Source organism: Pseudomonas sp. R1-7, assembly GCF_051132105.1.
GTDB lineage: Bacteria > Pseudomonadota > Gammaproteobacteria > Pseudomonadales > Pseudomonadaceae > Aquipseudomonas.
Map to the genome: position 1 here is coordinate 2,522,983 of NZ_CP071661.1, position 114,188 is coordinate 2,637,170.

A 114,188-nucleotide genomic window follows, 5' to 3' on the forward strand; every position below is an offset into this window, starting at 1 on the left:
TTTCCTACGAGATTCTCGGACCGCTAAATCGCGCCACATATCCTGTCATCCAAGACGCTTCACATCTCGGTGATGCTGACCGACAATGCCCGCTCTGCTCCGGGGTAGTTCAGCGGTAGAACACCTGGCTCTTAACCGGGTGGGCGCTGGTTCGAATCCAGCCCCCGGACCCATTATTCGCAGGGTCATCAGCACGCATGCTCAAGGACGACACTGAATCTGACGGAACACACGACATTGGCGTGGGCTATGCGGCCTTCCAATTGTCCAAGGCACTCGTCGCCCAAAGCGCCGATCCCGAGCCAGAAGCCCAGGCCAAGTTGGCTCAGCGGGTCGCCCGTTGGCAGAAGGTGTTAGCGCACGCCGCGAAGGGGACTCTGCGGTACGGCGCCCGGATGCCGATAGCCGATATTCCTGTCTGGGTGACGTTGGAAGTTGCCACGGGCGGATTTGCCACGGGGCAGTTGCTGGCCGGTGGTGAACTGAATGAGCACGAGCAAGCGCTGGCTGCATCGATCCCGGGTATCCGTTCCGGCTTCGAACGTCTGGACCTCAATGCGTGGTATCTGACGGATGAAGGGCTCGACGTATTGCGGAGCTATCTGGCGACGGGTAATTACCGTGTCGACGTTCCGGAAGAGTCGGCCCTGCTGAGCGTGGCGTGGCTGCTGGATCAGCATCAAGTGGATGAGGCTTGGGCACTCATCGAGACCATCACCCCATTCTTCGATCGCTTGCGCTTCTTTCCATCGCCTTGCGCAAAACCACAATCTTTTTCGGCGCAAGTCCATGTATTCAACGCTGGCGAGATTCGCCAACGGCTCTTGAAGTTGCGGGCTCAGCCACGACTGGCGGTCCAGAAGCAGGTCATCGAAATCTGCCTGCCGCTGTACGACGCCGCCGTCTCCCATTTCCTTTTGACTTACCAGGATGAGTGGCCGTGCAGGGTTTATCCCGAGGGCTGGCCCGAAGAGGCCGCTTCGCTTTGCACGCGTTTCTATGCGTTCCGCGATGCCGAAGGGCGCGCCGTTGGGGCTTCGAAACCACGCCTCTCGGACCTGTTCGCACTGCTTGAACAATGCGCTGGCGATCCAGCCTCGCTGACAGGCCGTCAAGTGGGCCGGATTCGTCAGATCGTTGGGGATTTCGTGCGCAAGCATGGTCTGCCCGACTCCGACCTTCATCGTGAGTACCGATCCCGACAGCGCGAGGATGTCGCCGCGCCGGGCCACCACGTGCTCGCCAAGGCGGTTGCCAAGCGAATGGAACATTATCCGGCCGATGACGGCATATCGGATTTGACGCCCTTGCTTGAGCCGGTCACTGCGCAAGAGGCAAACGCATTTGCCCTTGCGGGCGAGGCTGATCTTCCTCGATCGATTCGCCAGCGCGTGGAGCGCTGCGGTAGCGGTACGATTGCCGAACTGATCGAACGCGGCTTGATTACGTCGGGCGACACCGTCGCGCGGGTATTGCCGGCGATGACCGCTGACATACGTAGCGCCGGGTTTCCCGACCCGATACTGGGCAATCTCTACGCGGCGACTTATCGTGCTTTTCGCCGGCGCCGCTCGTTGTTATTGGTCGATCTTCAAAGCCAGGTCAGGCTGGACGAGCTGCCCTGGGTGGCGCTCATAGAAGGCCAACGACAACGTCACTCTCTCGACGCGGACATCGCTCGGCAGGCGCTTATCGAGGCATCTGCGCTGACGCTGACTGCCTTTCCCCAGGCGATCCTGCCCAACAAGCTGCTCAAGGAACTGCGTGCCCTCGCCGAAACAGCCGGGCTGGATCTGCCCTTCGTGGACGAAGTCGCTTCGGACATCTTCATGGGGGAGTTTTCCAACAAGTTCATCGAAGCCGCCAGGCGGGCGGGCAGGGCGCTGGCAGGCACTCTGTACGCCCGTTACTACGATGTCGATACGCAGGCCCTGACGACGCTTCCCGACAAACCCAAGTCGAGGGCGAGCCAACCCTTCTCGCGGCGCTCGTCAACAGGCACCGATGCCTTGACGACCTTGTGCGCGCGGCGGGCAAACGCAGAGCTGGGTACGTGGCGTCCCGCAACCAACGGCACCATCATTGAACAGCAACAGATAGTCACCACGCAGAACCTCGCGCTGCTGTTCTGCGAGCTCGACCTGAAAACACTGTTGCTCCCACGCTTGAACTCACTCGCCCAGGCCTGTTTTGAATGGATCTGCAGACGCCAGCAGATGCGTATCGAGCATTATCACGGGCGCTTGATCATGCTCAAGAACACGGCGTATGCCTGGCGCCAGATGATTTTTTACCTGTCGATGCTCGACGAATCCGAAAGGGGGTCGGCTATCGAAGTCATCGAAGCGCATTTCGTTAGCCAGCCGGCTGCTTTTCAGGAGAAGTTTCTACCTGTGATGGTTGGGCTGCGCCTTGCAGCAGCGGGACGTCGCTTGCCGCAACAGAATCGAACCATTGAAGGTGCACGCGTTTTCCTGGGGTGGACGACGGAGTCGCATTGGTTGCGATAAGACGTGCGCTGACGAAGGGCAAGCCGGCTGAAGATTGCCCTGCTCATCGCAAGGCAACAGATGCTAAACGGTAGTCCCGAAAAAAACCCCGAATATCCTCCGCCAACAATTCAGGTTGCTCCAACGCCGCAAAATGACCACCCCGAGGCATCTGCGTCCAGCGCTGGACGTTGTAGCCACGCTCCACCCAGCTGCGCGGCGGCAGCGGCAGTTCCTTGGGAAACAGCGCGACCCCGAGTGGTGGTTTCACCTTTTCACCGCTGTTGAGCAGCAGAGGCCGTCGACTGCCTTCCACATACGGGCGAAACGACGAGCCGATGCAGTTGGTCAGCCAGTAGAGCGTCACATTGGTCAGCAGCCATTCGCGGTCGATGGGGGCGCTCGGATCGCACCATGACAGAATCTTTTCGCCCATCCACGCCAGCAATCCCGCCGGAGAATCGCTCAAGCCCACGGCCAGGCTTTGTGGCTTGGTTCGCTGGATGTGCGCGTAGGCACCTTCGGCTTCGCTGAAGGCCGCGGCGCGTTGCAGGAACGCGGTTTCCTCTTCGGTCAAAGGTGGGTCGGTTTCGCCCAGGGGCGGGCGGTAGGCGCCGGGGATGTAGTTGAGGTGGATGCCGGTGAGTCGTTCGGGAAAGCGCACGCCCAACCAACTGGTGACAGCCGCGCCTACATCGCCGCCCTGGGCACCGAACCGCTCATAACCCAGCCCGGACATCAACTCGCTCCATAAACCGGCCACTTCATAAGGGCCACAACCGGTTTGCTTGAACGGCGCGGAAAAGGTGTAGCCCGGCAAGGACGGCACCACCACATCGAATGCATCGGCCGGATCGCCGCCATGGCTGGCGGGGTCCGTCAACAGTTCAATGATGCGTTGCGTTTCGATGAACGAGCCGGGCCAGCCGTGGGTTAGCACCAGCGGCATCGGACTGGGGCCAATGCCCCGCTGGTGGACGAAATGAACCTGCTGTTCGCCGAGGGTGGCGACAAATTGTGGCAGGCGGTTGAGTGCTGCTTCCTGGGCGCGCCAATCGAAGGTTGTCGACCAGTGGGTGAGGAGGTCACGCAGCACGTCCGCATCCATGCCTTCGCTCCAGCCCAACCCGGCCAAAGGCTCCGGCAATCGGACATGCAAGAGACGACGGCGCAGGTCTTCGAGTGCCTGTTCAGGCAGGCTGATGGAAAAGGGTTCGATGAGCATCGTCATGGTTTCATCATGGTTGGGTGCTGTTCACACAACAGCATCCAAGACTAGCCAGCATTTATGTCTCTATGGAACCACCGCTGTTTTTTTCTTCCTGATGTATGTTTTTCTGGTGCCTGAAGGGGGGCAGGAGGTTACGACGTGGCTTGGAATCAGGCACAAGTTTCCCTGTCGAACCTGGCCACAACCGCATTTGGGATCCGGAGCGCCAGGCGAGAACTTAAGCAGCACGTTCCCATGGAGATGTGAATGCGTGGCAGGGAACAGCGTTACGGTGTGAGGGCAGGTTTGTCGTTCTTGGGTGGCAACAATCTTCCAGTCCCATCCTGCGGCTTGGTAGGCATCTATGGATTCCTGTTTTGGATGCCCATAGACATTCCCGTTGCCCACTGACAACACAAGCTTTTTCGGCCCTCGCTTTAACGGTTTTGGAACATCCGCGACCGTTATTCTTGACCCATGGTGGGGAGCGATCATGCCAGCCAATTTCAGGCGTTTGTTTGTCTGCAAGGAGGGGATAGACGGGAAGTCCGCGTCGCCAGTCATCAAGATAGCTGGGCCCTTGCGATTGGGTTGGACAAACATTGCTATACCGGTGTTGTTTCTGTCTTGCGGCAAATGGGAGGGAGGATCGCAGGCTTCCAGCCAACCCTCGGAGAAATCAATTCGGCGGCAATTGTTTGGCCATAGAAGCATGGCTGGGATTCCAGGAAAGAGATGAACCTTGGTCAATTCGCGATAGAAACTCATCGCCAATGGACCGATCTGGTGCGCTTTGGTCTGAGGTGCGCGTCCAATCCAGAACCGCTGGAGCGCTTGCGCGTTCCATTCGTGCTTGGTCGTCAAGTTCGTTGGGTTGAATGCGCTTCGCTTGATGGCATAAGACCAGTGGTCCATATCCCAATGGGACAGGACTACTGGCGCTACTGTGCGTCTGTCGCAGGCAAAGAAGTCCGGCTGTGAAGGCGGTCGGGTAAAAGAGTGGAAGTTGGGGGCCCAGCCTAAGTCAAAGAAAACCCGGGGATGCTCGTACTGGTCAACTATGGCGTTGCAGTTCCCCTGGCCCACATCATAGGCGGCAGCGGCGAGGTCGCCCGACGCACGCAGAGAGAAATCCAAGATCGCAGCAATAAAAGTCGCCGGTGTTCGAGCCTCTCCAGAGAGCGTCAACATCCTGTATTCATCCGGTTCCAGTTGCGCTGGAGTCAAGCTTGTGATGTGAAGATAAATAGACTCAGTGTTATCCCCAAACATCACCACCTCGGCGGGAATTGAATGGGCAGCGACGTGTGAGGCCACCTCGATGCTCACCCATTGGCCGGTATATTCGGCAAGGCCGGAGAACAGCTTCGCTAATGAGTTAAAAGTGGTGCGTAAAGCAAGCAGGTCAAAGATTTGTCCGTCGCTGAAGGTTCTGGCGAATCCATCGAAGATCACCCATCCGCCGGTTTCTTCGTTTTGCTCATCGCGCTCTATTTCGAGGAGTGCCGTGAATTGTCGACGTTTGCCTTCGAAAGCGTCATGTTCCTTCGTCTCGTATTCGCCCATTTTGCGTCCTTGCTGGATTCACCGGCTGATAATTGGCACCGCGCGTATCGCGTCGGCGTCCTGCCGAGAATAATGGCCACCTGATATTGAATAGGCAAGAGAGCGTTGCGTTGAGGTCCGGCCTTACTTTTTTGGGACGATTCAGGGGGCACGTTCCAAACGTAGTGAATTCATAAATAAGTGCTGGGTCATAGTGGGTGGATGGGCTCCATTTCGAGTGCCTCTCAGTCTTCTCTTTCAACCAAGGACGGACGATGACCTTCTTTATTTTTCTCCTCGCCTGCTGTGCTGCTGCAAGCACGGGCGTCATTTTCAAACCGGGCCCATGGTACGACTCCCTGGTCAAACCCAGCTTCACGCCGCCTAACTGGCTGTTCCCCGTGGCCTGGTCGATTATTTATCTGCTGCTTGCCTGGGCAGGGTACCGCCTGAGCCTGATACCGGGAAGCCAGTTGGTGTTGTCGTTGTGGGCGGCGCAGATTGCGCTTAACACGTTGTGGACACCGGTGTTTTTCGGGGCGCACCAGATGATCGCCGGCATGGTGATCATCACGCTGCTCTGGCTGGTCGTGGCCGCGATGGTGGTGTTGGCGTTGCGCCTGGATGTGATCACCGGGATGATCCTGTTTCCCTACCTGGCGTGGCTTTGTGTGGCTGCAGCGCTGAACTTTTCCATCCTGCGTCATAACCGCTGATGAACAAACCAAGCGCCATGACGCCATGCCCAGCGAACAAAGATTGATGGCCGAAAAGCGACAAGTTGGCGTGGGTGTCGCCCCGGTGTCTGTACGGATCATTCGGCCCTCCGTTCCATTGATCTCCCAATTGCCTTCGTGGATTACCCGATTGTGCAAAGCTGCCAGTGCCACGGCCTAGACGCGTCCGGGAGGCAGGACGCCATGCCAACGTGGCGAAATCAGGCAAAAAGGCGGCGCTCACAGGTAACTGACTCGGGAGCGTAGGCAGGTAACGTGGCCCAACGGTTTATCTAGGAGAGGGGGCTTTGTCGTCAACTACCCACCGGATTCTGTGAAGCTCCAAATTGGAAGACGACCTTGAATTCAATCCGGCCATACTCCTCTTCAGGCGGATCTTTCTTGAACACTTGGCCGTTCTGTGTATTCCCGTTGATCCTTAGAACACCTGATCCGACCTCTTCAACGATGCCCTCCAGAAAGCCGGATGGGTTCTGATCGAATTTTTGAATGTAGCCAAGTTCAAACGTGACGCTCGCTAGATCCTGAAGGTTGTAACGGTAAGGGCCTACCTCCCAACGTTTGTGAAACACCAATTTCAGCAAGGCCCGCGGTGAATCTGAACTTCCACTTTCTATGTTTAGCGTTCGACCTGGGCTGTACTGAATCCTCGGCTCGTTAACTTTCGTGGTTGTTTTCCCAAGCGTGTATTCAAAGGTGTGCAAATTTGTTGTTTCGTTTGATGTGGCCATGACAGATGCCTCACAGGCGAGTAATGGTGGCGCTGATTCAACCCACCATCAGTAAATGCTCCGGAACCGGATTTACCTACTGTCAGAGTTGACAGTTATCGTGGTCCATCGATAAGCGGTCGTCGCAAGTGTTTGCCTTTGTCCGCAACAGGTTGCTGGCCGTGTCCATACCGCATGTGCCTGCCTGGCCTCCGCACCCAATCCCGGTCGAGCAATTGATGGGTTGCTTGCACAGTCCACGCGGCAGCCCTGTTTTCCATTTCCCATAAATACCTACTTTCCAAGCTGGCACTAACCCTTAGCTGCGTTGTCAGTAGTTGGCCCCAGTACGGGCGGAGTTCGCCACAGATGGCGACAATGTCAGCAGCATGACGCTCTTTTTTTGACGCCTTCGGGCGAATGACTCGCGATGGATTGCGCCGGGGCCGTTATTTCCTTTTGCGGGTTGACACTCTATGGGTTTTTTTCTCGATCCACGGCATGACATCGACGCCGCTTTGCTAAGTTATCGGCGGGTGTTCTGGTCCCTGGGCTTGTTCAGCGGCGCGATCAATCTGCTGGTGCTGGTGCCGTCGCTGTACATGATGCAGGTCTATGACCGCGTCCTCACCAGTCGCAACGAAACCACTTTGTTCATGCTCACCTTGATCGCCCTCGGGCTGTTCATGTTCAGTGCGTTGATCGAGTGGGTGCGCGGCGAGGTGATGATCCGCATGAGCGCCGGGCTGGACGATGCCTTGGGCGAGCGGATTTTCGATGCGGCGTTTGCCCGCAGCCTGCGCGAGCACAACGCCAACCCGGCGCAAGTGCTGAGTGACCTGGCGACCCTGCGGCAACTGATTACCGGCCAGGGCCTGATCGCCTTGCTCGATGCGCCGTGGTTGCCGATCTTCCTGCTGGTGGCGTTTATCTTTCATCCCTGGTTCGGCGTATTGACGCTGGTGCTCGCCGTGTTGCTGATCGGCCTGGCGCTGTGGGGCGAACTGGCGACCCGCACGCGTCTGGGGGAGGCCAACCGCCTGGGCGTGCAATCCTCGATCTACGTCAACAGCACGCTGCAGAACGCCGAAGTCATCCAGGCCCTGGGCATGCTCGGGCCGCTGCGCCAGCGCTGGAGCCTGCTGCAACAACGGATCATTGCGGCGCAGGCCCATGCCAGCGACCGCGGGGCGCGCATCACTTCGGCGACGCGTTTCGTGCGGATTTCCGGCCAGTCCCTGGCCTTGGGATTGGGCGCGCTGTTGGTGCTTGAAGGGCAGCTCTCGGCGGGCATGATGATCGCGATGTCATTGCTGTTGGGACGCGCCCTGGCACCGGTGGAAATCGCCATTGGCTCTTGGAAGCAATTCAATGCCGGTCGCCAGAGTTACCAGCGCCTGAGCCAGTTGCTTGACCAACACCCCCGTGATCGCTTGCGCATGCCATTGCCGCCGCCCACGGGTGCGGTGCGCCTGGAGCAAGTGTATGTGGGGCCGCCCGGGGCTTCGCAGCCGATCTTGCGGGGCATCAACTTCAGCCTCGGCAAGGGCGAAGTGCTTGCGGTGGTCGGCCCCAGTGCCAGCGGCAAATCTACCTTGGCTCGCGCGCTGGTTGGCGTGTGGCCGGCCATGGGCGGCTCGGTGCGCCTGGACGATGCCGAGATCAGCCAGTGGTCCCATGATGCGCTGGGGCCGTACCTCGGTTATCTGCCCCAGGACATCGAGCTGTTCGACGGCAGCGTCGCCGATAATATCGCCCGCTTCGGCGAACAGGACGCCGACAAGATCATCGCCGCCAGCCGCCACGCGGGCATCCACGAAATGATCCTGAGATTTCCCAAGGGCTACGACACGCCGCTGGGCCCCGGCGGGCTGGGTTTGTCGGGCGGCCAGAAGCAGCGTCTGGGCCTGGCGCGCGCGCTGTATGGCAGCCCGTCGCTGATCGTGCTCGACGAGCCCAATTCCAATCTGGATGAAGCCGGCGAACTGGCGCTGGTGCAAGCCATCGGTGTGCTGAAGGCTGCCGGCAGCACCGTGGTGTTGATCACCCACAGGCCCAACGTGTTGGCGGTGGTCGATCACATCCTTGTGTTGAAGGACGGCACTCAACAAGCGTTCGGCCCGCGAGACCGGGTGCTCAAGGCGCTGATGCCGGGGCCAAGGCCAACCGCCGTGCGGGAGGCAAGCAAAGATGCGTGATTTGAAACCGACCGCCGCGGCCCACGGTGAGCATGGCTTGAGCGTGCTCAGCAGTAACACGCTGCCCAGCGCCAGCACCGATGCGGGCGGCGCGGCGCGCTACGGCGTGGTTTTCCTGGCCCTGACCCTGGGCGGTTTTCTGCTTTGGGCGTGCCTGGCACCGCTCGATCAAGGCGTGGTCGGCAGCGGCACCGTGGTGGTGGCGGGGGAGCGCAAGGCGGTGCAGTCGCTGGTGGGCGGTGTGGTGGAAAAACTGCTGGTCAGTGACGGTGACCGCGTGAGCCAGGGACAACTGTTGGTGCAGCTCAACACGGTGCAGGCCCAGTCGCAGTTGGACGTGACCCTGGGCAAGCTGCTCAACGACCGCAGCATCGAGGCGCGGTTGATGGCTGAGCGCCTGGGCGCTAACGAAATCCAGTGGCCGCAGCAATTGCTGGAGCGCGCCGACGAACCACGCGTCAAGGCAGCCATGGCCCTCCAGAGCCAACTGTTCATGACCCGACGTGCCGAGCTGGGCAGTCGCTTGCAGATCATCGAGCACGAAATCGGCGCCTTGCAGCAACAGTTGCAGGGCTACGAAGGGGTCAAGCGCAACTACGACGCGCAAATGCGCTTTCAACAACAGGAGCTCGTGGGGCTGCGGGAGCTTGCCCGCGAAGGCTACGTGCCGCGCAACAAGCTCTTCGAGGCCGAGCGCAACGCGGCGCAACTGGCCGGACAGATCGCGTCCGGCATCGGTGACGTCGGCCGCACGCGCCAGGCCATCAACGAGAGTCGGCTCAAGGCCTTGCAGGCGCAGCAGGAATTCCGCCGCGATGCTGAAACCCAGCTTAGCGAAGTGTCGGCCGAAGCCGCCGGCTATGCCGATCAGATCCGCGCCTTGCAGTTCGAAGTCGACAACGGTGCGATCCGCGCGCCGGTGGCGGGCCAGGTCATGGATTTGTCCATCCATACGGTGGGCGGCGTCGCCCAGGCCGGGCAGACGCTGATGCAAGTGGTGCCGTTGGACGCTCCGATGGCGATCACTGCGCGGTTTGATCCGTTGATGGCCAACAAACTCACTCCCGGGCTGCCCGTGCACGTGCATTTCACCGCCCTGCAACGGGTGGATACGCCGACCGTGACCGGCACGGTCACCACCGTGTCGGCGGACCAGTTGATCGACGAGCAGACCCATCAGCCGTACTTCTCCGCCAAGGTCGAGATTCCGGCCGAGACGGTCGCCTCGCTGCAAGGAGCCGGGCTGCTGGTGCGTCCCGGCATGCTCGCCGACGTCACCGTGGTGACGGGTGAGCGCACCTTGATGAACTACCTGATGAAACCCCTGCGCGAACGCTTGCTGGCTGCCTTCAAAGAGGAATGAGCATGACCGACCGTTGCCGTTACGGCGCCCGTGTGCTGTTGAGCCTGTGCACCAGTTGGGCGGTGATCGGCCCCGCCTGGGCGGCAGAGGGCGGGTTGAGCCTGACCGCCGCCTACGATGCCTCGCGGCTCAATGATCCGACCTTGCAGACCGCGACCCACGCCTACGACGCGTCACGGCAGGAAGAGGCGATCGGGCGTGGCGGGCTTTATCCGCAAGTGTCGCTGTCATCGCGTTATGGCTATGGCGGGCGTACGGATGGCGGCGATGACAGTGGCTATGTCAACAGCAACGATTACCAGGCGAACAACGTCACGTTGGCGGCGCAGCAGCCGCTCTACGACAAGGGGCGCTGGGCGGCGTATCAGGAAGGCAAGGCGCGGGGTGTGCTTGGCACCCAGCAGTTCGATGTGGCCAGCCAAGCCTTGTTCGATCGCGTCGCCAAGGGCTACTTCGACGTTGCCCGCGCAGAGAACGAACTCAAGTTGATCGCCCAGCAAAAAACCGCCATCCGTGGCTTGGTCGTCCAGAGCAAAAAGCTCTATGAGGGCGGCCAGGGCGCGATCACCGATATCGACGAGGCCCAGGCCCGGCTCGATCTGGTGGAGGCCCAGGAAACCGAGGCCCAGGCGCGCCGCGTGGCCGCGTTGCGGGCGTTGTCGGGGCGTACGAGCGTGCCCATCGACGACATCCAGCCGATGCGCGAAGAGTTGCCCGCCGGCAGCCCGATCCCGCCCGAGCAGGATCTGCTGTACTGGACGGCAATCGCCCGCGAGGCCAGCCCAGAATTGGCGGCACGGTTGGCGGCGGTGAAAGTTGCCGAGGCCCAGGCCGACAGCCAGCGCGCCGGGCACTATCCGACGTTGTCGCTGACCACCCAGTTGACCCGTCGGGAAACCCGCCAGTACCAGGAACTCGATCCGCGCCAGGACACCTATTACGTTGGCGTGCAATTGGACATTCCGTTGTATCGCGGCGGCGCGGTCCGCGCCTCGGTAGCCAAGGCCGAGGCACAACTGGCCGGTGCCCAGTCGGACTATGACGTGCAGCGCCAGGAACTGGCGGAATCAATCGAGACCGATTACCTGGGCGTGGTCGCGGGGTTCGCCAAGAGCAAGGCGATGCTACGGGCGGTGGAGTCCAACCAGCGGGCACTGACCTCCACCGAGAAAGGTTTCCAGGGCGGCGTGCGGTCGACCGTCGATATCCTCGACGCCCAGCAACGGTTGTTCCAGGCGCGCCGGGACCTGCTCGATACCAAGCTCGACATGCTGCAAAGCTATGTAAGCCTGCACACCCACACCGGGCAGATGAACCGTGCGGTGCTGCAGCAGGTGCAAAGCCTGTTTTAAGAGCAATGCGGGAACAGGGCTTTTGTGGCGAGGGGATAAATCCCCTCGCCACAAATGACAGCAGCCCCGAAATGCTCAATCAGGCAGTAAAGTCGCTGGCATGCAGCTCCTTGACGCCCACCAGTTGCACTTCGAACTCGGCGGTGGCGTCGGCGTCGACGCTGCCGTAGAGGATGCCGTCGACGAAGCGCAACTGGCCCGTGGCGTTGGCGTCGAAGGCGTTGCTGCCGATAAACGTGAATGCATCGATATTGGCGGTCAGCGGATTGGCGTCCAGGCCGGTGAAGTCCAGCTTGTCCAGTTCGGTGCTCTTGAAGCCGTTGATCACATCCCGTGCCGCGCCGACGTCCATGTCCGACAGGGCGCCAAACGCGTAGGTGTCCGCGCCGGTGCCGCCGGTGAGGTTATCGGTGCCCGCGCCGCCGATCAGCCGGTCATCGCCCGAGCCGCCCACCAGGGTGTCGTTGCCCGCGCCGCCGTTGAGGATGTTGCCGGCGCTGTTGCCCGATAACGTATCGGCGTAGGCGCTGCCGGTGAGGTTCTCGATGAACTTCAAGGTGTCCAGCCCGGAACCCACGGTGTTTTGTTGCGCGGATGTCGAGAGGTTCACGGTCACCGCGGCCATGGCTCGCTCGTAGGAGACGGTGTCGCTGCCATCGCGTCCGTCGAGGATGTTGTCGCCGGCACCGGCGAACAGAACGTTGGCCAGCGCATTGCCGATCCCGTTGGCGGCGCCAGGGCTGTCGAGGTACAGGTTTTCGACGTTGTTGCCCAGGGTGTAGGTCGCCAAGCTGCTGTGGACGCTGTCGATTCCGCCCGACACCGGATTGCTGCTGTTCTCGATCACGGTATCGCTGGCGTTGTCGACATAGTAAGTGTCGTTGCCGTCGCCGCCGCTCATGCTGTCGGCGCCTGCGGCTCCGTTGAGCACGTTGTTGGCGACGTTGCCGGTGATGAAGTTGCGGCGCTCGTTACCGGTGCCGTCGATGTCCGAGACGCCGGTCAATACGAGGTTTTCCAGGTTGGCGCCGAGGGTCCAGCTGACCGAGGCCTGCACCGTATCGATCTGCGAGGTGGAAGTATTGGTTTCCACCACGCTGTCGAACGCGTTGTCGACGATGTAAATGTCATTGCCATCGCCACCGGTCAACGTGTCGGCGCCCAGGTCACCGTCCAGTGTGTCGTTGCCGGAGCTGCCCACCAGGGTATCGGCCTGGTCGGTGCCGGAAATCATCCCGCCTTCATTCTGCGCACCGTCGAAAATATCCTGCACGCTGTTGTTGTCGTTGGGGTTGCCCTGGAAACCGAGGTCATCGGCGATGTAGTCGGCCAGGCGCTGGCCGACGATTTCCGCTGATTCTTCGTGCAGGTGCCAGACGTCGTCGGGGTAGACCAACGGGTCCACTTCATAGCGCAAGGGCAGGTCGTTGTAGTCCACCGCCAGTTTCACATCGGCGCGCTCGGCGGCGATGGCTTCCTGGACGGCGCGGACATACCCCACACCCTCGACGATGGCGGCGATTTTTTCCTCCGAGTAGCCACGGGCGCGCGCGGCGTCCTGCTCATAGTGGCCGGTCTCCATCATGTACACGGTGAAATTGCCGAACTGGGCGTGCAGGTAATCGAAGACCTTCAGCGTCGCCGCCTTGTAGGCCGCCGCGGCGGCTGCCTTGTCGGTTGAACGGGCGATTTCCTGGGCGGCTTCCTCGCCCTGGCCCCAGATGATGCCCATGGTCACGTTGTCGATGGATTTGAGTTCGGTGAGCTGATCACGCAACAACGTCACGGCCCGCAACAGCGCCGGCCCCGGTTGGTTGGTGTCGGTCAGCCACCAGCACAATTTCAGTTCCTCGGCCCCTAGCGTCGACAAACCGTTGACCGTGCTGCCGCCGACCGCGATGTCGATGCCGTTGCCGTCGGCATCGTTGAACTGGCTGCGCACGTCGTAGGTGGTGTACTTGCTCAGGTCGTTGACCAGCATCGAGGTGCCGGATTGATCGTCGTCCTCGCTCATGCGCAGCAGGCGCGCGTTGGACTGGCCGAGCGTCGGCAGGTAGAGGATGTCCTGCTGGGCGCGCTCGCCGAAGACGAAGTCACTGGCGGTCAGGGTGTTGAGGTAGTTGCCGCTCAGGGCGATTTCGAAACGGTTGCCATCGGCGTCGGCCTGGCTGGACTTGACGTAGGTCTTGTCGCCCGCCGCGTTCAGGGTCATGTAGAGCGTGCCGTTGTTGCCGTCGCCGAGGCCAAGGAAGCCCAGGCCGGACACGTCGATCTTGTCCACGCCCACGGTGAAGTCATAGATCGTGTCCGTGGCCGTGACGCCGCCGGTGTCATAGTCCCGGTAGCTGTCGGACAAGTTCTTGTAGCGGAAGGTGTCGGCGCCGTCGCCGCCATACAGCGAGTCGCGCCCGGCACCGCCGTCGACGATGTCCGCGCCGGTGCCGGCCTTGATGGTGTCGTTGCCGCCGAGCCCGAGGATCAGGTCGGCGCCTGCCGTGCCGTTGAGGCTTTCTGCATTGGCCGTACCGGTGATGGTGTTGGCCGGCGCATCGGCGACCACCAGCGCGAAGCTGTCGCTGACCGAAGCACCCGAAGGATCGGTGGCCTTGATCAGTACGTCGTAGTTGCCGGCGGCGGTGTTGGTGGGTGTGCCGCTGAAGGTCAGGTTGGTGGCGTTGAACGTCAACCATGAGGGCAGGGCGCTGCCGTTGGCGAGGGTCGCGGTGTAGGTCAGCACATCCTGGTTGGCGTCGCTGAAGCTGTTGCTGGCGACGGTGTATTGGAACGGCGTGCTTTCGCTGGCGTTCTGGTCCAGGAGCGGGATGACCACCACCGGCGCCACGTTGGTCGGAGTGTTCTGGTCAGCGAAGACAAAGTGATTTGCGGTCAGGCTGCTGACGAAGTTGCCCGCCATCGAAATCTCGAAGCGGTTACCGTTGGCATCGACCGTGAGGTCCTTGAGGTAGGTGCGGTTGGTCGACGAACTGTAAGTGACCTGCAGCGTGCCGTTGAGCCCGTTGCCCAGGCCGGTATAGCCCAGGGCCGCGACGTCGATTTTATCGGCGGCCACGTCGAAATCGAGGATCTGGTCACTGGCGCTGGTGGAACTGGTGCGGTAGCTGTCGAGTTTGGACGTGTAGCGGAACACGTCGGCGCCCGTGCCGCCGGTGAGTTTGTCCACGCCGGTGCCGCCCACCAGGATGTCGTTGCCGGCGGCGCCGTTGATCGTGTCGTTGCCCGCGCCGCCGAAAATCTGCTCGTTGGCGACCGTGCCGGTCAACGTGTCGTTGTTCGGCGTGCCGTTGATCACAACGGACGCGGGCACGTCTTGCACGGCCAGGGTAAAGCTGTCGCTGACGGTGGCGTTGCTGCCGTCGGTTGCGGTGACCTGGATCGAGTAGGTGCCCGATGCCGTGTCCGGCGGAGTGCCGCTGAAGGTGCGCGTGGCGGCATCGAACGTCAGCCAGCTGGGCAGGGCGCTACCGTCGGCCAACTTGGCGGTGTAGCTGAGGCTGTCGTTATCGGGGTCGGTGAAACTGGTGGCCGGGACCACGTAGTTGAAGGGCGTTTTTTCGGTGGCGTTCTGGTCCAGCAACGGCGTGGCGACGACCGGTGCCTGGTTGGTCGGCGAGGAGGTGGCGAAGACGAAGTTGGCGCTGGTCAGGGTGCTGAGGTAATTACCCTCCAAGGCTACTTCGAAGCGGTTGCCATTGGCGTCGGCTTCGAGGGATTTGACGTACGTCTTGGTACCCGCGCTGTTGAGCACCAGGTACACCGTGTTGTTCTTGCCGTCGCCCAACCCGGTGAAGCCCATGGCGGAAAGGTCGATCTTGTCGGCGGCGACGTTGAAGTCGGTGATCACGTCGCCCAGGTTGGCGCCGCCGGTATTGTAGTTGCGGTAGCTGTCCAGCCGGTCGGAAAACACGAAGGTGTCCGCCCCGGTGCCGCCCGTGAGGGTGTCCATGCCGGCGCCGCCGTCGAGCTTGTCGTCACCCGCGCCACCGCTGAGGCTGTCGTTGCCCGCGAGGCCGAGCAGGGTGTCGGCGGCGTCGCTGCCCAGCAACGAATCGCTGCCGGTGGTGCCGGTGATCACTCGGTTGAAGATGAAGTTGTTGGCCGTCAAAGTGCTCGCCAGGTTGCCCGAGAGAATCAACTCGAAGCGATTGCCGCTGGCGTCGGCGTCGTAGTCCTTGATGTAGGTGCGGTCGCTGCTGGCGTTGTAGCTGACCTGCAAGGTGCCGCCACGGCCGTTGCCCAGCCCGGTGAAACCGAGGCCGGCGAGGTCGATCTTGTCCTGGGTCACATCAAAATCGGTGATGGTGTCGTCGAAGCTGGTTGTTGCGTTGCGATAGCTGTCGGACTGGCTGGTGAAACGGAACGTATCGGCACCGGTGCCGCCGGTAAGTTTGTCGATGCCCGCGCCACCCACCAGGATGTCGCTTCCGGCCGCGCCGTTGATGGTGTCGTTGCCGGCCGCGCCATAGAAAATCTCGCTGGCGCTAGTGCCCGTGAGAATGTCGTTGCCCGCGGTGCCTTGCACAGTGGTCATCGGCACCGTGGCGCTGACGTAGCTGCCGTCGCCGTAGACCAGCGTGGCGCCCTTGCTGGTGTGGCTGATGGTGTTGGCGATGATGGCGTTGCGATCGGTGCCGTCCTCGTTGCGCTCGGCGACGCCGTAGGTGGACAGGTCGCTGCCACTGATGACGTTGCCCTGGATCAGGTTGTCGCTGCCGTTGAAGTACTTGCCGGACACCCCGAGGGTATCGTCGTAGGACTGGATGATGATTTCCGGCACGGCGCTGCCCAACGAGTTGTTGTTGAGCGTGTTGTCGAGCACGTCGACGTGGTTGCTGCCGTAGATGCGAATGCCGGCACTGGCGTTGTCATGGATATCGACACCGGTCACGGTCACTTCGCTGGACAGCTTGATCAGCACACCTTCAGCGCCGTTTCCGTATACCTCGCCGCCGGTGATGGTGATGTTGCTGGGGGAGGGGATGTCTTCGCTGCCGCGCTGCACCACGATGCCGTTGCCGCCATTGTTATAGGCGACGTTGTTGGTGAGGGTGAAGTCGTGGGTGCTGGTGACGACGTTGAAACCGTGGCGGTCGTTGTCGTAGGCGATGTTGTTTTCAAAGGTACTGTCGCTTAGGAAGTCAGCGACAAAGCCATCCAGGCCGTTGCCATGGGACACGCTGTTCTTGATGACCATGTTGACGGTTTGCTCGTGGGGGTCGAAGCCGTACCCGGAGCAATCCTTGATCTCGACGCTGTCGAGGGTGACGTTGGAGTCGTAGCCTTCTTCGCCGGGAATATAACCGTTGAACCAGCCATCCACCTTGCCGGTGGTGGCGTCGCGGTTGCCGTCGATGGTGAGGTTGCTGACCCCGAAATCGTGGGTTTCCTCGCCATAGGCCGAACGGATGATGCCGGTGATCTTGGTGTCCGAGCCATCGGCCAACTTGACCGTGGTGTCGCCCATGCCGTCGCCGTACAGGTAGACGTTGCTCTTGAGCATCAGGCAGCCATCGGACGGTTCCTCGCCCCCCGAAACGATGTAGGTGCCGGTCGGCATGTACACCTGCCCGCCGCCTGCGGCCGCTGCCGCATCGATTGCACTCTGTATAGCCGCCGTGTCGTCAGTGACGCCATCTCCTTTGGCGCCAAAATTTTGTACATTGAAAATCATGGACTTATCTCCGTATCAGGCTAAAAACCTCGTTGGATGCCAATATTCCATCGGCGACCACGGTGTTATGACCCAACGGAGCGAAAAAGTTGTGACCGCGTATCGGTGAAGTGTCAAAAAACTGATAAACGGTTGGATGCGTTTCGAATGTGTAACGTTTCATTGACGCTTTTTCGGGCGAAACATCGAACCCTGTGTGCGAGCTTGCTCGCGATAGCGGTGTATCAGGCACTTTTGATGTAACTGATCCGACGCTATCGCGAGCAAGCTCGCTCCCACAGGGGACTGCGCTGGCTTGGCCTTTCCTTGATTGGCATCAACCCCACCTAACGGCCCGCGCGATACCCTCGAATAAACCATTCGCCCCGCCGAAAAAGGGCTGTCATGACCTATCCGCTGTTTCTGACCTTGCACTTGTTCGCCGCGCTGATTTTCATCGGCACGGTGTTTTTCGAGGTGCTGTTCCTGGAGAGCATCCGCAAGCAACTGCCCAACAAAGTGATGGTGTTGCTGGAACAGGGCATCAGCCGGCGTGCCCGGCAATTGATGCCGTGGGTGCTGCTGGTGTTGTTCGGTGCGGGCATCGCCATGGTCTGGCTACGCTATCGCACGGTGCTGGCGGCGCCGTTGCAGTCTTCGTTCGGCATTTTGCTGGGGCTCAAGATCCTGCTCGCCATGAGTGTATTGGGGCACTTTCTCTGGGCCATGTGGTTGTTCCGCAGCGGGCGCATGAACGGTCGTTACGTCCAGGTCATTCACACCAGTGTGTTCCTGCACATGGTCGCGATTGTGTTGCTGGCCAAGGGCATGTTCTTCCTCACCTGGTAGCCGTTGCCGGGCGCTTGATACAGGTCAAGGTGTCCGCACGGGATAAGCCCGACACTGTCGCCGCGCAGCCACTCGGAGATCGTCATGTTCGACCTGTTTCAAATCCTTGGTGAGCGTGCCGCGGACCGTGCGCCGGTGGCGACGGATGTCGATTGCCCGGTTGGTACGGAGAAGTTCCACAGCGGCATCGGCTCCCTCGACCTGCTCAGGGGCTTGCGCGCCAGCCGGCAGAAACGTCGCCCGCTGTCGCTGGCGGTGCACTTGCCGTCGCGCTTGCGGCTGGCGTCTTGTTCGCCGCTGGCCAGCGTGTGTCAATGCGGTGAGATCGAGGGATACCTGCAACGCCTGGCCTATGAAGTGGGGCTGGTCGCTTGCCACCTGGGCACCGGGCGACGTGTCGAGCAGTTCTGCCTGACCGGTGGAACCCCGGTGATCATTCATCTGCAACGGCTGATGGACGACCTGCGCAAACGGTTCGATTTCTGCGAAAGCGGCGACCACAGCATTGAAGTCGACCTGCACCATACCGACTGGTCGACCATGGGCCTGATTCGCGACCAGGGTTTCACCCATGTCAGCATCGGCGTGCCCGACATCGGCCTCGACAGCGAGTTGTCGGTGGATTGCTACCAGGACCCGGCGCCGATTCATTCACTGATCGATGCGGCGCGGACTTTCGGTTTCCGCTCGATCAACATCGACCTCGGTTACGGCCACGCTTGGCAGACGCCCCAGAGTTTCGCCCGGAAACTGGCCACGCTGATCGAGCTGGAGCCCGATCGCCTGCATGTCTTCGACTATGCCCGCGCGCCTTATCGCTATCGTTCCCAGAGTGCCGGCGGGTTCGGCGCTTTTTGCAGCGAGGCGGACAAGGATGCCATGCGCCGCGACTGCTGCGATCAACTGCTCGGTGCGGGCTATCACTACATTGGCCTTGGGCAGTTTGTCCGGGCCGACGATGACCTGGCGGTCGCCCAGGAACATGGGCGGCTGCACCGCGACTGCCATGGGTTCACCCGTCACGGTTGCTGCGATCAAGTGGGGTTCGGCCTGGCGGCGATCTCCCAGATCGAAGACTTATACGTGCAGAACACCGCTGATCTGCTGCAGTACTGCCGGCTACTCGATGCTGGGCAACTGCCGGTGTGCCGTGGCTGGCGCTGCGAGGCGCAGGATCAGATCAGAGTCACGGTCACCGAACAGTTGTCCTGTGACCTGGAGCTGGAAATACCCGCCATCGAAGCACGCTTCGGCCTGGTGTTCCGCGAATATTTCGCCGACATCTGGCCGTTGCTGGAGCAATTGCATGCTCAGGGATTGATCGAGCTGTCGAGCCGTTTCATCGGCATCCTGCCCGCCGGGCGCTTGAACGTGGATGCGATCTGCAACCTGTTCGACTCCGTGCCGGTTAACGCAGCCCCAAACTCTTTTGAAAAGTTGAACCCTTGATGAATGCTTCCTGTGCTTTCAACCGCGCCCTGGTGGAAAAATACGATCGCCCGGGGCCGCGCTACACCTCCTATCCCACCGCGCCGCAGTTTCACTCGGCGTTCGCGATGGATGAATACCGCCAAGCTGCCCAGCGCAGCCACCAGGCCCCGGTGCCCAAGCCGTTGTCGGTGTACATCCATATCCCGTTCTGCCAAAGCCTTTGCTATTACTGCGCCTGCAACAAGATCATCACCCGCAAGACCCATCGCGCCGCCGAATACCTGAGCTACCTCAAGCGCGAAATCGCCTTGCAGGCGGCGTTGTTCGACCGCTCGCGCAAGCTGACCCAACTGCACCTGGGCGGTGGCACGCCCACTTACCTGACCCACGGGCAACTGGCCGACCTGATGGATTGCCTGCACCAGTCGTTCAACATGGACGACAGCGACGCCCACGAGTTTTCCATTGAGGTCGATCCACGCACGATCGATGCCGGGCAAGTCCAGGGCCTGCGCCAGCTGGGGTTCAATCGCCTGAGTTTCGGCATCCAGGATTTCGATGCGCAGGTGCAGGCGGCGGTGAATCGGATTCAAAGCGAAGCGCAGGTCGCCGAGCTGGTGGCGGCCGCACGACGGGCGCAATTCAAGTCCGTAAGCGTCGACCTGATCTATGGCCTGCCACTGCAGACCATCGCCAGTTTCGACGTCACCCTGGACAAGATCATCGCCCTGCGTCCGGACCGGATCGCGGCCTACAGCTACGCGCACCTGCCGCAGCGGGTAAGGGCGCAGCGGATGATCCGCCCCGAAGACATGCCGCCGCCCGAGCGCAAGCTGGAACTGTTGGAGCTGACCATCAATCGCCTGACCGCGGCCGGTTACGTCTACGTCGGCATGGACCACTTCGCGCTGCCGGACGACGAGCTGGTGCGCGCCCGTGCCGAGGGTTCGTTGCAACGTAATTTCCAGGGTTACTCCACCCACGCCGACTGTGACCTGATCGGCCTGGGCGTGTCGTCGATCGGCAAGATCGGTGACAGCTACAGCCAGAACGTCAAGGAGCTTTCGCAATACTACGCGCGCTTGGACGAGGGCGTGTTACCGGTCCAGCGCGGTTACCGGCTGAGCGATGACGACCGCTTGCGGCGCGAGGTGATCAGTGAACTGATGTGCCATGGACGGATTGATTTTGGCCGGATCGAGGCGGCACACGGCATTCGTTTTGCCGATTATTTTGGCGAGGCGCTCGGCCGGCTCCAGGAACTCGTGGGTGATGGGCTACTGGACATCCGCAACGATTCGCTGGTGTTGCTGCCCCAAGGACAACTGATGATGCGCAACGTGGCGATGGCCTTCGACGCGTACCTGGCAGGGGAGCAGACGGTGCAGTATTCGCGTACGGTTTGATGTTATGTCGCAGGTTCGTTTTTTGTGGCGAGGGAGCAAGCTCCCTCGCCACAGGGGTTCTGTCTCTCATTCGAACGGTTCAGCGCAGGGCATTTCTCAGAAACGGCGCCGTACGGCTCTCCTCGCAAGCCGCCACCACCTGCGGCACACCACTCACCACGACCTTCCCACCCTGTGTTCCAGCCCCTGGCCCGACGTCGATGACCCAGTCGCTCTGCGCCACCACCCGCATGTCATGTTCCACCACGACCACGGTATGGTCTTCGTCCACCAGGCGATTGAGCTGCACCAGCAGGCGATCCACGTCCTGGGGGTGCAGGCCATTGGTGGGTTCGTCCAGCACGTACAGCGTCGCGCCCCGGGCCTTGCGTTGCAGTTCGGTTGCCAGCTTGATCCGCTGGGCCTCACCGCCGGACAATTCGGTGGCCGGTTGGCCCAGGCGCAGATAACCCAGGCCGATGTCTTTCAGCACCTGCAGCGAACGACTGGCTGCCGCTTGCTCGGCGAAGACTTCCAGGGCCTGGTTCACCGTCAGTTGCAGCACTTGGGCGATGTCCAGGCCTTGCCAGGTCACCTGCAGGGTCTGCGGGTTGTAGCGGGCTCCATGGCAGGTCGGGCAGGGGGCGTACACGCTGGGCATGAACAACAATTCCACGCTGACGAAGCCTTCGCCTTCGCAGGTTTCGCAACGGCCCTTGGCGACGTTGAAGGAGAAACGGCCGGCATCGAATCCCAGCGCCTGCGCCTGTTCCGTCGCGGCGAAGAGCTTGCGCACGTGATCGAACAGTCCGGTATAGGTGGCGAGGTTGGAGCGCGGCGTGCGGCCGATGGGTTTCTGATCGACCTGGACCAGGCGCTTGATCCCCTCGAGCCCGGCGGTGACCTGGCCACCGCTGGTTTGCACCGGTTCGTCTTCCAGGCTTTGTTCCTCGGCCTCGGCGTTGTTGCTTGGCCGGCCCAAGTGGGCTCCGACCAGATCCAGCAACGCCTGGCTGACCAGGCTGGACTTGCCGGAGCCGGAAATACCGGTGACAGCCGTGAAGCAGCCCAGGGGAAACGCCGCGCTGAGGTTGTCGAGGTTGTTGCGGGTGATGCCTTCCAGGCGCAGCCAATCCTTGGGCTTGCGTGGGGTTCGCGCGGTGGCGTGTTCTTCGGCGAACAGGTAGGCGCGGGTGCGTGACTCCGACACGTGCCCCAGGCCTTCTGGCGGACCGCTGTAAAGAATCCTGCCGCCTTGCTCGCCCGCGTCGGGACCGACGTCGATCAGCCAGTCGGCGCGGCGCATGGTGTCCAGGTCATGCTCGACCACAAACACCGAATTGCCCGCTGCCTTCAATCGCTGCAAGGCACCGAAAAGCGCTTCACTGTCGGCCGGGTGCAGGCCTGCGGAGGGTTCGTCGAGCACATAGATGACCCCGAACAACTGGGAGTTGAGCTGGGTCGCCAGGCGCAGGCGTTGCAGCTCGCCGGAGGACAGCGTCGGCGTGCTGCGTTCCAGGGCCAGGTAGCCCAAGCCGAGGTCGATCAGCGTGACGATGCGCTCCAGCAGCTCGGCGGCAATGCGCTGGGCGGCCAGGCGTTTTTCCAGGGACAGGTTGGGCGTGTGGCGGGCGTCGGGCCCGCCCGCGTGCGGGTTGTCGCCCCTGGCGGCGCGCTGTTCGCGGGCTTCGCGGGTCTGGCGGTGGGTGAGGACATCGCCCGGCTCTTCCGGTTGTTCCAGGTAATCAGGCGCCGCCACGGCCGTGAGCACTTCGGCCAACTCAAGCAGCGACAGGTTGGACAACTCGGCGATGTCCAGCCCGGCGAAGGTGACGGTCAGCGCCTCGCGCTTGAGGCGCTTGCCTTCGCACGCCGGGCAGGGGCTGGCACGCATGTATTGGGACACGCGCTTGCGCATCTGCGCACTTTGCGAATGCATGAAGGTGTGCAACAGGTAGCGCCGGGCACCGCTGAACGTGCCCTGGTAGCTGGGTTCGAGTTTGCGCTTGAGGGCTTCGCGGGTCTGGGCCGGAGTGAGTCCGGCGTACACCGGGACGGTGGGGGTTTCTTCGGTGAAGAGGATCCAGTCTCGTTGTTTCTTCGGCAGGTCGCGCCAGGGAATGTCGACGTCATAGCCGAGGGTGACAAGGATATCCCGCAGGTTCTGTCCCTGCCACGCCATGGGCCAGGCGGCGACGGCGCGTTCGCGGATGGTCAGCGAAGGGTCGGGGACCATGGTGGCTTCGGTCACTTCATAGACCCGCCCCAAGCCGTGGCACTCCGGACACGCGCCCTGGGGGGTGTTGGGCGAGAAGTCTTCGGCATAGAGCATCGGCTGGTCGGCCGGGTAGCTGCCGGCGCGGGAATAGAGCATGCGGATCAGGCTCGACAACGTGGTGACGCTGCCCACCGAGGAGCGCGCACTGGGCGTGCCGCGCTGCTGCTGCAAGGCGACCGCCGGCGGCAGGCCTTCGATGCTGCCCACGTCCGGCACGCCGACCTGGTCGATCAATCGCCGCGCATAAGGTGCGACCGACTCGAAATAACGCCGCTGGGCTTCGGCATAAAGCGTGGAGAAGGCCAGCGAGGATTTGCCGGAACCGGACACGCCGGTGAACACCACCAGGGCATCGCGGGGGATATCCACATCGATGTTCTTGAGATTGTGCTCGCGGGCGCCACGCACCCGCACGAAGCCGGTGCCAGCGGTAGAAGCAGGGGTGGAGCGTGGGGGCATCGGGGATTCCTTGTGGCTATCGGTGCGTTACGCACGGTGGGGAGCGGACTGCATCACAGCGCTGACGATTATGCGACCGGATTCCAGCGTTTGCGTGCGAAAAGAATTCCTGCCGTCTGCGCCGAACCGCTTTCGTGGCGAGGGGATAAATCCCCTCGCCACAGTTGGGTGTGTAAAACCGTCGCAGCTGGTTTTTTGCCAAGTTGATTTCAATCAAGGGGCCAGGGCAGGGGCGAGCCCCACAATGATCGCCAAGATCCTGTCCTTAAGCCTTGGCGCTCATGACCCGACCCGTTGCGATGCTGCACCCATCCCGTTCCTGGATTCCCGGGCTCTTCCTTCTACTGCTGATGTTCGCCGCCACTGTCCAGGCCAGGGACTACGGTGAAATCCAGCAACAGCGCATCCACCAGGTCCTGAGCCCCGTCGATTCGATTTCCGAGCCCGAAGGCCCTTTCAAGGTTCGCAAACTCTCCGCCGCCGGCAAGGTCTTGGGCTACGTGTTCCAGAGCCTGGACGTAGTGGACATTCCGGCGTATTCGGGCAAGCCGATCAACGTCCAGGTCATTCTCGACCCTGCCGGTGTGATCCTCGACGCCTACGTACTGGAGCACCACGAACCGATCCTGCTGATCGGCATCGCCGAAGAAAAGCTCCACGCCTTCAGCGCTCGATACAGCGGCATCAAGGTCAACCAACGGGTGGTGGTGGGGCATTCCAGCGACCCGAATGCGGTGACGGTCGATGCGATCGCCGGCGCCACGGTGACGGCCATGGTGGTCAACGAAGTCATCATGCGCGCCGCCCACGACGTCGCGGTGTCCCTGGGCCTGGTCAAGAGCGATGCCGGAGTGGCCGTGGCGCCGGCCCGCGTACGAGACGATGTCTACCTGCCGGGCGATTGGGCCACGCTGACGGGCAACGGCGCTGTCCGTCGCTTGCACTTGACCCGTGGCCAGGTGGACGCCTCGTTCAAAGGCACCGAAGCCGAACACGTCGAAACCGCCAGCGGCGAGCAGGTGGACGACACCTTCATCGACCTCTACGTCACCCACCTCAACCCGCCCACCGTCGGCCGCAACTTGCTGGGCGAGACGCAATACCGCGCGCTGATGGCCGAACTCAAGCCGGGCGAGCAGGCGATCGCGGTGATGGGCAGCGGCCGTTATTCCTTCAAGGGCTCGGGCTATGTGCGTGGCGGCATCTTCGACCGGGTGCAACTTCGCCAATCCGGCGACACCATCAGCTTCCGCGACCTGGATTTCCAACGCCTGGATGACGTCGCCGCCGCCGACATGCCGGACTTCGACGAGATGGCGATCTTCACCATCCGCGCCGCCCATCGTTTCGACCCCGGCGCGCCGTGGAGCCTGGAACTGTTGGTGCGGCGCCAGACCGGTCCGGTCAGCGGCACGTTCAGCAGCTTCGAACTTGGCTACCAACTGCCCGAGCCCTACCTCGAGCGGCCGTTGCCGACGGCCGAGCAACTGGCGGCGGCCGAAGAAGCCAGCCGGCCTATGTGGCTGACCCTCTGGTACCAGAAAAGCGTCGAAATCGGCGTGCTCGGCGCGGCGTTGCTGGTACTGACGGCGATCCTGTTTTTCCAGGACTCGCTGGCTCGACGGCCGACGCTGCTGCACTGGGTCCGTCGTGGTTACCTGGTGTTCACGGTGGTGTTTCTCGGCGGCTTCGCGCTGGCGCAGTTGTCGGTGGTCAACGTGCTGACCTTCGTCCACGCGCTGTTCGAGGGGTTTCGCTGGGAACTGTTTCTCACCGATCCGCTGATCTTCATTCTCTGGGTGTTCACCGCCGCCAGCATCCTGCTGTGGGGGCGCGGGGTGTTCTGTGGCTGGCTGTGCCCGTTCGGCGCGTTGCAGGAATTGATCAACGAGCTGGCGCGCAAACTCAAGGTGCCGCAATACGAACTGCCGTTCGCCGTTCATGAGCGTCTGTGGGCGATCAAGTACATCATTTTGCTGGGGCTGTTCGGCGTCTCCCTGGAATCGATGGCCACCGCCGAACGGCTCGCCGAGGTGGAGCCATTCAAGACCGCCATCACGCTCAAGTTCGACCGCCAATGGTGGTTCGTCGCCTACGCGGTGGGCCTGCTGGTTATCAACGTGTTCACACGTAAAGTCTATTGCCGCTACGTCTGCCCGCTGGGCGCAGCCTTGGCGATGCCCACCCGGCTGCGCCTGTTCGACTGGCTCAAGCGCCGCAAGGAGTGCGGTAACCCGTGCCAACTGTGCGCCAAGGAATGCGAGATCCAGGCGATTCATCCCGATGGCCGGATCAACGCTAACGAATGCCATTACTGCCTCGACTGCCAGATGACCTGGCACAACGAAAACAAATGCCCGCCCTTGATCAACAAGCGCAAGAAGCGTGGCAAGCCAACCCCGACCGACCCGCAACGAATCCCGGTGGTGCAGGTGGAACCGACGCCTTGAGCGGCGCGCAGGACCTGGCCCTGACCGTTTCTTTCTTCACGGAGCACACACAGCATGAGCGATAAAAAAATCCCGACGCCTGACGCAGTGCAAGAGCCCAGGGGCGTCAGCCGCCGCAGTTTCCTCGGCACTGGTGCGGTCACTGGCGCAGTGTTGGCCGGCGCCACCGCTCTGGGGGCTGGAACGTTCACCCGCGAGTCCTGGGCCGCGGCGGCCAAGGAAGCCAAGTCCAAGGTCCACGTCGGTCCCGGCGAGCTCGACGAATACTACGGTTTCTGGAGCGGCGGCCATCAGGGGGAGGTGAGGGTGCTGGGCGTGCCGTCGATGCGCGAGCTGATGCGCATCCCGGTGTTCAACGTCGATTCGGCGACCGGCTGGGGCCTGACCAACGAGAGCAAGCGCATCCTGGGAGACAGCGCCAAGTACCAGAACGGCGACTGCCATCACCCGCACATCTCGATGACCGACGGCAAGTACGACGGCAAGTACCTGTTCATCAACGACAAGGCCAATTCGCGGGTTGCGCGCATTCGCCTGGACATCATGAAGTGCGACAAGATCCTCACCGTGCCCAATGTCCAGGCGATCCATGGCCTGCGCCTGCAAAAGGTCCCGCATACCAAATACGTATTCGCCAACGGCGAGTTTGTGATCCCGCACCCGAATGACGGCAGCACCTTCGATCTGCAGGATAAGAACAGCTTCACGATGTTCAACGTCATCGATGCCGAGAAAATGGAGATGGCCTTCCAGGTCATCGTCGACGGCAACCTGGACAACACCGACGCCGACTACACCGGCAAATACGCCGCCAGCACCTGCTACAACTCCGAGAAGGCCTACGACCTGGGCGGCATGATGCGCAACGAGCGCGATTGGGTGGTGGTGTACAACATTCCGCGCATCGAGGCGGCGGTCAAGGCCGGCAAGTTCATCACCCTGGACGGCTCCAAGGTGCCGGTGGTCGACGGACGCAAGGTCAACGGCAAGGACAGCGAGTTCACTCGCTACATCCCGGTGCCGAAGAACCCCCATGGCCTCAACACCTCGTCTGACGGCAAGTATTTCATCGCCAACGGCAAGCTTTCGCCGACGGTCTCGATGATCGCCATCGACCGCCTCGATGATCTGTTCAACGACCGCTACAAAGACCCGCGCGAAGTGATCGTCGCCGAGCCGGAACTGGGCCTGGGCCCGCTGCACACGACCTTCGACGGGCGCGGCAACGCATACACCACGCTGTTCATCGACAGCCAGGTGGTGAAGTGGAGCATGGACGAGGCCGTCCGCGCCTACAAAGGCGAGAAGGTCAATTACATCAAGCAGAAGCTCGACGTGCAGTACCAGCCCGGGCACAACCATGCGTCCCTGACCGAAACCAGCGAGGCGGACGGCAAGTGGCTGGTGGTGCTCTGCAAGTTTTCCAAGGACCGCTTCCTGCCCACCGGCCCGCTGCACCCGGAGAACGACCAACTGATCGACATCTCCGGCGAGGAAATGAAACTGGTCCACGACGGCCCGGCCTTCGCCGAACCCCACGACTGCATCCTCGCCCGGCGCGACCAGATCAAGCCCCAGAAAATCTGGAGTCGCAACGACCCGTTCTTTGCCGACACCGTGGCCCGGGCGAAGAAGGACGGCATCAACCTGGAAACTGACAACAAGGTCATCCGCGACGGCAACAAGGTGCGGGTCTACATGACCTCCATGGCGCCGGCCTACGGCCTGACGGAGTTCACCGTCAAACAGGGCAACGAGGTGACGGTGACGATCACCAACATCGACCAGATCGAGGACGTGTCCCACGGTTTTGTCATGACCAACCACGGCGCGAGCATGGAGATCAGCCCGCAGCAAACGTCCTCCATCACCTTCATCGCCGACAAGCCCGGCCTGCATTGGTACTACTGCAGCTGGTTCTGTCATGCGCTGCACATGGAAATGGTCGGGCGCATGCTGGTTGAAAAAGCCTGAGTCATTCATCGAGGAGGCAGGTGCAATGACCGCGAACATGCCGCACGCAAACGCTCATCGAACGGTCATTGCGCTGATGTTCTGCCTGTTGTCGGGCGGTGCGTCCAGCGCGCCGCAATCGATCATGGACCTGCCGTTGCAGGCCGAGGGCGACCAGCAATGGCGCCTGCCGGCCGGTGAGTACCGTGGCGCGTTCAGCATCGATCAAACCATGACGCTCACCTGTGCGCCGGACGCCGTGTTCCAGGGGCAGGGCGAGGGCAACGGCCTGGTCATCCGGGCGCCGAACGTCCAGGTCCAGGGCTGCACTTTCCTGGACTGGGGCCATGACCTGACGGCCATGAACGCTGCCGTGTTCATCCAGCCTGCCGGCCAGGGCGCGGTGGTCCGGGCGAACCGCATGCAGGGCCAGGGCTTCGGCATCTGGGTCGATGGCACGCGGGATGTCAGCCTCATCGACAACCGCATCCAGGGCGACCCGGGCCTGCGTTCCCAAGACCGTGGCAACGGCATTCACCTGTACGCGGTGCGTGGCGCCAAGGTCATCGGCAACCAGATCCGCGACACCCGCGACGGCATTTACATCGATACCTCCAACGGCAATCTGCTGCAGGGCAACACCCTGGAGGATCTGCGCTACGGAGTGCATTACATGTTCGCCAACGACAACCAACTGCTGGACAACACCACCCGGCGCACCCGCACCGGCTACGCGCTGATGCAAAGCCGCCAACTGACGGTGATCGGCAACCGTTCCGAACAGGACCAGAACTACGGGATCCTGATGAACTACATCACTTATTCGACCTTGCGCGACAACGTCGTCACCGACGTACGCGACGGGTCCACCGGCGACACCATGATCACCGGCGCCGAGGGCAAGGCGCTGTTCATTTACAACTCGCTGTTCAACCGCATCGAAGGCAATCATTTCGAGCGCAGCGCCGTGGGCATCCACCTCACCGCCGGTTCGGAGGACAACCGCATCGCCGGCAATGCTTTCGTCCATAACCAGCGCCAGGTCAAGTACGTCGCCACCCGGTTGCAGGAATGGTCGGCGGACGGACGCGGCAATTACTGGAGCGATTACCTGGGCTGGGACCGCAACAGCGATGGGCTGGGCGACGTCGCCTATGAACCCAATGACAACGTCGACCGGCTGCTGTGGCTGTATCCCCAGGTTCGCTTGCTGATGAACAGCCCGGGCGTCGAACTGCTGCGCTGGGTGCAGCGGGCGTTCCCGGTGATGAAATCCCCCGGGGTGATGGACAGTCACCCGCTGATGCAATCGCCGACCCAACCCCTTCAACGCAACGTTGCCCAGGAGGACGCGTCTTGAACATCGTCGAAATCGAAGGCGTCAGCCAGCGTTATGGCGACGTCGCCGTGCTGCACGGGCTTGACCTGACCCTGGCCCAAGGCGAGGTGCTCGGCCTGTTCGGCCACAACGGCGCGGGCAAGACCACCACCATGAAATTGATTCTCGGGCTGCTGCAGCCCAGCTCGGGGGACGTGCGGGTCTTCGGCCGTGGGCCCAGCGACCCGAACGTACGGCGGATGCTTGGTTACCTGCCGGAGAACGTCATGTTCTATCCGCAGTTGAGCGGGCTGGAGACGTTGCAGCACTTCGCCCGGCTCAAAGGCGCGGCACCCGCGCAGGTCGAGCGCTTACTGGAAGAGGTAGGGCTGGCCGTCGCGGCGAAACGCCGGGTGCGCACCTATTCCAAGGGCATGCGCCAGCGCCTCGGTCTCGCCCAGGCCTTGCTCGGCCAGCCGCGCTTGTTGCTGTTGGACGAACCGACCGTGGGCCTCGACCCCATCGCCACCCAGGACCTCTATCAACTCCTTGACCGACTGCGCTGGCAGGGCACCAGCATCATCCTGTGTTCCCACGTCTTGCCGGGTGTGGAAGCACACATCAACCGCGCCGCGATCCTCACCCGAGGACGGCTGTTGGCCCTCGGCAGCCTGGCGCGATTGCGCGAGGACGCGGGTCTGCCGACGCTGATCCGCGCTTCGGGCCTGTCCCGCGCCGACTGGCTGCGCCAGCACTGGCGCAGTGAAGGGCACGCCACCCAGGGCTGGGGTGCCGAAGGGGTGCAGGTGTCCGCGCCGGACGGCAGCAAGTTGGTGTTGCTGCGCCAATTGCTGGCCCAGGACGACCCGAGGGACGTGGAGATCAAGCCACCCTCGCTGGAAGATCTCTACCGCCACTATATGAACCGCGCGGCGACCGAGGAGGCCGGCCAATGAACCCGATCTGGAACATGGCCCGCAAGGAACTCGGCGACGGCCTGCGCAACCGCTGGCTGCTGGCGATCAGCTTGTTGTTCGCGGTACTGGCGATCGGCATCGCCTGGCTCGGTGCGGCGGCGTCCGGTCAATTGGGCTTCACCTCGGTGCCGGCAACGGTGGCGAGCCTGGCCAGCCTGGCGACATTCCTGATGCCGTTGATTGCCTTGCTGCTGGCATATGACGCGATTGTCGGCGAGGACGAAAGCGGCACGTTGTTGCTGTTGCTGACGTATCCGCTGGGACGCGGGCAATTGCTGTTGGGCAAGTTTGTCGGCCACGGCCTGATCCTGGCCCTGGCGACCCTGATTGGTTTCGGCTGCGCGATGTTGGCCATCGCGGTGCTGGTGGATGACGTGGAGCTGAGCTTGCTGCTCTGGGCGTTCGGTCGTTTCATGCTGTCCAGCACGCTGCTGGGTTGGGTGTTTCTCGGATTGGCCTATGTGCTGAGTTGCCTGTCGGCGGAGAAATCCACCGCGGCGGGGCTGGCGCTGGGCGTGTGGTTTTTCTTTGTGCTGGTGTTCGACTTGGCGCTCCTGGCGTTGCTGGTGCTGAGCGAGGGCCGGTTCAGTCCGGATCTGTTGCCCTGGCTGTTGCTGTTGAACCCCACCGATGTGTATCGACTGATCAATGTATCCGGGTTTGACGCGGCGGCCAGCGGCGCGGGCGTGTTGACGCTGGGCAGCGATTTGCCGGTCGCCGGGCCGCTGCTCTGGCTGTGCCTGGGATTGTGGATGGTGGTGCCGTTGTGGCTGGCCTATCGGTTGTTCAATCGCCGATGCCCATGAATGTTTGATCTTGATGAGGAAGCATGTGATGAACAGGGTTTATTTCAAGGCGAGCCGTGTCCTGGCCGGGGTGTTGGTGTGCCTGGCGCTGGCGGCCTGCGACAAGGCTACATCGCCGCAGGCTGCCCAGGCAGGACTGGCTTTTCATCCCGGGGATGAATGCCATGTGTGCGGCATGGTCATCACCGATTTCCCCGGACCCAAGGGCGCAGCGGTCGGTACCGGCGGGACGAAGAAGTTCTGCTCGCCGGCGGAAATGCTCGGCTGGTGGCTGCAACCGGAGAACCACCGCGCCGACGTGAAGCTGTATGTCCACGACATGGGCCGCAGCCATTGGGACGCGCCGGACGACGCCCACCTGATCGACGCCCGCACCGCTTACTTCGTGATCGGCTCCCGGCTCAAGGGCGCCATGGGCGTGGTCCTGGCTTCGTTCTCCGACCTCGAGGCGGCACAAAAACTCGCCCACGAGACCGGCGGCAAGGTCCTGCGCCTGGAAGACATCGACCAGAACCTGCTCGGGCAGGCTGGCGCGATGTCATCGATGAGTCATTGACCGTTTTTGGGTGAAGGAAAAACGCCAAGGGGAGTGGGTGGCTCGAAGAACGGGTTATCAATGCAGCCCTTGTGGCGAGGGAGCTTGCTCCCGCTGGGCTGCGCAGCAGCCCCCCGGGATGCCAGGTCAATGTGAAGTCCCCTCGGCAAATTCAATCTTGTTGCCCACGTTGTATTTGCCCGACGGCTTGTTCATCGGCAGACGCTTGATCTCTTTCAGGGTGCTGCTGTCATAGACGATCAGCGCGCCGTCGGTGTCCCAGATGCTCAGCAGCAGATAGCGGCCGTCGCGGGTGAATTCGACGTGGGCGGCGGTTTTGCCGGGCATCGGGCGCAGCGTGTGGGCGATCTCCAGGGTCTGCTTGTCGATGAGGTGGATGGCATCGTTGTCCGGGCCGAAGAACACGTCGGTCCAGGCATAGCGGGAATTGGCATGGCTGCGCAGGAAGAAGCCCGGCCCGAGGGTGGGAATCTGCTTGATCACTTTCCAGGTGTTGAAGTCGATCACTGAAATCAGCCCCTTGCTGATATTCGGCGTGGCGAATACCCAATGACCCTCGTGTTTCCAATAGGTACCCGAACCCAGGTGCGGCATGCCCGGCAGCGCGATATCCGTGACGATCCGCCCGGTGTCGAGGTCGATCACTTGCCCACCCTGTGCCTTGCGCGAGGTGGCGAGCAATTGCCGATAATCCGGTGAGAAGGAAAAGTCATCCAGGTAATCCTCGGCCTCGATGCGCCTGGGCACAAAGTCGGGGTTCGGCCCGGTGGACAGTTCCCAGACCTCTTTCACATCTTTCAACGCAACGATGAAGCTGTCCCGCGGCGGCGCCGTATAAACCGCGCTGACCCGCGACGCCTGGCCATCCAGCCCGACCGTTGCAACGGTCTTGACCAGCGACAGGTCCCGAGCGTCGAGCACCACCAGGTTGCCCGGCAAGGTGTTGCCCACCAGCACCCAGCGACCGTCCTTGCTTACCGCCAGGTTTCGGGTGTTGAGCCCGGCGCGGACTTCGGCGATGAGCTTGAGGTTGTGCAGGTCGTAAAGGCTGATCCAACCGTCCCGTGAGGCGAAGTAGACGAAACGGCCGTCCGGGGAGAATTTTGGCCCGCCGTGCACGGCAAAGTGCGAGGCGAAGCGCGCCAGCACCTCGAAGCGATCGCCGTCGACGATATCGACATGATGGTCGCCGGCCTCCACCACCACGAACAGGTTCAGCGGGTCGGCCTTGTGCTGGGGCTCGTCCGGCAGCGTGGCAAGATCCGCCAGCAGGCGATGACTGCGACGGGTGTCGTCTTCGTCCCAGGTCGGCTCGACGGCGGGCGGGCGCTGGAGATAGTGGGTCAGGCCATCAATCTGCGCGGCATCCAGCACGTTGCCGAACGCCGCCATTTGGCTGGCGGGGCGACCGTTTTGGATGACCTGGCGGATTTCAGCGGGCTTGATCCGGCTCAGGCTCTGGGGCAATAGCGCCGGCCCGGCGCCGCCGATGCGATTGACGCCGTGGCATTGCTCGCAGTGCTGCTGATAGTTGCGCTCGGCCAGGTCCAGGTCCGGCCCGCTGACGTCAGCACCGTGAGCCGCGCTGATCCACAGCACAGGAGGGATCCACCAGCCCTTCATGACGCCACCTTCGAGGCGTAGGGCTTGGCTTGTTGCACGGGGTGAATCCGCGCCGGATGCTGCACCGGCTGTTGGGCAAACAGGCCGACGACCTTGCCGATCACGGTCAAGGTGGGCAGCCCGTCGGCGCAGGCCTGGGCCATTTCCGGCAATTCCCCAAGCGTGCCGCGCAGCACCTGTTGGTCAGGGCGGGTGCCGTTGCTGATCAACGCTGCCGGCGTGTCGGCTGCAAGCCCGGCTGCCATCAAGCGTTCGGCAATGGTGCGCAGGTTCGACAAGCCCATGTAGAAGACCAGCGTCTGGCTGTCATCGGCCAGGCTTTGCCAAGGCAAGACCAGCTCACCGTCGCGCTGCAAATGGCCGGTGATGAATCGGCAGGAGTTGACCAGATCGCGATGGGTCAGCGGAATGCCGGCATAGGCGGTACAACCTGCCGCGGCGGTGATGCCGGGCACCACTTGGCAATCGATGCCACGGGACAACAGGTATTCCAGCTCTTCAGCGCCTCGGCCGAAAATGAACGGGTCGCCGCCCTTGAGCCGGACGACTCGCTGGCCCTGGTCCGCCAGATCGGCCAACAGTTGGTTGATCTGCGGCTGGGGAAGGCTGTGGCAGCCGGCGGCCTTGCCGACGTAATGCCGGGCGCACGCCAGTGGGATCAGGCTGAGTAACTGCGGGCTGATCAAGCGGTCGTAGACCACCGCGTCGGCCTGCATTAGCAGGCTCCAGGCCCGCAAGGTCAGGAGGCCCGGATCACCAGGGCCGGCGCCGACCAGGGCGACTTCCCCAGGCCGGAAGGACGATTGCAGGGCAGCGGGCAAAACGATGGAGGCAGGCATGGGACTTCCTTGGTTCGTCATCAGGTTCGCCGTCGGCTTCGGGCTATATCGGTTGCAGTGCCACGCTGGGAATCGCGTGCACGCCGATTTCTTCATCGCTCAGGTGGCAACCGGGGTCTTGGCCCCACAAGTCGCCATCGGCCCAGGCGCGGGTGCGGGTGTTGCCGTTGCAGATATCCAGCCAGCGGCATTGGCCGCAGCGTCCGCCGACGGCGCGCGGGTGCTCGCGCAGCTTCAGGAGAAGGGGCTCGGGGCGGTCCAGCCAAAGGGTCTTGAACGGCGTCTGGCGGACATTGCCCACCGAGTGCTGCCACCAATACGTGTCGGGATGGACCTCGCCGGTGTTGTCGATGTTGGCGATGCCGCTGCCCGAGGCATTGCCGCCCCAGGCCCGCAGCATCTGCTCCAGGGCGGTGGAGTGTTGGGGCAGGCACCGGGCGACCCAGTGCAGCAGCAGGATCGCATCGGCATCGTTGTTGCCGCTGACGAAATCGCTGTCTCGGCCTTGTTCGACGTCCGCCCAGGCGCGCTGGAAAATCATATCCATGGCCTCGCGGCTCATCTGCTGATGGGCATCGAGCTTGCGACTGCGCTTGCCGCGACCGCTGTAGTTGAGGTGGGACAGGTAGAATTTCTGCACGTCGTATTCGTCCATCAGCTCCAGCAGCCTCGGCAGTTGCAGATGGTTCTGCTGGGTCAGCGTCGTGCGCAAGCCGACCCGGATTCCGCGTTCGCGACAAAGCCGGATCGCCGCCATGGAGCTGGCGAAACTGCCCTTGAACTGACGGAATTCATCGTGGGTCGCTTCCAGGCCATCGATGCTGATGCCGACGTAATCAAAGTTCGCCGCCGCGATCTGTTCGATATTGGTGGCATCGATCAGCGTGCCGTTGGTGGACAGGGCGACGAAGAACCCTCTGGCGCGGGCATAGGCGCTGAGCTGGAACAGGTCCTCGCGCAGCAACGGTTCGCCGCCGGACAGGATCAACACCCGCACCCCGGCGTCGTGCAGGTCGTCGATCACTTGCAGGGCTTCGGCCGTGTTCAGTTCATCGTGGAACACGCTGTCGGCGGAGGTTGCGTAGCAATGCTTGCAGGTCAGGTTGCAGCGTCTGAGCAAGTTCCAGATCACCACCGGTGCGCGCAGGCTGCCCGGTGGTGCGACGCGTGGGGCGGGGCATTGCCCGGCCAGGGCGCGCAGGTAATGGCTGATCCTCAACATAAGCGCTCCTTCGGTCGACGTGCGGGTTCAGCGCGAGGCCGGTGACAGGCGCAAGCCGGTTTTCTTCAGGATCCGGCTGCTCACCAGCATGTCGTCGGCGGCGCACGCATCCCCCAGCAGGTAACGCAGGTGGTCGCGGTAGCTGTCGATTTCCTCGCGGCTACGGCCGTGGACCATGGCAAACAGGTTGTAGCGCCAGCCGGGCCGGCGCGGGCGGCGGTAGCAATGGCTGACGAAGGGCTGTTCACCCAACAGCGCGCCGAGGCGCGGCATGTCGGCGTCGGCGACATCCCAGACGGTCATGCCGTTGTGGCGATAACCCAGGCGATAGTGGTTGGGCACGGCGGCGATGCGACGGATCGCGCCCTCGGCCTGCAGGCGCTTGAGCAGGTCGAGGGTGGACTCGACACTCAGGCCCAGTTGTTCGGCGAGCCAGCTCCAGGGATCTTCGAGCAAGGGCAGGCCGGCCTGGGTCAGTTCGACCAGGCGCAGGGCCAGCGGAGTTTCTTCCAAATGCGGCGGATCAAACCGGGAAATACAAACCGACATGGTAGGTCTCCTCCTTGGGCAGGTTCAGCGGCACCAGGCCGGTCAGTCGCTCGATGCGCAGCAGGGTGTCGGCGATCGCCTGTTCACTGGGGCAGGCAAGCACGAACCACATATTCCAGGCGTGCTCGCGACGGTAGTTGTGGGCCACTTCGGGCAGGTCGGCGAGCAGCTCGGCGATGGTCTCGAAACGCGCTTCGGGCACGGCCAGGGCGGCGAGGGTGAACGCGCCGCCGAGGCGATCGATATCGAACATCGGGCCAAAACGGGTCAGCACGCCTTCGTTGAGCAGCTCATGCAGACGGTCGAGCAGCTCGCTGCTGTTGCTGTCCAGTTCGCGGGCCAGGTGCTCCCAGGGATGGCGCACCAGCGGCAAGCCCAGTTGCAGGCGATTGATCAGGCGGCGGTCAAGGTCATCCATCGATCGAGCCTCCGGCCGGTGCGGTGAAACGTCCGCCGCATTGCTTGAACAAGTGCGTGCTGAACAACAATTGATGGGGCAGGTCATCCAGCAGATGCTCCTGGAGCAACGCCTGGACCTGGGCCTCGACGCGATCACGCTGGCGCCCGTGAATCATGCAGAAAAGGTTGTATTGCCATTGCGGCAGCCGCCGTGGGCGCTGGTAGCAGAGGCTGATGCCCGGTGCTTGGCCGAGGCGTCGCCCGACTTCATCGACCAATGCATCCGGCACGTCCAGCACCAACATGGCATTGGCGGAAAATCCCAAGGCGCGATGATTGACCACCAGGCCAACGCGGCGGAACAGGCCTTGTTCGTGCCATAGCCGCATTTGCTCGAGCACCTGAGGTTCGCTGGCTTCGATCTGTTCGGCCAAGGCCTGGAAGGGACGCGGGACCAGGGGCAGGCCGGTTTCCAGCAGACGGCGCAGCGCCAGGGATTGTGGCTCGCTCAGGGCGGTGTTCATGGGGTGGCCTCCAGGGCAAAGCCCAGGTCGATGCGATAGGCGGTGAGCATCGGCAGGTCCAGGGGCGTTAGGCCGGTGTCCTGCTCCAGTTCCCGGAGGATGTTTTCCAGGTGGGCACGGTCGGGACCGGTCAGCACGAACCAGAGGTTGTAGCGATGCTCGCGGGCGTAGTTGTGATTGACTTCCGGGTACTGGCTGACGCGCCCGGCCACTTGATGCAAGCGCTCCGCTGGCACGGCGAGAGCGGCGAGGGTGCTGGCGCCGGCCCGGCTGTGTTCGAACACCGGACCGACTCTCGACAGCGTCCCCGCCAGTTGCAGGTGTTGAAGACAGTCGATGACCTGGGCCTCGCTGCAACCGAGGGTTTCGGCCATGGCTTTGTAGGGTTCGGCACACAACGGCATGCCGTGTTGGAAGCGGTCGATCAGGCGACGGGCGAGAGGGCTCGGTGTCATGGTCAGTACCCTGGCTTGTGCGCGCGGCTGCTGAAGAAAATGCCGCTGGGGCTCAGTGACGGCAGGGTGCCGATCCGTTCGAGCCGGTAGGGATCCCAGATCTGCACTTCACCGCCATCCCGGGCGGACAGCCACAACTGGTCGCCGCGGGCCGTGAACTCCATGTGCAGCACCGCCGGCCCGGGACGCAGGTCGGCAACGATGGCATGGGTCTGGGTGTCGATGACCTGGACGCGGTCGTTGTCTGGGTAGGCGAAGTTGACCCAGAGCTGGCGTCCATCTGGTCGCGCGGTAACGAACACGGGTTGGCCGGCGACGGCGATGGCGTCGGTCTGCTGCCAGTTCTTAGCGTCCATCACCAGCACCTGGTGATGGCCGACGGCAGGCACGAAAGCCTGTTGGTCGGCCATGGCCCAGCCTTCCAGATGCGGCATCTTGTAGACCGGCAGCCGGGCCTCGCCACGCCCGTAATGCCCCAGCACGCGCTTGACCCCGTGCTCTGGATACCACAGATCGAGTTGTGCCATGCCGTCCTCGCCGAACAGCCCAGCCATGTAGTAGCGCCCGTCGGGGGTGATCAGCGCGTCGTAGGGTTGCTGGCCGATGCCGGTGAAGCGCTCGATGCGCGGCGTGAGGCCGTCGCTGAAATCGGCGGTCCAGATCTCGCCGGTGTCGAACAGGCTGAACACGAAACGCTGGCCGGGCGCATCCACCAGGCCCACCACGCGGGAGCGTTTACCGGCGTCCGGCAGCGGCGTGGCCGGGATGTCGGCAATCTGGTCCAGCGTCCTGGCGTCGAATACTTTCACGCCGCCGGGTTCGTAATTGGAGACGGCGATCAGTTTGCCGTCCTGGCTGATCGCGCCGCCGATGCTGTTGCCGCCCTGGATGATCCTGCGGACGATGCGAGTGGTCAGCAAATCGACCTTGCTCAGACCGCCATCGCGGCCGAACACGTAGGCGTAGCGCTGGTCCCGGGAGAACACCACCGAGGCATGGGACAAGTCACCCAAGCCTTCGACGCGGGCGAGCAGGCTGCGGCTGTCGCTTTCGATGATCTGCAGGCTGCCGCTGGCGCGCTCCACCACCACACCCAGGTCGCCGGTACCGCGCAGGATGGGCTGGGCGCAACCGGCGAGCAGGATTGCGGTGGCAATGGACAGGAGGGAACGGATCATGAGGCGGGTTTTCCTTGAAGAAGCCGGTCCACCAGCCAGCGAATATCGTCAGGGCCGAGCAGTGGCGCCCAGCCGGGCATGGCGCTGCCGGGGCGGCCCAGGGTGACGGTGGCGATGAGGCTGTCGCGGGATTTTCCCGCCAGCGCTTCGCGGGTCAGCGGCGGGCCGAGGCCGCCGGTCATGCGCAGGCCGTGGCAGGCGCCACAGTCCTGGTCCAGAAGATGTTGAAGTTGGGCCTGGCGCGGCGGGTCGGGAGCGGCCTGCGCGCAGGCGGAGAAAACCAGGAGGAGGGTGGTCATCGAAGTGGTAAAGCGGTGTCGTTCCATGACGTCCTCCTGAATGAAATTGCACCGCTTTCGTGGCGAGGGAGCAAGCTCCCTCGCCACGGTCATGTGGTTACTTGAGGGTCAAGACCCACGCCGCAAGAATCTTGGCCTCCTCTTCCGTCACCGGATTGGCCGGCATCGGCATCGGTCCCCAGTTGCCTTGCGTACCTTCCTTGATGTGTTTGGCCAGTAGCGCCTCGGCCCCCGCGACGCCTGCGTTTTTCGCCGCGACTTCCTTGAGCGCCGGGCCCACTACCTTGGTGTCGATGGAGTGGCAGGCTGCGCACGGTTTGCTCTTGAACAAGGTCGGGCCGTCCTGCGCCATTGCCGGCAGGCTGTAGGCGGCGGTCAGGGCCAGCGCGATGAGAATAGGCTTCATGTGTTTTCCTCTTATTGATGGGGCTCAATAGATGTCGTGTTGGGTGTTGTAGACGTTGAATTTCCCGGTCGGGGTGATCAGGCGCTTGTCCTTGATCACGTCCTTGACCTTGAGGGTCTTGTCGTCGATCACCACCAGCGCCGACTCGTCTTCCTGGCCGCTCCAGACCGAGAACCAGACTTCGTCACCGGCCTTGTTGTATTCCGGTTGCACCACGCGCAGGGCACCTTTTTTGATGCCGGCGTACTCGGCAATCGGCAGCACGGTGTAGCCGGCGTCGAGTTTGTCGATGTTGAACACCGCCACCGATTGGCTGAGCTTGGCGTCCGGGCTGAGGGTGGTGTCGACGTACAGGTGACGCGACTGCGGATGGGTCTTGATGAACAGCGAACCGCCGCCCTGGCCCTGGAGCGAACCCACCTGTTTCCAGGCGTATTGCGGGTGCTTGACCGGGTCGGTGCCGATCAGCGAAACCCCGGCATCCCCCAGGTGGCTGGTGGCCCAGACCGGTCCGTAGAGCGGATGGTTGAAGTTGGCGCCGCGTCCCGGGTGCGGAGTCTTGCCGACGTCCACCAGGGCGGTGAGCTTGCGTTCCTTGGAGTCGATCACCGCGACTTTGTTGGAGTTGTTGGCGGCCGTCATGAAGTAGCGATGGCTGCTGTCCCAACCGCCGTCATGCAGGAACGGCGCGGCGTCGATGCTGGTGATGGTGAGGTTCTTGATGTCCTGGTAGTTGACCAGCATCACCTTGCCGGTTTCCTTGACGTTGACGATGAACTCCGGCCATTCATGGGAGGCGATGATCGCCGCGACGCGGGGTTCGGGGTGGTATTGCTGGGTGTCGACCGTCATGCCGCGAGTGGAAACGATCTGCTTGGGCTCCAGGGTCTCGCCGTCCATGATCGTGAACTGCGGCGGCCAGTACGAACCGGCAATCGTGTACTTGTCTTCGTAGCCTTTGAACTTGGAGGTTTCGACCGAGCGGGCTTCGATGCCCACCTTGATTTCCGCGACCTTCGTCGGCTCTTTCGGCCACAGGTCGATCATGTCGATCTTGGCGTCCCGGCCGATCACCAGCAAATAACGCCCAGAGGCTGAAATCCGCGAGATGTGCACCGCGTAGCCGGTGTCGATCAGCTTGACGATCTTCTTGCTGTCGCCGTCGATCAAGGCGATCTTGCCGTCGTCGCGCAGGGTCACCGAGAACAGGTTTTGCAGGTTGAGGTTGTTAAGTTGCTTGGTCGGGCGGTCCTCGGGCTTGACCAGGACTTTCCAGGTCTTGAGGGTTTCGGCCATGCCCCATTCCGGCGGTGTCGGCGGGGTGTGCTGGATGAACTTGGCCATCACCGTGATCTGGTCTTTGGTCAGCGCGTTGGAGGTGCCCCAGTTCGGCATGCCGGCGGCGGAGCCGTAGGTGATCAGCGCCTCCAGGTAGGGTTGGCCGCGCGCCTGGGTGATGTCGGGTGTCAGGGGCTTGCCGGTGGCGCCCTTGCGCAGCACGCCGTGGCAGCCTGCGCAGCGCTGGAAGTAGATTTCCTTGGCCGCGTCGAAGTCGGCCTGGCTCAGGTCCGGCGCGCCGTCGGTCTTGACCATGCGCGGGCCGTCCTGCGAAGCGGCTTGCGTAGGCGGTTGGTCGGCGAAGACGTAAGGGGAGGCCAGCGCTGTACACAGCGCCGTGACCCTCATCGCCCACGATTTTTTGTGGCTGATCAGCATTCCATTTCTCCTCAGGCATGACCCGCGCTGCCCCCGTAAATGTCGTCCGGCGCGCAGATTCTTGGTGCGCTGCAAGGCTATGCCGGGGGCGATGGTTACTCGCTTGACGGCGATCAAGTTTGCCGGCCGCAAGCCTTGCCAGGTTGTCGCAGGGCCTCGTAGCTTGAGTGGCAATCCGTTGTCTGATCAGGCCATCCCATGAACGCAATCCATACCGCGCAACACCCCGACGAACCCTTCTATCAAGCCCAGGACAACGAGCAGGCGTTGTTCGAACAGGCCTGGCGCCACGGCATGCCGGTGCTGATCAAAGGCCCGACGGGTTGCGGCAAGACCCGTTTTGTCCAGCACATGGCCCACCGCTTGAAACTGCCGCTGTACACCGTCGCCTGCCACGACGACCTCAGCGCCGCCGACCTGGTTGGCCGTCACCTGATCGGTGCCCAAGGCACCTGGTGGCAGGACGGACCGTTGACCCGGGCGGTGCGCGAGGGCGGCATCTGTTACCTGGACGAAGTAGTCGAGGCGCGCCAGGACACGGCGGTGGTGCTGCACCCGCTGGCGGACGATCGTCGACAGCTGTACCTGGAACGCACCGGCGAGGTTTTGCAGGCGCCGCCGTCGTTCATGCTGGTGGTGTCGTATAACCCCGGCTACCAGAACCTGCTCAAGGGCATGAAGCCGAGCACGCGCCAGCGTTTCGTGGCGATGCGTTTCGGCTACCCGGCGGTGGCCGACGAAGAACGCATCGTTGCCCGCGAGGCCGGCGTCGATATGGCCCTGGCCGCCCAGGTGGTGCGCTTGGGGCAGGCGCTGCGTCGGCTCGATCAGCATGATTTGGAGGAGGTCGCGTCTACCCGTCTGCTGATCTTCACGGCCCGCATGATCGGCGCCGGGATGGACCCGCGCCAGGCCTGCCTGGCGTGCCTGGCCGAACCGTTGAGCGATGACCCGCAAACCGTCGCCGCGCTGATGGATGTGGTCGATGTCCATTTCGGCTGAGAGCGTTGGAATGTCCCGGCGGTTGCCCGGGGATCTGGCGATGTGGTTCTTCATCCTCGCCGAGCTGTCAGTGTTCGCGCTGCTGATCCTCGCGTTCACCGTCGCCCAGGCGCTGCATCCACAGATGTTCAGCGACGGCCGCCAGTTGCTGGACAGCTCCACGGGCCTGGCGATGACCCTCAGCCTGCTGACCGCCGGGCTGTTCGCCGCCCTGGCCCTGGAGCAAACCCGGCAAGACCGCCCGCGTCGAGCCGCGCTGTTGTTGTGCGGCGCGTTGCTGCTCGCCTGTGGCTACGTAGCCATCAAGCTCAGCGAGTATGCGCACCTGCTGGCGAACGGCCTCGGCATGGAACACAACACCTTCTTCACCTTGTACTGGATCCTCACCGCGTTCCATTTCCTCCATGTGCTGCTGGGCATGGTCATCCTCGCGTGGCTGGCCGAGGGCTGTCGACGCCGGCGCTACGGTGCGCAGCAACACAGCGGACTCGAATCCGGCGTGCTGTATTGGCACATGGTGGATCTGGTCTGGGTGCTGCTGTTCCCGGTGGTCTACATCCTCGATTGAATGGAGATGCCCGTGTCGACGTCCCGTGTCCTGATCATCTGCTGGACGATGCTGGCCGTGTTAAGTACCGCCACCGTTGCCTTGGCCCAGGTCGCCGCCAACGGGCTGGTGGCAATCGCCATCCTGGCAGTTGCCGTGACCAAGGCCTGGCTGATCGCCGACGGCTTCATGGAACTGCGCCACGCCCCGCGGTTGTGGCGGCGGTTGATGTTGAGCTGGGCGGTGGTGCTGGCGGTGGGGGTTTCGTTTGGGGTTTGAATCCCTGCGTAAACCCCGGTGGCGAGGGAGCTTGCTCCCGCTGGGCTGCGTAGCGGCCCCAATAGGCTTAGCCGCCGAAGGTACGTATCAAGGGCATCATGAGGCGACCTCCCCATCAAACTCCACCAGCACGCCGGCCAGCCGCAGTATTTCGTCGGTCCGTTCGAGACGTTGCAGATGGTCGTCCAAGGCAATCTGTTTCTTCTGCTCGATCACCACTTCGCCAATATGACGCGTCGGCTGCAGGATCTTTTCCGCGCCCGGCAGGAACGGCACCACCTCACCGCTAACCTTGTCGATCACCTGATAACCAATGGTCGCCGCGCCCATGCCGGCGGCCAGCCCACCCACCGCGCCCAGCGTGCCGCTGCGCTTGATGCCATACACCGTGGCGCCCGCCAGCACCGCCACGCCCAGCATCCGCCCGGCGACCACCACCGGCGACAGGGCACGGCTGTTCTCGTTGCCGAAATAGGTCATGCGATAGAAAAAGTAACCGGCCCATAGCTCTCGGGACGCCAACTTGTCGTGCATGAACCAGGCCCGCGAGTCGTGGACGTGGTCATCGAACAACGCCACCAGCAGCGCCAGGCCCGGCTTCCGGCTGGGCAAACCGAACCTGTCCAGGAACAGTTGCTCCTTGCGCAACTCGCCCGCCGCCTTGATGCTTGCGTGGTCCCGCACCTCATCGTTCTCGTTGAGCAGGTACATTGTGTCGCGCAACACCACGTCCAGGACGGTGCCCGACAAACTGGTCTGCTGGCGATCGATGTCCAGATAGTCGTGCTTGAATTCAGTGGCAGCCTGGCTGAGCTGGGTCTGATCGATCTGCGGCTCGTAGATCGGCGGGCCGGGATGATTCATCGCTGCGGCGGGTGCTTTCTGGCGGTTTTCCAGTGCGGCCCGTTTCTGGTCTTCATATTTACGACGCTGTTCGGCCGTATCGTAGGCGGTGGCTTCGTTGGCCTCGGTGAAGAACGGTTGATGCTTGTAGCTGTCGTTGTATTGATAGCGGCCTTCGACCTCTTCGAGGTCGTTGGCAAAACGGCCAATGCGCCAGCCGGTGATCCAGCCTAATTGATCGGCCAGGGTGTCTTCGACGGTGGTGGTGAGGAGCAGGGGGTGGTAGCCGTCGGTGGGGGTGCTGCTGTTCTGATCTTCGGGTGGAACGGTGTGCAGGGTTTGGTGGTGCCAGGCGTTGAAGCGTTCGATGACTTGAGGGCTTATGTCGAACTCCTCTGTCACGTCCAGCCCCAGGACTCGCCAATTTTTCTGACTTTTCAGGCTGTCCGGCAATACTGTCTCCGGTACCTTTAATGGCGCTCCGGCAGCGAAGGCTGCGGCATACAGATCGTGCAGGACGATCTGCGATATCAGCTCATTCGTACCGCCACGCGCCTTGCCCTGATCGTTTTTCGGGTAGCCACCGCCCACGTCGGAGTGCACACCGGGGTACACCACTTCGAAGGTATTGGGCGGGTAAGTGCCATCCTCGTTACGGACCGAATCCAGCGGGAAACAGGCACGTTGTTCGAACGCCGCGACAAAGTGCCGGCAGCATTTGACGAAGTCGGGAAACATCTTTGCGTCGGGCAACAACTGGGTGTCATCGGCCCAGTCCATGTGCCCGGCAAAAAACGGCGTGACATGGGCGATACCCACCGACGCCACGGTGTCCAGCAGGCCGAGGAACTCGATGCTTACCGGCAGCCCCAACAGTGTCTGTTCCGGGTTTTCGGCCCCGTCCGGTGTGTCGAACAGCTGGCTCAGCCAACTCACGAAAGTGCGCGCTTCCGCCGCGCCGCGGGAAAAACCGTAGACGAAGAGCTTAACACCCAGCACTTCAGGTCTGGTTCTGGGGACATGGGCTCTCAACGGTTCCAGCAAACCTTTCATGACTTGGCGTCGTCGACCGGCGCCGAAGATGCTCATCATGGGGCCTTTGGACGTGCTCATGGACTCGACCTTGGCCTTGGCGACGACACGGTCGATTTCGTTCTTATTGTTCAGCGCGAAAGACAGAGCACTTGCGACTTGCACCAAGGCCCAGTTGATCCGGTCTTCGCCACCCGTGGCAAACTGCAATCCGTTCTCGCTGTAATCCAGTTCGCCAATTTCTGGGAAGGGGGTGCCGACACCGGGCATGTAGGAGGAGAAATAGCCTCTATCCTTGGCATCATCGTCTTGAAGCGACGCGTGAAATAGCTTGGCAATATTGCTTGGGTGCTCCTTCTTGGTATCGTTATGTTCGTTATTGTTGGTGCCATAAAAAAATAAACTGATGTGCAAACTGTGGCAGCACGCAGAGTGCCGTCTTTGTCCCCGGGCGTTGGTCGTTTGGCGAAATAAGTTCTTCTCCTTAATCTGTCTATTGTAATTTGCGGTCACCTTTCGAATGTCTGTGGGTAACCGGCCACCGACTGGGAAAATCGGTGGTGCCCAAGCCTTGGCTTTTGAATTGTTATTTTTTTCTACGGACATACAGCAGGCTCCTTCATTTGCTTTGGATCTTTAATTGGATTGTGAGGTGAACCGTACCCCCAACAAGAGGTAGTGACCTTGATTTGATTACAAACTAGGAAGTGGACCTTTAAGCCGCAGGAGTCCGTTCCCGACCATTCAGGTATTTCGACCGTAGCGCTATGCCGTTGATAGTTAGCTTTATGCTTTACCATAAAAGATCGAAATTCATCGGTCCCTAAGGGCGGTGCATCCGCAAAAGGGTCAGGATCCACCTCCCATTCGATATCGGCCTTCAGACCGCTACGCCATATGGTTGGCAAAACTATGCAACACGAACTGCCTCCACCGCCGTGTGCTCTATAACCATTGACCGAAAACCAATTAATCGCACCCAAGGTATGATTGACGGCCGCCAAATTCCCTCCCGCCATTTCATTTTCCGCAGAGGAGCACCCATACAACATCAACCCCAACGAGGCATAAAAACTCCCCGCCAACAACTTCCATAACGTCAATCGCCCCATCGCAAAGTCCTTTTATTAAATGCGCGTGAAAAACTGGCACGCGCTCACCGTGTGCAGGGGTTAGTCCTTTTTCTCGATTGAGAGCCTGCCCCACCCCAACGCCTTACTCCACCAACACCACCTCGCTTTTACAATTTTGGGAAATTTCCGAAGGACCCATCACTCCACGCTGTAGGCCGAAAACCCTCCAATCCGAGTCCCACCAGCAACAACCCACCAAAACCATCGGAGATTCTTGATCGCCATCAAGCGGTTCCGGACCCCTCGCTTTCTAGAATGGGCACGCCAAGCAATGAGGAAGTGACCATGTCAGATACCTTCACCAAAGGCATGGCCAGGAATATTTACTTCGGGGGAAGCATCTTCTTTTTCCTGATATTCCTGGCCCTGACCTACCACACGGAACAGACCTTTCCGGAGCGCAGTAACCAGGCGCAGTTGACGGAGTCGGTGATACGCGGCAAGGGCGTCTGGGAGCGCAACAACTGCATCGGCTGCCACACGCTGCTGGGCGAGGGTGCGTATTTCGCGCCGGAGCTGGGCAACGTGGTGAACCGGCGCGGGGGCGAGGAGGCGTTCAAGCCGTTTCTCCAGGCGTGGATGAAGATGCAACCGCTGAACGTCCCGGGCCGTCGTGCCATGCCGCAGTTCAACCTGAGCGAGCAGGAGGTCGACGACATCGCCGAGTTCCTCAAGTGGAGCTCGAAGATCAATACCAATGGCTGGCCGCCAAACAAGGAGGGCTGAGAGATGAGCATGGCTAATCCGCATCTGAAATTCGCCTCGCAGGCCGTCGCCAAACCTTATTTCGTGTTTGCCCTGATGCTGTTCCTCGGGCAGGTGCTGTTCGGTTTGATCATGGGCTTGCAATACGTGGTCGGCGATTTCCTGTTCCCGCTGATTCCTTTCAACGTGGCCCGCATGGTCCACACCAACCTGCTGATCGTCTGGCTGCTGTTCGGCTTCATGGGCGCGGCGTATTACCTGATACCGGAGGAGGCCGACCGCGAGCTGCACAGTCCGAAACTGGCGCTGTTGCTGTTCTGGGTCTTTGCCGCCGCGGGTGTGGCGACGATCCTGGGCTACCTCTCGGTGCCTTATGCGACGCTGGCGAAGTTCACCGGCAACGACCTGCTGCCGACCATGGGCCGCGAGTTCCTGGAGCAACCGACGATCACCAAGATGGGCATCGTCGTGGTGTGCCTGGGCTTTCTCTACAACATCGGCATGACGATGCTCAAGGGTCGCAAGACCACGGTCAGCATGGTGATGATGACCGGGTTGATCGGCCTGGCGGTGTTCTTTCTGTTCTCCTTCTACAACCCGGAAAACCTCGCCCGCGACAAGTACTACTGGTGGTGGGTGGTGCATCTTTGGGTGGAAGGCGTGTGGGAATTGATCATGGGTTCGATGCTCGCCTTCGTCCTGATCAAGATCACCGGCGTGGACCGCGAAGTGGTGGAGAAATGGCTGTACGTGATCATCGCCATGGCGCTGATCACCGGGATCATCGGCACCGGTCACCACTTCTTCTGGATCGGCGCCCCCGAGGTCTGGTTATGGGTCGGCTCGATCTTCTCGGCGATGGAACCGCTGCCGTTCCTGGCGATGGTGGTGTTCGCCTTCAGCATGGTGAAAAACCGTCGTCGGCATCACCCGAACCGCGCCGCTACGTTGTGGGCCAAGGGCACCACTGTTACCGCGTTCTTCGGCGCGGGCGTCTGGGGTTTCCTCCACACCTTGGCCCCGGTCAACTACTACACCCACGGTTCGCAACTGACTGCGGCCCATGGTCACCTGGCGTTCTACGGCGCCTACGCGATGATCGTGATGACGCTGATCAGCTACGCCATGCCACGCTTGCGGGGCTTGGGTGAAGCGGCGGACGAGCGCTCGCAGCGCCTGGAGATCTGGGGCTTCTGGCTGATGACCTTGTCGATGGTGATGATCACTTTGTACCTCACTGCGGCGGGTGTCGTGCAGGTGTGGCTGCAACGCTGGATGGACGATGGCAGCGCCTTGCCGTTCATGGCGACGATGGATCATTTGAAGCCGCTGTTCTGGGCGCGACTGGTCAGCGGCGTCGGGTTCCTGGCCGGGTTGCTCTGCTACCTGTTCAGCTTCCGTCAACGCGGCCGTGCGGCGCTGCGGGCGCCGGCGGCGGTGGTGCCTTCTTGAGAGGACACCACTGAATCTGTGGCGAGAGAGCTTTTGTGGCGAGGGAGCTTGCTCCCGCTGGGCTGCGCAGCAGACCCTTTTTGATGGGCGCTTCGCACCCAAGCGGGAGCAAGCTCCCTCGCCACAAGAGCAGTGCGAATCAGTCGGGTCGATAGGAGAGTAAACCATGGCATTCACCCTCGAGCTGGAAGAGTGGGTCGGCAGTGTCTGGCACCGTTTCATCACCCGCCGGGCCAGTGCCGATTTTCCCGAGGCACGGGTCGAGCTGGTTCCACGGCAACGCTCGCTGCAGGTGCTGTTCCGGGCCACGGGTGGTGCCCGGCACCTGGGCGTCGAGGCCGTCAGCGACCGGGATCTTTTGCTGCGGCGCAACCTGTTGCAGCAGATCGCCGGCACCTGCAAGCAAGTGCCGCTGGCCTGGTGCGATGGCGACAACCTGCGGCTGCCGGCGAGCCTGGCGGCGTTTCCCGATGTCGGGCTCAACGAAGAACTGTATCGCTGGCTGGCGTTACTGGCCGCGCAGTCGGGGCCGATGACGCATTGGGGGCGTGACAACCAGCGCTGGACCCTGGCCGTGCTGAAACGCTACCCGGCGCTGCGCCCTCGCTACCGGCGGTTGGTGGAGGCGCACCTGTCCTTGCGCCCCGACCCAGAATCACTGAACCCGGCTGAAGCCGCCCTGGAACACGCGCTATGCCAAGCCTTGCGCGAGCCAGGCAGTGTCGCGCATTTTCCCCGCAGCGAACGGGCGGCCTGGCCGTTGCCGTTGTGGCTGTATCCACCCCAACATCTGGCCAATCCGCAATCCGCCGACCTTGAAGAGTCCGAGCAATACCTGGCGACACCGCCCGGTGAACAGCAGGGCGGACGCAAGCGCGCCGAGCGCATCGACGACACCAATCGCGACGGTGGCCTGCTGATCGTGCGCCTGGAAAACCTGTTCAGTTGGACCGAGCACGTCGACCTGGATCGCTGGTCGGACGACAGCGAAGACCCGGATGCCGCGCGCGTGGCTGAAGATCTCGATCAACTGACCCTTCCCCGCGCGCGCCTGCGCAAGGGCGGTGGCTTGAAGCTGCACCTGGATTTGCCGCCAGCGGATGTCGATGACGTGCCGCTCGGCGAAGGTGTTCGGCTGCCGGAATGGGACTATCGCAAGCAGCGCCTGCAGGACGATTTCGTCAGCGTGCAGACGTTTATTCCTCGCGATTGCGAACCCCAGCCATTGCCGTTACGCCTGCGAGGCCCGGCCCAGCGCCTGCGTCGCCAGTTCGAACACCTGCGCAACGATCGCCAATGGCTGCGCCAGCAGACCCAGGGCTGCGAACTGGATTTGCAGGCGTGGCTGGATTTCCACGTCGAGCGCCAACACGGTCAATGCAGCGAACGCGGGTTGTTCATGGACCAGCGCCGGACTCGCCGCGACCTGGCGTGCCTGCTGCTGGCCGATCTGTCGATGTCCACCGACGCCCACCTCAACGACGAGCATCGGGTTATCGATGTGATCCGCGACAGCCTGTTGCTGTTCGGAGAAACCTTGTCGGTGCTGGGGGATGATTTCGCCTTGTATGGATTTTCCTCCCTGCGCCGGCAGAACGTGCGCATGCATGAACTCAAGGCGTTCAACCAGCGTTACGACGACCAGACCCGGGGCCGGATCCAGGGCCTCAAGCCGGGTTACTACACGCGCATGGGCGCGGCGATCCGCCAGGCTACCCAGCGCATGGCGGGGTGCAAGCGACGGCGCAAATTGTTGCTGTTGATCAGTGACGGCAAGCCCAATGACTTGGACCTTTACGAGGGGCGCTACGGTGTCGAGGACACCCGCCAGGCGGTACTGGAGGCCCGGCGCCAGGGGCTGACGCCGTTCTGCATCACCATCGACCGGGAAGCGGGGGATTACCTGCCGTACATGTTTGGCGCCAACGGCTACACGCTGATTCGCCAGCCCGAGCAACTGCCGCTGCGGTTGCCGCAGTTGTATCGGCAGTTGACTCAGGATTGAGGATTCAGGCGATGCTGCGCGGAAGCCAGAAGAACATGGCGGTGCAGAAGACCGTCAAGCCGACGCAGAACCAGGTGAAGCGCCGCAGCCGGCGCTCATCGGCCAGCGCCGCCTCGGCCGGCAAGGGCATGCCGCAATTACGGCATTCGGTTGCTGCGACGGCGTTGGCCTGTTGGCAGTACAGGCAAACGGGTTGCGCGCTCATTCGAACTGCTCCAGGCGCGGGCGGTCGAGAATGGCAATCTGACGACCGTCCTGGGTGATGATCTTTTCATCGATCAGACGCCGGATGATCCGCGAAAAAGTCTCGGGTTGGATCGACAGATGCCCGGCGATCAACTGCTTGGCCATCGGCAACTCGAACTGGCTGTCGACGGTTTGCAGGCGCACCAGTTGCGTCAGCAGGTAGCGCACCACGCGGTGGGTGGCGTTCTTCAGCGACAGGGTTTCGATCTCGTTGACCCGCTGATGCAGGCGCACGCAGAGCTTGCCGAGCAGGGCGAAAGTCAGCCGGCTGTTGCTCTGCAGAAGGCGCATGTATGTGGCATTGGACAGCCGATATACCTGGGTTGGGCCGACGGCTTCGGCGGACGCGACGTAGTTGGGCGTGTCCATCAGCATCATGGCTTCGGCGAAGGTCTGCCGCTCGCCGATTACCTCGAAGACTTTTTCCTGGCCGTCCGGGGTCAACCGGTAGATTTTCACCGCCCCGGATATCACGAAGTAGAACGCCTGCGCCGGTTCGCCCTGGCGGAACAGCGGATCGCCCCTGTCGATGTTCAGCAGTTGGCTGTGGCTCATCAACTCATCGAGCTGTTCTTCGTTCAGCGGCTCGAACAGGTGATGGCTGCGCAGTATCTGGTGATGGACACGGTGGAGCACCATGGCGTGGATCCTTGTGGTAGCGAAGAAGCGATCGAGGTCAGACCAGGCTCAGGGACAGGCCGCTGGCAAGCGCCAGGATGCCGGTGAGCACAACGAACCAGGTGAGCGGCAGGACAACGGATTTCATGGGTGACCCCGGAAGTAGAAGGTGATGCCCTGCTTGAGCAAGAGCCGGGCCATGCCTGGAGGCTTTGATTCATGAGGCGTTGGGGTTGGGTAGGGTAGAAATGACCCTAGGCTTGAAGGGTGGAAATCACCATGACGGGGTTGAAATGACCACTCCCTGTGGGAGCGAGCTTGCTCGCGATAGCGTACTAACATCCAACATCGATGCTGACTGATCCACTGTCATCGCGAGCAAGCTCGCTCCCACAGGTTTCCCGATCAAGTTGCGAATGGGTTCGGCAAGCCCTTTGCAAGCTTCTGGCCGAGGCATGAGGTTGCCGATGCGCCGGCTTGATCTGAGACAAGGCCTGCCCGCGTCGTTAGCTCATCATTCGAGCCGTGATTTGTCGCACCTCGCAGGCATTCCAGCGGGGGCAAAGGAGTGGTGTATGCAAGTGCTTGACCGTCGCAAGGCCATGGCCATCCCGCCGTTGTGGCGCCTGGCGTTCCGGCCGTTCTTCCTGGGCGGCTGCGTGCTCGCGCTGCTGGTGGTGCCGCTGTGGCTGGCGGTGTTCAGCGGGCGGCTGTCCGGCTGGCAGCCGGCCGGAGGCTGGCTGGCCTGGCACCGTCATGAATTGTTGTTCGGTTTCGGTCTGGCGATCATCGCCGGGTTCCTGCTCACGGCGGTACAGACCTGGACCGGTAGCCCGGGCGTCAGTGGCAAGCGACTGGCTGCGCTGGCGTTGGTATGGCTGGGGGCGCGTCTGGCCTGGTTGATCGGCGCACCATTGCCATTGCTGGCGTTCCTGGAGCTGGCTTTCGCCTTGGGCGTCGCCGCATTGATGGGCGTGACGTTGTGGCGTGTGCGGCAGAAACGCAATTACCCGATCGTGCTGGTCTTGCTGCTGTTGGCTGCCGCCGACGGTTTGTCCGTGTATGGCCTGCTCCAGGACAACGAGGGCTTGCAGCGGCAAAGCGTACTCACCGGGCTGTGGCTGGTGGCGGCGATGATGGGATTGATCGGCGGGCGCGTGATTCCGTTCTTCACCCAGCGCGGCCTCGGTCGTGTGGAAGGCGTGGCGCCGTGGCCCTGGCTCGATCGCTTGTTGTTGGCAGGTTCGGCGCTGGTGGCGCTGTTGTACGCCTTCGGTCCGGCGCTGGCGCCCAGCCTCTGGGTCGGCCTGTTGTTCGCCGCGTTGGCGGTGGGGCACGGGATCCGACTGGTGCGCTGGCATGATCGAGGATTGTGGCGGGTGCCGCTGCTGTGGTCGTTGCACCTGGCCTACGCCTGGCTGGCGGTGGCGTGCCTGGGCATGGCGCTGTGGCACATCGGCGTGCCGGTGAACCCGAGCCTGGCGGTGCACAGCCTGACCATCGGCGCCATGGCCGGATTGATCCTGGCGATGATCGCTCGCGTCAGCCTGGGCCATACCGGGCGCGCCCTCGAACCGCCGGCGGGGATGACCCTGGCGTTCATCCTGTTGAACCTGGCGTGCCTGAGCCGCGTGCTGTTGGTGCTGCTGTTGCCGTTGACCGGGCTCTGGCTGGCGGGCGTGTGCTGGACGCTGGCGTTCGGTCTGTACGCCTGGCGCTATGGGCCGATGCTGCTCAAGGCGCGGGTGGATGGACATCCGGGATGAGTCGGCTGGACGGAGGGAATAGATAGTGTATGGGGTCTTGTTGGTCACGCACCTGCTGGCGGCAATCGCCTTCATCGGCACGTTGTTCTTCGAGGTGTTCATCTGGCATGCCGCTCGAAAACCTTTGTCGCAGGCCGTCAGGGAAGGGGCGGACCAGGCGATCGCCAAGCGCTCGCGGCACGTACTTCACGGCGTGGTGCTGGTGCTCTATGGCGCCGGCATCGCCCTGGCCTGGCAGCATCGCGGCGCGTTGAGTCAGCCGCTGGGCAACAGCTTCGGGCTGTTGCTGAGCTTGAAGATTTTACTGGCCCTGAGCATCGTCGGACATTACGTCTGGCTGGCGTACTGGCTCAAGGGCGGCCGCTTGACTCCGAGTCGGGCCTGCTGGCTGCGGCGCAGCATCCTCGGGCATATGGTGATGATCGTGGTGTTGGCGAAGGCGATGTTCTATTGGCAGTTTTGAGCAGGAAAGAGCATCACCGAACCCCCGTGGGAGCGAGCAAACTCTCCCACAGGGGTAACGCTATGACTGAGAAATCAATGGGCAGCCTTCATCGCATTGACGAACAACACATTGTTTTCCAGATGGATGTGCTGCATCAGGTCATCGCGAAATTCCATCAACCCACGGTATAGGGCGCGCCAGGTGTTGCAGGCGTCAGCGGGCGGGGTGATCTGGTCGGTCAGGGCGAGCATGGTTTCCAGCGCTTCGCCGTGCTGGTCATGTTCGTAGCGAAGCACCTGGATCGGCGCCGAGGCGCGTTCGCCCAGGCCCCGTTGCAGCATTGGGAACAACACTTGTTCTTCCTTGAGCATGTGGCCTTCGAGTTCCTGATACATGTCCTGCAGATGATCGGCCAGGCCGTTGGGGCAACTGGCGCGTGCCCCATGGACCGTTTCGACGCGCCGGGCCAGGCGGATCAGTTCTGGCAGTTGTTCGCGATGGCGGGCGTGGTAGCGTTCGAGGATGTGGCTGATCAACAATGCCTGGGGTTCATCGCGCCAATCATGGCCGCGCTCGCCAGCGGCTTGCAGGGTGCGCAGGGCATCGGCGATCAGCAACGGGTTCAGGCCTTTGCTCAGCGCCGCTTCGCGCAAGGATTTTTGCCCGCCACAACAGAAATCGAGGCTGTAATGATGGAAGGTCCGGGTAGCACCGGGAATGTCGCAGGCCAGTTGGCCGAGGCTTTGTTCAAGCAGGTCGAGGCTCATCATGTTTCCTTGGGTTGAATCCCGGGAGGGACAGATGACAGTCCACTTTGCAGCAGGCGTGCCAGGTCCAAATCATTGAAAACAAAGCAGTAAATTTATGGCAGGGTGATTGTCACCCTGACAGTGAAGGGTCAAACGAACCCTGGAGGGTCATCACTACCATGCTGCGTGAAAGCCTGGCCGCCGACCTGATCGTCGAGTTGCCCAATGCGGTGCGATTGCAGCGCCTGGTGCAGACCCTGCGCGAATACTTCAACAGTGGCGCCGTCGGTTTGCTGCGCCTGGACGATGACAGCCTCAGGCCGGTGGCGACCGTTGGCCTGGTCCACGAAGCCCTGGGCCGGCGTTTTGTGATTGCCCAGCACCCGCGGCTGGCGGCGATCATGGCCTCGCGCGAACCGACCTGGTTCGAGCCGGACAGCCGCTTGCCGGATCCGTATGACGGCTTGCTCGATCACCACGTCGGCGAGCCGCTGCCGGTGCATGACTGCATGGGCGTGAGCCTGTACGTGGAAGGCCGGCTCTGGGGCGCGATCACCCTGGATGCCTTGCACGCCGGTACCTTCGACGGGCGCGCCCGGGAGGAACTCAAGCGTTGCACGTTGCAGATCGAGGCGGCGGTGCGGGTCACGCGATTGGAGCAGGAGAATCGCAGCCTGCGGGCGTCACGCAGCGACCCGGCGGACCTGCGCCTGCCGACCGAGGAGGGCGAAATCATCGGGCGCAGCGAGGGCTTGCAGCAGTTGCTCAATGAGTTGGATGTCTTGGCTGACTCGGAACTGCCGGTGCTGTTGCTGGGCGAGACTGGGGTGGGCAAGGAGTTGTTCGCCCGGCGGCTGCATCGGTTGTCCCGACGGAGTCGCAAGCCCTTGGTGCAGGTCAACTGCGCGGCGTTGCCCGAGTCCCTCGCCGAAAGCGAGTTGTTCGGCCACGTCAAAGGCGCGTTCTCTGGCGCGACGACTGACCGCGCTGGACGCTTCGACGCCGCGAACGGCGGCACGCTGTTTCTCGATGAAGTGGGAGAGCTGCCGCTGAGCGTCCAAGCCAAGTTACTGCGCACCCTGCAGAACGGTGAGATCCAGCGGTTGGGAGCGGACAAGCCCCTGCACGTCGATGTGCGGATCATTGCCGCGACCAACCGGCACTTGCCCGACAGCATCCGCGACGGGCTCTTTCGCGCCGACCTGTACCACCGGCTATCGGTCTACCCCGTGCCGATCCCGCCGCTGCGCGAGCGCGGCCACGATGTGTTGATGCTCGCCGGGCACTTCCTCGAACTCAACCGCACCCGACTGGGCTTGCGTGGCTTGCGCCTGTCGCCGGCCGCCGAGCAGGCGTTGCTGGCTTACCACTGGCCGGGCAACGTGCGGGAGCTGGAGCATGTCATCAGTCGCGCGGCGTTGAAAGAGCTGAGCCGTGGTGCCAGTCGCGGGGTGATCATGACCCTCGAGCCGCAGGTGCTCGATCTGGATGTCAGCGCCAACGCAGCCGTCATCGACACGCCAGAGGAAAGGGTCGATGCGCCGTTGCGGTCCTTGAGCGTCACAGTGGATGAATGCCAGCGCCAGGCGATCCTCAAGGCCCTGGACCGCTGCGGGCAGAATTGGGCAGGGGCGGCGCGGTTGTTGGAGATTGATCCGAGCAATTTGCATAAGTTGGCGCGGCGGTTGGGGCTCAAGTAGGGCCGTCTCCCATTCGCCACAAGAATCAGCATTGACAACGATCAAGGCCACCCACCCCAGCCGACTCCACACTGGCCCAAACCCAAGTGGAGATCACCGTCATGCCCCTTTCCCTGGCTAACATGCGCCGCCAATACACCCGCGACGGGCTGGACGAAGTCCATTTGCCAGACGATCCCCTGGCGCTGTTCGGCGTTTGGATGCAACAGGCCCGCGAGACCGAAAGCCCACCCGTGGAAGCCAATGCCATGGCCTTGGCGACGGTGGACGGGCAGGGCCGGCCCCATTGCCGGGTGCTGTTGCTCAAGGGTTTCAGCGCAGACGGTTTTTCGTTCTTCGGTAACTACGAGAGTGGCAAGGGACACGACCTGGCGTTCAACCCCTGGGCGGCGATGACGTTTTTCTGGCCTGCACTGGAACGCCAGGTGCGCATCGAAGGGCAGGTCCGCAAGCTCGATCCGGCATTGTCCGATGCCTATTTTCATTCCCGTTCCGTCGCCAGTCGTCTCGGCGCCTGGGCTTCGCCGCAGAGCCGTCCGCTGACTGATCGAGCGGCGCTGGAGGCCTTGTTGGCGGGCACCGAGCAACGTTTTGCCGAGCAACCGGTGCCACGTCCCGAGCACTGGGGCGGTTATTGCCTGCGCCCTGAACGGCTTGAGTTCTGGCAGGGCCGCGCGGATCGTCTGCATGACCGTATGGATTTCCGGCTGCACGAGGGCGTTTGGCAGCGCAGCCGCCTCGCGCCCTGAGTACCCGAGGGAGGTACCTCCATGGAGGAATAGGCCCGGCACTGATTGCGGTTCAGGCTGGGCCATCTTTTCTGACAGGACGGCTGACCAATGGCCCATCTGACCCAACGCGATTTCCAACCCTTGAACATCGCGGTCCTTACCATCAGCGATACGCGCACGTTTGAAACCGATTCCTCGGGCCAGACCCTGGCCGATCTACTACAAACCGCCGGTCATGTGCTGATCGATCGCGCCCTGGTGAAGGACGACATCTACCAGATCCGCGCGCATGTCTCGCAGTGGATCGCCGACCCCAAGGTGCAGGTGGTGTTGATGACCGGTGGCACCGGTTTCACCGCGCGCGACAACACGCCCCAAGCGGTGGCACCGCTGCTCGACAAGCACGTCGATGGCTTCGGCGAATTGTTCCGCCAGGTGTCGTTGGCGGAAATTGGCATGTCCACCCTGCAATCCCGTGCCCTGGCCGGTATGAGCAACGGCGTGCTGGTCGTTTGCTTGCCGGGTTCGCCGGGCGCTTGCCGCACCGGCTGGGAACAGATCCTCGTCGGGCAACTGGACAGCCGCACCGGGCCGTGCAATTTCACCCCGCACCTCAAGCCCCAGGACGGTATCGTTCCGACTGCCTGTGAGGCGCGTCCATGAGCGGCGTTTGCGACAGCGGCGCTTTGACGCCGGTAGACGAGGCGGTCCGGCATCTGCTGGACCAGGCGCCGCCGCCCCCACCGGTGCAACGGGTCGGCCTGGACCAAGCCCTGTCGCGTGTGCTGGCTGCTGACATTATCTGCCCGATGAACCTGCCGGCCTGGGATAACAGCGCGATGGACGGCTATGCACTGCGGGCTGCCGATCTGCCGGTGGAAGACGGCTACCTGCTGTTGGCCGGGCGCATCGCCGCCGGTGACCAACCGGGCGAACCGTTACAGGCTGGGCGGGCCGTGCGCATTTTCACTGGCGCGCCTTTGCCACCGGGCGCTGACACCGTGGTGCCACAGGAAAGCTGCCGCGTCGAAGGCGAGCGGGTCTGGTTGCCCTCGGTCAACCGTGGCGACCACGTGCGCAAGGAAGGCGAGGAGCTGCGCAGGGGTGATCGCTTGCTCGGTGCCGGCACGCGTCTGCGGGCGCAGGAACTGGGGCTGCTGGCCGGTGCCGGGATCGATCGGGTGGAGGTGTTTCGTCCGTTGCAGGTGGGGTTGCTCAGCAGCGGCGATGAACTGCGCGAACCGGGCGAGCCGTTGGCGCCGGGGCAGATCTACAACAGCAATCGCCACAGCCTCGCCGCGTTGTTGCGTGGCTGGGGCCTGGAAGTCCATGACTTCGGGGTCATGCCAGACCAGCTATTGGCCAGTCGACAGGCATTGCGCCTGGCCGCGGCCGAATGCGATGTGCTGATCACCTCGGGCGGTGTCTCGGTGGGCGAGGAGGATCACCTCAAGCATGCCATCGAAGCGTTGGGCAGCATTGATCTGTGGCGCCTGGCGATCCAGCCGGGCAAGCCCCTGGCGTTCGGTGATGTGGAGGGCAAACCGTGGATCGGGCTGCCGGGCAATCCGTCGGCGGCGTTGATTACCGCGCTGATTGTCGTGCGGCCGTTCCTGTTCCGGGCCCAGGGCATGGGCGATGTCCTGCCGGTGCCGTTGCAGGTGCCGGCCGGATTCGATTGGCTCAAGCGCAACCGGCGCCGGCAATACCTGCGGGGCCGATTGGTTGCAGGCATCGACGGCCAGTTGTGCGTCGAACTGCACCCGCAGCAAAGCTCGGCGATGCTCACGGCTGCCTGCTGGGCCGATGGCCTGGCGGTGGTCGAGCGTGACGCCCTGGTGCACAAGCACGATCGAGTGATGTATCTGCCGTTCGCGAGCCTGATGCATTGACGGCAATTGACTGCCGTCAAGGTCGCCGCCGGTTGGCTGGCTAGACTGGCGGCGCCCTTAGTTTTCCCACGAGGATGCCCCATGCAACTGGTTTGCCCGGCAGGGAATCTGCCAGCCCTCAAAGCGGCGGTGCGCCAAGGCGCGGATGCCGTCTATGTCGGCTTTCGCGATGACACCAATGCCCGGCATTTCGCCGGACTGAACATGGATGACAAGCAGTTCGACGCGGCGGTCGCCCATATCCGTCAGCATCAACGCAAGCTGTACGTGGCGGTCAATACGTATCCGCAGCCCAAGGGCTGGGAACGCTGGCAGCGGGCGGTGGATCGCGCCGCCGATTTCGGCGTGGATGCGTTGATCGCCGCCGATCCCGGGGTACTCAGCTATGCCAGTCAGCGCCATCCTCGGTTGGCGCTGCACCTTTCCGTACAAGGCTCGGCGACACACGCAGCCGCCCTGGCTTTTTACGCCCAGCGCTATGACATCCGCCGCGCGGTACTGCCGCGAGTGCTGTCGCTGGCCCAGGTCCGGCAGGTGGCGGCGGGCAGCCCGGTGCCGATCGAAGTCTTCGGCTTCGGCAGCCTGTGCATCATGGCCGAGGGCCGCTGCCACTTGTCTTCGTACATCACGGGCGAATCGCCGAACCTCTGCGGCGTCTGCTCCCCAGCCAAGGCGGTGCGTTGGAGCGAAGACGCCGATGGGTTGAGCGCCCGCCTGAGCGAAGTGCTGATCGACCGTTACACCCCTGAAGAACCAGCCGGCTATCCGACCCTGTGCAAAGGTCGCTTCCTGGTGGGCGGCAAACGCTTCCATGCGCTGGAAGAGCCCACCAGCCTCGATACCCTCGACTTGTTGCCGGAACTGACGGCCATCGGCGTCGAAGCGGTGAAAATCGAGGGTCGCCAACGCAGCCCGGCCTACGTCGAGCAAGTTACCCGGGTCTGGCGCGCCGCGCTGGATGCCCACCATGCCGCGCCGCAACGCTTCCGCGTACGGGAAGAATGGCGCCAGGTGCTGGCCGGTCTGTCGGAAGGCAGCCAGACCACCCTGGGTGCCTACCATCGATCATGGCAATGAGGGAGGCCTGATGAAACTAAGCCTGGGACCCGTCCTGTTCTACTGGGACAAAGCGCAACTGGGAAACTTCTACGCCGAGATGTCGGCCTTGCCACTGGACGTGATTTACCTGGGGGAAACCGTCTGTTCGAAACGCCGGGCGTTTTCCCTGGATCAATGGCTCGGCCTGGGGCGCGAGCTGCAAGCGTGCAGCCAGGCGCAGATCGTGTTGTCGAGCCTGACGCTGATCGAGGCGGCGTCGGAGCTGTCCTCGCTGCGTCGCTTGTGTGACAACGGCGAGTTGCTGGTGGAGGCCAATGACATGGGCGCGGTGCAGTTCATGGCCGAACGCAAGCTGCCCTTTGTCGGTGGCCCGGCGTTGAACCTGTACAACGGCCACGCCCTGGGGCAACTGCTCGACAGCGGCATGATTCGTTGGGTGCCGCCGGTGGAATGCTCGGCGGCGCTGATTGCCGATGTGCTGGAGCAAGTGCGGGACATGGACCGTGAGGTGCCTGAAGTAGAGATTTTTTCCTATGGTCATCTGCCCTTGGCGTACTCGGCGCGCTGCTTTACCGCCCGGGCGGAAAACCGCCCCAAGGACGACTGTCAGTTCTGCTGCATCAACTACCCCGACGGCCTGGCGTTGAGCAGTCAGGAAGGCCAACAGTTGTTCACCCTCAACGGCATCCAGACGATGTCCGGCGAGGTCACGAACCTGCTGGCCGATTACACCGCGCTGCAGGCCTGTGGTGCCGACGTCCTGCGCCTGAGTCCGCGCGCCCAGGGCATGGCCGAGGTGGTCACGGCTTTCGACAAGGTTCGCCAGGGCGAAGCACCGCCGTTGTTCGTGGAAGGATGCAATGGTTACTGGCACGGTCATGCCGGCATGTTGAAGGTAGAGGAGGCGGGCCTGTGTTGAGTCCGAAGAAGTGGGTGCTCAAAGGTGCCGATCGCTTGCTGCCGTTGGTGGGCAAGGTGCCGTTCGTGGTGCAGCGATTGGCGTTGCAGCAGGCGCTCAACCGCTGCCTGGCCGAGCCGTTGCGCGACGGTGGTTTCGATGTACTGCGTGGGCGCTGGTTGTGCCTGCGGGTGCCTGACCTGAAGTTGTGCTGGTACCTGACCCTCGGCCGCGATGGCCTGCGCATCGCCGAACGGGCCGAGGCGCAGGTGTCCATCAGCGGCAATTGGCGTGAGTTCCTGTTGCTGGCCAGTCGCCAGGAAGACCCGGATACGTTGTTCTTTCGGCGGCGGTTGGTGATCGAGGGGGACACCGAGTTGGGGCTGGCGTTGAAGAATTTGATCGACAGTCTTGATCCGGAGGTGCTGCCGCCGTGGCTTTGGCGCAATCTGGAAAAGGCGGGCAAAGGGTTGGCGACCGTGTAATGAAAGCCTCTGACGCGCTTCCCTTGGTGTATTCGTGTTCCGGTTGCTCGAACGTGGCGCAACTGGCCAATACCGTTGCGCTGCGCCTGGACCGTGCGGGTCTGGCTGAGATGTCCTGCATTGTCGGGGTGGGTGGAGGTGTGGCGCCGCTGGTTGACAAGGCGCGCTCAGGGCGGCGGATCATTGCGTTGGATGGTTGTCCATTGCAGTGCGTCCGGGCGTGTTTGCGGCAGCATGATTTGGAGGCGGATGTGCATGTGATTCTTAGTCAGCTGGGGTTGCGGAAGCGGCTTGGGGTGGATTGCGGTGAGTCCGAGATGGAGTTAGTGTTTTCTCGGGTGATTGCCTTGATTGATGTGGGTTAGGGATGGATCCCCTGTGGGAGCGAGCGAAGAGGCCGGTACATCCAACATCTTCATTGACTGAACCACCGCTATCGCGAGCAAGCTTTGCTCCCACAGATCTGGTGGATGTACGACCGGGAGAGCCAGGTCGGCTATAAGGCCGCCTCGCGGTGGCGTTTGATCTCGGGCGCCCCGTTAACCACGATGGCCGAACGCAGGCATCGCGCAGTGGGCATCCCGGCATGGATGCCGGGATAGCCGCGCTGGGCCATGGATGGCCCTTCGCGGCGGCCCACGGAGCAATGCCGGAGTGAGGGCATGCCGAGCCTAAGCGAGGCACCGAGTGGTGGGGCAAAGCGCTTTTGGTTACTTTTGGCGCTTTTCAAAAGTGACCCGCCGTCAGGGCGGAACCCTAAGTAGCCGTTACCTAAATAACGGATATACACACCAAACTTACTGCTGATACCCCTCCAACCCATCCTCGGACAAGATACGAATCTGCCGCCGCTCCATCGCAATCAACCCCCCATCCACCAACCGATGCAGAATCCGCGAAAACGTCTCCGGCTGGATCCCCAGCTTCGAAGCCACCAGCCGCTTCGACACCTGCAACACCACCTGACCATCCCTTGGATCCCGCTCCTGCAATAGGAAATTGATCACCCGCCGACTGGCACTGGCCAAGGTCAGGTTATCGATATCCTTGAGTCGCTGGTGCAGATGAATGCTCATGCTCGCCAGGATCGCCAGGCAGACTTTGGGCTGGTCCTCGAGTGCCTTGAGATAATGCGTCCCCTCGATACTCACCAGCACGCTGTCCTTGATCGCCGAGGCGCTGACCGGGTAGCAACGGGCCTGGCTGAAGAGCAGGGCTTCGGCAAAGGTTTGTCCGGGCTGGATGATTTCCACCAGGTTTTCCTGGCCCTCGCCAGTGACCCGGAAGAGTTTGATCTGGCCGCTGACCAACAGGAAAAACCGCTTGGCCGGATCGCCCTGGTGCATCAACGTGCTGTTGCAGGGCAGCCGCTTGAGCACGGCGAGGTTGCACACATCTTCGAAGACCCGCTCCGGCAATTGGCTGAACAGGTGATGACGGCGCAACAGTAGAACGATGGAAGGGTGGGTCAGCATGGCGTACCTCCGCGTACCGTCATGGTAGAGCCCAAGGCCCCGCCGGCCTATGCCTCGGCAGGCCTACCTCGGAAGAGGGATGGGAGGCGGTCGATCCAGTTTTCACTACTGGCGCAAATCTGTGGCGAGGGGATTTATCCCCGTAGGGCTGCACAGCAGCCCTGACAGTGGACTCAGTCTTCCAGGCACACCGAGTTGTCTGGTTTGGGGGCCGCTTCGCAGCCCAGCGGGGATAAATCCCCTCGCCACGGGATATGTGTTGGGGGCCAAAATGATCAGCCCGCCCCGCGCAAATGCTCCATCGCCCACACCGCCGCTTCGACCCGCGAGCGCAGGCCGAGCTTGTGCAGCAGGTTCTTCACATGCACCTTCACCGTGCCTTCGGTAATGCCCAGCTTGTGGCCGATGACCTTGTTGCTGAAACCGCCGGCAATGGTCTTCAACACCTGACGCTCGCGCTCGGTCAGTTCCACATCGGCCTGGCGCGGTGGCGAGCGCAGGGCCTGGGCCATGACGCGGGTCAGGCCGGGGCTGATGACCAGTGCGCCGTGGAGGGCGTCGCGGATGTACTGGATCAGCAACTCAGGCTCCATGTCCTTGAGCAGGTAACCGTTGGCGTCCAGGCGCAGGGCATCGCGGATGTCGTCCTCGGCGTCGGACACGGTGAACAGCAGGACCTTGCCGGTGTAGTGCATGGCGCGGAGGCGGCGCAGGGTCTCGATGCCGTTCATCTGCGGCATGTTGTTGTCCAGCAGCACCAGGTCGGGCTTGAGCGGTTCGATCAGTGCCAGGGCTTCTTCGCCGTGGCTGGCTTCGCCGACGATGTGCAAATCGTCTTCGAGTTCGAGCATCTGGCGGATCCCGCGACGCATCATCGGATGGTCGTCGACCAGCAGCAGGGTGTGGCGCAAAGGGGCGTTCATGTTGCGATGCCTTCGGTGTGATGGCCCAGGAATTCCGGTTGGAAATGCACCTGGATACGGGTGCCCTGGGGCGTTCGGGAGTGAATGTCGAGTTGGCCACGCAGGCTGCGGGCGCGTTCGTTCATGATGTTCAGGCCGTGGTGTTCGCGCTGGTCCACTTCGCCGCTGAAACCCCGGCCATCGTCCTCGATGGAAAGGCGCACGGTCTCGCCTTCCTGGCGCAGTTCCAGCCAGGCGTTTTGCGCATGGGCGTGGCGCAAGCAGTTGGACAAGGCCTCGCGGGTGATCTGCAGGATGTGGATCTGCTCGCTGGCCGACAGCTCGAAGGCCAGGGTGTCGATGAACAAGTGCACCTGGAAATCACCACGGTTGGAGAACTCATCGGCGGTGTCCTTGAGTTCCTGCACCAGGCCGTCGTCGCGAATCTGCAGGCGGAACGTGGTCAGTAGTTCGCGCAGTTGCCGATAAGCGTTGTTCAGCCCCTCGCGCAGTTCGCCGGTGACGGTTTCCAAGGTCTGCACCGGTTCGCCGCGACGCATCAGGGTCTGCATGCGGCTGACTTGCAGCTTCATGTACGACAAGGCCTGGGCCAGGGAGTCGTGCAGTTCCCGGGCGATGATGGTCCGCTCGTCGAGCAACAGCAGGCGATGGTCCTGTTCACGCTGGCGCTTGAGGGACAACGTTGTCCCGATCAAGTTGGCCAAGGCCTGGATCAACGCGATTTCCCAGGGCTGTGCGGCATGGCCGTCGACAAAATGCGCCTTGAGTTCGCCCAGCTCGGTGCCCTGGTTGCTGATGCTGAAAGCTTGCGGGCGCGCGGCGTTGTGTTTGTGGCAACTGGCGCAATCGCTGCTGGCGCAGACCTGGCGGCTGGCGGCGCCGTGCAGGGCCAACAGGTGCTTGGCCGGGGCCTGCAATTGCCCTTGCAGGCACAGCGTCAGACGCAGGCCCGGCAGGCGCTGCTGGAAGCGCCGGATCAACTCATCCAGGCCTTCGGCATTGGCCTGGCGCGTCGCCAGGCTGCGGCTGCTCTGGTAGAGCAATTCGAGGGCGGCGTTGGCCTGTTGCAGATTCAGGGTCTTTTGTTGCACCTGGGCTTCCAGGGTGCGGTGGGACTGCTCGATGGTCTCGGCCATGGTGTTGAAACTGGTCGCCAACTGGCCCAGTTCATCCTCGGACTGGTGATTGACCCGCACCTGGAATTCACCACGGCGAAAGCGCTGGGTGGCGTCCACCAGTTCTTGCAGCGGCATCACCACGCCGTACTGCAGTTCATACAGGCCGATCAGCAGGATGATCATGGTGCTGAACAGGGCGATGCCCTGGATCGCCTGCTGCCAGCCTTGTTTGTGTTCGCTCTGGCGTTGCAGCAGGGTGACGAACTGATCCAGTTGCTCGACGAACGAACGAGCACTGGCCTGGAAGAACGCCGAGTCGCCGCGCTCGATGGCCGGGCGCAAGGTCTGGTTCCAGCGCTGCATGAGGTCGCGATAGCTTTTGTGCAGTGCGGTTTCCGGCCCGTCTTCGAGCACCGCGCGCAGGGCCGGGCTGTCGAGGCGTTGCTGCAGGCTGTCGACGACCGTGGGAATGCCTTCAACGTCGCCGGCCGCGAGCTTCCAGCTCAGGTGATAGGTCTCCATGCGCACCGAACCGGCGGTATTGATGGCCGCTGCGTCGCCCTGGCTGAACCAGGCGATCAGTCCGGCGCTCAATGAGCTCGCCAGGGCGAGGATAGCGATCAGGATCACCGCCAGCCCGGCGCGAGCGGGCAGGGAACTGCGCAGCCAACGCATCATGAACGCTGGCTCTTGGCGAAAAATGGTAGACCGAGCATCAAGCGCGCCCTGGGTCGTGGGGTGTTGCAGCCGATCCTGGGCGCACTACCTCTAAAGAATTGTCGGCCGTTCCGTTTCCATAAAAGCTTTGGCCAACTTGCTCAAGACGTTGATAAACAAAGGCTTTTATCGAGGTCTCGATCTACCTCCTTGGAGGTAGACGGGCCAAGCATAGGCCAATGCCCCCTGGGCGCTCGTTGACCCAGGTCAAGTTTTCGCGGGGTAGGCATCACTAGTCTGCGCTCAACGAATTGACTGGGGTGCAGCGTGATGCGAGCGCAAGTGCAACAAGGGCTGGTACTAGGGATGAGTACCTTGGCCTTCACCGTGTGCTTCATGGTCTGGATGATGTTTGCCGTGCTCGGCGTTCCGATCAAGGAATTGCTGGCCCTCAATGAAACCCAATTTGGCCTGTTGGCCGCCACGCCGGTACTCACCGGTTCTCTGGTACGTTTGCCCCTGGGGCTTCTGACCGACCGCTTTGGCGGACGGATCGTGTTCTTCCTGCTGATGTTGTCCTGCGTGTTGCCGCTCTATTTGATCACCCTGGCCACGGCTTATTGGCAGTTCCTGGTGCTGGGCCTGTTCGTCGGCCTGGCCGGTGGCTCGTTTTCGGTGGGCATTGCCTACGTCGCCAAGTGGTTCGACAAACACAACCAGGGTTTTGCCATGGGTGTGTTTGGCGCCGGCAACGCCGGTGCGGCAGTGACCAAGTTCCTCGCCCCAGCCCTGATCGCGTTCGGCACCTGGCATCTGGTGCCGAAGGTGTTCAGCGCGATCCTGTTCATCACCGCGCTGCTGTTCTGGTTTCTCACTGCCGAGAAAAAAGAACACCGCAGTGCCGGCGGCGCCACCCTGCGTGAGCAACTCAAGTCGCTTAAAGACCCCGCCGTGTGGCGCTACTGCCAGTACTACTCCATCGTGTTCGGCGGCTACGTAGCCCTGGCCTTGTGGATGACCAAGTACTACGTGCAGGAATACGGTTTCAGCCTGCAAAGCGCGGCGCTGCTGGCGGCGTGCTTCTCGCTGCCGGGCGGCGTGCTGCGGGCCGTCGGCGGCTGGATGTCGGACCGCTGGGGCGCCCAGAGCGTGACTTGGTGGGTGTTGTGGGTGAGCTGGATCTGCCTGTTCCTGCTGTCCTACCCGCAAACCCAACTGCAAGTGCAGACCGTCAACGGCATCGTCGATTTCCACATCGGCCTCAACGCCACGCTCTTCACCGTGCTGCTGTTCGTGATGGGCATCGCCTTCGCGTTCGGCAAGGCCTCGGTCTTCAAGTACATCGCCAACGACTACCCGCAAAACATGGGCGCGGTGTCCGGCATCGTCGGCCTGGCCGGTGGCTTGGGTGGTTTCGTGCTGCCGATCATGTTTGGCGCCCTGGTGGACCTCACCGGCGTGCGCTCGTCCTGCTTCATGTTGCTGTACGGCGTGGTCTGGGTCTCGTTGATCTGGATGTACCTCAGCGAAGTGCGCAAGCGCCCGCTGCTGGGTAAACAACCGCCGGCCAGCCAATCCCCGTTTTCCAGCATTGCCCAAGGAGAAGAACATGTCCGTTCTGCAAACGCCTGAAAAGGGCCCGGTCATTCATGACTGGCGCCCGGAAGACCCTGCTTTTTGGGGCAGTAGCGGCAAACTGACGGCCCGGCGCAACTTGTGGATTTCCATCCCGGCGCTGCTGTTGGCCTTCGCCGTGTGGATGGTCTGGAGCACGGTGATCGTGCGCCTGAACGCCATCGGCTTCAGCTTCAGCACCGACCAGTTGTTCTGGCTGGCGGCACTGCCGGGGCTGTCCGGCGCGACCTTGCGCATCTTCTATTCGTTCATGGTGCCGATCTTCGGCGGCCGTCGCTGGACCGCGTTGAGCACGGCGTCGTTGCTGATACCGGCCTTGTGGATGGGCTTCGCCGTGCAGGATTCGTCCACGCCCTACAGCGTGTTCGTGCTGATCGCATTGCTCTGCGGTTTCGGCGGCGGCAACTTCGCCTCGAGCATGTCCAACATCAGCTTCTTCTACCCGAAATCCCAGCAGGGCACTGCCCTGGGTCTGAACGCCGGGTTGGGCAACCTCGGCGTGTCGGTGATGCAGTTCTGCGTGCCGCTCGTGATTTCCTTCGGCGTCTTCGGCTTCATGGGCGGTCAGCCGCAGGTGTTGGCCGACGGCAGCTCGCTGTGGTTGCAGAACGCCGGTTTCATCTGGGTGCCGTTCATTCTCGCCGTGACCGTGATCGCCTGGTTCGGCATGAACGACCTGTCCAGCGCCCGGGCATCGTTCAGCGAACAGGCGGTGATTTTCAAGCGCAAGCACAACTGGCTGATGTGCTGGTTGTACCTGGCGACCTTCGGTTCGTTCATCGGTTTCTCCGCCGCGTTCCCGCTGCTGATCAAGACCTCGTTTCCTGAAGTGATCGCGTTGAAATTCGCCTTCCTCGGCCCGCTGGTGGGCGCCCTGGTACGGCCGCTCGGCGGCTGGCTGGCGGACAAGCTCGGTGGCGCGAAAGTGACCCTGTGGAACTTCGTGTTGATGATCGTGATGGTCTTCGGTGTCCTGCACTTTCTGCCAAAAGGCGGCGAGGGCGGCAGCTTCTACGGCTTCCTCGGCATGTTCATGTTGCTGTTCATCACCACCGGCGTGGGCAACGGTTCGACGTTCCGCATGATCCCGGTGATCTTCCGCACCCTGCATGAGAAAGCCGCCCTCGGCAAAAAGCCCGAGGTGCGTGAGCAAGCGCTCAAGAACGCCGGCAAGGAATCGGCTGCGGTGCTGGGTTTCAGCTCGGCCATGGGCGCCTTCGGAGCCTTCTTCATTCCCAAATCCTTCGGCACTTCGATGGCCCTGACCGGCGGCCCGGAGATGGCCTTCTACATGTTCGTCGGCTTCTACCTGAGCTGCATCGTGGTGACCTGGTGGTGGTACGCCCGCAAAGGCGCGGCGACTCCCTGCTAAGACGAATTCAACTATTGCGGTCGGGGCGCAGACCCCGCGGAGCAAGCCTGAGAGGAAGACACTGTGAGTCATTTACTGGATCAACTGCGGTTCTTCAACCGCAAGCAAGGCGAGTTTTCAGACGGCCACGGCGAGACCCGCAAGGAGTCCCGCGACTGGGAGAACGTCTACCGTTCGCGCTGGCAGTACGACAAGATCGTGCGGTCCACCCACGGGGTGAACTGCACCGGTTCGTGCTCGTGGAAAATCTACGTCAAGAACGGCCTGATCACTTGGGAAACCCAGCAGACCGACTACCCGCGCACCCGCAACGATCTGCCCAACCACGAACCACGCGGCTGCCCGCGTGGCGCCAGCTACAGCTGGTACATCTATAGCGCCAACCGGCTCAAGTACCCGAAGATCCGCAAGCCATTGCTTAAGCTCTGGCGTGAAGCCCGGCAGACCCTGCCGCCCGTCGAGGCGTGGGCGAGCATCGTCGAGAACAAGGCCAAGGCGGACTCGTATAAAAGCAAGCGCGGCATGGGTGGCTTCATCCGTTCCAACTGGGAAGAAGTCAACGAGATCATCGCCGCGGCCAACGTCTACACCGTCAAGGAACACGGCCCGGACCGGGTGGTGGGCTTCTCGCCGATCCCGGCCATGTCGATGGTCAGCTACGCGGCCGGCTCGCGTTACCTGTCGTTGATCGGTGGCGTGTGCCTGAGCTTCTACGACTGGTATTGCGACTTGCCGCCAGCTTCGCCGATGGTCTGGGGCGAGCAGACCGACGTGCCGGAATCGGCCGACTGGTACAACTCCAACTACATCATTGCCTGGGGCTCCAACGTCCCGCAGACCCGTACCCCCGACGCGCACTTCTTCACCGAGGTGCGCTACAAGGGCACCAAGACCGTGGCGATTACCCCGGACTATTCGGAAGTCGCCAAGCTCACCGACCTGTGGCTCAACCCCAAGCAGGGCACCGACGCCGCGCTGGCCCAAGCCTTCAACCATGTGATCTTCAAAGAATTCCACCTGGACAAGCCGAGCGCCTATTTCACCGAATATGCCAAGCGCTACACCGACCTGCCGGTGCTGGTGATGCTCAAGCCAATGCTCGGCGTGGCGCCGGGTTCGGGTTATCAGCCGGACCGTTTCCTGCGGGCCAGCGACCTCACCGACAACCTTGGCCAGGACAACAACCCGGAATGGAAGACCATCGCCCTGGACGACAACGGCGAGCTGGTTTCGCCTCAGGGCTCCATCGGCTATCGCTGGGGTGAGAAGGGCAAGTGGAACATTCTGCCCCGTGAAGGTGGCGAAGGCCGGGAGATCGACCTCAAGCTGAGCCTGATCGGTGGCGACGTCGCCGAAGTGGCGTTCCCGTATTTCGCCGGCGAGTCCCAGGAGTACTTCCAGCACGTGGCCGGTGATGCGGTGCAATACCGTCGCGTGCCGGTGCACAGCGTGGTGCTGGCCGACGGCAGCGTGGCGAAAGTCGCCACGGTGTTCGACCTGTCGGCGGCCAACCTGGCGATCGACCGTGGCCTCGGTGGCGCCAACGTCGCCAAGGACTATGACGACGCCTCGGTGCCCGGCACCCCGGCCTGGCAGGAGCAGATCACCGGTGTGAGCCGCGAGAAGGCGATCCAGATCGCCCGCGAGTTCGCCGACAACGCCGACAAGACCCGTGGACGCTCGATGATCATCGTCGGTGCGGCGATGAACCACTGGTACCACATGGACATGAACTACCGCGGGCTGATCAACATGCTCATGCTCTGCGGTTGTGTCGGCCAGACTGGCGGCGGCTGGGCTCACTACGTCGGCCAGGAAAAACTCCGTCCGCAATGCGGCTGGCTGCCCCTGGCCTTCGGCCTGGACTGGAACCGTCCACCACGGCAGATGAACGGCACCAGCTTCTTCTACGGCCACAGCTCGCAATGGCGCCACGAGAAGATGAGCATGCACGATGTGCTCTCGCCCCTGGCCGACAAGTCGCAGTTCCCCGAACACGCCCTGGACTACAACATCCGCGCCGAACGCGCCGGTTGGTTGCCCAGCGCGCCGCAGCTCAACACCAATCCGCTGCACATCTGCCGCGATGCCGCCGCCGCGGGCATGGAGCCCAAGGACTACGTGGTCAAGTCGCTGCAGGACGGTTCCCTGCGCTTTGCCTGCGAACAGCCGGACAGCCCGGTCAACTTCCCGCGCAACATGTTCATCTGGCGTTCCAACCTGCTCGGGTCGTCGGGCAAGGGCCACGAGTACATGCTCAAGTACCTGCTCGGCACCAAGAACGGCGTGATGAACGAAGACATCGGCCAGGTCGGCGACTGCAAGCCTACCGAAGCCGAATGGGTCGACGAGGGCGCCATTGGCAAGCTCGACCTGGTCACCACCCTGGACTTCCGCATGTCTTCGACCTGCGTGTATTCCGACATCGTCTTGCCGACCGCGACCTGGTACGAAAAAGACGACATGAACACCTCGGACATGCACCCGTTCATCCACCCGCTGTCGGCGGCCATCGACCCGGCGTGGGAGTCGCGTTCGGACTGGGAAATCTACAAGGGCATCGCCAAGGCATTTTCGGCCATGTCGGTCGGTCACCTGGGCGTGGAGAAAGACCTGGTCACGGTACCGTTGATGCACGACAGCGTCGGCGAACTGGCCCAGCCATTCGGCGGCACCGACTGGAAGAGCGCCGGTGTGGCGCCGCAACCGGGCAAGAACGCGCCGAACCTGCAAGTGGTCGAGCGTGACTACCCGAATATCTACAAGCAGTTCACCTCCCTCGGCCCGATGCTGGAAAAACTCGGCAACGGCGGCAAGGGCATCAACTGGAACACCGACACCGAAGTGAAATTCCTCGGTGAGTTGAACCACAAGGAACTCGACGCGGGCATCAGCCAGGGCCGGCCAAAAATCGACAGCGCCATCGACGCCGCCGAAGTGATCCTGTCCCTCGCGCCGGAAACCAACGGCCATGTCGCGGTGAAGGCCTGGGCGGCGCTGTCGGAATTCACCGGCATCGACCACAGCCACCTCGCCGTGTCGAAAGAGCACGAAGCGATTCGCTTCCGCGACATCCAGGCCCAGCCGCGCAAGATCATCTCCAGCCCGACCTGGTCCGGCCTGGAAGACGATCACGTGAGCTACAACGCCGGCTACACCAACGTCCATGAGTCGATCCCATGGCGCACCATCACCGGTCGCCAGCAGTTCTACCAGGATCACCCGTGGATGCAGGCGTTCGGCGAGCAACTGATGAGTTATCGGCCACCGGTCAACACCCGCACTATCGAGGGCGTGAAGGGCAAGCGCAGCAATGGCGAGACCGAGATCGTCCTGAACTGGATCACCCCGCACCAGAAGTGGGGGATCCACAGCACCTACAGCGACAACTTGCTGATGCTCACCTTGAGCCGTGGCGGACCGATTGTCTGGCTCTCGGAAATCGACGCCAAGCGCGCCGGGATCGAGGACAACGACTGGATCGAGTGCTTCAACGCCAACGGCGCGCTGACCGCCCGTGCGGTGGTCAGCCAGCGGGTCAAGGAAGGCATGGTGATGATGTACCACGCCCAGGAACGGATCGTGAACGTGCCGGGCTCGGAAACCACCAAGACCCGCGGCGGCCACCACAACTCGGTGACCCGCGTGGTGCTCAAGCCCACCCACATGATCGGCGGCTACGCCCAACAGGCCTACGGCTTCAACTATTACGGCACGGTCGGTTGCAACCGCGACGAATTCGTCGTGGTGCGCAAGATGGTCAAGGTCGATTGGCTCGACGGTTCCAGTGGCGATGATTTGCCGCGTCCACTGCCGACTGATATCGAGGAGAACTGAGATGAAGATTCGCTCACAAATCGGCATGGTCCTGAACCTGGACAAATGCATCGGCTGCCACACCTGCTCGATCACCTGCAAGAACGTCTGGACCAGCCGCGAAGGCATGGAATACGCATGGTTCAACAACGTCGAATCCAAGCCGGGCATCGGCTATCCCAAGGAGTGGGAAAACCAGGACAAGTGGAAGGGCGGCTGGGTCCGCAACGCCGATGGCTCGATCAACCCGCGCATCGGCGGGAAATTCCGCGTACTGGCGAACATCTTCGCCAACCCGGACCTGCCGAGCCTGGACGACTACTACGAACCGTTCGACTTCGACTACCAGCACCTGCACACCGCACCGCTGGGCGAGCACCAGCCCACCGCGCGTCCGCGTTCGGTGGTGTCGGGCAAGCGTATGGAGAAGATCGAGTGGGGCCCGAACTGGGAGGAAATCCTCGGTACTGAATTCGCCAAGCGGCGCAAGGACAAGAACTTCGACAAGATCCAGGCGGACATCTACGGCGAGTACGAAAACACTTTCATGATGTACCTGCCGCGCCTGTGCGAGCACTGCCTGAACCCGGCGTGTGCGGCGTCGTGCCCGAGCGGGGCGATCTACAAGCGCGAGGAGGACGGCATCGTCCTGATCGACCAGGAGAAGTGCCGCGGCTGGCGCATGTGCATCAGCGGTTGCCCGTACAAGAAGATCTACTTCAACTGGAAGAGCGGCAAGTCGGAAAAATGCATCTTCTGCTACCCGCGCATCGAAGCCGGGATGCCGACCGTTTGCGCCGAAACCTGCGTTGGCCGCATCCGCTACCTCGGCGTGCTGCTGTATGACGCCGACCGCATCAGCGAAGTGGCGAGCACCGCCAACGAGCAGGACCTGTACGAGAAGCAACTGGAAATCTTCCTCGACCCCAACGATCCGGCAGTGATTCGCCAGGCCCTGGCCGATGGCGTGCCGCAGTCGGTGATCGATTCGGCCCAACGTTCGCCGGTCTACAAAATGGCCGTGGACTGGAAACTCGCACTGCCGCTGCACCCGGAATACCGCACCTTGCCGATGGTCTGGTACGTGCCGCCACTGTCGCCGATCCAGAACGCTGCCGCCGCCGGCACGGTGGGCATGAACGGCGTGATCCCGGACGTCGACAGCCTGCGCATCCCGCTGCGTTACCTGGCGAACATGCTCACTGCCGGCGATGAGAAACCGGTCAAGCATGCCCTCAAGCGTCTGTTGGCGATGCGTGCCTACAAGCGTTCGGAACAGGTGGATGGCGTGCAGGACTTGCAAGTGCTCGCCGATGTCGGCTTGAGCGTGAACCAGGTGGAAGAAATGTACCGCTACCTGGCCATCGCCAACTACGAAGACCGTTTCGTGGTGCCAAGCGCCCACCGTGAAGACGCCATGAGCGATGCGTTCGCCGAGCGCTCCGGTTGTGGTTTCAGCTTCGGCAGCGGTTGCAGCGGCAGCTCCGACACCAACATGTTCGGCGGCAAGAAAGCCAACCGCCGTGACGTGATCAAGACCGTGCAGTTGTGGGAGGAATGAGCATGCGCATTCTCAAGGTGATTTCGTTGCTGCTGGACTACCCGACCGAAAACCTGGTGGCTGGTCGCGACGAGTTGGAGCAGGCGATCGTGCAGGCGCGGGAAATCAGTCCCGCCCAGCGTGCCGGGTTGTTCGAGTTGCTGGAACTGATCTGCGACCGAGACCTGATGGACGGCCAGGAGCACTACGGTGCGTTGTTCGGCCGCGGTCGTTCACTGTCGCTGCTGCTGTTCGAACACGTCCATGGCGAGTCCCGCGACCGGGGCCAGGCCATGGTCGACATGATGGCCCAGTACGAAGAAGCCGGGTTCGCCATCGGCGTCAAGGAACTGCCTGACTACATCCCGCTGTACCTGGAATTCCTGTCCACCCGCGAAGACCTCGAGGCCCGCGAGGGCCTGGCGGATGTGGCGCACCTGCTGGCCTTGCTCGCGGCACGCCTGGAGGAGCGTGAAAGCGCCTACGCCAGTTGCTTCCGGGCCTTGTTGCAAATCGCCGGGGCCGAACCCCAGGCGGCGGTGGCCGAGATGCTCGAACAAGTGAAGGCCGAGCATCGGGATGACTCCCTCGAAGCCCTGGACAAGGTCTGGGAGGAAGAGGCGGTGGATTTCATGAAGGCTGAGCAGCAGGACCGTTGCAGCTCGATGCCGAGTGCGCCGGGCCGCGCCCGGGAAGAAAGTGCGGTGCCGCTGCACTGGGTGGATTTTCAGCATGAAGGCCGGGCCGCAGCGCCCGCCGGGGAGGTGGGCAATGTCTAAATGGGATCTGTTGTTGTTCGGGGTCTACCCCTATGTCGCCCTGGCGATCTGCCTGATCGGCAGCTGGGCGCGGTTCGATCTGGCCCAGTACACCTGGAAGGCCGGTTCGAGCCAGATGCTCAACAAGCGCGGCATGCGCGTGGCCAGCAACCTGTTTCACATCGGTGTGCTGTTCGTGCTGGCCGGGCACTTTGTCGGGCTGCTGACGCCTTCGGCGGTTTACCACCACTTCCTGAGCACCGAGAACAAGCAGTTGCTGGCGATGGTTTCCGGAGGCTTCTTCGGCGTGCTTGGGCTGATCGGCTTGCTGATGTTGCTCAACCGCCGGCTGACCGATCCACGGGTTCGCGCCACCTCCAACACCTCGGACATCCTGGTGCTGGTGGTGTTGCTGGTGCAGTTGGTGCTCGGCCTGATGACCATCGTCGCATCCACCGCGCACATGGACGGTTCGGTGATGGTGATGTTGGCTGACTGGGCACAAAACACCGTGCTGCTCAAGCCAGTTGAGGCCGCCACGGCCATGGCCCCGGTGGGCCTGGTCTACAAGCTCCATGTATTGCTCGGCCTGACCCTGTTCGTACTGTTCCCGTTCACCCGCCTGGTCCACATCATCAGTGCGCCGGTCTGGTACCTGGGGCGTCGTTATCAAATCGTTCGGCAGAAGTTCTGAGGAGAAGATCATGGCGAGTGGATGCGGATGCGGTGGCGGTAGTGGTGGCGGCGGTTGTGGCTCCTCGGCTAAAACCGCGCCAATAGTCGATATCGAACCGGTGGGGGCGGTGGCGTTCGAGCCGGCCCAGGCCGAGCAGGCAGTGGCGGATGAAGCGACGCAGTTGATCGCCAGCAGCGAGCAGGAATGGCCGATCATCAGCGTCAACGGGGTGTCGATCACCCCGCAGGCGATGGCCCAAGAGCTGCAATATCACCCGGCCGAGAGCCGTGAGGAGGCGGTTTACCAGGCGGCACGGGCCTTGGTGATTCGTGAGTCGCTCCAGCAACGCATCGCCGAGCTGGGCCTGGCGTTGCAGGTCGGTGCCGGTGAAAACGAAGAGGAAGCGGCGACGCGGCTGTTGTTGGAGCGCGAAGTCCAGGTGCCGCAGTGCGACGAGGCGACCTGCCTGCGTTACTACGAAAGTAACCGCGGGCGCTTTCACAGCGCGCCGTTGCTGGCGGTGCGGCACATCCTGCTCGAATGCGCCCCGGACGATGCCGAGGCCCGCAGTTCTGCTCATGTCCAGGCCGAGCTGTTGCTGGAACGGCTGGACCAGTTTCCGGGCAGTTTCGCCGAACTGGCGCTGAAGTATTCGGCATGTCCGTCCAAGGAACAGGGCGGCTCGCTAGGGCAGATCAGCAAGGGCCAGACCGTGCCGGAGCTGGAGCGCCAGTTGTTCACGTTGCCGGCGGGCCTGGCGAGCAAGCCGTTGGAAAGCCGTTATGGCTGGCACGTGATCAGCATCGACCAGCGCATCGATGGTCAGCCGTTGCCGTACGAGGCGGTGGCGACAGCGATTCGTACCCAGTTGCAGCAGGGCGTGTGGCAAAAGGCGCTGGTGCAGTACCTGCAAACCCTGATCGGTGCGGCGGATATTCGCGGCATTCATCTCCAGGGCGCCGACTCGCCGCTGGTGCAGTGAGCACCGGCTCAATCGGGAGATCTTCATGAACGCTGCGCTGCAGGATGGGTTTGGGCGCCAGATCGATTATTTGCGGATGTCGGTGACCGATCGTTGTGATTTTCGCTGTGTGTATTGCATGGCGAAGAACATGACCTTCCTGCCGCGCCAGCAAGTGTTGACCCTGGAGGAGTTGCAGCGCCTGGCGCGGTTGTTCGTCGGCCTTGGGGTGAAGAAGATTCGCCTCACCGGTGGCGAGCCGCTGATCCGTCCGGGTATCGTCGGGCTCTGTCGCGACATCGCCGCATTGCCCGGCCTGCGGGAGCTGGTAATGACCAGCAACGGTTCGCAGCTGGGCCGCTTGGCCCGACCGCTGGTGGATGCCGGCGTCAAACGCATGAACATCAGCCTCGACAGCCTCGACGGCGAGCGCTTCCGGGCCATCACCCGCAACGGCGATCTGGATCGGGTGCTGGCCGGTATCGAGGCGGCAACCGGCGCGGGATTCGAGCGGATCAAACTCAACTGCGTGGTGATGAAGGGGCGCAACTTCGATGAAGTCCCGGCGCTGGTGCAATACGCCATCGACCAGCGCATCGACATCAGCTTCATCGAGGAAATGCCCTTGGGTGAGGTAGGGCGCTCCCGGGGTGAGTCGTTCTGTTCCAGTGATGAAGTTCGGGCCGAAATTGCCCGTCATCATCGTTTGCTCGACAGCGCCGAGAGCAGCGGCGGACCGGCGCGCTATTTGCGGTTGGAACGTCACCCCGATACTCGGATCGGTTTCATCTCGCCCAATACCCACAACTTCTGCGCCAGTTGCAACCGTGTGCGCATGACGGTTGAAGGGCGCTTGTTGTTGTGCCTGGGGCAGGAGGATTCTCTCGACCTTCGGGGTTTGCTGCGGCGTTATCCGCTGGATGATCAGCCGATCATTCAGTCGATCAAACGGGCATTGAAAGGCAAACCTTTGCAGCATGACTTCAGCCCTGGCGGGGAGGTGCAGATCGTGCGGTTCATGAACATGAGCGGCGGTTAGATACGCTGCACTCCGGCTCTTGTGGCGAGGGAGCTTGCTCCCGCTCGGCTGCGCAGCAGTCGCCTGCCTTTTTGGGCCTGCTTCGCAGGCCAGCGGGAGCAAGCTCCCTCGCCACGGGATTTAGCGTTGGTGAAATAGCTTTCCAGTTCATCGTCCCTTCTTGACATCAGTCAATTTCAAGCCATCTCTTGGAACGTATCCTCCACTGCATATTGTGTCTTAGAAACTAAAAACACCTATATGTAGTATCTGGAGCCAAAATGCAGAGCACGTTGATCTCAAAAGGCTGCAACCGCTTGCACAAGCGCGATGGCAGCGTCGTGGCCTTTGACGCGGACAAGATCCGCCAGGCGTTGATCGCCGCCGGCAGAGCCACCGGTGAATACGCCGAAGCCGATGCCGAAGAACTGCTCAAGGCAGTATTGGCGCGGTTGGAAGGACAGACGCGGCTAAACGTCGAGCAGATCCAGGACCGGGTCGAGCGGGTGCTGATGGATGCCGGCTATTTCCTGTCCATGCGCGCCTACATTGTCTACCGCGAACAGCACGGACGCCTGCGTCGCGATCGCCGCACGCTGGTGGAAGTCGCCACGTCGATGAACGAATACCTGGACCGAGAAGACTGGCGCGTGCAGGCCAACGCCAACCAGGGGTATTCCCTTGGCGGGTTGATCCTCAACGTGTCGGGCAAGGTCACCGCCAACTACTGGCTCGACGAAGTCTACAGCCAGGCCATCGGCGAGGCGCACCGCGAGGCAGACCTGCACATCCACGACCTGGACATGCTCGCCGGCTACTGCGCCGGTTGGTCTTTGCGCACGTTGTTGCATGAAGGCCTCAACGGCGTGCCGGGACGGGTCGAGGCCGGCCCGCCCAAGCATTTGAGCAGTGCCCTGGGGCAGATGGTGAATTTCCTCGGCACCTTGCAAAACGAATGGGCCGGCGCCCAGGCCTTCAGTTCGTTCGACACCTACCTGGCGCCCTACGTGCGCAAGGACAACCTCAGCTACGACGACATCCGCCAGTCGCTGCAGGAGTTCATCTACAACCTCAACGTGCCGTCGCGCTGGGGCACGCAAACGCCGTTCACCAACCTCACCTTCGACTGGGTCTGCCCCCAGGATCTGCGGGAACAGATCCCGGTGATCGGCGGTGAAGAAATGCCGTTCGCCTACGGTGACCTGCAAGCGGAAATGGAGTTGATCAACCGGGCCTACATCGAGGTGATGCAGGCCGGCGATGCGAAGGGCAGGGTGTTCACCTTCCCGATTCCGACCTACAACATCACCCACGATTTTCCCTGGGACAGCGAAAACGCCGACCGCTTGTTCGAGATGACGGCTCGCTACGGCCTGCCGTATTTCCAGAACTTCCTCAACTCGGACATGCAACCCAACCAGGTGCGGTCGATGTGCTGCCGCTTGCAACTGGACGTGCGTGAGCTGCTCAAGCGCGGCGGCGGCCTGTTCGGTTCGGCGGAACAGACCGGTTCCCTGGGCGTGGTGACGATCAACTGCGCGCGCCTGGGCTACCTGTACAAAGGCAACACCAGCGGGCTGCTGCAACGCATCGATACCTTGATGGAACTGGCGAAGGAGAGCCTGGAGGTCAAGCGCAAGGTGATCCAGCACCACATGGACGCCGGCTTGTACCCATACACCAAGCGCTACCTCGGCACTTTGCGCAATCACTTCTCCACCATCGGTGTGAACGGCCTGCACGAAATGCTGCGCAATTTCACCGAGGACCAGGAGGGCTTGCACACCGAGCAGGGCCGGGCCTTCGCCCTGAAGTTGCTGGACCATGTGCGGGCCACGCTGCTGCGTTTCCAGGAAGAAACCGGCCACCTCTACAACCTCGAAGCCACGCCCGCCGAAGGCACCACGTATCGCTTCGCCAAGGAAGACCTCAAGCGCTATCCCGACATCCTGCAGGCCGGCAGCCCGGTCGCGCCTTACTACACCAATTCTTCGCAGCTGCCGGTGGGTTTTACCGAGGATCCGTTCGAAGCCCTGGAGCTGCAAGACGAACTGCAATGCAAGTACACCGGCGGCACCGTGTTGCACCTGTACATGGCCGAGCAGATTTCTTCCACGCAGGCCTGCAAGCAACTGGTACGTAAGGCCTTGGGGCGTTTCCGCCTGCCGTACCTGACCATTACGCCGACGTTCTCCATCTGCCCGGTGCACGGCTACCTGGCCGGCGAACATGAGTTCTGTCCGAAGTGCGACGAAGCCTTGCTGCTGCAACAGCAGCACCAAGGCAGCGTTCACTGATCCGATCCATCGACCGCAAGGAGCTTTATCCATGAGCACAGTACAAACGCTTCCACAGGCGCAGCGTCAACGTTGCGAAGTCTGGACCCGAGTCATGGGCTACCACCGTCCAGTGGCAGCCTTCAACCCAGGCAAGCAGTCCGAGCATCGCGAGCGGCTGCACTTCACCGAACGCGCGGCCGGGCGTCCATGAGTCGAGTGCTACGGGTCGGGGGCATGGTGCCCCTGACCACCCTCGATTATCCCGGCCAATTGGCCTGCGTCCTGTTCTGCCAGGGCTGCGCCTGGCGCTGTCGCTATTGCCATAACCCGCAACTGATCCCGCCGCGCGGCAGCGAGGAAGTGGATTGGTGCCGGGTTTTGGCGTTCCTGCAACGTCGCCAGGACTTGCTCGATGCCGTGGTGTTCAGCGGTGGCGAACCGACCTTGCAGGACGGCCTGGCCGCGGCCATGGAGGAGGTGCGGCAGATGGGCTTTCGCATCGGCCTGCATAGCGCCGGCATCAAGCCGCCGGCCTTCGCCAAAGTGGTCGGGCTGGCCGATTGGGTCGGCTTCGACGTCAAGGCCCTGCCCGAAGATGCCCTGGACGTGACCCGGGTCGAAGGCAGCGGCGCGGCGAACTGGCGCAGCCTCGATTATCTGCTGGACAGCGGCGTGGACTATGAATGCCGCACCACCGTGCATTGGCATCTGTTCGACCCCGACCGACTGCTGGCCCTGGCCCGGCGCTTGAGCGAGCGGGGCGTCAGTCGTTTTGCCGTGCAACTGGTGCGCACCGCACGGATGCTCGATCCCCACCTTTCCAGCGTTTCGGCACACGCCTTGCAGCCTGAGCTGTGGGCCGCGATGCGCGAGTTGTTCCCCTCGTTCGTATTACGCAGTTGAGCGACCGCGGGAACCCTTCATCGACAGTGGCCCGGGATCCACGGGCCACAACTTTTTCCAATGGTTTTCAAATGCGCTGCCAGTCGGCAGGTAGTTGAACAGGGAGCATTTGACATGACCAGACTTACCACTGCCCAACGTATCGTTTTCGGTTTCGCCATCGCGCCCTTGGCGTTGATTGCCCTGGCGCTGTACGCCTTGAACGACTTGGCGATGCTGCGCGACCAGGCGGTACAGATCGTCCAGCGGGATTGGCCGAAGATCGACCCCATCATGGTGATTGCCACGGGCGTGCGCGATAACGCGAGGAACACCCGGGACCTGTTGATCGACAAGAACAACGCGCAGGTCCAGCAATCCATCGACACCACCCGCCAGCGCATCACCCAGGCTTTCGCGACGCTCGAACCGCTGTTCGACCAGCCCGAGGGCAAGGCTGCCTACGCCGAGTTGAAGAAGCGCCGCGAGGCCTACGTGGCCGCGTTCGTCCAGGTGCAGGCGCTGATCCGCCAGGGCGCGACGGACGAGGCGATGACGCAGCTCAAGCAAGGCGTGATCCCGGCCGAGTTTGAGGTGTACAAAAGCCTGGAGGCGATGATGGCCTTGCAGGGCAGGATATTCGTCGAACGCGAACAGCTGGCCCAGGCGCGCTACAGCGAGGCGCGACGCAACATGCTCGCGTTGGTGCTGGCGTGCCTGGCCGTGGTGAGCACCGTCGCGCTGCTGGTGACCCGCAGCGTGACCCGACCGCTGGGCGGCGAGCCCAATGATGCGGCGCGGGTGCTGGGCCACATTGCCCGGGGCGACCTGACAATCCGGGTGCCGGTGGGCGTCGGTGCGAACGACAGCGTCATGGGCAGCATGCACGAGATGCAACAGAGCCTGAACACCATGGTTCGGCAGATCGCGGCGTCGGTGGATCGGGTCGCGAGTTCCTCCGAAGAATTGAGTGCGGTGAGCAGCCAGACCAACAGCACCCTGCAGTTGCAAGGCCAGGAAATCGAACAGGCCGCGGCGGCGGTGAACCAGATGACCGCGGCGGTGGATGAGGTGGCGCGCAACGCCGTGAGCACCAGCGAAGCCTCGCGACTGTCGGAGCAAACTGCCCAGCGCGGCCGTGAGCAAGTCCAGGAAACCGTGGCGTCGATCCATGCCTTGGCCGACGGCGTGACCGATACTTCGGGGCGCATCCAGCAACTGGCCGGGCGTGTCCAGGACATCAGCTCGGTGCTGGACGTCATCCGCAGCATTGCCGAACAGACCAACCTGCTGGCGCTCAACGCGGCCATCGAAGCGGCCCGCGCCGGGGATGCCGGACGCGGGTTTGCGGTGGTGGCCGATGAAGTGCGGGCCCTGGCCCATCGCACGCAGGATTCGACCCGGGAAGTCGAAGACATGATCGGCAATATCCGTCAGGACAGCGAGCAGGCCCTGACCGCGATGCAAGGCAACAGCGAACGGGTGCGGACCACGCTGCAAGTGGCCCAACGTTCGGGAGACGCGTTGGATGAAATCGCCCGTTCGATCTCGCAGATCAACGAACGCAACCTGATGATCGCCAGCGCTACGGAACAACAAGCGCTGGTGGCCCGCGAGGTGGACCGCAACCTGGTGGGCATCCGCAACCTGTCCGAACAAGTGTTGCTCGGCGCGCGCCATACCGACACCGCCGGCCAGGATCTGGCGCAGATGGCGGGGTCGCTGCATGAGACGGTGGCGCGGTTCAAGGTTTGATGCCTCACCACCCCCAGAACTGCAACCACCAGCCATAGCCCACCAAGCCGCTCGCCAGGACCAGGCAGGTCATGGCGGGCATCTGCCGGATCGTCACCGTGCCGTTGCGGCCGAGCCTTTTCCAACCCAGCAGCAAACTCCAGCCGATGGCCGCGACCAGCAGCAGCGCCCGGGCTGGCTGCACCCAATCCAGCAGCAACCCTTCGTAGCGCAACAGCTTGACCGTGGTGGCCGACAAGCCCAGGAACAACCCTGCACCGCCGAGGGGCACCAGGGTGATGGCTAAGGGCCAATATTGTGCGGCATCACCCGTGAATCTCGCTGCCAGGCGCATCAGGAGCATCAACGCGGTGCCCATCAGCAACGCACTCATCCCCAGATAGATAACGATACAAAAACCGTCCAGCCAACTGAAACTGTCGTTGAGCTGCGGATAGTGCGTCAGTAACCACCATGGCGCGTTGTCCATCAGCGGCCAGGCCATATCGCGGGATACCAGCCATTGGGCCAGCCCTTGTTTCAAGGCAATGAACCAAGGGCTGACGGTCCATTGGAACGCCCCCATCGCCAGGCCAATGACCCCGAACAGCAACAAACGCACGTCCCAGGGCGAGACGGTGGTCGGGGTGGCGGCGAGGATCTCCTGGTTGCTGGAGCGAGCGATCAGCCGCACCGCGTCGCGCTGGCCGCTGCAACGGCCGCAGGCATGACAATCGGCGGCGCCGCGCATTCGGCGGATGTCGAGCAAGGGCGCGCAGTTGGGCGGCGGGCGCCGGGGGGCGGAATTTTCCAGCCAACGTTGTTCGTCGACTCGAAAGTGCACAGGCGCCAAGCGGGCGAGCAGGGCGAAGACGCCGCTGACCGGACACAGATAACGGCACCAGACTCGCTTGCCCCGACTGAACAACAGGCCCACGATGATCGCCGCGACAGTCGAGCCACCGAGGATCAGCAGCGCCGCCTGGGCATAATCGTAGACGCTGATCAACTGGCCGTAGAGGGTGGTCAGGCAGAACGCCAGGGTCGGCCAGCCGGCCCAGCGCAATCCCCGTGGCACGCCGAGGCCCCAGCCGTATCGACTGGCCCATTCGCTGAGGGCGCCTTCGGGGCACAGCACGCCACACCAGAGCCGGCCGAACAGGACGATCGACAGCAACACGAACGGCCACCAGATACCCCAGAACAGAAACTGTGCGAACACTGTCAGGTTGTCCATCAACCGTGCCTGGCTGTCGGGCAATGGCAACATCGCCGGCACTACGAGCAACACGGCGTAGAACAGCACCACCGCCCACTGTACGGCGCGAATGGCGGCGCCGTGGCGGCGCATGCCATCGCCGAGGCGCTGGAGCGCCGCGTTCAGGTCGGGCATGGCAGGTGTTCCGCCTTGCGTGGCCGCAACCAACCGGCGACGACCAGCCAATAGCCGAGCCACACCAGCAGCGTCAGCAGGCTAGGGCTGGCTCGATACCCGGCGAAATCCGCAAGGAACCCACCAAGGCCTTGCCCGTCAGCCAACACCGCGCTGCTGTCCCACAGCGCATCGCCAATGGCGCGATAGACCGCCTCGGGCCAATCCATCGCCAAGAGTTGCCCGCCGATCCGCTCGACGCCGCTGACCAGTAATGCCGACCCCAACAACAACAGGATCGCTTCGCTGATGGCGAAAAAATGCGGCCAGGATATGAACCGCCGGCTGCCGTGGAGCAGGGAAACGGTCAGCAGCGACAACACCAGGCCGGCCACCGCGCCGACTGCGAACAACCCCAGTGAAGGGCCTTGCAGCCGGGCACCCGCGCCATAGAGAAAGACCACGGTTTCGCTGCCTTCGCGGCTGACGGCAAGCAGCGCCAGCACCAACAGGCCCATGCCGCCCTGGCGTCCCAGGCGTCGGTCAGCCTGAGAGGTCAGGTCATGCCTGAGCGTGCCGGCATTGCGATGCATCCAGCCGACCATCTGCACGATCAGCAGGCTGGCGACCAACGCCAACGAAGCCTGGAACCACTCATTGGCAGCGCCGCTCATGGCGTCGCCGGCCAACAGGATCAGACCGGCCAACACGCCCGACAGCAGCAGGCCCAGGACCGCGCCACCCCAAACGTAGCGCAGCAGTCGATCGGCCTGTTGCTGGCGGCTGACCCACGCCTGGAGGATGCCGATCACCAACAACGCCTCGACGCTTTCGCGCCAGACAATGAACATCGATTGCGTCATGCAAACACCTTCTGGACGATTAGCGGGCGAGAATGCCGCCCTCCGGCAATTGCGGGTTGAATTCATCGAAGAATGGGTAATGGCCGGGACGCAACGGATGGATCACCACGAAGCTGGTCACGCCGGGGGACAGGACCTTTTCGACCCGCAGCGGCGTGCTTTCGAATTCCGCCGGACCCTGGCCAATGTTCTTCAACACGATCTTGAAACGCTGGCCGGCCGGCACTTCCAGCAGCGGCGGAGCGAACTGCCCGTCACGCATGCTCAGCTCATAAGTCAGCAGTTCGGCCTGGGCGATGGATGGCAGCAACAGGCCGGCGAGGATCAGCCAGATGCATCGGCGGCTCATGTTCAGTACCCGCCTTTTTTACCGATGCCGGCGTAGACGAATTCGTAGCGCAGTTCGCAGCGCTCGAACCATGGCGCCACGCCGGTTTCCTTGTCGGTATGACGACCCAGGGAGGCATGGCCGCCAGGCGGCAGGACAGTGAAGGTCAGTTGGTATTTGCCAGGGCCGAGTAGCTTTACGTTATCGCCGTAGTGCGGTCCGTCGTTGGCGACCATGGCGTGGAAATCGCCCTTGAGTTCGGTGTCGTTGCCTTGCTTCTTCAACCGGAACGAGACGTTGAGGTAGGGCACGAAGCTCCCTTCCTGGAACCCTTGCTGGTTGTCCGCCGTGGCGCGAATGTCGGCCTCCAGGTGCACGTCGGAGTCAGCCGTGGCGCGCATCATGCCGGCGGGGGCCATTTCGATCGGTTGCAGGTACACCGCGCCGACTTCAAGCCCCGGGCACATCTGCGGTTCGCCGATGGGGTATTCCTTGGCCTGGGCGAGCGGCGCGAGACACAACAGGGCGAGAGACAGGGGAGTGAGTGTGCGCATGGTGACTTCCTGGTTGGCTAAGTGATGGCGCCGAGTCTAGAAAGCTTCGCTGCGAATAATAATGATTCTTGTCAATTTTCAGCGCGAATTTTGCCCGCGCCGCAGTTATTGACCGCAATCAAGGGATGGCGCGCGCCGACGCGCTAGGGTGGGGTACATCCATCGACAGGCGGGGTCGTCATGGCAAAGCCCTTTCCCATCAGTCCCAAACATCCCGAGCGCATTTGCTGGGGGTGCGATCGTTACTGCGCGTCGACCGCGCTGGCCTGCGGCAACGGCGCCGACCGCACGATGCACCCGGCGGAGATGATCGGCGAGGATTGGTATCTGCATGGGGACTGGGGAATAGACGTGGTGGATGTGACGGACAAGACCGGGGAAGAAACCGCCGTCCCTCTGAAGGGATGAAAATAACCCTGTGGCGAGGGAGCTTGCTCCCGCTGGGCTGCGAAGCAGACCTGAAAATCTTGCGGTCGCTGCGCAACCGAGCGGGAGCAAGCTCCCTCGCCACAAAGATCAAGTTCGCCTCACTACAAGGCTGATTACGCGCGTTAGAGCTTCGGCAATTGCCCGATCCGTCCCATCATCTCGGTCACGACTTGCAGGTCCAGCAGGAACTGCTCGACAGTCTTGAACTCGTTGTCGTTATGACCGGTGTACTTGACGTCGGGCATGGCCAGGCCGAACTGTACGCCGTTGGGCAAGTCGTGGACCGACGTGGCACCAGCGGACGTACCGAACTTGTGCTCCATGCCCAGGTTCTCGGTGGCGACGGCCAACAAGGCCTTGACCCATTCGCCTTCGGGGTTGCGGTACATCGGTTCGTCGATCGAATTATCGAAGGCCACCGCGACCTTGGATTCCTTGGCCCAGGCGGCAAGCTTGCCGTTGATCTCGGTCTTCAGCGTTTCAGTCGGCTTGCCCACGGGCACCCGCAGGTTCACGGCGAGCTTGAAGGTCTTGTCATCCATCCCGACGTAGGTCAGCGAGGCGGTCAGCGGGCCCATGAATGCGTCGGAATAGCCGATGCCCAGTTTCTTGCCCAGGTAATCCAGGCCCCAGTTGTCAGTGGCGTAGCGGGCGGCATCAGTGATGTGGTTGTGCTTGAGCGCGACCTTGCCGTCCAGGCCGTTGATGAAGTCGAGCATCCTGGCGACTGGGTTGACGCCTGACTCGGGCTCGGAGGAGTGGGCGGAAACGCCGGTGAAGGTCAGCTTGACCGTTTTGTCGGCCACCTCGCTTTTTACTTCAAAGTCTCCACCATTGGCCTTGGCGTAGTCGGAGCCAGCCTTGAGCAAGCTGGCGGCCAGATCGGCGGGGCTGTCTGTCGCAAAGCTTGCCACTGAGGTCGACGGGATCTGGTTGGTCGCCATGCCGCCCGTCAGGCCGGTAATTTCGGCGCCTTTGCCCTGGCCCGCGCGCCGAGGGAAGTTCGCCATGACCGTGCCATAGCCTTTCTCGGCGATCACCACCGGGTAGCTGCCGTCCAGCGCCAAGTTGTAATTGGGTGTAGGGTTGCGCTCGAAATAGTAGGGAATGGCGTCGCCGGTGGTTTCTTCGGTGGTATCGACCAGCAGCTTGAAATGGCGCGCCAACGGCAGTTTTTCTTCTTTGATGATCTTCATGGCGTAGAGCGCCACGACGATGCCGTTCTTGTCATCCTCGGTGCCTCGACCGTACATGCGATCGCCCACCAGCGTGACCTTGAACGGATCGAGCTTGGTGCCGTCCTTGAGCACCCAATTTTCCGGCGTCACCGGCACCACGTCGGCGTGGGCGTGAATGCCCACGACTTCGTCACCACTGCCTTCGAGGGAAATCTCGTAGACGCGGTTGTCGATGTTGCGAAAGTTCAGGTTGAAGTCTTTGGCCAGGCTTTTGATCTTGTCGGCGATCTTCAGGAATTCGGGGTTCTCATGCTGGGCTACGCCGTCCTTGCAATAGGTCGGGATCTCCACCAATTGGCGCAAGGTCTCGGTGGCTGCCTTGCCGTACTTCACGCGGGCGTAAATGCCCAGCAGCCGATGGATTTCGTTCTGCTGCTCGGCGGACAGGGTTTTGTTGTCCTGGAAAGCGTTGATGGCCGGGCCCAGGTTGGCGGTCTTGGCGAGGTCGCTCTTGGCGACGCTTGCCAGGAATCGCCGGAAGTCGCTGACCGAGGTGTCGGCGAAGGTCTTGACGAAATCTGCGCTTTGTTGCGCGGTGATGTTGGCGCTGGCGGATATCGGGAAGGACGAGAGGGTGGACAGGACGAGGGTAGCAATAGCAAGACGCTTGAACGGGAAGTTCATGGTGGGTGGCATTCCTTTGCTGAGGAAAAGTGTCGTTTCATGAAACAATCACTTACAACCTAGCATCATGAACGCGGGTTGGGGGAGTCCTTTGAACGGAATATGTCGCCCCTAAAAGCGCAAACGGCGCAGAAATGAAAAATCCCCTGTGGGAGCGAGCTTGCTCGCTCCCACAGGGTTCGGTGGTGACTGGACTCAATGCGTCCCGCGCGGAATCGTCTTGAGCAGATCTTCGGGACTGATATGCCCCACCACGGGCTGAGCCGTGCTGCCCGGCAACGGCAGGTCAAGGATGTGCCCCTTGATCTTGCCGACCACGTGCATTTCGCAGGGTTTGCAGTCGAACTTCAAGGTCAGCACTTCATCGCCGTGGATCAACTGCATCGGCGCAACCTTGGTGCGCACGCCAGTGACGCCCTTGGCCTGCTTGGGGCAGAGGTTGAACGAGAAGCGCAGGCAATGCTTGGTGATCATCACCGGCACTTCGCCGGTTTCCTCGTGGGCCTCGAACGCCGCATCGATCAGCTTGACGCCGTGGCGATGGTAGAAGTCGCGGGCCTTCTGGTTGTAGACGTTGGCCAGGAACGACAGGTGCGATTCCGGGTACACCGGCGGCGGCGTGGTCTCGGCCTTGCGACCGCCCCGTGGGTGCGCCGCGACGCGCGCCATGGTCAGGGCTTCGATCACCTCGCGGCGCAGCGCTTTGAGCTGGGAGTTGGGAATGAAATACGCCTGGGGCGCGTCCAGCTTGATCGACGTGGCGTGATACTCGGTGGTGCCCAGTTGGCCGAGCAGGTCCTGCAATTGCTCCAGCGCTTGCGCCGGCTTGTTCGCCAGGCCGAAGGGACCGTCGAGGGCCACGCTGGCGCTGATGCCTTCTTCGCTGGTGGCGGTCAGTTCCAGGCGCTCTTCGCGCAACTGTGCGACCCAGGCCAGGCCCACGCGACGTTCGGCGGAAGTCTTGAGCAACGCCTGCTGCCAGTTGTGATCGAGGTTGCGGCTCAGCGGATGGTTGGGCCGCAACTGGTACATGCCGGCCGGCATTTCGTTGGGCTCGACGCGGTAGCGATAGCGCTTCTGGCCTTCGTCATCGAGGAACTCGCCCTTGGGTTCGGCGATGTTGGCGCGAAAGCCCACCACTTCGCGCTTGACCAGCACGTTGAGGCCATCGCCGTTGGACAGCGGGTCAGAGGTCACTACTTGCAGGTCGCGCTTGCCGACTTTCTCTACCACGCCCACTGGCACGCCGGTGAACGTCGGGGAATCGAAGGCGCCGATGTCGATCTTGCGCTCGCTGACGAAGTAGTCGGTGCTGCCACGATGGAAGGTCTTGTCCGGGTCGGGGACGAAGAAATGCGCGATGCGGCCGCTGGAGGCGCGGGCCAGGTCCGGGCGGTCTTCGAGAACATCGTCCAGGCGCTGACGGTAGTAGGCGGTGATGTTCTTCACATAGGCCGCATCCTTGTAGCGACCCTCGATCTTGAACGAGCGCACGCCAGCTTCCACCAAGGCGCGGATGTTGGCGCTCTGGTTGTTGTCCTTCATCGACAACAGGTGCTTTTCGTAGGCGACTACCCGGCCCTGATCATCCTTCAGGGTGTAGGGCAGGCGGCAGGCCTGGGAGCAGTCGCCACGGTTGGCGCTGCGGCCGTTTTGCGCATGGGAGATGTTGCACTGCCCGGAAAACGCCACGCACAACGCACCGTGGATGAAGAATTCGATGGCCGCGTCGGTCTCATCGGCGATGGCGCGGATTTCCTGCAGGTTCAGCTCACGGGCCAAGACCAGTTGCGAGAAACCGGCCTGGTCGAGGAATTTGGCTCGGGCGAGGGTGCGAATGTCGGTCTGGGTGCTGGCGTGCAGCTCGATCGGCGGGATGTCCAGCTCCATCACGCCCAGGTCCTGGACGATCAGCGCATCGACGCCGGCGTCGTAGAGCTGGTGGATCAACTGGCGGGCCGGCTCCAGCTCGTTGTCGTGCAGGATCGTGTTGATCGTGGTGAACACCCTGGCGTGGTAGCGATGGGCGAACTCCACCAACTGGGCGATATCGCTCACCTCGTTGCAGGCGTTGTGACGCGCGCCGAAACTCGGGCCTCCGATGTACACGGCGTCGGCGCCATGCAGGATGGCCTCGCGGGCGATGGTCACGTCGCGGGCGGGGCTGAGCAATTCCAGATGATGTTTAGGCAAGGACATGTTTTTTTAGTCAGGCTGGTCACGGTCGAAGCGCGCATTGTAGCCGCCAGGCGCCGGATCGGCACCTGTACAAGCCTGCGTCGGGTGAAATGAACCGATATGCGGTCAGCCCTGGGAGGCACCGGCGCTGCACCAGCGGTTGCGCCCGGTGTTCTTCGCCAGGTACAGGAACGCGTCGGCGGCCTTGATCAGCATGGCGGGGCTCGCGTCCTCGCTGCTCGGCTGGCAGGTGGTGATGCCCGCGCTGATGGTGACGATGCCCAGGGGATGATCGCCATGTTCGATGTTCAAGGCCCTGACGGCTTCGAGGATCTGCTGCGCGACCTTGGCGGCCCCTGGGCTGTTGGTGTTGGGCAGCAACACGGTGAACTCTTCACCGCCGTAGCGCACCGCCAGGTCTCCCGGGCGCTTGATCGTCTGGCCGATCGCCCCGGCAATCGCCCGCAGGCATTCGTCACCGGCGGCATGACCGTACTTGTCGTTGAAGCGCTTGAAGTAATCGACGTCGAGCATGATCAGGGCCAGGGAAGAGCCGTGGCGCTTGGCCAGGCGCAGCTCATCAGCCAGGGCGATGTCCAGCCGTCGACGGTTGCCCAGGCCGGTCAGGCTGTCGGTCAGGGCCATGTCCCGCATGGCCTGGTGGGCGCTGCGGATTTGCTGTTCCATGGTCATGCGGTAGCGCAGCTGGCTCAAGACGATGAGCCCGAAACCCACCAGGATCGCGATCAGGAACACCAGCACCAGGCTGGTCTTGAGCAGGTCGCGGCGCCAGGGGGCGACGATCGATTCCCGGGACAGGCCGGTTTCCACCACCAGCGGGTACGTCGTCAGCGCCCGATAGCCATATAGGCGCTCGGTGTCGTCGATAACCGCCCGGGCTTCGGCGACGCCCTGATTGGAGGTGGGCAAATGCTCCCGGAAGATCACACTGTTGACCAAGCTCTTGCCGATCACGGAAGCGACGAAGGGCCGGCGCACCAGGATCGTGCCACTGCGCTTGGCCAGGACCAGCGCGCCTTTGCCGTCAATCTTGAAGTCGCCGTAGTAATCGACGAAATAACTGACCTTGACCGTTCCGAGCATCACCCCGGCGAACGAGCCATCGGGATTGTTCAAACGACGGGAAATGGGAATGATCAGGTCGTTGGTGGATCGGCTCTGGACGACATCGCCGATGCGAACGCCTCGATCCGCGTGGGTACGGTGGTACTGGAAGTAATCGCGGTCGGCATTGTTCGCCATTTCCGGGATCACTTCCTTGTCGGTCGCGAGCCATCGGCCGTCCGGGCCGTAGATGAACAGCCCGTGCAACTGCGGCATGATCGCGGCCTGCTGGACCAGCAGTTTATGGATGCGCGGGATGTCCATGTTCTGCAGGCCATCGCCTTCCACGCGTTCGGCGAGGGCGGCGGTGACAACGTCGACTTGTCGAATAGTGTCTTCGGCGTGTTGGGCGGTTGCCCGTGCCAGGTTGGTCACCGAATCTCGGGCAGACGCGAACGCCGCACGATAGTCACGCCATGTCCGCCAGCCTTCGACCGCCAGGAACGCCAGAATCACCACCAGCATGAAGCTCACGGTCAACCGAAACGCTGCCCCGGCTCTCGCGGCTTGCGGGGAAAAGGCTTCATCACTGCTTTGAGTTCCAGGCTCTGGCTGTTTGCGTCCGAGCATTGGCATATCCTTCTACACGACGGGTCCGTGCGCTTGCAGCGCGCAGCCTATCCTATTCGATTTCAGCAGGTTAGCTAACTGCGACGAGGCATATACAGCCGACGACACACGGCGCAAGGGGAAGGTTCATGAAAGTTGGCGTCATTTCCGATACCCACGGTTTGCTGCGTCCCGAAGCATTGGATGCACTGCAAGGCTGTGAGCGGATCATTCATGCCGGTGATATTGGCAGCCCCGAGGTCCTGGAAGCCCTGGCAGCCATCGGTGAGCTGTACGTGGTGCGGGGAAACAATGATCTGGCTGATGATTGGGCGAGACAGCTCGCCGATTGCCTGCAATTCGACCTCGGTGGATGGCCGGTGCTGCTGGTCCATGACATCGCCGATGTGCCGGCGACGCTCGATCCTGATGTCAGGCTGGTGATCACCGGCCATTCCCACAAACCGCTGATCGAGTGGCGGGGCGAGCGGCTCTACCTCAACCCCGGCAGCGCCGGCCGGCGGCGGTTCAAGCTGCCGGTGACGCTGGCGTTGCTGGAAATCGGCGAACAGGTAATCGAGCCGCGGATAGTGCCGTTGCTGCCGTGACAGGCAGGCGTTACCTGAAGTATTTGTCGACGTAGGCCTGGATCTCCTGGCGCATGAAGCGTCCGGATTCGTCGGCCCGTTCCTCCCAGCCGAACACGCACGCGGTGACGATGCCGTCGAAGCCGGTCTTGGCCAGCGCGCCGAAGAACTGGTCCCAGTCGATCTCGCCCTGGTGCATGTCCATGTGCTGGTGCACCGTTACTTTCGCCCCGGGTGGGTTGACGATGTAGCGCAGGCCGGAGGACGCCTTGTGGTTGTAGGTGTCGGCGATGTGCACATGGGCAATCATCGACCCGGCTTCGGCGATCATGGCTTGCATGTCGTCGCCGAAGTAGAACGTGTGGGGCGCGCAATACAGGAACTTGACGTTGTCCGAGCCGACGGTCTTGAGCATGTCCAGGGCTGGGTGCAGCGTCTCGCACCAGTCCTCCGGGTGCGGCTCGACGTTCAATGTGACGCCCTCGGACTCCAGGATTGGTACCAGCTCCTCCATTGATCGCCACCAGGCCGCTTCGCTCGACTCATGGCTATGCAGGCCGCCACAGCAACTGACCTTGTGCCCGCGATCCGGCGACGGCCCGCGGCCGAACTCCGAATTCATCGTCGTGCATCCCATCTCCACGGCCACCTGGATCGCTTCCTTCCAATAGTTCACCGCCGCCCGGCGTTCGTCCTCGTGGGGACTGGCCCAGCGGTACATCGGCAACAGCGAAGCCAGTTGCAGGCCATGGTCGCGCAGGGCTTTCTTGAATTCGCCGATGCGGTCCTTGTGGGCACGCGGGCGAACCCACCAAGGCAGGAAGTCTTCCCGGGGCGACAGCTCCAGGTATTCGTAGCCGAGCTCGGCGGTCTTGCGGCACAGGTCCGGCAGGCTCAGGTGACGGTGCATGTAGGGATCGAGGGCGATTTTCATTGTTGTTCTCCTTGGGGAACGTTCATGACCGTGGCGAGGGAGCTTGCTCCCGCTGGACTGCGCAGCAGTCCCAAAAAAGGGGCCGCTTCGCGCCCCAGCGGGAGCAAGCTCCCTCGCCACAGGAATTCTCTGGCAGCGGGTTAGTAGGCGATCCAGGTTGAATCGTTGTTAGCCGATTCCACGCAGCGCTCGACCCAGCGCACGCCGTCCACGCCGGCGTCGATGTCGGGATAGCGCAGCGTGGCACGCGCTTCGGCGTCGCCACGGTTGGCGGCGTCCATGGCGAGGGCAAAGCGGCGGTAGAGATTGGACCAGGCCTCGAACAACCCTTCGGGGTGGCCGCCACCGATGCGGTCGTCCAGCAAGGCGCCGTGGTGCAGATAGCCCATGCCGCGCTCGAGGGTCTGCGCGGGTTGGCCCTGGATTTCAAAACTGAGCTGATTGGGGCGTTCATCCCACCATTCCAGGCTCGCCCGGGATCCGATCACGCGGATTTTCTGGCCGTGCATGGAACCGGCGTTCACCGCGCTGGACCAGACCATGCCCATCGCGCCGCCTTCGTATTCCATCAAGGTGTAGGCGTTGTCCTCCAGCGGCGCACGGCTGGCGACGAAGCTCTGTCGGCTGCACATCAGTCGCTTGATCTTCAGCTCGGGCAACATGACCTTGGACAGGTAAAGCGGATGGGTACCGACATCCCCCAATACATAACTGGGCCCGGCGTGGCGCGGATCGACGCGCCACTGTGCCGCCGGGTTCCGGGTCTCTACCGGGGCGCTATGGAAGCCGTGGGCGAACTGCATGTGCACCATGCGAATCTCGCCCAGTTCCCGAGCCGCAATCATTGCCCGCGCCTGTTCGATCATCTGGTGCCCGGCGTAGCCGTAGGTCAGGCCGATAATACGGTCCTTGGCCCGGGCCAGGGTTCCCAACGCCTCGGCCTCTTCGAGGGAGAAGCACAGGGGTTTCTCGCAAACCACGTGCAAGCCGGCTTCCAGGGCCGCGCGGGTGATGGCGTAGTGCGTGCCGTTGGGGGTGGCGATCGACACCGCCTCGATGCCATCGGGCCGTTGTGCTTCCAGCTCGAACAAGCTCAGGTAGTCCGGGTAACAGCGCGCCGGGTCGATACCCAACTGTTGGCCAAAGGCGCGGCCACGCTCGGGGTCGATATCCAGCGCGCCGGCAACCAGTTCGAAGTGGCGATCACGCAAGGCGGCCGAGCGGTGGATATAGCCGATCTGGCTGTGTTCCCCGCCGCCGACCATGGCCCAGCGGAGGGGCCGTGCAAGGAGATTACTGCCATTGATCATGAGGATTCCTTTTGCCCTTGAAAACCGATGCGCGAGAGATAGGCACGGCTGGCCGCCACGTCGTCCAGGCTGGTGGAGGTATTGCGCGGGTCGCGTTCCTGTTCGACGGTGATGCAACCCTGGTAGCCCAGCTCAAGCAGGAGGCCATGCAGGGCCGGGTAATCGATGACACCGCGCCCGATCGGGCACATCACGCCCCGGGCGCAGGCGGCGAAGAAGCGGATGTGCTCGGTCGACACCTGGTCGAAGACTGCCGGGTCGATGTCCTTGAAGTGCAGATAATCCAACCGCTGGGCGTAGGTACGCAGCGAGGCGAGCGGGTCCATGCCTGCGTAATAGAGGTGCCCGGTGTCCAGGCACAACCCGGCGACTTCGTGGGGAATGTCATCCACCAGCCGCGCCAACTCATCGGCGAATTCGATGTAGCCCCCGGCGTGGGGATGAATGACGGCGCGAATGCCATAGGTGTCCCAGGCGAGGGCAGCGAGGGCGCGGATGTGCGTCATCATTGCATTCCAGCGTGCGTCGTCCAGGCGTGGTGCACGGTCCGAGTGGCCCGCCGCGTAGTCGCGCTCATCGTGACCCCAATCGATGATCACCAGGTAGGGACCGCCGAAGCGTTGTCCCGATTGCGCCCCCAACGGCGGTAGCTGCTGGAGCAAACCGCAGATGGCGTGGGTTTGGCGCAGCAACTGCGGCAGATTGGCCGGGCTGACCAAGTCATCGAATATCGTTCCCGCGACGATGTGCAGGCCGTGCTCTTTCAGCGCTGGATTGAGGATCTGTGTGTCCAGCGGCAAATAGCCGTAGGGACCCAGCTCAACGCCCCGATAACCTGCGGCGGCGGCTTCGCCGAGCACCTGGCGCCAGGGTGGCAAGTCAGGGTTATTGACGTCATCGACGCCCCAGCAGCAGGGCGCGGTACTCAGGTGGATCGCCATGGAAGCACTCCGGCTCTTGTTGTTATGGGCTGGAGCTGATGCTAGTGCGTCGGTGCGAAGGGCACTATGCAGTGGCGGCTTAATGTGTCAAAACCCTTCATCAATTTGGAATGAGATGTCAAAACATGTCAGAGCCGACCCGCCGAAAACTGCGCCCCACCATGGCCGACGTCGCCCGGGAAGCCGGCGTGAGCCTGTCGACAGTCGACCGAGTGCTGAACCTGCGGGCCGACGTGCGCGCCGACACCGCCCAGCGCATTGCCGCGGCCGCCGAGCGTCTGGGCTTCCATGCCAGGGGTGTGATCGAGCAGCGCCTGCTCAACGACCGTCCCACCCTGCGGTTGGGGTTCCTGTTGCAGAAAAGCGGGGTGCCGTTCTATCAGGGGCTCGCCCATGCCCTGTCAAACGCTGCCGCGACCTGCACACGAGCGCGCATTCGCGTGGTCATCGGTTACTTGGACGACCTTGATCCGATCAACGTGGCGCAACGCATCCTGGCCCTGCGCGATCAGGTGGACGGCATGGGCGTAGTGGCCGTCGATCATCCCAAAGTGCGCGAGGCGGTGGCCCAATTGCGCCAGACAGGCATATCGGTGGTGGCGTTGCTATCGGAGCTGTCCAGCGCCGCCGGTACCGGTTACGCCGGCCTGGACAATCGCCTCACGGGCCGCACCGCCGGCTGGTTCATCAGCCGCCTCGCCAGGCAACCCGGGCCAGCGGTGGTCATGCTCAGCAGCCAGCGTTTCCAGTGCCAGGAGTTGTGCGAGCTGAGCTTTCGCAGCTACCTGGCGGAGCACTCCAGCGAATGGGAGCTGCTCGCCTCGCGCCTGACCCTGGAAGACGACGAGTTTGCCTATGGCAATACCCTCGACCTGCTGACGGCGGAGCCCGAGCTGGCGGGGCTTTATGTGGCCGGCGGCGGCATCGCCGGGGTACTGCGCGCCCTGGGCAACCTTCAGGAACAGCAGCTTCGCCTGCCCGTGGTGGTGTGCCACGACCTCACACCGCTGACCCGCGATGCGTTGAAGACCGGGCTGGTGCAGGCGGTACTTTCCCATCCGGTGGCTGTCCTGGCCGAAGAAGCCGTCGATGCCCTGGTCGAAGCTGCGACAGCCCCGTCGGCTGGGCCGGTGGCGAGGCGGGTGGTGGCGCTGCAAGTGGATGTTCCGGAAAGCGTCTAGGAAACCTCCGTCGCTTTTGTCTGTAAAAGCTGTACAAAAGTCAGATCTTGTACAATTATCGGTTTGCCTACGGAAACCGGTTGCTTGCCCATGCACAGATCCATCGTCGCCCGCCATCGCTTGATGAGTGCCGTGTGCCTCGCGCTGGCGCTGTACGCCGGTCATGCCTTCTCTGATTGGCGCGAGGCCATGCCCGAAGCGAATCTGATCGGCGAAGCAGATTTTCGCTGGTACGGGTTCGAGGTCTACCAAGCGCGGCTCTGGAGCACCGTGTCCAAGCCGAGCCTGGACACGCCTTTTGCCCTTGAGCTCGATTATCGACGGCGTATCAGCAAGCAGGATCTGGTTGAAACCAGCCTCGAGGAAATGCAGCGCGTCAACGGCACGGTGCTTGACGCTGGGCGCCTGCAAGCCTGGGGAGCGCAAATGGGTCGCGCCTTTGTCGACGTGCAACCGGGCACTCGAATCACCGGTGTGTACATGCCCGGTCAGGGCTGCCGCTTTTATGTCGACGGGCGCCTGTCCCACGAAATTACCGACGAGCTGTTCGCCCGGCGCTTCTTCTCGATCTGGCTCGATCCCCGTACCCGCCATCCCGAGCTGCGCCAGCGACTGCTGGGGCTCGATACGTCAAACGCAAAAAGGAGCACGCCATGATCCGTCTGCTGGCCATCTTGATGTTGGCGATCGGCCTGACCAGCTGCGGCAACGTGAACGTTGACCGCTATGCCGACCAGCAACCGCGACTCGACCTGGCGCGTTTCTTCAGCAAACCCGTCAAGGCCTGGGGCATCTATCAGAAGCGCTCGGGCGAAGTCATCAAGCGTTTCGAAGTGGATATTTCCAGCCGCCGCGAGGGTGATCGGCTGATTCTCGACGAGCGCTTTCTCTACAGCGACGGCAGCCGGCAGCGTCGGGTCTGGACATTGACGCCTACCGGCGAGGGGCTTTGGAGCGGCCGCGCCGACGATGTGATTGGCGAGGCGCAGGGGGAGGTGGCGGGCAATGCATTGCGCTGGCGCTATCGATTGAACCTGCAGGTGGACGATTCCACGTACGAGGTGACGTTTGACGACTGGATGTACCTGATGGACGAGGACACGCTGATCAACCGCTCCAGCATGAGCAAGGCCGGCATCGAATTGGGACAAGTGACGCTGTTCTTCCGCCGCCAGGCAGGGGACCTGCCATGACGTTGAAGGAGTTGCTTCAACTGGCGGTCGAAGGGCGGATAGTCGAGTTGGAATTACTGTCGCTGGAAGGCGGCATCTACCTGCTGCAAGTCCGATTGGACCGGGAGGTGCGCACATTGCTTGACGAGTCGGGACGCTCGTTTCGAGTACGCTCCACGACGCATCTTCGGGAGCTGTTGCGTGATGTGCCGCGCTTGCCATGCACGCTGGTTCAACAAGTTGTCCACGACGAGATGTGCGGTCAGCGTGAAGGGGCGATCGAGCCGTTGCGCCTGCCGCTTTTCCTCGATGAGCCTTGGTAGACAGGGCGATGCTTGATTCAGTGGGCGTCGGCCAGGCGCACCGCCAGCGGCAGCCCTATCGCCCATAGCGGCGCCAGCACCAGCGCGGTGCCGAGCGTCCCCAGCGGCAATGAAACACCTGCCAGTGGGGCGCCAGCGCAATAGGCGAGCGGACCGCCGACCGCGCCCGCGAGCGCGCCGAGCCAAAGTTTTTTTCCTGCCCATGCCAGGCTGTGGCGCAGCCCGCTGGCGAAAACCAGCCAAAGCAGCGCCAGCCACAGCGGCAGCGGGGTTTCACCGAAGTCGAACAGGCCCAGGACGCCAAGGCTCCAATCCAACAACATGCCGCTCGCCCCGACACGCAGCACCGCCAGGCGCTCGGCCTTCGGGTCGGGGCACCAGAGCAGGTGGACCAGCAACCCGACCACCACGGCTGCGAGCCATGCCGGCTGGTGCGCGCCGAGCACACACGCCCACCAGCCCAATTGCAGCCAGAGCGCATTGGCGATCAGCGCGGTGCGACTGATCATGTTTGACGTTGCTCCAGCAACGGAGCAGGGCGGGCTTCGGGTGCGGCGAACAGCAGTTGCGCGACGCCAATGGCACGCTCTTGGAATCCGCCCTCGCAGTAGCACAAGTAAAATTCCCAAAGGCGTTGGAACGTCTCGTCATAACCCAACTCCAGCAGGGCCTGGCGCGACTGCCGGAAGTTGTCGTGCCAGTGGCGCAGCGTGCGGGCGTAGTGCGCGCCGAAATCTTCCAGGTGCAGCAAGTTAAGTGGCGTCTGGACACTGGCGGTCTTGAGCAGCATCGACAGTGATGGCAGCGCCCCACCGGGAAAGATGTGGCGCTGGATGAAATCCACCGAACGCCGGGCCTGATCGTAACGCTGGTCGCGGATGGTGATGGCCTGGATCAGCATCAGGCCGTCGTCCTTGAGCAGCGCGGCGCAGCGGCGGAAATACTCGGGCAGGTAGCGATGGCCGACCGCTTCGATCATCTCGATGGATACCAGTTTATCGAAGCGTCCCTGCAGGTCGCGGTAATCCTGGCACAGCACCTCGATGCGTTGTCCCAGGCCCAACGCCTCGACACGCCGGCACGTGTGCGCGAACTGCTCTTGGGAAAGCGTCGTGGTGGTGACTTTGCAGCCGTAATGGGTGGCGGCATGGATGGCCAGGCTGCCCCAACCGGTGCCGATCTCCAGCAGGTGGTCGCCGGGTCGCAAGTCGAGCTTCTGGCAGATGCGTTCGAGCTTGTTGACCTGGGCATCTTCGAGGCTTTGTTCGGGGTGTTCGAACATGGCCGCCGAATACATCATCGTCGGGTCGAGCAAGCGTTCGAACAGCTCATTGCCCAAGTCGTAATGGGCCATGATGTTGCGCCGCGAGCCCTTGCGGCTGTTGCGATTGAACCAGTGCAGACCGCGCAGCAATGGCCGGCCCAGGCGAGCCAGGCCGCTGTCCATTGCGTCGAGCACTGTCAGGTTGGCGACGAACAGACGAGTGACGGCGGTAAGGTCATTGCTGCGCCAGTAGCCGTGGATGTAAGCCTCGCCGGCACCGATCGAACCATTGCCGGCGACCATGCCCCAGACTGCGCCGTCCAGTATCTCGACCTCGGCCACCAGGGGGCTGGCCACGTCGCCAAAGCTCAACGGCTCGCCATCGAGCACCAGGCGCAGGTGACCGTGACGCAGTCGGCGCAATTGCGCGAGCACGGCCTGTTTGAACAGGCCACCGCTCAACGGACAGCCCGTGGTGGCCTTAGTGACGCTCAGGGTGGGTTCGGACATGGTCTGGATCCTTATGGGCGGTTTCGCCGACAGTCAGGTCGCCATCGCTGGCTTGATGATCGTGCAGGGGCGTGCGTTTGAAGAGCAGGCGCAGGGCCTGCCAATAGATGGCGCTCACGGTGCGCAAGCTCATCCATGGAAATGCCAGCACATGGCGACGCAGTGCCGGCGCGTCGAGGGGACGACGCTGCAGTGAAAGGTCCGCATCGAACACCTTGTGGCCGGCGCGCCAGTTCTCCATGCGCACACGGATGTGCGAATCCTGGATGAGAAAGCGCATGCGGTAGTCCATGTCCGGTGGCAGGAACGGCGAGACATGGAACGACTTGGCGACCTGGAACAGGTGCGGCTCGCCGGGGGTTACTGGCAGCACGTAATGGTGGCGCTCACGCCAGGGCGTGTTGCGCACTTCACAGAGAATCGCCGCCAGGCGCCCGTCGGTTTCGTGGCAGAAATAGAAACTCACCGGATTGAAGGACAGGCCCCAACTGCGCGGCTGGGTCAGCAGGTGGATTGCGCCTTGAGGAGCGCAGCCCAGTGCCTGCCCGACGATCTCCCGCACCGCTTGCATCAGCGGGATGCCCGCGTGGGTGAGGGCCGGCAGGTAGTCACGCTCACGCCAGCACAGCGGCGCCAGGCGCCATGGCCGCAGCAAGCGTGACAGGCCCAGCATCTGCGCCTGCTCGGCGAGGTCCAGGTAGAGCATACCGATCGGATACCGGAACCCGTGGACGCGCGGCGTATGGCGTCGATGATCGATCCAGCCATGGCACACGCTGCTGTTCAAAGCGCTTCTCCGAAATGCTCCGCCACGGTGAGCGCGCTGACCACGCCATCTTCATGGAAACCGTTGGCCCAATACGCGCCGCAGAAATAGCTGTGCTGCTGTCCTTGCAGGTCATTTTGCCGAGCCTGGGCGGCAATCCCGGCGAGGCTGTATTGCGGGTGGGCGTAGTCGAAGCGAGCGAGGACTTTGGCCGGGTCCACCGACTCGCTTTGGTTCAGGCTCACGCAGAACGTCACCGGTGCATCGAACCCCTGGAGGATGTTCATGTTGTAGGTCAGCGCGGCAGGTGCCTGCGGCGGGCCGCCAAGCCGATAGTTCCAGCTCGCCCAGGCTTTTTGGCGTTGCGGCAACAAGCGGGTGTCGGTGTGCAGCAGCACCTCGTTGTGGGCGTAGGCCAAGGCGCCGAGCACTTGCTCTTCATCGACGCTTGGCGTGTCGAGCAGGGCCAGGGCCTGGTCGCTGTGACAGGCGAATACCACCTTGTCGAATCGCTCCGGGCCACGATGGCTGTGTACGGTCACCCCGTCGGTGTCCCGGCTGACCCGCTGCACCGGGCAATCAAGATGAATGCGTTGGCGAAAGCGTGCGCACAGCGGCTCGATGTAGGCGCGAGAACCGCCTTCGAGCACTCGCCATTGCGGACGCTGGTTGACCGACAACAGGCCATGGTTATGGCAGAACCGCACAAAGAACTGCAGGGGGAATTCCAGCATCCCTGCGGGTGACATCGACCAGATCGCCGAGCCCATCGGCACGATGTAATGGTCGATGAAGCGTTGGCCGTAGCGCCGCTCGCGCAGGTAATCACCCAGCCGGGTCGTGGCATCGATGCGTTGCGCCTGCAAGTCGGCGGTCGCTTCGCGATTGAACCTGAGAATGTCCCGCAGCATCCCCCAGAAACCTGGCGATAAAAGGTTGCGCCGGCGGGCGAACAGGCTGCCCAGGGTGTGGCCTTTGTATTCCTGGCCGGACACCGGGTCGTGCACCGAAAAACTCATTTCCGTCGGGCGCGAGGCCACGCCCAGCTGATCCAACAGGCGAATGAAGTTCGGGTAGGTCCAGTCGTTGTACACGATGAAACCGGTGTCCACGCCGTAGCGCCGGCCCTGCCAATCGACATCCACGGTATGGGTATGGCCGCCGATCCTGCCGTCGGCTTCGAACAGGGTCACCTGATGCTGGCGGGACAACAGGTAGGCGCAGGTCAGTCCCGAGATGCCGCTGCCAATGATTGCGATACGCATGTTTCAAGCCTCTGAGGAGTCGCGTGACAGGCGTCGACCGAGCGCCAGGCGCCAGCGAGCGGGAAGGCGCCCGAGGAGTCTCATGACAAAGATGAAAAGACCAGGGAACGCGATATCCAGCGGCCGCGCCGGCAAACGGCGAGCGATGAACTGCGCCGCCCGTTGTGCCGGCCAGATCTGCGGCATGGGGAAGTCATTGCGCCGTGTCAGCGGCGTATCGACAAAACCGGGGCTGATCAGGGTGACGTCGATGCCCTCGGCGGCCAGGTCGATGCGCAACGATTCGAGCAGGTAACGCAACGCAGCCTTCGACGCGCCGTAGGCCCCGGCCCTAGGCAGGGCCAGCCACGTCACGGCGCTGCACACCGCCACCAGATGCGGGGCTTGGCCTCGGCGCAACAAGGGCAGCGCAGCTTCCAGACAATGGCAGGTGCCCAGCAGATTGATATTGAGGACTCGTTCCACCAGGCGCGTGTCGAAGTGCCCCGGTTCCAGGTATTCGCAAGTGCCGGCATTGAGAATCACCTGATCGAGGGCGCCCCATTCGTCGTCGATACGCTGGGCGATCCCGGCCACCTGTGCGCGATTGCTGAGGTCGCCCGGCAGCACCAGCACTTGATCGGGATAGCGCTCGGCCAATGCCCGCAGTGGGTCGACCTGGCGTGCGCTCAATGCCAGGCGATGACCTTGCTCAAGCAGCAACGCAGCCAGTTCGGCGCCGATGCCGCTGCTGGCACCGGTCAGCCAGATGCGGCTCATGCCAGCCTCCGCTTGAGCCAGCGTATGAGCGGTCCGAACAGCGGCAAGTGCTCGTAGAGCAGGGCGCCCGCGTCGAAGAAGTCCCGATGCAGGTAGACCCGATCGGTCCAGCGCAAGTAGCTGCAACCAGGCAATTGGATCGGCTCACCGCCGTTCAGGCGTGGGTGACGAAAGCGTAGCGTCCAGCGCAGGTAGCCTTCACCGGGGCCGGTTTCATCGTAGCCGTGGAAGGCGTAGTGCAGATCGCTGGCGTTGGCGTAGAGCTGGGCGAAATAATCGCGCAGGGCCGGTAGCCCATCGACCCGATGCAGCGGGTCCTGGAAGAGGATGTCGGCGCTGTAGAGCTTGTCGAGCTCAGCCAGGCGACTGGCATCCAGCTCGGCGAAGGCATGAGCGAAACCTTTGAGAAAGGCAGACATGTCGGGCTCCGAAAATTGTACGTAATCAGGTTTCTGTACAAGTTTTCGGAGCGTACGGCATGAGTTGTACGAGATAAAGAGTTTTGTATAAGTTTTTTACGATTTTGTACAATTCAGCGAGGCGAGCTGGGGCTGCGCCGCGCTGTGTACCGGCTTAACGTGCCGACAGGGTTGGGTAATCCGTATAGCCGCGCTCCTCGCCCTGATAGAACGTGGCTGGATCGGCCGCGTTCAACGCTTCACCCAATCGGAATCGCTCCACCAGGTCCGGGTTCGCCAGGAACGGCGTGCCGAATGCCACCAGGTCTGCCGTGCGCTGACTGATGGCCGTGCCAGCCCGCTCAGCGCTGTAGCCGCCGTTGGCGATGTAGGGCCCGCCAAAGCGTCGCTTGAGTTCGAGGAAATCGAACGAGCCTTCGCCCAGCTCCACGATGTGCAAGTACGCCAAGCCATAACGGCTGAGCATCCGGGCGGTGTAGTCGAAAGTTGCCTGGGGATGGCTGTCGCTCATCGAGAAGTAACTGAAAATCGGCGACAGGCGGACGCCAACGCGGCTGGCGCCAAAGACCTCGATCACCGACTCGACCACCTCCTTGAGGAAGCGTGCGCGGTTTTCGATCGAGCCGCCGTAGGCGTCGGTGCGCTGGTTGGTGCCGTCACGCAGGAACTGGTCGATCAAGTAACCGTTGGCACCATGGATTTCCACGCCGTCGAAACCGGCGAGCTTGGCGTTGACGGCGGCCTGGCGGAAATCGTCGATCACTCCGGGGATTTCATCCAGCGCCAACGCCCGTGGCAGTTCATAGGGCTTGAGGCCCTCGGCGGTGTAGATTTCACCGTCGGCCTTGATTGCCGAAGGGGCCACGGGCAGGGCACCGTCAGCCTGGACCAGGGAGTGGGACAACCGGCCCACATGCCAGAGCTGCAAATAAATCTGCCCGCCCTGGGCGTGAACGGCTTCGGTCACCTGCTTCCAGCCGGCGATCTGCTGTGCAGTGAAAATCCCGGGGGTGCGCAGATAGCCCTTGCCTTGGGCCGAAACCTGCGAGCCCTCGGTGACGATAAGGCCGGCGCTGGCCCGCTGGCTGTAGTACTCGGCCATGAGGGGCGTCGCGACATCGCCGTCACCGGCGCGGCTGCGGGTCATGGGCGCCATGACCATGCGGTTTTTCAAGGACAGGTTGCCAACCTGGACGTGGGACAGCAGAAGATCAAGACCGATGTGGCTCATGAGGCACCTTTGATTAATCAGGGATGGAATGGGATATCGAGGGATGGCTAGGCCAACCGCCCTTGCTGTTTCAACTGGACGCCAATGCGGCGGATTTCCGCTTCGCCCTGTTCCAGCGCGGCCTCGCTGGTGTGGACCGAGTAGTAGCCCGTCACCAGGTCGTGGGGATGCTTGACTGCCGAACCGAGCACGAAGGAGGTCGCGCCCTGGGCAACGATGTCGATGGCCGCGGCGGATTCCTGGAAAATCACCATCTCCCCGGCACTGACCCTTTCGCCTGCGTCGAGGCTGCCGCTGTTGACGGCCAGCCACGCAACGTCGTGTCCGGCCGGCGGCGTGTAGCGCCAGCGCTCCTTGTCCTTGAGCTGCACCGCCAGGTAGTTCATGCCGGGCGGTGCGGCAATGCTGCTGCGAGCGGCGCCGTATTCGCCGAGCATGACCAGCGCCGGACCTTGCCGTGGGATGTCGGAGGGCGCGAGGTAGGCGCTGTGCGCCGGGGCGTTTTCCTGGCCGGGCGGCAACGCCACCCAGAGTTGGAAGCCACGGATCGGCGAGCCTCCGACAGGCCGGGCGTCATGCCACACGCCATTGCCGGCCTGCATCCACTCCATGCCGCCACTCGGTAGCGTGCCGGATTTGCCGGTGGTGTCTTCGTAGACCACTTCGCCCTCGATCATGTAGGTCAGCGTCGCGATCCCGGAATGCGGGTGCATGCCGAAGCCGCGCGGCATGCCCTTGGCGTTGAACTCGAACAGATCCAGGAACACGAAGGGTTTGCACAGTTGGCCGAGGTCGCCGGGGCTCATGAGTCGGGTGATGGGGCCATGGCTGCTGCCGGTGGTGCGGTGGACGATGGCGCGCGGTGGTGCCGCGACAATGCTGTTCATGGGAAGGGCCTCTGGTTTCAGGAGCACGGGGGCTTCGATGGAAGAAGCGTAAGCGCCTTCCAATCGTTTGATTAGCCGATACAATCGGATTGAACTCATCCAGAAAACGCAGGAATCCCGACGCTATGCTGGACTTGAACGACGTGGCGCTGTTTGTCCAGGTGGTACGCAGCGGCAGTTTTGCCGAAGCGGCCAGGCGGCTGGGCATGCCTTCGAACACCGTCAGCCGGCGCGTCCAGCAGCTGGAAGCGCAGTTGGGGACGCGGTTGCTGCAACGGTCGACGCGCAAGCTCACGTTGACCCATGTGGGCGAGGGGTTCTATGAGCGTTGCGTGGGCGCAGTGGATGGTTTGATCGACGCGGGCCAGGCGCTGATGCACGGCAGTGACGAACCTGCCGGCCTGGTGCGGATCGCCGCGATGGCGGATTTCTTCGACTTCTTCCCGATGGAATGGATTGCCGACTTCCTCGCCGCGCACCCGCGTGTGCAACTCGATTTCGTGCTCAGCGATGCCCGTGTCGACCTGATTGCCGACCGCATCGACGTTGCCTTCCGAGGCGGTGTGTTGCAGGACTCGGGATACGTCGGTCGGCAACTGCTGAGCAACGCCAGCGACGGCATGGTCGCCAGCCCGGCGTACATTGCTGCGCGGGGCATGCCGAAGTCGCTGGACGACCTGGCTCGGCACCACAGCGTGAATTTTCCCCATCCCAGTGGACTGAGCCACTGGCAACTCATTGGTCCGGACGGCCAGGAAGCGGTCGTGCAGATACCCAGCCGTTTCAACGCCAACACCGCCCAGGCATTGCGCAAGGCGGCGGTGGCAGGCCTGGGCATCGCCGTGCTGCCGTCGGCGTTGAGCGCCATGGACCTGGAAGCCGGCCGACTGGTGCGGGTACTGCCGCAGTACCAACGCAACGGCTTCGGCCTGAACGTGCTCTACCCAAGCCGACGGCAGTTGCCGCTGGCGGTTTCGGCGTTCATCGCGCTGGTGATGGAGAAACTCGAGCTCAAGGCGTTTCCGGCGCGGCCAAGCTGAATGCACCTTTTCGACACGTTTTGACCTTCGATTGCCCTCGGTTGGCGCAACGCCTGCCGAGCAGTTTTTTCCTTCCCAGCCACAACAAAAACCCTCGTTTCGCAAATTTCCGCCTGCCAACACAATCGCCTCGACAGCTCATTTCGATAGCTGAAATCGCAGAACAACAAGAAACCGAACCCCGAGGCGGCACCGCGCCGACCTGAGCCAAAACCACTGCCGGAAGTGCCCAGACATGCCCGTTGAAACCCTACGCATCGATACGCTTGTAATAGGCGCCGGCCAGGCCGGTGTCGCCATGAGTGAACATTTGAGCCGCCAAGGCGTGCCGCATCTGGTGGTGGAGCGCAATCGCATCGCCGAGGCCTGGCGTACGGCGCGCTGGGACTCGCTGGTCGCCAATGGCCCGGCCTGGCACGACCGCTTTCCCGGGCTCGAATTCGCCGGCCTGGATCCCGATGCCTTTGCCTCCAAGGATCAGGTGGCCGAGTACTTCGAAGCCTATGCCCGCAAATTCAATGCGCCGATCCGCACCGGGGTGGAGGTGCGCAAAGTCGAGCGCAATGTCGGTCGCCCGGGCTTCCGCGTCGAGACATCGGACGGCCTGATCGAAGCCACGAACGTGGTGGTGGCCACCGGCCCCTTCCAGCGCCCCGTCATCCCGCCTATCGCGCCTGAGATGGCTACGGTCAGCCAGATTCATTCGGCGCAATACCGTAACCCCGAGCAGTTGGCCGAAGGCGCCGTGTTGGTGGTGGGGGCTGGGTCGTCGGGGGTGCAGATCGCCGATGAATTGCAGCGCGCCGGCAAGCAGGTCTACCTTTCTGTCGGCGCCCATGATCGTCCGCCGCGTGCCTATCGCAATCGGGATTTCTGCTGGTGGCTGGGGGTGTTGGGCGAGTGGGACGCCGAAGCGGTCAAGCCCGGCAAAGAACACGTGACCATCGCCGTCAGTGGCGCCCGGGGCGGCCACACGGTGGACTTTCGTCGGCTGGCTCATGAGGGTATCACCCTGGTGGGCCTGACCCGGGCGTTCCATGGCAGCGTGGTGAGTTTCGAAGCCAACCTTGCCGAGAACATTGCCCGTGGCGATGAAAACTACTTGGCCTTGCTCGACGCGGCCGATGCCTATATCGAGCGCAATGGCCTGGACCTGCCGCCCGAACCCGAAGCGCGTCGGTTGTTGCCCGACCCCAAGTGCATGACCCATCCGATCCTCGAACTGGACCTGGTCGAGGCGGGCGTCACGACGATCATCTGGGCCACCGGATATTCGGTGGACTACAGCTGGCTGAACGTCGATGCGTTCAAGGCCGACGGCAAACCGCGGCATCAGCGTGGCGTCGGCAGCGAGCCCGGCCTCTATTTCGTCGGCCTGCCGTGGCTGTCGCGGCGCGGCTCGGCATTCATCTGGGGCGTATGGCACGACGCCCGGCATATCACCGACCACATCGTCAAACAGCGCACGTACCTCGACTACCGCGATGCATCCCAACGCGTTTCGCAACCTTTGAAAACCAGCCTGACGGGAGTTCGTTGATGCCTACTCACACTCGCATCCGCATGTTCAATACCAAGGACACCTACCCGAACCAGACCTTGGACAACGACCTGTGCCAGGCCGTGCGTGCGGGCAATACCGTGTACGTCCGTGGACAGGTAGGTACTGATTTCAACGGCCAATTGGTTGGCCTCGGCGACCCGCGGGCCCAGGCCGAGCAGGCCATGCGCAACGTCAAGCAACTGCTGGAAGAAGCCGGCAGCGACCTGAGCCACATCGTCAAGACCACCACCTACCTGATCGACCCGCGCTATCGCGAGCCGGTGTATCAGGAGGTCGGCAAATGGCTCAAGGGCGTGTTCCCGATTTCCACTGGGCTGGTGGTCAGCGCCCTGGGGCAGCCGCAGTGGCTGATGGAAATCGATGTGATCGCGGTCATCCCCGAATAAGGAGCAACGACATGACGTTTTCCATCGTCGGACGCTGCGCCGAAACCGGCCAGTTGGGCATCGCCATCAGTTCATCGAGCATTGCCGTCGGTGCCCGTTGCCCCTGGCTGCGGGCCGGGGTTGGCGCGGTGTCGAGCCAGAACATCACCTTGCCTGCGCTGGGCCCGCAGATCCTCGACGAACTGGCCGCCGGTTCGGCTGCGCAGGAGGCACTGGACCATGCCCTGGCGCGCAATGGCTATAGCGAGTATCGACAGGTGGCGGTGGTGGATGCCCAGGGGCGCACGGCGGTTTTCACTGGTCGCCACGCCTTGGGCGTCCACGGCGCGGTGCTCGGTGAGCAGTGCGTGGCGGCCGGTAACTTGCTGGCGGGCGATGGCGTCATCGCCGCCATGGTCGGGGCGTTCGAGCAGGGTGAGGGCAGTCTCGCGTCCCGGCTGTTGGGCGCATTGCAGGCGGGACAGGCCGCCGGTGGCGAAGCCGGGGCGGTGCATTCGGCGGCGTTGTCGGTGGTGGATGACCTGACCTGGCCGATAGTCGATCTGCGGGTCGATTGGGCAGAGGAAAACCCCATCGGCGAACTGGAAAAACTCTGGCTCGCCTATCAGCCACAATTGCAGGACTACCTCACGCGAGCCCTCGACCCGACCCAGGCACCCAGCTATGGAGTGCCGGGCGATGAGTGAGTTGCGCAGCCGCGCCCTGCTCGCCGAACTGGTGGGCTTTGCCACGGTCAGCCGCGATTCGAACCTGGCCTTGATCGGGTTCGTTCGCGATTACCTGCATGGCTTGGGCGTGAGCAGCGAGCTCATTTATAACGCCGAGCGCACCAAGGCCAACCTGCTGGCGAGCATCGGTCCGTCGGTGCCGGGCGGCGTGGTGCTGTCGGGGCACACCGACGTAGTGCCGGTGGACGGGCAGGCCTGGACGGTCGAGCCGTTTTGCCTGACTGAAAGGGACGGCAAGTTGTTCGGACGCGGTACAGCGGACATGAAAGGCTACCTGGCTTCGGTGCTGGCGGCGGTGCCGACATTCCTCGCCAGCCCGCTACGGCGCCCAGTGCACCTGGCATTTTCCTATGACGAAGAAGTCGGTTGCCTGGGCGTTCGCAGTCTGCTGGACGTCCTGCCACAACGGGTTCCGCAACCGGCTTTGTGCTTGATCGGCGAGCCCACCGAACTGAAACCGGTGCTGGGCCACAAGGGCAAGCTGGCGATGCGTTGCCACGTCAAGGGCGCACCTTGCCATTCCGCCTATGCACCCTATGGGGTCAATGCCATCGAGCAGGCGGCACGCTTGATCGGCCGCTTGGGTGAGATCGGCGCGGAGCTGGCCGAACCTTCGCTCCACGATCCGCGATTCGATCCTGCGTATTCGACCGTGCAGGTCGGCGTGATCCAGGGCGGCACGGCGCTGAACATCGTCCCCGCCGATTGCCGCTTCGACTTTGAAATACGCGCCTTGCCGGACTTCGCCCCGCAGGGGGTGGTGGAAAAATTGCAGGACTACGCCGAGCAGGCGCTGCTGCCCAGGATGCGGGCAGTGAACATGGACACCGCGATCCGTTTCGAGCCGTTGTCTGCCTACCCCGGTTTGGCGACCTCCCCAAACGGCGAAGCTGCGCGCCTGGTGGCCCGCCTCTGCGGCAGCGATGCCTTTGGCACCGTGGCGTTTGGCACCGAAGGGGGGCTGTTCCATCAGGCCGGCATCCCGACGGTGGTTTGCGGTCCCGGCAGCATGGACCAGGGCCACAAGCCCGACGAGTACGTGAGCCTCGAGCAGATGGCCGCTTGTGACCGGTTGATGGATCGCCTCGCCATTCACCTGGGCGAGCCCGATGGACGGGACCCAGGATGAACAGTTTTGCAATCGCTGTAGACCACGCCGCCCGCGTTTACGGTCACTTTTGAGTCCCGCCGCCGACTCGTGCGGGCGAGCCGGCATTTTCGAGGAACCGATTCATGTCCAGATCCTTGCGTTGCAACATTGCGTGTGCCCTGGCGGTGCTGAGCACCAGCGTCCTGGCCGCGCCACAAAGCCTGACCGTGATCTCATTCGGCGGCGCCACCAAGTTGGCCCAGGACAAGGCCTACTTCCAACCCTTCAACGCCAGCGGTACGGGAAACATCGTGGCCGGCGAATACAATGGCGAACTGTCGAAGATCAAGGCGATGGTCGCGGCCGGGCACACCAGTTGGGATGTGGTCGAAGTGGAAAGTCCCGAATTGCTGCGCGGTTGCGAAGAAGGCTTGTTTGAAAGACTCGACTCGGCGGCGATAGGCAAACCTGCGGATTTCGTCCCAGGAGCGCTCACTGAGTGCGGTGTGGCGACGTATGTCTGGTCGATGGTGCTGGCTTATGACCAGAGCAAACTGACCAAGGCGCCCACGTCCTGGGCCGATTTCTGGAACGTCAACGAGTACCCGGGCAAGCGCGGTTTGCGCAAGGGCGCCAAGTACACCCTGGAAATCGCCTTGCTGGCGGATGGCGTCAAGACTGAGGATCTGTACAAGGTCTTGAATACGCCGGAAGGCGTGACGCGGGCATTTGCCAAACTGGACCAGATCAAGCCGAACATCCAGTGGTGGGAAGCAGGCGCCCAGCCGGCGCAATGGCTGGTGGCCGGGGACGTGGCGATGAGTGCTGCCTACAACGGTCGCATCGCCTCGGCGCAGAAGGAAGGCATGAAGCTGAGCATCGTCTGGCCGCAGAGCCTGTATGACCCGGAATATTGGGCGGTGGTCAAAGGCACGCCAAACAAGGCCCTGGCGGAGAAATTCATCGCCTTTGCCAGCCAGCCGCAGACTCAGAAAGTCTTCTCGGAGAACATCCCCTACGGACCGGTGCATCGCCAGACGCTTGCGTTGCTGCCTGCCGACATCCGTGAGCAACTGCCCACTGCCGAGGCGAACCTGGCGCAGGCGCAAGCGGTGGATGCTGAATTCTGGGTCGACCACGGCGAGGAGTTGGAACAGCGTTTCAACGCTTGGGCGGCTCGCTGATCTCGAACTGCTCTTGTGGCGAGGGAGCAAGCTCCCTCGCCACGGAGGTATGAGGCTCGCCGGCCTACGCCAACCACTCCGTGAACTGCTCTTTGCAGTAATCCACGAACAGCTGCGCCGGCTTGGTCAGGTGCGCGCGCTTGAGCCAACCAGCCACCAGCGCCGAGCCGGTCACGTCCTCGGCGATGCTGACACACACCACCTCCTGTCCGTCGTAGGTGCAGGTCGATTGCGGACGGGTCACCAGCACGGCGAAGCCAAAACCCTGGCCGACCATGCCGCGTACCATCTCGATGGAGGGCGAGCTGAAGACGATGTTCGGCGCCAGGCCCAGCTCCTCGAAGATGCTCACGAAATACGTCCGGCTGGGTTGTACGTCCAACAGGATCATCGGTTCGAGCGCCAGGTCCCGAAGCGATACCTGCGCTTGATTGGCGAAGCGATGGCCGGCCGGCAGCAATGCGTAAGGTCGTTGCGGCGCTGTCAGTGCTTCGGTCTCGATCGTGCTGTCGAGATCGTGCTCATAGAAGATCGCCAGGTCGAAACGCCCGCCGGTCAGGCCCTGGACCAGTTCCTGTTGCTCGCCATCCTGAACGCGGATTTCCACGCCGGGAAAGCGCTCGCGAAAACCTGCGATCAGCCGTGGCAGGTAGAGCGGGGCGACGGTCTCGAAGCAGCCGATGTCGATCTGGCCACTGACCACGTCATTGTCGGCCAACGCGTTCTGCTCGAATTCCCGGGCCATGCGCAACAGCTCTTGGGCCTTGCGATAGAACCGCGCACCGGCCGGGGTCAGCGAGACGCCCTGGGCATGATGACGGATCAACAGCTGCACGCCGAAACTGTCTTCCAGGCCCTTGACCGCCGTGGCAATCGACGGCTGGGCGATGTACAGCTTGCGGGAGGCTTCGGCGACGCTGCCACATTCCACCGTGGTGACGAAATACTTCAACTGACGCAGGGAGTAGGACGCCACGGTACACCTCGATCCGGATGATTTTGCGTACCTTACCGTGAGCCACTCGTGCAGGGCGACGGGCGTTGCAACGGATTTTGCTCGGCATTGGCGATATCCAGGCTGGCTTGTCGAGCGAGCAGAAAAAACGCCCGCCGAAAAAACCTTGGCAGGCGCCTGGGAAAGACCGGCACAGAAGGAGGGACTGGCCGGGGGGTGGGCATGTGAATCAGGCCACCGGGATGGATGGGTCAGCCGCCGCCAGTGCGGTTGCGCGGTCGGCGGCGGGCGGATAGATCCACACCGAGTTGATCTGGTGCTTGAGCTCCTTGGCTTCCTGGCCGACCAACTTCACTTGGCGATCCCACCCTTCGGTGTACACCGCGCCCCAGGCGCCCAGGTCAAGGCACGTCACGTATTTGGGCTGACTGTAGGTCATCGGCGCGACACCAAGCAGGTCGGCGGCCACGTTGTTGCCTGCGTAGCGGCCCAGGGCGATGGCGTGCTGGCAGGACATGGCCGCGTAATTACCCAGGTCATCGGTGGCGGCATAGGCCACGTCGCCGGTGGCGTAGACGTCATCCTGCCCGAGCACCTTCAGGTAGCCGTCGACGTGCAGGCGGCCCTGGCGATCGTGGGTGCCGGGTATTTGCCCGGTCAGGGGGCTGGCGCGGAAACCGACGGTCCAGATGACGGTCCTGGACTCGATCCGCTTGCCGTCCGACAAGGTGACGCCGCCGGCATCCACCGATTCGACCGAGGCATTGAGGATCCATTCGATGCTCAGGTGATCGGACGCTTCGATGATCGACGGGCTGATTCCTTCGCCCAGCGCCGCCCCGATCGTCGGTCCGCGGTCGACCACAATCACGCGAATCTTGGCGTCATGGCCGAGCGCCGCGCGCAAGCGGGCGGGCATTTCGGTGGCAGTCTCGATCCCGGTAAAACCGCCGCCTGCCACTACCACGGTATTGCGAGCGGGGCTGTCAGGCAGGGCTGCAAGGGATTTCAAATGGGCTTCGAGGCGCGAAGCCTGCTCGATCTCATCCACATCGAATGCGTGTTCGAGCATGCCTTCCAGGTCGGGGCGCATCAGCTTGCTGCCCGCGGCCAATACCAGCCGATCGTAGCCCAGGATGGCTTGGCCGCCGATTGCGTCGCGGTAGCCAACTTGCCTGCGGTTGACGTCAATGCTCTCGGCCATGCCTTGGACGAAGTTCACGCCGACCGAGTCGAACAACCCGGCCAAAGGCGCCATCATGGTGTGGACGTCGGGCTCGTAGAATCGCGGGCGGATACGCAACTCGGCCTGGGGCGCAAGGACGCTGATCTGTATGTCATTGCGATCATGTTGGTCGAGCAGGCGGGCCGCGCTGAGTGCGCTCCATACGCCGCCAAAACCGGCGCCGACGATCAAGATGTGCTGTTTCATGATGTGCTCCCGAAGACGAAATCGATACGTTGAATTGTTTGTTTCAGCGTGACCGTGTTGCGACGTACCCAAAAATGCGTGGCCCGATGCAGTCAGTCATCAGGCGCACTCAGCTTCGGCTCGCTGCGGGAAATGGTAGGCGTCGGTACGGGTTGGAACACTTCTACATAAGGTCAGTGGCGGTATGCCTGGGTGTGACGCGGCTATACAAAGGTATGAACGGTGGCGCTCGGTTCACTCCATCGGCGGCAATCGCCGCTTCACCGGCGTCTTCTTGACGATGGCCGTGTTGGTCTCGGCAAGCACGTTCAATTTATCCAGCAGCACATCCAGCTGCTCCATCGACCGCACGTGCAGCCGCGCGATGAAGCAATCCTCGCCCGTCACCTTGTCGCATTCGGTGAACTCACCGATGGCCTGGATTTGCCGCTCCACCTCCTGCAATTGTCCCGGCAACGGACGAATGCGCACGATGGCCTGGAGTTGGTAACCGAAACACTTCGGATCGACCTCGACGGTATAACCCTTGAGCACGCCGCGCTCCTCAAGGCGGCGCAGGCGTTCGGCAACGCTGGGGGACGACAGGCCGCTGAGGTTCGCCAAGGCCTTGAGCGAGCGTCGCGAATCTTCCATCAAGGCGTTGATAAGGATCTGGTCGATGGCGTCGGTCATTTTTTGCTCCGTTAGGCAATTACCCGAAATGGCCTTGATAAAAAAGGCCAGGAGCCAGTCTAGCCTTTTTCAAGCCATGGAGAAGCGACCCGGCGGCTCGGCATACTGTGCTCACTTACTGAAGGAGCCTGAAGATGGACAAGACCCTACGCCGCGGTTCGCTCGAAATGACCGCCGCCATGCTGATTTCCGGAACCATAGGCTGGTTCGTGCTGGTGGCCGGCCTGCCCGTGTTGGATGTGGTGTTCTGGCGTTGCGTATTCGGCGCCGGCACGTTGCTGCTGATTTGCGCCGGTCTCGGGTTCCTGCGCCCAGGTGTGTTGACGCGCACGACGTTCCTGCTGGCGGTACTCAGCGGCGTGGCGATCGTGGGTAACTGGGTGCTGTTGTTCGCTTCCTACTCCCGCGCTTCGATCGCGATCGGCACGGCGGTCTACAATGTCCAGCCGTTCATGTTGGTGGGGCTGGGGGCGTTGTTCCTGGGGGAAAAAATCACCGCGCAAAAACTGTTCTGGCTGGCGGTTTCGTTCCTGGGAATGTTGGCAATCGTCAGCGCCCATGGCGAACAAGGGCAGGGCGGCGAAGACTATCTGGCGGGCATCGCCTTGGCGTTGGGTGCGGCTTTTCTATACGCCATCGCAGCGTTGATCATCAAGCGCCTGAGCGGTACGCCGCCCCACTTGATCGCGCTGGTCCAGGTCAGCACCGGGATATTGTTGTTGGCGCCGTGGGCGAATTTCTCGTCGCTGCCCCAGCAACCCGAGGCGTGGGCCAGCCTGCTGACCCTTGGCATGATCCACACCGGTGTCATGTATGTGCTGCTGTACAGCGCGATCCAACGGTTGCCGACGGCCTTGACCGGCGCGCTGTCCTTTATCTATCCGATCGCGGCGATCTTCGTCGACTGGTTTGCCTTCGGCCATCGCCTCGAACCACTGCAATGGCTGGGTGTG

The 114,188-nt window shown here is 62.6% G+C and carries 100 protein-coding genes and 1 tRNA gene (1 of these 101 running past the window's edge); 56 read left to right on the plus strand and 45 right to left on the minus strand.

Features of this window, described 5'->3' with window-relative positions; all coding sequences use genetic code 11:
• Positions 1-98 precede the first annotated feature (98 nt).
• Together J3P79_RS11440 and J3P79_RS11445 are read left to right on the plus strand one after the other, a co-directional pair.
• A tRNA-Lys gene (locus J3P79_RS11440) sits at positions 99-173 on the plus strand.
• 24 nt (positions 174-197) lie between these two features.
• Positions 198-2,510 (plus strand): hypothetical protein, encoded by a 2,313-nt coding sequence (locus tag J3P79_RS11445; RefSeq protein WP_434610552.1) that lies wholly within the window; start codon positions 198-200, stop codon positions 2,508-2,510.
• Positions 2,511-2,553: 43 nt separating this feature from the next.
• Here J3P79_RS11445 and J3P79_RS11450 read toward each other — a convergent pair whose 3' ends face one another.
• Together J3P79_RS11450 and J3P79_RS11455 are read right to left on the minus strand one after the other, a co-directional pair.
• On the minus strand, positions 2,554-3,720 hold the full coding sequence (locus J3P79_RS11450) for an epoxide hydrolase family protein (protein ID WP_434610555.1): 1,167 nt from the start codon (positions 3,718-3,720) through the stop codon (positions 2,554-2,556).
• A gap of 63 nt (positions 3,721-3,783) precedes the next feature.
• Positions 3,784-5,265: a hypothetical protein gene (locus J3P79_RS11455; RefSeq protein WP_434610557.1), complete on the minus strand. Its 1,482-nt coding sequence runs from the start codon at positions 5,263-5,265 to the stop codon at positions 3,784-3,786.
• A 254-nt stretch (positions 5,266-5,519) separates the two neighbouring features.
• Between J3P79_RS11455 and tspO the strand changes: the two genes are divergently transcribed.
• Positions 5,520-5,960, plus strand: coding sequence for a tryptophan-rich sensory protein TspO (tspO, locus tag J3P79_RS11460; protein ID WP_434610559.1), 441 nt, complete (start codon positions 5,520-5,522; stop codon positions 5,958-5,960).
• Between the two features lie 314 nt (positions 5,961-6,274).
• On the opposite strand, the gene J3P79_RS11465 is transcribed toward tspO, so the two are convergent.
• Positions 6,275-6,712 (minus strand): hypothetical protein, encoded by a 438-nt coding sequence (locus J3P79_RS11465; protein ID WP_434610561.1) that lies wholly within the window; start codon positions 6,710-6,712, stop codon positions 6,275-6,277.
• Between the two features lie 455 nt (positions 6,713-7,167).
• Here J3P79_RS11465 and J3P79_RS11470 point away from each other — a divergent pair, with 455 nt between their 5' ends.
• Genes J3P79_RS11470 through J3P79_RS11480 form a run of 3 tightly spaced genes read left to right on the plus strand, consistent with a single transcriptional unit; the run spans position 7,168 to position 11,604 of the window.
• A complete protein-coding gene (locus J3P79_RS11470; RefSeq protein ID WP_434610562.1) occupies positions 7,168-8,889 on the plus strand; it encodes a type I secretion system permease/ATPase in 1,722 nt (573 codons plus the stop codon).
• Positions 8,882-10,252 (plus strand): HlyD family type I secretion periplasmic adaptor subunit, encoded by a 1,371-nt coding sequence (locus tag J3P79_RS11475; RefSeq protein WP_434610565.1) that lies wholly within the window; start codon positions 8,882-8,884, stop codon positions 10,250-10,252. Before J3P79_RS11470 ends, J3P79_RS11475 begins: the two co-directional genes overlap by 8 nt.
• A 2-nt stretch (positions 10,253-10,254) precedes the next feature.
• The gene (locus tag J3P79_RS11480) at positions 10,255-11,604 is read left to right on the plus strand and encodes a TolC family outer membrane protein (protein ID WP_434610567.1); all 1,350 of its coding nucleotides are present in this window, start codon (positions 10,255-10,257) and stop codon (positions 11,602-11,604) included.
• A gap of 79 nt (positions 11,605-11,683) precedes the next feature.
• Here the strand turns inward: J3P79_RS11480 and J3P79_RS11485 are convergent, their stop codons facing one another.
• Complete coding sequence (locus J3P79_RS11485; RefSeq protein ID WP_434610568.1) at positions 11,684-17,293, minus strand: putative Ig domain-containing protein; 5,610 nt, start codon at positions 17,291-17,293, stop codon at positions 11,684-11,686.
• A gap of 384 nt (positions 17,294-17,677) precedes the next feature.
• Between J3P79_RS11485 and J3P79_RS11490 the strand changes: the two genes are divergently transcribed.
• From J3P79_RS11490 to hemN, 3 genes are all read left to right on the plus strand, one after another.
• Positions 17,678-18,121, plus strand: a complete 444-nt coding sequence (locus J3P79_RS11490) for a CopD family copper resistance protein (RefSeq protein ID WP_434610570.1) — start codon at positions 17,678-17,680, stop codon at positions 18,119-18,121.
• Positions 18,122-18,205: 84 nt separating this feature from the next.
• Complete coding sequence (locus tag J3P79_RS11495) at positions 18,206-19,570, plus strand: coproporphyrinogen III oxidase (protein ID WP_434610573.1); 1,365 nt, start codon at positions 18,206-18,208, stop codon at positions 19,568-19,570.
• Positions 19,570-20,958: an oxygen-independent coproporphyrinogen III oxidase gene (hemN, locus tag J3P79_RS11500; RefSeq protein ID WP_434610575.1), complete on the plus strand. Its 1,389-nt coding sequence runs from the start codon at positions 19,570-19,572 to the stop codon at positions 20,956-20,958. Before J3P79_RS11495 ends, hemN begins: the two co-directional genes overlap by 1 nt.
• A 79-nt stretch (positions 20,959-21,037) precedes the next feature.
• On the opposite strand, the gene J3P79_RS11505 is transcribed toward hemN, so the two are convergent.
• Positions 21,038-23,674 carry an excinuclease ABC subunit A gene (locus tag J3P79_RS11505; protein ID WP_434610578.1) on the minus strand — a complete coding sequence of 879 codons (2,637 nt, stop codon included), beginning with the start codon at positions 23,672-23,674 and terminating at the stop codon, positions 21,038-21,040.
• 299 nt (positions 23,675-23,973) lie between these two features.
• On the opposite strand from J3P79_RS11505, the gene nosR reads away from it, so the two are divergent.
• The 6 genes from nosR to J3P79_RS11535 are packed head-to-tail and all read left to right on the plus strand — an operon-like array spanning position 23,974 to position 31,734.
• On the plus strand, positions 23,974-26,124 hold the full coding sequence (nosR, locus tag J3P79_RS11510; protein WP_434611434.1) for a transcriptional regulator NosR: 2,151 nt from the start codon (positions 23,974-23,976) through the stop codon (positions 26,122-26,124).
• Positions 26,125-26,178: 54 nt separating this feature from the next.
• The gene (gene nosZ, locus J3P79_RS11515; protein ID WP_434610581.1) at positions 26,179-28,098 is read left to right on the plus strand and encodes a TAT-dependent nitrous-oxide reductase; all 1,920 of its coding nucleotides are present in this window, start codon (positions 26,179-26,181) and stop codon (positions 28,096-28,098) included.
• A 25-nt stretch (positions 28,099-28,123) separates the two neighbouring features.
• A complete protein-coding gene (locus tag J3P79_RS11520; protein WP_434610583.1) occupies positions 28,124-29,437 on the plus strand; it encodes a nitrous oxide reductase family maturation protein NosD in 1,314 nt (437 codons plus the stop codon).
• Positions 29,434-30,351, plus strand: a complete 918-nt coding sequence (locus J3P79_RS11525; RefSeq protein WP_434610585.1) for an ABC transporter ATP-binding protein — start codon at positions 29,434-29,436, stop codon at positions 30,349-30,351. Before J3P79_RS11520 ends, J3P79_RS11525 begins: the two co-directional genes overlap by 4 nt.
• Complete coding sequence (locus tag J3P79_RS11530) at positions 30,348-31,178, plus strand: ABC transporter permease (protein ID WP_434610587.1); 831 nt, start codon at positions 30,348-30,350, stop codon at positions 31,176-31,178. The genes J3P79_RS11525 and J3P79_RS11530 overlap by 4 nt, the downstream gene beginning before the upstream one ends.
• 28 nt (positions 31,179-31,206) lie before the next feature.
• Entirely contained in the window at positions 31,207-31,734 is a 528-nt protein-coding gene (locus J3P79_RS11535) for a nitrous oxide reductase accessory protein NosL (RefSeq protein WP_434610588.1), read from the plus strand.
• A gap of 126 nt (positions 31,735-31,860) precedes the next feature.
• On the opposite strand, the gene J3P79_RS11540 is transcribed toward J3P79_RS11535, so the two are convergent.
• From J3P79_RS11540 to nirS, 11 genes are all read right to left on the minus strand, one after another.
• A complete protein-coding gene (locus J3P79_RS11540) occupies positions 31,861-33,357 on the minus strand; it encodes a cytochrome D1 domain-containing protein (protein WP_434610590.1) in 1,497 nt (498 codons plus the stop codon).
• Positions 33,354-34,196 carry a uroporphyrinogen-III C-methyltransferase gene (cobA, locus tag J3P79_RS11545; RefSeq protein ID WP_434610593.1) on the minus strand — a complete coding sequence of 281 codons (843 nt, stop codon included), beginning with the start codon at positions 34,194-34,196 and terminating at the stop codon, positions 33,354-33,356. The genes J3P79_RS11540 and cobA overlap by 4 nt, the downstream gene beginning before the upstream one ends.
• A gap of 43 nt (positions 34,197-34,239) precedes the next feature.
• Positions 34,240-35,418 carry a heme d1 biosynthesis radical SAM protein NirJ gene (gene nirJ / locus J3P79_RS11550; RefSeq protein WP_434610596.1) on the minus strand — a complete coding sequence of 393 codons (1,179 nt, stop codon included), beginning with the start codon at positions 35,416-35,418 and terminating at the stop codon, positions 34,240-34,242.
• Between the two features lie 27 nt (positions 35,419-35,445).
• Positions 35,446-35,967, minus strand: a complete 522-nt coding sequence (gene ahbB, locus J3P79_RS11555) for a siroheme decarboxylase subunit beta (protein WP_434610598.1) — start codon at positions 35,965-35,967, stop codon at positions 35,446-35,448.
• Positions 35,942-36,385 (minus strand): Lrp/AsnC family transcriptional regulator, encoded by a 444-nt coding sequence (locus J3P79_RS11560; RefSeq protein WP_434610599.1) that lies wholly within the window; start codon positions 36,383-36,385, stop codon positions 35,942-35,944. Before J3P79_RS11560 ends, ahbB (J3P79_RS11555) begins: the two co-directional genes overlap by 26 nt.
• Positions 36,378-36,890 (minus strand): siroheme decarboxylase subunit beta, encoded by a 513-nt coding sequence (gene ahbB / locus J3P79_RS11565; RefSeq protein ID WP_434610601.1) that lies wholly within the window; start codon positions 36,888-36,890, stop codon positions 36,378-36,380. Before ahbB (J3P79_RS11565) ends, J3P79_RS11560 begins: the two co-directional genes overlap by 8 nt.
• Positions 36,887-37,345: an Lrp/AsnC family transcriptional regulator gene (locus tag J3P79_RS11570; RefSeq protein ID WP_434610604.1), complete on the minus strand. Its 459-nt coding sequence runs from the start codon at positions 37,343-37,345 to the stop codon at positions 36,887-36,889. Before J3P79_RS11570 ends, ahbB (J3P79_RS11565) begins: the two co-directional genes overlap by 4 nt.
• 2 nt (positions 37,346-37,347) lie before the next feature.
• Entirely contained in the window at positions 37,348-38,523 is a 1,176-nt protein-coding gene (locus tag J3P79_RS11575) for a cytochrome D1 domain-containing protein (RefSeq protein WP_434610607.1), read from the minus strand.
• Positions 38,520-38,849 (minus strand): c-type cytochrome, encoded by a 330-nt coding sequence (locus tag J3P79_RS11580; RefSeq protein ID WP_434610609.1) that lies wholly within the window; start codon positions 38,847-38,849, stop codon positions 38,520-38,522. Before J3P79_RS11580 ends, J3P79_RS11575 begins: the two co-directional genes overlap by 4 nt.
• 70 nt (positions 38,850-38,919) lie before the next feature.
• Positions 38,920-39,228, minus strand: a complete 309-nt coding sequence (locus tag J3P79_RS11585; protein ID WP_039591176.1) for a c-type cytochrome — start codon at positions 39,226-39,228, stop codon at positions 38,920-38,922.
• Between the two features lie 24 nt (positions 39,229-39,252).
• Positions 39,253-40,821 (minus strand): nitrite reductase, encoded by a 1,569-nt coding sequence (gene nirS / locus J3P79_RS11590; protein ID WP_434611436.1) that lies wholly within the window; start codon positions 40,819-40,821, stop codon positions 39,253-39,255.
• 321 nt (positions 40,822-41,142) lie between these two features.
• Between nirS and J3P79_RS11595 the strand changes: the two genes are divergently transcribed.
• The 3 genes from J3P79_RS11595 to J3P79_RS11605 are packed head-to-tail and all read left to right on the plus strand — an operon-like array spanning position 41,143 to position 42,772.
• The gene (locus tag J3P79_RS11595) at positions 41,143-41,946 is read left to right on the plus strand and encodes a CbbQ/NirQ/NorQ/GpvN family protein (protein ID WP_434610613.1); all 804 of its coding nucleotides are present in this window, start codon (positions 41,143-41,145) and stop codon (positions 41,944-41,946) included.
• On the plus strand, positions 41,930-42,514 hold the full coding sequence (locus tag J3P79_RS11600; RefSeq protein WP_434610615.1) for a cytochrome c oxidase subunit 3 family protein: 585 nt from the start codon (positions 41,930-41,932) through the stop codon (positions 42,512-42,514). The genes J3P79_RS11595 and J3P79_RS11600 overlap by 17 nt, the downstream gene beginning before the upstream one ends.
• A 12-nt stretch (positions 42,515-42,526) precedes the next feature.
• Entirely contained in the window at positions 42,527-42,772 is a 246-nt protein-coding gene (locus J3P79_RS11605) for a cytochrome C oxidase subunit IV family protein (protein WP_434610617.1), read from the plus strand.
• 96 nt (positions 42,773-42,868) lie between these two features.
• Here J3P79_RS11605 and J3P79_RS11610 read toward each other — a convergent pair whose 3' ends face one another.
• Positions 42,869-45,253 carry a T6SS phospholipase effector Tle1-like catalytic domain-containing protein gene (locus J3P79_RS11610; protein ID WP_434610620.1) on the minus strand — a complete coding sequence of 795 codons (2,385 nt, stop codon included), beginning with the start codon at positions 45,251-45,253 and terminating at the stop codon, positions 42,869-42,871.
• Positions 45,244-45,759 carry a DUF3304 domain-containing protein gene (locus J3P79_RS11615; RefSeq protein WP_434610623.1) on the minus strand — a complete coding sequence of 172 codons (516 nt, stop codon included), beginning with the start codon at positions 45,757-45,759 and terminating at the stop codon, positions 45,244-45,246. Before J3P79_RS11615 ends, J3P79_RS11610 begins: the two co-directional genes overlap by 10 nt.
• A 306-nt stretch (positions 45,760-46,065) precedes the next feature.
• Here J3P79_RS11615 and J3P79_RS11620 point away from each other — a divergent pair, with 306 nt between their 5' ends.
• The 3 genes from J3P79_RS11620 to J3P79_RS11630 all read left to right on the plus strand — a co-directional run bounded on the left by J3P79_RS11620 (position 46,066) and on the right by J3P79_RS11630 (position 49,942).
• The gene (locus tag J3P79_RS11620; RefSeq protein WP_030137671.1) at positions 46,066-46,506 is read left to right on the plus strand and encodes a c-type cytochrome; all 441 of its coding nucleotides are present in this window, start codon (positions 46,066-46,068) and stop codon (positions 46,504-46,506) included.
• Positions 46,507-46,509: 3 nt separating this feature from the next.
• Entirely contained in the window at positions 46,510-47,937 is a 1,428-nt protein-coding gene (locus tag J3P79_RS11625) for a cbb3-type cytochrome c oxidase subunit I (protein WP_434610625.1), read from the plus strand.
• A gap of 166 nt (positions 47,938-48,103) precedes the next feature.
• Positions 48,104-49,942, plus strand: coding sequence for a nitric oxide reductase activation protein NorD (locus tag J3P79_RS11630; protein ID WP_434610627.1), 1,839 nt, complete (start codon positions 48,104-48,106; stop codon positions 49,940-49,942).
• A gap of 4 nt (positions 49,943-49,946) precedes the next feature.
• On the opposite strand, the gene J3P79_RS11635 is transcribed toward J3P79_RS11630, so the two are convergent.
• Together J3P79_RS11635 and J3P79_RS11640 are read right to left on the minus strand one after the other, a co-directional pair.
• Positions 49,947-50,147, minus strand: coding sequence for a protein DnrP (locus J3P79_RS11635; protein ID WP_434610629.1), 201 nt, complete (start codon positions 50,145-50,147; stop codon positions 49,947-49,949).
• Positions 50,144-50,827, minus strand: coding sequence for a Crp/Fnr family transcriptional regulator (locus tag J3P79_RS11640; RefSeq protein ID WP_039591151.1), 684 nt, complete (start codon positions 50,825-50,827; stop codon positions 50,144-50,146). Before J3P79_RS11640 ends, J3P79_RS11635 begins: the two co-directional genes overlap by 4 nt.
• A 554-nt stretch (positions 50,828-51,381) precedes the next feature.
• Here J3P79_RS11640 and J3P79_RS11645 point away from each other — a divergent pair.
• Together J3P79_RS11645 and J3P79_RS11650 are read left to right on the plus strand one after the other, a co-directional pair.
• Complete coding sequence (locus J3P79_RS11645) at positions 51,382-52,572, plus strand: NnrS family protein (RefSeq protein ID WP_434610631.1); 1,191 nt, start codon at positions 51,382-51,384, stop codon at positions 52,570-52,572.
• 25 nt (positions 52,573-52,597) lie between these two features.
• Entirely contained in the window at positions 52,598-53,035 is a 438-nt protein-coding gene (locus J3P79_RS11650; RefSeq protein ID WP_434610633.1) for a hypothetical protein, read from the plus strand.
• Positions 53,036-53,109: 74 nt separating this feature from the next.
• Here J3P79_RS11650 and ytfE read toward each other — a convergent pair whose 3' ends face one another.
• A complete protein-coding gene (gene ytfE, locus J3P79_RS11655) occupies positions 53,110-53,784 on the minus strand; it encodes an iron-sulfur cluster repair protein YtfE (RefSeq protein ID WP_434610635.1) in 675 nt (224 codons plus the stop codon).
• A 161-nt stretch (positions 53,785-53,945) separates the two neighbouring features.
• On the opposite strand from ytfE, the gene norR reads away from it, so the two are divergent.
• The 8 genes from norR (at position 53,946) to J3P79_RS11695 (ending at position 60,896) form a co-directional block, all read left to right on the plus strand.
• Positions 53,946-55,466, plus strand: coding sequence for a nitric oxide reductase transcriptional regulator NorR (gene norR / locus J3P79_RS11660; RefSeq protein ID WP_434610637.1), 1,521 nt, complete (start codon positions 53,946-53,948; stop codon positions 55,464-55,466).
• A 101-nt stretch (positions 55,467-55,567) separates the two neighbouring features.
• Complete coding sequence (gene pdxH / locus J3P79_RS11665; RefSeq protein ID WP_434610639.1) at positions 55,568-56,215, plus strand: pyridoxamine 5'-phosphate oxidase; 648 nt, start codon at positions 55,568-55,570, stop codon at positions 56,213-56,215.
• A 90-nt stretch (positions 56,216-56,305) separates the two neighbouring features.
• Positions 56,306-56,860 (plus strand): molybdenum cofactor biosynthesis protein B, encoded by a 555-nt coding sequence (gene moaB / locus J3P79_RS11670; RefSeq protein WP_434610640.1) that lies wholly within the window; start codon positions 56,306-56,308, stop codon positions 56,858-56,860.
• Positions 56,857-58,089 (plus strand): molybdopterin molybdotransferase MoeA, encoded by a 1,233-nt coding sequence (locus J3P79_RS11675; RefSeq protein WP_434610643.1) that lies wholly within the window; start codon positions 56,857-56,859, stop codon positions 58,087-58,089. Before moaB ends, J3P79_RS11675 begins: the two co-directional genes overlap by 4 nt.
• A gap of 81 nt (positions 58,090-58,170) precedes the next feature.
• The gene (gene ubiU, locus J3P79_RS11680) at positions 58,171-59,166 is read left to right on the plus strand and encodes a ubiquinone anaerobic biosynthesis protein UbiU (protein WP_434610645.1); all 996 of its coding nucleotides are present in this window, start codon (positions 58,171-58,173) and stop codon (positions 59,164-59,166) included.
• A 10-nt stretch (positions 59,167-59,176) separates the two neighbouring features.
• Positions 59,177-60,067 (plus strand): U32 family peptidase, encoded by an 891-nt coding sequence (locus tag J3P79_RS11685; RefSeq protein ID WP_434610646.1) that lies wholly within the window; start codon positions 59,177-59,179, stop codon positions 60,065-60,067.
• Positions 60,061-60,531, plus strand: coding sequence for a ubiquinone anaerobic biosynthesis accessory factor UbiT (ubiT, locus tag J3P79_RS11690; RefSeq protein ID WP_434610647.1), 471 nt, complete (start codon positions 60,061-60,063; stop codon positions 60,529-60,531). The genes J3P79_RS11685 and ubiT overlap by 7 nt, the downstream gene beginning before the upstream one ends.
• Complete coding sequence (locus tag J3P79_RS11695) at positions 60,531-60,896, plus strand: putative zinc-binding protein (RefSeq protein ID WP_434610649.1); 366 nt, start codon at positions 60,531-60,533, stop codon at positions 60,894-60,896. The genes ubiT and J3P79_RS11695 overlap by 1 nt, the downstream gene beginning before the upstream one ends.
• 432 nt (positions 60,897-61,328) lie before the next feature.
• Here J3P79_RS11695 and J3P79_RS11700 read toward each other — a convergent pair whose 3' ends face one another.
• The 3 genes from J3P79_RS11700 to J3P79_RS11710 form a co-directional block, all read right to left on the minus strand.
• Positions 61,329-62,006, minus strand: coding sequence for a Crp/Fnr family transcriptional regulator (locus J3P79_RS11700; protein ID WP_434610651.1), 678 nt, complete (start codon positions 62,004-62,006; stop codon positions 61,329-61,331).
• Positions 62,007-62,281: 275 nt separating this feature from the next.
• Positions 62,282-62,929: a two-component system response regulator NarL gene (gene narL / locus J3P79_RS11705; protein WP_434610654.1), complete on the minus strand. Its 648-nt coding sequence runs from the start codon at positions 62,927-62,929 to the stop codon at positions 62,282-62,284.
• Positions 62,926-64,725, minus strand: coding sequence for a HAMP domain-containing protein (locus tag J3P79_RS11710; RefSeq protein WP_434610655.1), 1,800 nt, complete (start codon positions 64,723-64,725; stop codon positions 62,926-62,928). Before J3P79_RS11710 ends, narL begins: the two co-directional genes overlap by 4 nt.
• A gap of 309 nt (positions 64,726-65,034) precedes the next feature.
• Here J3P79_RS11710 and J3P79_RS11715 point away from each other — a divergent pair, with 309 nt between their 5' ends.
• From J3P79_RS11715 to J3P79_RS11770, 12 genes are all read left to right on the plus strand, one after another.
• Entirely contained in the window at positions 65,035-66,336 is a 1,302-nt protein-coding gene (locus tag J3P79_RS11715; RefSeq protein WP_434611438.1) for an MFS transporter, read from the plus strand.
• Positions 66,314-67,711 (plus strand): NarK family nitrate/nitrite MFS transporter, encoded by a 1,398-nt coding sequence (locus tag J3P79_RS11720; RefSeq protein ID WP_434610658.1) that lies wholly within the window; start codon positions 66,314-66,316, stop codon positions 67,709-67,711. Before J3P79_RS11715 ends, J3P79_RS11720 begins: the two co-directional genes overlap by 23 nt.
• A gap of 63 nt (positions 67,712-67,774) precedes the next feature.
• Positions 67,775-71,548, plus strand: coding sequence for a nitrate reductase subunit alpha (locus J3P79_RS11725; RefSeq protein ID WP_434610660.1), 3,774 nt, complete (start codon positions 67,775-67,777; stop codon positions 71,546-71,548).
• Position 71,549: 1 nt separating this feature from the next.
• On the plus strand, positions 71,550-73,088 hold the full coding sequence (gene narH, locus J3P79_RS11730; RefSeq protein ID WP_249874854.1) for a nitrate reductase subunit beta: 1,539 nt from the start codon (positions 71,550-71,552) through the stop codon (positions 73,086-73,088).
• A gap of 2 nt (positions 73,089-73,090) precedes the next feature.
• Positions 73,091-73,846 carry a nitrate reductase molybdenum cofactor assembly chaperone gene (narJ, locus tag J3P79_RS11735; protein WP_434610662.1) on the plus strand — a complete coding sequence of 252 codons (756 nt, stop codon included), beginning with the start codon at positions 73,091-73,093 and terminating at the stop codon, positions 73,844-73,846.
• A complete protein-coding gene (gene narI / locus J3P79_RS11740) occupies positions 73,839-74,519 on the plus strand; it encodes a respiratory nitrate reductase subunit gamma (protein WP_434610666.1) in 681 nt (226 codons plus the stop codon). Before narJ ends, narI begins: the two co-directional genes overlap by 8 nt.
• A 10-nt stretch (positions 74,520-74,529) precedes the next feature.
• A complete protein-coding gene (locus J3P79_RS11745; RefSeq protein ID WP_434610668.1) occupies positions 74,530-75,483 on the plus strand; it encodes a peptidylprolyl isomerase in 954 nt (317 codons plus the stop codon).
• Between the two features lie 25 nt (positions 75,484-75,508).
• Positions 75,509-76,501, plus strand: a complete 993-nt coding sequence (moaA, locus tag J3P79_RS11750) for a GTP 3',8-cyclase MoaA (protein WP_434610671.1) — start codon at positions 75,509-75,511, stop codon at positions 76,499-76,501.
• A gap of 260 nt (positions 76,502-76,761) precedes the next feature.
• The gene (locus J3P79_RS11755; RefSeq protein ID WP_434610673.1) at positions 76,762-78,777 is read left to right on the plus strand and encodes a ribonucleoside triphosphate reductase; all 2,016 of its coding nucleotides are present in this window, start codon (positions 76,762-76,764) and stop codon (positions 78,775-78,777) included.
• A 31-nt stretch (positions 78,778-78,808) separates the two neighbouring features.
• Positions 78,809-78,970, plus strand: a complete 162-nt coding sequence (gene nrdD / locus J3P79_RS11760; protein WP_434610676.1) for an anaerobic ribonucleoside-triphosphate reductase — start codon at positions 78,809-78,811, stop codon at positions 78,968-78,970.
• Complete coding sequence (locus J3P79_RS11765) at positions 78,967-79,662, plus strand: anaerobic ribonucleoside-triphosphate reductase activating protein (protein WP_434610679.1); 696 nt, start codon at positions 78,967-78,969, stop codon at positions 79,660-79,662. The genes nrdD and J3P79_RS11765 overlap by 4 nt, the downstream gene beginning before the upstream one ends.
• Before the next feature lie 114 nt (positions 79,663-79,776).
• Positions 79,777-81,396 (plus strand): methyl-accepting chemotaxis protein, encoded by a 1,620-nt coding sequence (locus J3P79_RS11770; RefSeq protein WP_434610682.1) that lies wholly within the window; start codon positions 79,777-79,779, stop codon positions 81,394-81,396.
• A gap of 4 nt (positions 81,397-81,400) precedes the next feature.
• On the opposite strand, the gene J3P79_RS11775 is transcribed toward J3P79_RS11770, so the two are convergent.
• Genes J3P79_RS11775 through J3P79_RS11790 form a run of 4 tightly spaced genes read right to left on the minus strand, consistent with a single transcriptional unit; the run spans position 81,401 to position 84,492 of the window.
• On the minus strand, positions 81,401-82,768 hold the full coding sequence (locus tag J3P79_RS11775; RefSeq protein ID WP_434610683.1) for a 4Fe-4S binding protein: 1,368 nt from the start codon (positions 82,766-82,768) through the stop codon (positions 81,401-81,403).
• Positions 82,756-83,610: an FTR1 family iron permease gene (locus tag J3P79_RS11780; RefSeq protein ID WP_434610685.1), complete on the minus strand. Its 855-nt coding sequence runs from the start codon at positions 83,608-83,610 to the stop codon at positions 82,756-82,758. The genes J3P79_RS11775 and J3P79_RS11780 overlap by 13 nt, the downstream gene beginning before the upstream one ends.
• A gap of 19 nt (positions 83,611-83,629) precedes the next feature.
• Positions 83,630-83,959 (minus strand): cupredoxin domain-containing protein, encoded by a 330-nt coding sequence (locus J3P79_RS11785; protein WP_434610688.1) that lies wholly within the window; start codon positions 83,957-83,959, stop codon positions 83,630-83,632.
• Between the two features lie 2 nt (positions 83,960-83,961).
• Positions 83,962-84,492 carry an iron transporter gene (locus J3P79_RS11790; protein WP_434610691.1) on the minus strand — a complete coding sequence of 177 codons (531 nt, stop codon included), beginning with the start codon at positions 84,490-84,492 and terminating at the stop codon, positions 83,962-83,964.
• A gap of 180 nt (positions 84,493-84,672) precedes the next feature.
• Here J3P79_RS11790 and J3P79_RS11795 point away from each other — a divergent pair, with 180 nt between their 5' ends.
• Entirely contained in the window at positions 84,673-84,900 is a 228-nt protein-coding gene (locus tag J3P79_RS11795) for a DUF3079 domain-containing protein (RefSeq protein WP_039591094.1), read from the plus strand.
• A 143-nt stretch (positions 84,901-85,043) separates the two neighbouring features.
• On the opposite strand, the gene J3P79_RS11800 is transcribed toward J3P79_RS11795, so the two are convergent.
• The 3 genes from J3P79_RS11800 to J3P79_RS11810 all read right to left on the minus strand — a co-directional run bounded on the left by J3P79_RS11800 (position 85,044) and on the right by J3P79_RS11810 (position 90,656).
• Positions 85,044-86,783 (minus strand): dipeptidase, encoded by a 1,740-nt coding sequence (locus tag J3P79_RS11800; protein WP_434610694.1) that lies wholly within the window; start codon positions 86,781-86,783, stop codon positions 85,044-85,046.
• A gap of 195 nt (positions 86,784-86,978) precedes the next feature.
• Entirely contained in the window at positions 86,979-88,982 is a 2,004-nt protein-coding gene (locus tag J3P79_RS11805; protein ID WP_434610697.1) for a peptidase U32 family protein, read from the minus strand.
• Between the two features lie 105 nt (positions 88,983-89,087).
• Positions 89,088-90,656 (minus strand): sensor domain-containing diguanylate cyclase, encoded by a 1,569-nt coding sequence (locus J3P79_RS11810; protein WP_434610699.1) that lies wholly within the window; start codon positions 90,654-90,656, stop codon positions 89,088-89,090.
• A gap of 128 nt (positions 90,657-90,784) precedes the next feature.
• Here J3P79_RS11810 and J3P79_RS11815 point away from each other — a divergent pair, with 128 nt between their 5' ends.
• Positions 90,785-91,243 carry a metallophosphoesterase family protein gene (locus J3P79_RS11815; RefSeq protein ID WP_434610700.1) on the plus strand — a complete coding sequence of 153 codons (459 nt, stop codon included), beginning with the start codon at positions 90,785-90,787 and terminating at the stop codon, positions 91,241-91,243.
• A 10-nt stretch (positions 91,244-91,253) separates the two neighbouring features.
• Here J3P79_RS11815 and J3P79_RS11820 read toward each other — a convergent pair whose 3' ends face one another.
• From J3P79_RS11820 to J3P79_RS11830, 3 genes are all read right to left on the minus strand, one after another.
• On the minus strand, positions 91,254-92,156 hold the full coding sequence (locus J3P79_RS11820; RefSeq protein WP_434610701.1) for a sugar phosphate isomerase/epimerase family protein: 903 nt from the start codon (positions 92,154-92,156) through the stop codon (positions 91,254-91,256).
• 140 nt (positions 92,157-92,296) lie between these two features.
• Positions 92,297-93,466, minus strand: a complete 1,170-nt coding sequence (locus J3P79_RS11825; protein WP_434610703.1) for a Gfo/Idh/MocA family protein — start codon at positions 93,464-93,466, stop codon at positions 92,297-92,299.
• Complete coding sequence (locus J3P79_RS11830) at positions 93,463-94,407, minus strand: TIM barrel protein (protein ID WP_434610706.1); 945 nt, start codon at positions 94,405-94,407, stop codon at positions 93,463-93,465. Before J3P79_RS11830 ends, J3P79_RS11825 begins: the two co-directional genes overlap by 4 nt.
• 125 nt (positions 94,408-94,532) lie before the next feature.
• On the opposite strand from J3P79_RS11830, the gene J3P79_RS11835 reads away from it, so the two are divergent.
• The 4 genes from J3P79_RS11835 (at position 94,533) to J3P79_RS11850 (ending at position 97,083) form a co-directional block, all read left to right on the plus strand.
• Entirely contained in the window at positions 94,533-95,588 is a 1,056-nt protein-coding gene (locus tag J3P79_RS11835; protein ID WP_434610709.1) for a LacI family DNA-binding transcriptional regulator, read from the plus strand.
• 90 nt (positions 95,589-95,678) lie between these two features.
• Positions 95,679-96,245: a chalcone isomerase family protein gene (locus tag J3P79_RS11840; RefSeq protein WP_434610712.1), complete on the plus strand. Its 567-nt coding sequence runs from the start codon at positions 95,679-95,681 to the stop codon at positions 96,243-96,245.
• Entirely contained in the window at positions 96,242-96,781 is a 540-nt protein-coding gene (locus tag J3P79_RS11845; protein WP_434610715.1) for a DUF3833 domain-containing protein, read from the plus strand. Before J3P79_RS11840 ends, J3P79_RS11845 begins: the two co-directional genes overlap by 4 nt.
• Complete coding sequence (locus tag J3P79_RS11850; RefSeq protein ID WP_434610718.1) at positions 96,778-97,083, plus strand: DUF6482 family protein; 306 nt, start codon at positions 96,778-96,780, stop codon at positions 97,081-97,083. Before J3P79_RS11845 ends, J3P79_RS11850 begins: the two co-directional genes overlap by 4 nt.
• A gap of 17 nt (positions 97,084-97,100) precedes the next feature.
• Here the strand turns inward: J3P79_RS11850 and J3P79_RS11855 are convergent, their stop codons facing one another.
• From J3P79_RS11855 to J3P79_RS11890, 8 genes are all read right to left on the minus strand, one after another.
• Positions 97,101-97,592: a DUF2878 domain-containing protein gene (locus J3P79_RS11855; RefSeq protein ID WP_434610721.1), complete on the minus strand. Its 492-nt coding sequence runs from the start codon at positions 97,590-97,592 to the stop codon at positions 97,101-97,103.
• Positions 97,589-98,857: a class I SAM-dependent methyltransferase gene (locus tag J3P79_RS11860; RefSeq protein ID WP_434610724.1), complete on the minus strand. Its 1,269-nt coding sequence runs from the start codon at positions 98,855-98,857 to the stop codon at positions 97,589-97,591. Before J3P79_RS11860 ends, J3P79_RS11855 begins: the two co-directional genes overlap by 4 nt.
• Positions 98,829-99,644, minus strand: coding sequence for a DUF1365 domain-containing protein (locus J3P79_RS11865; RefSeq protein ID WP_434610726.1), 816 nt, complete (start codon positions 99,642-99,644; stop codon positions 98,829-98,831). Before J3P79_RS11865 ends, J3P79_RS11860 begins: the two co-directional genes overlap by 29 nt.
• The gene (locus J3P79_RS11870; protein ID WP_434610727.1) at positions 99,641-100,888 is read right to left on the minus strand and encodes an NAD(P)/FAD-dependent oxidoreductase; all 1,248 of its coding nucleotides are present in this window, start codon (positions 100,886-100,888) and stop codon (positions 99,641-99,643) included. The genes J3P79_RS11865 and J3P79_RS11870 overlap by 4 nt, the downstream gene beginning before the upstream one ends.
• 3 nt (positions 100,889-100,891) lie before the next feature.
• Complete coding sequence (locus tag J3P79_RS11875) at positions 100,892-101,647, minus strand: SDR family NAD(P)-dependent oxidoreductase (protein ID WP_434610730.1); 756 nt, start codon at positions 101,645-101,647, stop codon at positions 100,892-100,894.
• Complete coding sequence (locus J3P79_RS11880; RefSeq protein WP_434610733.1) at positions 101,644-102,066, minus strand: nuclear transport factor 2 family protein; 423 nt, start codon at positions 102,064-102,066, stop codon at positions 101,644-101,646. Before J3P79_RS11880 ends, J3P79_RS11875 begins: the two co-directional genes overlap by 4 nt.
• 154 nt (positions 102,067-102,220) lie before the next feature.
• A complete protein-coding gene (locus J3P79_RS11885) occupies positions 102,221-103,297 on the minus strand; it encodes an alkene reductase (RefSeq protein WP_434610736.1) in 1,077 nt (358 codons plus the stop codon).
• Positions 103,298-103,344: 47 nt separating this feature from the next.
• The gene (locus J3P79_RS11890; RefSeq protein ID WP_434610738.1) at positions 103,345-104,184 is read right to left on the minus strand and encodes a pirin family protein; all 840 of its coding nucleotides are present in this window, start codon (positions 104,182-104,184) and stop codon (positions 103,345-103,347) included.
• Positions 104,185-104,309: 125 nt separating this feature from the next.
• Between J3P79_RS11890 and J3P79_RS11895 the strand changes: the two genes are divergently transcribed.
• The 6 genes from J3P79_RS11895 (at position 104,310) to J3P79_RS11920 (ending at position 110,176) form a co-directional block, all read left to right on the plus strand.
• A complete protein-coding gene (locus J3P79_RS11895) occupies positions 104,310-105,224 on the plus strand; it encodes a LysR family transcriptional regulator (protein WP_434610741.1) in 915 nt (304 codons plus the stop codon).
• Between the two features lie 235 nt (positions 105,225-105,459).
• Positions 105,460-106,764, plus strand: a complete 1,305-nt coding sequence (locus J3P79_RS11900; RefSeq protein ID WP_434610744.1) for a flavin-containing monooxygenase — start codon at positions 105,460-105,462, stop codon at positions 106,762-106,764.
• Positions 106,764-107,174, plus strand: a complete 411-nt coding sequence (locus J3P79_RS11905) for a RidA family protein (protein ID WP_003201555.1) — start codon at positions 106,764-106,766, stop codon at positions 107,172-107,174. The genes J3P79_RS11900 and J3P79_RS11905 overlap by 1 nt, the downstream gene beginning before the upstream one ends.
• Positions 107,175-107,185: 11 nt before the next feature.
• Complete coding sequence (locus J3P79_RS11910; protein WP_434610747.1) at positions 107,186-107,860, plus strand: DUF1028 domain-containing protein; 675 nt, start codon at positions 107,186-107,188, stop codon at positions 107,858-107,860.
• On the plus strand, positions 107,853-109,031 hold the full coding sequence (argE, locus tag J3P79_RS11915) for an acetylornithine deacetylase (protein WP_434610750.1): 1,179 nt from the start codon (positions 107,853-107,855) through the stop codon (positions 109,029-109,031). Before J3P79_RS11910 ends, argE begins: the two co-directional genes overlap by 8 nt.
• Before the next feature lie 104 nt (positions 109,032-109,135).
• Positions 109,136-110,176, plus strand: coding sequence for an ABC transporter substrate-binding protein (locus tag J3P79_RS11920; protein ID WP_434610753.1), 1,041 nt, complete (start codon positions 109,136-109,138; stop codon positions 110,174-110,176).
• Between the two features lie 64 nt (positions 110,177-110,240).
• On the opposite strand, the gene J3P79_RS11925 is transcribed toward J3P79_RS11920, so the two are convergent.
• The 3 genes from J3P79_RS11925 to J3P79_RS11935 all read right to left on the minus strand — a co-directional run bounded on the left by J3P79_RS11925 (position 110,241) and on the right by J3P79_RS11935 (position 113,235).
• On the minus strand, positions 110,241-111,152 hold the full coding sequence (locus tag J3P79_RS11925; protein ID WP_434610756.1) for a LysR family transcriptional regulator: 912 nt from the start codon (positions 111,150-111,152) through the stop codon (positions 110,241-110,243).
• Between the two features lie 208 nt (positions 111,153-111,360).
• A complete protein-coding gene (locus J3P79_RS11930; RefSeq protein WP_434610759.1) occupies positions 111,361-112,563 on the minus strand; it encodes an NAD(P)/FAD-dependent oxidoreductase in 1,203 nt (400 codons plus the stop codon).
• 234 nt (positions 112,564-112,797) lie between these two features.
• Positions 112,798-113,235 (minus strand): Lrp/AsnC family transcriptional regulator, encoded by a 438-nt coding sequence (locus J3P79_RS11935; protein ID WP_039591048.1) that lies wholly within the window; start codon positions 113,233-113,235, stop codon positions 112,798-112,800.
• 134 nt (positions 113,236-113,369) lie between these two features.
• Between J3P79_RS11935 and J3P79_RS11940 the strand changes: the two genes are divergently transcribed.
• Positions 113,370-114,188, plus strand: partial view of a DMT family transporter gene (locus J3P79_RS11940; RefSeq protein ID WP_045155859.1) — the 5' portion only. Its footprint extends 75 nt past the window's final position; only the first 819 of its 894 coding nucleotides appear in the window; it begins with the start codon at positions 113,370-113,372; the stop codon falls past the right edge of the window.

Bases quoted from the DNA above. Each gene is read 5' to 3' on its own strand.
- J3P79_RS11485 (WP_434610568.1), bottom strand. From the start codon at position 17,293: ATGATTTTCAATGTACAAAATTTTGGCGCCAAAGGAGATGGCGTCACT.
- J3P79_RS11835 (WP_434610709.1), top strand. From the start codon at position 94,533: ATGTCAGAGCCGACCCGCCGAAAACTGCGCCCCACCATGGCCGACGTC.
- J3P79_RS11895 (WP_434610741.1), top strand. From the start codon at position 104,310: ATGCTGGACTTGAACGACGTGGCGCTGTTTGTCCAGGTGGTACGCAGC.
- J3P79_RS11805 (WP_434610697.1), bottom strand. From the start codon at position 88,982: ATGTCCTTGCCTAAACATCATCTGGAATTGCTCAGCCCCGCCCGCGAC.
- J3P79_RS11540 (WP_434610590.1), bottom strand. From the start codon at position 33,357: ATGAAGGGCTGGTGGATCCCTCCTGTGCTGTGGATCAGCGCGGCTCAC.
- moaB (WP_434610640.1), top strand. From the start codon at position 56,306: ATGGCCCATCTGACCCAACGCGATTTCCAACCCTTGAACATCGCGGTC.
- tspO (WP_434610559.1), top strand. From the start codon at position 5,520: ATGACCTTCTTTATTTTTCTCCTCGCCTGCTGTGCTGCTGCAAGCACG.
- J3P79_RS11455 (WP_434610557.1), bottom strand. From the start codon at position 5,265: ATGGGCGAATACGAGACGAAGGAACATGACGCTTTCGAAGGCAAACGT.
- ytfE (WP_434610635.1), bottom strand. From the start codon at position 53,784: ATGAGCCTCGACCTGCTTGAACAAAGCCTCGGCCAACTGGCCTGCGAC.
- J3P79_RS11825 (WP_434610703.1), bottom strand. From the start codon at position 93,466: ATGATCAATGGCAGTAATCTCCTTGCACGGCCCCTCCGCTGGGCCATG.
- J3P79_RS11645 (WP_434610631.1), top strand. From the start codon at position 51,382: ATGCAAGTGCTTGACCGTCGCAAGGCCATGGCCATCCCGCCGTTGTGG.
- J3P79_RS11695 (WP_434610649.1), top strand. From the start codon at position 60,531: ATGAAAGCCTCTGACGCGCTTCCCTTGGTGTATTCGTGTTCCGGTTGC.
- cobA (WP_434610593.1), bottom strand. From the start codon at position 34,196: ATGCCTGCCTCCATCGTTTTGCCCGCTGCCCTGCAATCGTCCTTCCGG.
- ahbB (WP_434610598.1), bottom strand. From the start codon at position 35,967: ATGTCGGTTTGTATTTCCCGGTTTGATCCGCCGCATTTGGAAGAAACT.
- J3P79_RS11585 (WP_039591176.1), bottom strand. From the start codon at position 39,228: ATGAAGCCTATTCTCATCGCGCTGGCCCTGACCGCCGCCTACAGCCTG.
- J3P79_RS11885 (WP_434610736.1), bottom strand. From the start codon at position 103,297: ATGAGCCACATCGGTCTTGATCTTCTGCTGTCCCACGTCCAGGTTGGC.
- J3P79_RS11850 (WP_434610718.1), top strand. From the start codon at position 96,778: ATGACGTTGAAGGAGTTGCTTCAACTGGCGGTCGAAGGGCGGATAGTC.
- narH (WP_249874854.1), top strand. From the start codon at position 71,550: ATGAAGATTCGCTCACAAATCGGCATGGTCCTGAACCTGGACAAATGC.
- nirJ (WP_434610596.1), bottom strand. From the start codon at position 35,418: ATGTTGAGGATCAGCCATTACCTGCGCGCCCTGGCCGGGCAATGCCCC.
- J3P79_RS11600 (WP_434610615.1), top strand. From the start codon at position 41,930: ATGTCCATTTCGGCTGAGAGCGTTGGAATGTCCCGGCGGTTGCCCGGG.
- J3P79_RS11890 (WP_434610738.1), bottom strand. From the start codon at position 104,184: ATGAACAGCATTGTCGCGGCACCACCGCGCGCCATCGTCCACCGCACC.
- J3P79_RS11570 (WP_434610604.1), bottom strand. From the start codon at position 37,345: ATGACACCGAGCCCTCTCGCCCGTCGCCTGATCGACCGCTTCCAACAC.
- J3P79_RS11815 (WP_434610700.1), top strand. From the start codon at position 90,785: ATGAAAGTTGGCGTCATTTCCGATACCCACGGTTTGCTGCGTCCCGAA.
- J3P79_RS11495 (WP_434610573.1), top strand. From the start codon at position 18,206: ATGTTCGACCTGTTTCAAATCCTTGGTGAGCGTGCCGCGGACCGTGCG.
- J3P79_RS11830 (WP_434610706.1), bottom strand. From the start codon at position 94,407: ATGGCGATCCACCTGAGTACCGCGCCCTGCTGCTGGGGCGTCGATGAC.
- nirS (WP_434611436.1), bottom strand. From the start codon at position 40,821: ATGGTCAAGACCGACGGCGCGCCGGACCTGAGCCAGGCCGACTTCGAC.
- J3P79_RS11450 (WP_434610555.1), bottom strand. From the start codon at position 3,720: ATGACGATGCTCATCGAACCCTTTTCCATCAGCCTGCCTGAACAGGCA.
- nosR (WP_434611434.1), top strand. From the start codon at position 23,974: ATGCTGCACCCATCCCGTTCCTGGATTCCCGGGCTCTTCCTTCTACTG.
- moaA (WP_434610671.1), top strand. From the start codon at position 75,509: ATGAACGCTGCGCTGCAGGATGGGTTTGGGCGCCAGATCGATTATTTG.
- ubiU (WP_434610645.1), top strand. From the start codon at position 58,171: ATGCAACTGGTTTGCCCGGCAGGGAATCTGCCAGCCCTCAAAGCGGCG.
- J3P79_RS11795 (WP_039591094.1), top strand. From the start codon at position 84,673: ATGGCAAAGCCCTTTCCCATCAGTCCCAAACATCCCGAGCGCATTTGC.
- J3P79_RS11445 (WP_434610552.1), top strand. From the start codon at position 198: ATGCTCAAGGACGACACTGAATCTGACGGAACACACGACATTGGCGTG.
- J3P79_RS11905 (WP_003201555.1), top strand. From the start codon at position 106,764: ATGCCTACTCACACTCGCATCCGCATGTTCAATACCAAGGACACCTAC.
- J3P79_RS11880 (WP_434610733.1), bottom strand. From the start codon at position 102,066: ATGTCTGCCTTTCTCAAAGGTTTCGCTCATGCCTTCGCCGAGCTGGAT.
- J3P79_RS11910 (WP_434610747.1), top strand. From the start codon at position 107,186: ATGACGTTTTCCATCGTCGGACGCTGCGCCGAAACCGGCCAGTTGGGC.
- nosZ (WP_434610581.1), top strand. From the start codon at position 26,179: ATGAGCGATAAAAAAATCCCGACGCCTGACGCAGTGCAAGAGCCCAGG.
- J3P79_RS11810 (WP_434610699.1), bottom strand. From the start codon at position 90,656: ATGCTCGGACGCAAACAGCCAGAGCCTGGAACTCAAAGCAGTGATGAA.
- J3P79_RS11620 (WP_030137671.1), top strand. From the start codon at position 46,066: ATGTCAGATACCTTCACCAAAGGCATGGCCAGGAATATTTACTTCGGG.
- narL (WP_434610654.1), bottom strand. From the start codon at position 62,929: ATGAACGCCCCTTTGCGCCACACCCTGCTGCTGGTCGACGACCATCCG.
- J3P79_RS11615 (WP_434610623.1), bottom strand. From the start codon at position 45,759: ATGGGGCGATTGACGTTATGGAAGTTGTTGGCGGGGAGTTTTTATGCC.
- J3P79_RS11855 (WP_434610721.1), bottom strand. From the start codon at position 97,592: ATGATCAGTCGCACCGCGCTGATCGCCAATGCGCTCTGGCTGCAATTG.
- J3P79_RS11820 (WP_434610701.1), bottom strand. From the start codon at position 92,156: ATGAAAATCGCCCTCGATCCCTACATGCACCGTCACCTGAGCCTGCCG.
- J3P79_RS11875 (WP_434610730.1), bottom strand. From the start codon at position 101,647: ATGAGCCGCATCTGGCTGACCGGTGCCAGCAGCGGCATCGGCGCCGAA.
- J3P79_RS11900 (WP_434610744.1), top strand. From the start codon at position 105,460: ATGCCCGTTGAAACCCTACGCATCGATACGCTTGTAATAGGCGCCGGC.
- J3P79_RS11505 (WP_434610578.1), bottom strand. From the start codon at position 23,674: ATGCCCCCACGCTCCACCCCTGCTTCTACCGCTGGCACCGGCTTCGTG.
- J3P79_RS11575 (WP_434610607.1), bottom strand. From the start codon at position 38,523: ATGATCCGTTCCCTCCTGTCCATTGCCACCGCAATCCTGCTCGCCGGT.
- J3P79_RS11775 (WP_434610683.1), bottom strand. From the start codon at position 82,768: ATGCCCGACCTGAACGCGGCGCTCCAGCGCCTCGGCGATGGCATGCGC.
- J3P79_RS11920 (WP_434610753.1), top strand. From the start codon at position 109,136: ATGTCCAGATCCTTGCGTTGCAACATTGCGTGTGCCCTGGCGGTGCTG.
- J3P79_RS11640 (WP_039591151.1), bottom strand. From the start codon at position 50,827: ATGGTGCTCCACCGTGTCCATCACCAGATACTGCGCAGCCATCACCTG.
- J3P79_RS11765 (WP_434610679.1), top strand. From the start codon at position 78,967: ATGAGTCGAGTGCTACGGGTCGGGGGCATGGTGCCCCTGACCACCCTC.
- J3P79_RS11490 (WP_434610570.1), top strand. From the start codon at position 17,678: ATGACCTATCCGCTGTTTCTGACCTTGCACTTGTTCGCCGCGCTGATT.
- nrdD (WP_434610676.1), top strand. From the start codon at position 78,809: ATGAGCACAGTACAAACGCTTCCACAGGCGCAGCGTCAACGTTGCGAA.
- J3P79_RS11630 (WP_434610627.1), top strand. From the start codon at position 48,104: ATGGCATTCACCCTCGAGCTGGAAGAGTGGGTCGGCAGTGTCTGGCAC.
- J3P79_RS11465 (WP_434610561.1), bottom strand. From the start codon at position 6,712: ATGGCCACATCAAACGAAACAACAAATTTGCACACCTTTGAATACACG.
- J3P79_RS11745 (WP_434610668.1), top strand. From the start codon at position 74,530: ATGGCGAGTGGATGCGGATGCGGTGGCGGTAGTGGTGGCGGCGGTTGT.
- J3P79_RS11870 (WP_434610727.1), bottom strand. From the start codon at position 100,888: ATGCGTATCGCAATCATTGGCAGCGGCATCTCGGGACTGACCTGCGCC.
- J3P79_RS11860 (WP_434610724.1), bottom strand. From the start codon at position 98,857: ATGTCCGAACCCACCCTGAGCGTCACTAAGGCCACCACGGGCTGTCCG.
- J3P79_RS11935 (WP_039591048.1), bottom strand. From the start codon at position 113,235: ATGACCGACGCCATCGACCAGATCCTTATCAACGCCTTGATGGAAGAT.
- narI (WP_434610666.1), top strand. From the start codon at position 73,839: ATGTCTAAATGGGATCTGTTGTTGTTCGGGGTCTACCCCTATGTCGCC.
- J3P79_RS11595 (WP_434610613.1), top strand. From the start codon at position 41,143: ATGAACGCAATCCATACCGCGCAACACCCCGACGAACCCTTCTATCAA.
- norR (WP_434610637.1), top strand. From the start codon at position 53,946: ATGCTGCGTGAAAGCCTGGCCGCCGACCTGATCGTCGAGTTGCCCAAT.
- J3P79_RS11840 (WP_434610712.1), top strand. From the start codon at position 95,679: ATGCACAGATCCATCGTCGCCCGCCATCGCTTGATGAGTGCCGTGTGC.
- J3P79_RS11800 (WP_434610694.1), bottom strand. From the start codon at position 86,783: ATGAACTTCCCGTTCAAGCGTCTTGCTATTGCTACCCTCGTCCTGTCC.
- J3P79_RS11785 (WP_434610688.1), bottom strand. From the start codon at position 83,959: ATGAGCCGCCGATGCATCTGGCTGATCCTCGCCGGCCTGTTGCTGCCA.
- pdxH (WP_434610639.1), top strand. From the start codon at position 55,568: ATGCCCCTTTCCCTGGCTAACATGCGCCGCCAATACACCCGCGACGGG.
- J3P79_RS11780 (WP_434610685.1), bottom strand. From the start codon at position 83,610: ATGACGCAATCGATGTTCATTGTCTGGCGCGAAAGCGTCGAGGCGTTG.
- J3P79_RS11635 (WP_434610629.1), bottom strand. From the start codon at position 50,147: ATGAGCGCGCAACCCGTTTGCCTGTACTGCCAACAGGCCAACGCCGTC.
- J3P79_RS11720 (WP_434610658.1), top strand. From the start codon at position 66,314: ATGTCCGTTCTGCAAACGCCTGAAAAGGGCCCGGTCATTCATGACTGG.
- J3P79_RS11470 (WP_434610562.1), top strand. From the start codon at position 7,168: ATGGGTTTTTTTCTCGATCCACGGCATGACATCGACGCCGCTTTGCTA.
- J3P79_RS11715 (WP_434611438.1), top strand. From the start codon at position 65,035: ATGCGAGCGCAAGTGCAACAAGGGCTGGTACTAGGGATGAGTACCTTG.
- hemN (WP_434610575.1), top strand. From the start codon at position 19,570: ATGAATGCTTCCTGTGCTTTCAACCGCGCCCTGGTGGAAAAATACGAT.
- J3P79_RS11790 (WP_434610691.1), bottom strand. From the start codon at position 84,492: ATGCGCACACTCACTCCCCTGTCTCTCGCCCTGTTGTGTCTCGCGCCG.
- J3P79_RS11755 (WP_434610673.1), top strand. From the start codon at position 76,762: ATGCAGAGCACGTTGATCTCAAAAGGCTGCAACCGCTTGCACAAGCGC.
- ahbB (WP_434610601.1), bottom strand. From the start codon at position 36,890: ATGAACACCGCCCTGAGCGAGCCACAATCCCTGGCGCTGCGCCGTCTG.
- J3P79_RS11845 (WP_434610715.1), top strand. From the start codon at position 96,242: ATGATCCGTCTGCTGGCCATCTTGATGTTGGCGATCGGCCTGACCAGC.
- J3P79_RS11930 (WP_434610759.1), bottom strand. From the start codon at position 112,563: ATGAAACAGCACATCTTGATCGTCGGCGCCGGTTTTGGCGGCGTATGG.
- J3P79_RS11685 (WP_434610646.1), top strand. From the start codon at position 59,177: ATGAAACTAAGCCTGGGACCCGTCCTGTTCTACTGGGACAAAGCGCAA.
- J3P79_RS11610 (WP_434610620.1), bottom strand. From the start codon at position 45,253: ATGTCCGTAGAAAAAAATAACAATTCAAAAGCCAAGGCTTGGGCACCA.
- J3P79_RS11710 (WP_434610655.1), bottom strand. From the start codon at position 64,725: ATGATGCGTTGGCTGCGCAGTTCCCTGCCCGCTCGCGCCGGGCTGGCG.
- J3P79_RS11480 (WP_434610567.1), top strand. From the start codon at position 10,255: ATGACCGACCGTTGCCGTTACGGCGCCCGTGTGCTGTTGAGCCTGTGC.
- J3P79_RS11520 (WP_434610583.1), top strand. From the start codon at position 28,124: ATGACCGCGAACATGCCGCACGCAAACGCTCATCGAACGGTCATTGCG.
- J3P79_RS11560 (WP_434610599.1), bottom strand. From the start codon at position 36,385: ATGGATGACCTTGACCGCCGCCTGATCAATCGCCTGCAACTGGGCTTG.
- J3P79_RS11675 (WP_434610643.1), top strand. From the start codon at position 56,857: ATGAGCGGCGTTTGCGACAGCGGCGCTTTGACGCCGGTAGACGAGGCG.
- J3P79_RS11530 (WP_434610587.1), top strand. From the start codon at position 30,348: ATGAACCCGATCTGGAACATGGCCCGCAAGGAACTCGGCGACGGCCTG.
- J3P79_RS11580 (WP_434610609.1), bottom strand. From the start codon at position 38,849: ATGGAACGACACCGCTTTACCACTTCGATGACCACCCTCCTCCTGGTT.
- J3P79_RS11475 (WP_434610565.1), top strand. From the start codon at position 8,882: ATGCGTGATTTGAAACCGACCGCCGCGGCCCACGGTGAGCATGGCTTG.
- argE (WP_434610750.1), top strand. From the start codon at position 107,853: ATGAGTGAGTTGCGCAGCCGCGCCCTGCTCGCCGAACTGGTGGGCTTT.
- J3P79_RS11770 (WP_434610682.1), top strand. From the start codon at position 79,777: ATGACCAGACTTACCACTGCCCAACGTATCGTTTTCGGTTTCGCCATC.
- J3P79_RS11700 (WP_434610651.1), bottom strand. From the start codon at position 62,006: ATGCTGACCCACCCTTCCATCGTTCTACTGTTGCGCCGTCATCACCTG.
- J3P79_RS11625 (WP_434610625.1), top strand. From the start codon at position 46,510: ATGAGCATGGCTAATCCGCATCTGAAATTCGCCTCGCAGGCCGTCGCC.
- J3P79_RS11535 (WP_434610588.1), top strand. From the start codon at position 31,207: ATGAACAGGGTTTATTTCAAGGCGAGCCGTGTCCTGGCCGGGGTGTTG.
- narJ (WP_434610662.1), top strand. From the start codon at position 73,091: ATGCGCATTCTCAAGGTGATTTCGTTGCTGCTGGACTACCCGACCGAA.